Annotated in this window: 101 protein-coding genes (2 of these 101 only partly in view); 71 read left to right on the top strand and 30 right to left on the bottom strand. The window is 70.8% G+C overall.

Features of this window, described 5'->3' with window-relative positions; all coding sequences use genetic code 11:
* Window positions 1-534: the 3' end of an FUSC family protein gene (locus JOD64_RS25085; protein WP_204944489.1), read on the top strand. Its footprint begins 1,617 nt before the window's first position; the window shows 534 of its 2,151 coding nt (coding positions 1,618-2,151); its start codon lies off the left edge, out of view; it ends in the stop codon at window positions 532-534.
* A gap of 319 nt (window positions 535-853) precedes the next feature.
* Entirely contained in the window at window positions 854-1,891 is a 1,038-nt protein-coding gene (locus tag JOD64_RS25090) for an aminotransferase class V-fold PLP-dependent enzyme (protein ID WP_204944490.1), read from the top strand.
* 6 nt (window positions 1,892-1,897) lie between these two features.
* Here JOD64_RS25090 and JOD64_RS25095 read toward each other — a convergent pair whose 3' ends face one another.
* The gene (locus tag JOD64_RS25095; RefSeq protein ID WP_204944491.1) at window positions 1,898-3,070 is read right to left on the bottom strand and encodes an acyl-CoA dehydrogenase family protein; all 1,173 of its coding nucleotides are present in this window, start codon (window positions 3,068-3,070) and stop codon (window positions 1,898-1,900) included.
* Window positions 3,071-3,168: 98 nt separating this feature from the next.
* Between JOD64_RS25095 and JOD64_RS25100 the strand changes: the two genes are divergently transcribed.
* The 7 genes from JOD64_RS25100 (at window position 3,169) to JOD64_RS25130 (ending at window position 10,510) form a co-directional block, all read left to right on the top strand.
* On the top strand, window positions 3,169-3,825 hold the full coding sequence (locus JOD64_RS25100; RefSeq protein WP_204944492.1) for a TetR/AcrR family transcriptional regulator C-terminal domain-containing protein: 657 nt from the start codon (window positions 3,169-3,171) through the stop codon (window positions 3,823-3,825).
* A 104-nt stretch (window positions 3,826-3,929) separates the two neighbouring features.
* A complete protein-coding gene (locus JOD64_RS25105) occupies window positions 3,930-5,384 on the top strand; it encodes an aldehyde dehydrogenase family protein (RefSeq protein WP_204944493.1) in 1,455 nt (484 codons plus the stop codon).
* The gene (locus tag JOD64_RS25110; protein ID WP_239559641.1) at window positions 5,381-6,523 is read left to right on the top strand and encodes an alcohol dehydrogenase catalytic domain-containing protein; all 1,143 of its coding nucleotides are present in this window, start codon (window positions 5,381-5,383) and stop codon (window positions 6,521-6,523) included. The genes JOD64_RS25105 and JOD64_RS25110 overlap by 4 nt, the downstream gene beginning before the upstream one ends.
* Before the next feature lie 129 nt (window positions 6,524-6,652).
* On the top strand, window positions 6,653-7,018 hold the full coding sequence (locus JOD64_RS25115; RefSeq protein WP_204944494.1) for a PadR family transcriptional regulator: 366 nt from the start codon (window positions 6,653-6,655) through the stop codon (window positions 7,016-7,018).
* Complete coding sequence (locus JOD64_RS25120; RefSeq protein WP_204944495.1) at window positions 7,015-8,391, top strand: permease prefix domain 1-containing protein; 1,377 nt, start codon at window positions 7,015-7,017, stop codon at window positions 8,389-8,391. Before JOD64_RS25115 ends, JOD64_RS25120 begins: the two co-directional genes overlap by 4 nt.
* Before the next feature lie 282 nt (window positions 8,392-8,673).
* A complete protein-coding gene (locus JOD64_RS25125; RefSeq protein ID WP_204944496.1) occupies window positions 8,674-9,237 on the top strand; it encodes a TetR/AcrR family transcriptional regulator in 564 nt (187 codons plus the stop codon).
* A complete protein-coding gene (locus tag JOD64_RS25130) occupies window positions 9,230-10,510 on the top strand; it encodes an FAD-dependent oxidoreductase (RefSeq protein WP_204944497.1) in 1,281 nt (426 codons plus the stop codon). The genes JOD64_RS25125 and JOD64_RS25130 overlap by 8 nt, the downstream gene beginning before the upstream one ends.
* A gap of 14 nt (window positions 10,511-10,524) precedes the next feature.
* On the opposite strand, the gene JOD64_RS25135 is transcribed toward JOD64_RS25130, so the two are convergent.
* Window positions 10,525-11,382 (bottom strand): SPFH domain-containing protein, encoded by an 858-nt coding sequence (locus JOD64_RS25135; RefSeq protein WP_204944498.1) that lies wholly within the window; start codon window positions 11,380-11,382, stop codon window positions 10,525-10,527.
* 223 nt (window positions 11,383-11,605) lie between these two features.
* Here JOD64_RS25135 and JOD64_RS25140 point away from each other — a divergent pair, with 223 nt between their 5' ends.
* The 8 genes from JOD64_RS25140 to JOD64_RS25175 all read left to right on the top strand — a co-directional run bounded on the left by JOD64_RS25140 (window position 11,606) and on the right by JOD64_RS25175 (window position 19,252).
* Complete coding sequence (locus JOD64_RS25140) at window positions 11,606-12,367, top strand: ABC transporter ATP-binding protein (RefSeq protein ID WP_204944499.1); 762 nt, start codon at window positions 11,606-11,608, stop codon at window positions 12,365-12,367.
* Window positions 12,354-13,046 (top strand): ABC transporter ATP-binding protein, encoded by a 693-nt coding sequence (locus JOD64_RS25145; protein ID WP_204944500.1) that lies wholly within the window; start codon window positions 12,354-12,356, stop codon window positions 13,044-13,046. Before JOD64_RS25140 ends, JOD64_RS25145 begins: the two co-directional genes overlap by 14 nt.
* 49 nt (window positions 13,047-13,095) lie before the next feature.
* Entirely contained in the window at window positions 13,096-14,346 is a 1,251-nt protein-coding gene (locus JOD64_RS25150; RefSeq protein ID WP_372434189.1) for an ABC transporter substrate-binding protein, read from the top strand.
* On the top strand, window positions 14,343-15,224 hold the full coding sequence (locus JOD64_RS25155; protein WP_204944501.1) for a branched-chain amino acid ABC transporter permease: 882 nt from the start codon (window positions 14,343-14,345) through the stop codon (window positions 15,222-15,224). Before JOD64_RS25150 ends, JOD64_RS25155 begins: the two co-directional genes overlap by 4 nt.
* A complete protein-coding gene (locus tag JOD64_RS25160; RefSeq protein ID WP_204944502.1) occupies window positions 15,221-16,234 on the top strand; it encodes a branched-chain amino acid ABC transporter permease in 1,014 nt (337 codons plus the stop codon). Before JOD64_RS25155 ends, JOD64_RS25160 begins: the two co-directional genes overlap by 4 nt.
* Window positions 16,235-16,311: 77 nt before the next feature.
* Window positions 16,312-16,983 (top strand): transcriptional regulator, encoded by a 672-nt coding sequence (locus tag JOD64_RS25165; protein WP_307813632.1) that lies wholly within the window; start codon window positions 16,312-16,314, stop codon window positions 16,981-16,983.
* Between the two features lie 83 nt (window positions 16,984-17,066).
* On the top strand, window positions 17,067-18,632 hold the full coding sequence (locus tag JOD64_RS25170; RefSeq protein ID WP_204946239.1) for a DHA2 family efflux MFS transporter permease subunit: 1,566 nt from the start codon (window positions 17,067-17,069) through the stop codon (window positions 18,630-18,632).
* A gap of 11 nt (window positions 18,633-18,643) precedes the next feature.
* Window positions 18,644-19,252 carry a TetR/AcrR family transcriptional regulator gene (locus tag JOD64_RS25175; protein WP_204944503.1) on the top strand — a complete coding sequence of 203 codons (609 nt, stop codon included), beginning with the start codon at window positions 18,644-18,646 and terminating at the stop codon, window positions 19,250-19,252.
* 135 nt (window positions 19,253-19,387) lie between these two features.
* On the opposite strand, the gene JOD64_RS25180 is transcribed toward JOD64_RS25175, so the two are convergent.
* Together JOD64_RS25180 and JOD64_RS25185 are read right to left on the bottom strand one after the other, a co-directional pair.
* The gene (locus JOD64_RS25180) at window positions 19,388-21,307 is read right to left on the bottom strand and encodes a helix-turn-helix domain-containing protein (RefSeq protein ID WP_204944504.1); all 1,920 of its coding nucleotides are present in this window, start codon (window positions 21,305-21,307) and stop codon (window positions 19,388-19,390) included.
* Window positions 21,308-21,321: 14 nt separating this feature from the next.
* Window positions 21,322-22,104 (bottom strand): 3-hydroxybutyrate dehydrogenase, encoded by a 783-nt coding sequence (locus JOD64_RS25185; RefSeq protein ID WP_204944505.1) that lies wholly within the window; start codon window positions 22,102-22,104, stop codon window positions 21,322-21,324.
* Between the two features lie 579 nt (window positions 22,105-22,683).
* Between JOD64_RS25185 and ruvC the strand changes: the two genes are divergently transcribed.
* The 8 genes from ruvC (at window position 22,684) to JOD64_RS25225 (ending at window position 32,255) form a co-directional block, all read left to right on the top strand.
* The gene (ruvC, locus tag JOD64_RS25190; RefSeq protein WP_204944506.1) at window positions 22,684-23,211 is read left to right on the top strand and encodes a crossover junction endodeoxyribonuclease RuvC; all 528 of its coding nucleotides are present in this window, start codon (window positions 22,684-22,686) and stop codon (window positions 23,209-23,211) included.
* Window positions 23,208-23,810, top strand: coding sequence for a Holliday junction branch migration protein RuvA (gene ruvA / locus JOD64_RS25195; protein WP_204944507.1), 603 nt, complete (start codon window positions 23,208-23,210; stop codon window positions 23,808-23,810). Before ruvC ends, ruvA begins: the two co-directional genes overlap by 4 nt.
* 102 nt (window positions 23,811-23,912) lie before the next feature.
* Window positions 23,913-24,980, top strand: coding sequence for a Holliday junction branch migration DNA helicase RuvB (ruvB, locus tag JOD64_RS25200; RefSeq protein WP_204944508.1), 1,068 nt, complete (start codon window positions 23,913-23,915; stop codon window positions 24,978-24,980).
* 122 nt (window positions 24,981-25,102) lie between these two features.
* Window positions 25,103-25,459 (top strand): preprotein translocase subunit YajC, encoded by a 357-nt coding sequence (gene yajC, locus JOD64_RS25205; protein WP_239559642.1) that lies wholly within the window; start codon window positions 25,103-25,105, stop codon window positions 25,457-25,459.
* Between the two features lie 278 nt (window positions 25,460-25,737).
* Entirely contained in the window at window positions 25,738-27,642 is a 1,905-nt protein-coding gene (gene secD / locus JOD64_RS25210) for a protein translocase subunit SecD (protein ID WP_204944509.1), read from the top strand.
* 1 nt (window position 27,643) lies between these two features.
* Window positions 27,644-28,837 carry a protein translocase subunit SecF gene (gene secF, locus JOD64_RS25215; protein WP_204944510.1) on the top strand — a complete coding sequence of 398 codons (1,194 nt, stop codon included), beginning with the start codon at window positions 27,644-27,646 and terminating at the stop codon, window positions 28,835-28,837.
* Window positions 28,838-28,917: 80 nt separating this feature from the next.
* The gene (locus JOD64_RS25220) at window positions 28,918-29,484 is read left to right on the top strand and encodes an adenine phosphoribosyltransferase (protein WP_204944511.1); all 567 of its coding nucleotides are present in this window, start codon (window positions 28,918-28,920) and stop codon (window positions 29,482-29,484) included.
* Between the two features lie 254 nt (window positions 29,485-29,738).
* Window positions 29,739-32,255, top strand: a complete 2,517-nt coding sequence (locus tag JOD64_RS25225; RefSeq protein WP_204944512.1) for a RelA/SpoT family protein — start codon at window positions 29,739-29,741, stop codon at window positions 32,253-32,255.
* A gap of 79 nt (window positions 32,256-32,334) precedes the next feature.
* Here the strand turns inward: JOD64_RS25225 and JOD64_RS25230 are convergent, their stop codons facing one another.
* Complete coding sequence (locus tag JOD64_RS25230; RefSeq protein ID WP_204944513.1) at window positions 32,335-33,177, bottom strand: peptidylprolyl isomerase; 843 nt, start codon at window positions 33,175-33,177, stop codon at window positions 32,335-32,337.
* Window positions 33,178-33,238: 61 nt separating this feature from the next.
* Window positions 33,239-34,123 carry a peptidylprolyl isomerase gene (locus tag JOD64_RS25235; protein ID WP_204944514.1) on the bottom strand — a complete coding sequence of 295 codons (885 nt, stop codon included), beginning with the start codon at window positions 34,121-34,123 and terminating at the stop codon, window positions 33,239-33,241.
* A gap of 269 nt (window positions 34,124-34,392) precedes the next feature.
* Here JOD64_RS25235 and JOD64_RS25240 point away from each other — a divergent pair, with 269 nt between their 5' ends.
* The 3 genes from JOD64_RS25240 (at window position 34,393) to JOD64_RS25250 (ending at window position 37,525) form a co-directional block, all read left to right on the top strand.
* Window positions 34,393-35,112 (top strand): MBL fold metallo-hydrolase, encoded by a 720-nt coding sequence (locus JOD64_RS25240; RefSeq protein ID WP_204944515.1) that lies wholly within the window; start codon window positions 34,393-34,395, stop codon window positions 35,110-35,112.
* Between the two features lie 71 nt (window positions 35,113-35,183).
* Entirely contained in the window at window positions 35,184-36,512 is a 1,329-nt protein-coding gene (gene hisS, locus JOD64_RS25245; protein ID WP_204944516.1) for a histidine--tRNA ligase, read from the top strand.
* Between the two features lie 77 nt (window positions 36,513-36,589).
* Complete coding sequence (locus JOD64_RS25250) at window positions 36,590-37,525, top strand: acyl-ACP desaturase (RefSeq protein ID WP_204946241.1); 936 nt, start codon at window positions 36,590-36,592, stop codon at window positions 37,523-37,525.
* Between the two features lie 158 nt (window positions 37,526-37,683).
* On the opposite strand, the gene JOD64_RS25255 is transcribed toward JOD64_RS25250, so the two are convergent.
* Window positions 37,684-38,199 carry a PaaI family thioesterase gene (locus JOD64_RS25255; RefSeq protein ID WP_184184524.1) on the bottom strand — a complete coding sequence of 172 codons (516 nt, stop codon included), beginning with the start codon at window positions 38,197-38,199 and terminating at the stop codon, window positions 37,684-37,686.
* Between the two features lie 55 nt (window positions 38,200-38,254).
* Between JOD64_RS25255 and JOD64_RS25260 the strand changes: the two genes are divergently transcribed.
* Window positions 38,255-38,731 (top strand): winged helix-turn-helix transcriptional regulator, encoded by a 477-nt coding sequence (locus JOD64_RS25260; protein ID WP_204944517.1) that lies wholly within the window; start codon window positions 38,255-38,257, stop codon window positions 38,729-38,731.
* A gap of 269 nt (window positions 38,732-39,000) precedes the next feature.
* A complete protein-coding gene (locus tag JOD64_RS25265) occupies window positions 39,001-40,047 on the top strand; it encodes a S1 family peptidase (protein WP_204944518.1) in 1,047 nt (348 codons plus the stop codon).
* Between the two features lie 63 nt (window positions 40,048-40,110).
* Here JOD64_RS25265 and JOD64_RS25270 read toward each other — a convergent pair whose 3' ends face one another.
* A complete protein-coding gene (locus JOD64_RS25270) occupies window positions 40,111-40,824 on the bottom strand; it encodes a DUF998 domain-containing protein (RefSeq protein ID WP_204944519.1) in 714 nt (237 codons plus the stop codon).
* 155 nt (window positions 40,825-40,979) lie between these two features.
* On the opposite strand from JOD64_RS25270, the gene aspS reads away from it, so the two are divergent.
* From aspS to JOD64_RS25290, 4 genes are all read left to right on the top strand, one after another.
* Window positions 40,980-42,785 carry an aspartate--tRNA ligase gene (gene aspS / locus JOD64_RS25275; RefSeq protein WP_204946242.1) on the top strand — a complete coding sequence of 602 codons (1,806 nt, stop codon included), beginning with the start codon at window positions 40,980-40,982 and terminating at the stop codon, window positions 42,783-42,785.
* A 217-nt stretch (window positions 42,786-43,002) separates the two neighbouring features.
* Complete coding sequence (locus tag JOD64_RS25280; protein WP_204944520.1) at window positions 43,003-43,854, top strand: sugar nucleotide-binding protein; 852 nt, start codon at window positions 43,003-43,005, stop codon at window positions 43,852-43,854.
* A gap of 65 nt (window positions 43,855-43,919) precedes the next feature.
* Window positions 43,920-44,534 carry an ArsR/SmtB family transcription factor gene (locus JOD64_RS25285; RefSeq protein WP_204944521.1) on the top strand — a complete coding sequence of 205 codons (615 nt, stop codon included), beginning with the start codon at window positions 43,920-43,922 and terminating at the stop codon, window positions 44,532-44,534.
* The gene (locus tag JOD64_RS25290; protein WP_204944522.1) at window positions 44,534-45,832 is read left to right on the top strand and encodes an MFS transporter; all 1,299 of its coding nucleotides are present in this window, start codon (window positions 44,534-44,536) and stop codon (window positions 45,830-45,832) included. Before JOD64_RS25285 ends, JOD64_RS25290 begins: the two co-directional genes overlap by 1 nt.
* Window positions 45,833-45,867: 35 nt before the next feature.
* On the opposite strand, the gene JOD64_RS25295 is transcribed toward JOD64_RS25290, so the two are convergent.
* Window positions 45,868-46,608 carry a GNAT family N-acetyltransferase gene (locus JOD64_RS25295; protein WP_204944523.1) on the bottom strand — a complete coding sequence of 247 codons (741 nt, stop codon included), beginning with the start codon at window positions 46,606-46,608 and terminating at the stop codon, window positions 45,868-45,870.
* Between the two features lie 139 nt (window positions 46,609-46,747).
* On the opposite strand from JOD64_RS25295, the gene JOD64_RS25300 reads away from it, so the two are divergent.
* The 9 genes from JOD64_RS25300 to JOD64_RS25340 all read left to right on the top strand — a co-directional run bounded on the left by JOD64_RS25300 (window position 46,748) and on the right by JOD64_RS25340 (window position 58,073).
* Window positions 46,748-46,960 carry a hypothetical protein gene (locus tag JOD64_RS25300; RefSeq protein ID WP_204944524.1) on the top strand — a complete coding sequence of 71 codons (213 nt, stop codon included), beginning with the start codon at window positions 46,748-46,750 and terminating at the stop codon, window positions 46,958-46,960.
* Between the two features lie 74 nt (window positions 46,961-47,034).
* Complete coding sequence (locus tag JOD64_RS25305; RefSeq protein WP_204944525.1) at window positions 47,035-48,603, top strand: replication-associated recombination protein A; 1,569 nt, start codon at window positions 47,035-47,037, stop codon at window positions 48,601-48,603.
* Between the two features lie 2,510 nt (window positions 48,604-51,113).
* Window positions 51,114-51,812 (top strand): hypothetical protein, encoded by a 699-nt coding sequence (locus JOD64_RS25310; protein ID WP_204946243.1) that lies wholly within the window; start codon window positions 51,114-51,116, stop codon window positions 51,810-51,812.
* A gap of 149 nt (window positions 51,813-51,961) precedes the next feature.
* Window positions 51,962-52,426: a DUF948 domain-containing protein gene (locus JOD64_RS25315; RefSeq protein WP_204944526.1), complete on the top strand. Its 465-nt coding sequence runs from the start codon at window positions 51,962-51,964 to the stop codon at window positions 52,424-52,426.
* 31 nt (window positions 52,427-52,457) lie between these two features.
* On the top strand, window positions 52,458-52,763 hold the full coding sequence (locus JOD64_RS25320; protein ID WP_204944527.1) for a hypothetical protein: 306 nt from the start codon (window positions 52,458-52,460) through the stop codon (window positions 52,761-52,763).
* Entirely contained in the window at window positions 52,760-55,438 is a 2,679-nt protein-coding gene (gene alaS / locus JOD64_RS25325; protein ID WP_204944528.1) for an alanine--tRNA ligase, read from the top strand. The genes JOD64_RS25320 and alaS overlap by 4 nt, the downstream gene beginning before the upstream one ends.
* Window positions 55,439-55,510: 72 nt before the next feature.
* Window positions 55,511-55,969 (top strand): Holliday junction resolvase RuvX, encoded by a 459-nt coding sequence (gene ruvX / locus JOD64_RS25330; protein ID WP_204944529.1) that lies wholly within the window; start codon window positions 55,511-55,513, stop codon window positions 55,967-55,969.
* The gene (gene mltG / locus JOD64_RS25335) at window positions 55,969-57,165 is read left to right on the top strand and encodes an endolytic transglycosylase MltG (RefSeq protein WP_204944530.1); all 1,197 of its coding nucleotides are present in this window, start codon (window positions 55,969-55,971) and stop codon (window positions 57,163-57,165) included. The genes ruvX and mltG overlap by 1 nt, the downstream gene beginning before the upstream one ends.
* A 77-nt stretch (window positions 57,166-57,242) precedes the next feature.
* Window positions 57,243-58,073: a shikimate dehydrogenase gene (locus JOD64_RS25340; protein ID WP_204944531.1), complete on the top strand. Its 831-nt coding sequence runs from the start codon at window positions 57,243-57,245 to the stop codon at window positions 58,071-58,073.
* A gap of 11 nt (window positions 58,074-58,084) precedes the next feature.
* Here JOD64_RS25340 and JOD64_RS25345 read toward each other — a convergent pair whose 3' ends face one another.
* Complete coding sequence (locus JOD64_RS25345; protein WP_204944532.1) at window positions 58,085-58,783, bottom strand: response regulator transcription factor; 699 nt, start codon at window positions 58,781-58,783, stop codon at window positions 58,085-58,087.
* Complete coding sequence (locus JOD64_RS25350) at window positions 58,780-60,012, bottom strand: sensor histidine kinase (protein ID WP_204944533.1); 1,233 nt, start codon at window positions 60,010-60,012, stop codon at window positions 58,780-58,782. The genes JOD64_RS25345 and JOD64_RS25350 overlap by 4 nt, the downstream gene beginning before the upstream one ends.
* A gap of 201 nt (window positions 60,013-60,213) precedes the next feature.
* Here JOD64_RS25350 and JOD64_RS25355 point away from each other — a divergent pair, with 201 nt between their 5' ends.
* The 15 genes from JOD64_RS25355 (at window position 60,214) to JOD64_RS25425 (ending at window position 79,912) form a co-directional block, all read left to right on the top strand.
* Window positions 60,214-60,636: a DUF6220 domain-containing protein gene (locus tag JOD64_RS25355; RefSeq protein ID WP_204944534.1), complete on the top strand. Its 423-nt coding sequence runs from the start codon at window positions 60,214-60,216 to the stop codon at window positions 60,634-60,636.
* Window positions 60,633-62,630 carry a multicopper oxidase family protein gene (locus JOD64_RS25360; RefSeq protein ID WP_204944535.1) on the top strand — a complete coding sequence of 666 codons (1,998 nt, stop codon included), beginning with the start codon at window positions 60,633-60,635 and terminating at the stop codon, window positions 62,628-62,630. The genes JOD64_RS25355 and JOD64_RS25360 overlap by 4 nt, the downstream gene beginning before the upstream one ends.
* Before the next feature lie 191 nt (window positions 62,631-62,821).
* Window positions 62,822-64,999 (top strand): MMPL family transporter, encoded by a 2,178-nt coding sequence (locus JOD64_RS25365; RefSeq protein ID WP_204944536.1) that lies wholly within the window; start codon window positions 62,822-62,824, stop codon window positions 64,997-64,999.
* A 158-nt stretch (window positions 65,000-65,157) separates the two neighbouring features.
* Window positions 65,158-66,861, top strand: a complete 1,704-nt coding sequence (locus JOD64_RS25370) for a glycoside hydrolase (protein WP_307813635.1) — start codon at window positions 65,158-65,160, stop codon at window positions 66,859-66,861.
* A 111-nt stretch (window positions 66,862-66,972) separates the two neighbouring features.
* Window positions 66,973-67,803 carry a phosphatase PAP2 family protein gene (locus JOD64_RS25375; protein WP_204944538.1) on the top strand — a complete coding sequence of 277 codons (831 nt, stop codon included), beginning with the start codon at window positions 66,973-66,975 and terminating at the stop codon, window positions 67,801-67,803.
* A 237-nt stretch (window positions 67,804-68,040) separates the two neighbouring features.
* Window positions 68,041-69,960, top strand: coding sequence for a hypothetical protein (locus JOD64_RS25380; RefSeq protein ID WP_239559646.1), 1,920 nt, complete (start codon window positions 68,041-68,043; stop codon window positions 69,958-69,960).
* Window positions 69,961-70,107: 147 nt separating this feature from the next.
* The gene (locus JOD64_RS25385; protein WP_204944539.1) at window positions 70,108-71,778 is read left to right on the top strand and encodes a lipopolysaccharide biosynthesis protein; all 1,671 of its coding nucleotides are present in this window, start codon (window positions 70,108-70,110) and stop codon (window positions 71,776-71,778) included.
* 2 nt (window positions 71,779-71,780) lie between these two features.
* A complete protein-coding gene (locus JOD64_RS25390) occupies window positions 71,781-73,130 on the top strand; it encodes an O-antigen ligase family protein (protein WP_372434191.1) in 1,350 nt (449 codons plus the stop codon).
* On the top strand, window positions 73,127-74,722 hold the full coding sequence (locus JOD64_RS25395; RefSeq protein WP_204944540.1) for a lipopolysaccharide biosynthesis protein: 1,596 nt from the start codon (window positions 73,127-73,129) through the stop codon (window positions 74,720-74,722). The genes JOD64_RS25390 and JOD64_RS25395 overlap by 4 nt, the downstream gene beginning before the upstream one ends.
* Window positions 74,723-74,728: 6 nt before the next feature.
* Window positions 74,729-75,631 (top strand): sulfotransferase domain-containing protein, encoded by a 903-nt coding sequence (locus tag JOD64_RS25400; RefSeq protein ID WP_204944541.1) that lies wholly within the window; start codon window positions 74,729-74,731, stop codon window positions 75,629-75,631.
* On the top strand, window positions 75,628-76,890 hold the full coding sequence (locus tag JOD64_RS25405) for a hypothetical protein (RefSeq protein WP_204944542.1): 1,263 nt from the start codon (window positions 75,628-75,630) through the stop codon (window positions 76,888-76,890). Before JOD64_RS25400 ends, JOD64_RS25405 begins: the two co-directional genes overlap by 4 nt.
* A gap of 222 nt (window positions 76,891-77,112) precedes the next feature.
* Window positions 77,113-77,595 (top strand): UDP-N-acetylglucosamine--LPS N-acetylglucosamine transferase, encoded by a 483-nt coding sequence (locus JOD64_RS25410; protein WP_307813638.1) that lies wholly within the window; start codon window positions 77,113-77,115, stop codon window positions 77,593-77,595.
* A gap of 116 nt (window positions 77,596-77,711) precedes the next feature.
* On the top strand, window positions 77,712-78,284 hold the full coding sequence (locus JOD64_RS25415; RefSeq protein ID WP_307813987.1) for a glycosyltransferase: 573 nt from the start codon (window positions 77,712-77,714) through the stop codon (window positions 78,282-78,284).
* Window positions 78,239-79,201, top strand: coding sequence for a glycosyltransferase family 2 protein (locus tag JOD64_RS25420; RefSeq protein ID WP_372434192.1), 963 nt, complete (start codon window positions 78,239-78,241; stop codon window positions 79,199-79,201). The genes JOD64_RS25415 and JOD64_RS25420 overlap by 46 nt, the downstream gene beginning before the upstream one ends.
* Window positions 79,202-79,255: 54 nt before the next feature.
* Window positions 79,256-79,912, top strand: a complete 657-nt coding sequence (locus tag JOD64_RS25425) for a class I SAM-dependent methyltransferase (protein WP_204944545.1) — start codon at window positions 79,256-79,258, stop codon at window positions 79,910-79,912.
* Between the two features lie 343 nt (window positions 79,913-80,255).
* Here JOD64_RS25425 and JOD64_RS25430 read toward each other — a convergent pair whose 3' ends face one another.
* Together JOD64_RS25430 and JOD64_RS25435 are read right to left on the bottom strand one after the other, a co-directional pair.
* A complete protein-coding gene (locus JOD64_RS25430) occupies window positions 80,256-81,293 on the bottom strand; it encodes a glycosyltransferase family 2 protein (RefSeq protein ID WP_204944546.1) in 1,038 nt (345 codons plus the stop codon).
* Complete coding sequence (locus tag JOD64_RS25435; RefSeq protein WP_204944547.1) at window positions 81,290-82,147, bottom strand: WecB/TagA/CpsF family glycosyltransferase; 858 nt, start codon at window positions 82,145-82,147, stop codon at window positions 81,290-81,292. Before JOD64_RS25435 ends, JOD64_RS25430 begins: the two co-directional genes overlap by 4 nt.
* 149 nt (window positions 82,148-82,296) lie before the next feature.
* On the opposite strand from JOD64_RS25435, the gene JOD64_RS25440 reads away from it, so the two are divergent.
* Window positions 82,297-83,145: a glycosyltransferase family 2 protein gene (locus JOD64_RS25440; RefSeq protein ID WP_239561692.1), complete on the top strand. Its 849-nt coding sequence runs from the start codon at window positions 82,297-82,299 to the stop codon at window positions 83,143-83,145.
* A gap of 346 nt (window positions 83,146-83,491) precedes the next feature.
* Window positions 83,492-85,351, top strand: coding sequence for a DUF4082 domain-containing protein (locus JOD64_RS25445; RefSeq protein WP_204944549.1), 1,860 nt, complete (start codon window positions 83,492-83,494; stop codon window positions 85,349-85,351).
* Window positions 85,352-85,452: 101 nt separating this feature from the next.
* On the opposite strand, the gene JOD64_RS25450 is transcribed toward JOD64_RS25445, so the two are convergent.
* From JOD64_RS25450 to JOD64_RS25520, 15 genes are all read right to left on the bottom strand, one after another.
* Window positions 85,453-86,499, bottom strand: coding sequence for a glycosyltransferase (locus JOD64_RS25450; RefSeq protein ID WP_204944550.1), 1,047 nt, complete (start codon window positions 86,497-86,499; stop codon window positions 85,453-85,455).
* 13 nt (window positions 86,500-86,512) lie between these two features.
* A complete protein-coding gene (locus JOD64_RS25455; protein WP_204944551.1) occupies window positions 86,513-87,340 on the bottom strand; it encodes an ABC transporter permease in 828 nt (275 codons plus the stop codon).
* A complete protein-coding gene (locus JOD64_RS25460) occupies window positions 87,337-88,548 on the bottom strand; it encodes an ABC transporter ATP-binding protein (protein ID WP_204944552.1) in 1,212 nt (403 codons plus the stop codon). The genes JOD64_RS25455 and JOD64_RS25460 overlap by 4 nt, the downstream gene beginning before the upstream one ends.
* A complete protein-coding gene (locus JOD64_RS25465) occupies window positions 88,521-89,585 on the bottom strand; it encodes a glycosyltransferase family 2 protein (protein WP_307813642.1) in 1,065 nt (354 codons plus the stop codon). The genes JOD64_RS25460 and JOD64_RS25465 overlap by 28 nt, the downstream gene beginning before the upstream one ends.
* Before the next feature lie 159 nt (window positions 89,586-89,744).
* Window positions 89,745-93,527 carry a DUF4082 domain-containing protein gene (locus JOD64_RS25470; protein WP_204944554.1) on the bottom strand — a complete coding sequence of 1,261 codons (3,783 nt, stop codon included), beginning with the start codon at window positions 93,525-93,527 and terminating at the stop codon, window positions 89,745-89,747.
* A 189-nt stretch (window positions 93,528-93,716) separates the two neighbouring features.
* A complete protein-coding gene (locus JOD64_RS25475; protein ID WP_204944555.1) occupies window positions 93,717-94,526 on the bottom strand; it encodes a Wzz/FepE/Etk N-terminal domain-containing protein in 810 nt (269 codons plus the stop codon).
* A complete protein-coding gene (locus tag JOD64_RS25480) occupies window positions 94,526-95,878 on the bottom strand; it encodes an O-antigen ligase family protein (protein WP_204944556.1) in 1,353 nt (450 codons plus the stop codon). The genes JOD64_RS25475 and JOD64_RS25480 overlap by 1 nt, the downstream gene beginning before the upstream one ends.
* Before the next feature lie 321 nt (window positions 95,879-96,199).
* Entirely contained in the window at window positions 96,200-97,072 is an 873-nt protein-coding gene (locus tag JOD64_RS25485; protein WP_204944557.1) for a DUF6492 family protein, read from the bottom strand.
* A 47-nt stretch (window positions 97,073-97,119) separates the two neighbouring features.
* Complete coding sequence (locus tag JOD64_RS25490) at window positions 97,120-98,157, bottom strand: TolB family protein (RefSeq protein ID WP_204944558.1); 1,038 nt, start codon at window positions 98,155-98,157, stop codon at window positions 97,120-97,122.
* Entirely contained in the window at window positions 98,154-99,434 is a 1,281-nt protein-coding gene (locus JOD64_RS25495; RefSeq protein WP_204944559.1) for an MFS transporter, read from the bottom strand. The genes JOD64_RS25490 and JOD64_RS25495 overlap by 4 nt, the downstream gene beginning before the upstream one ends.
* Before the next feature lie 108 nt (window positions 99,435-99,542).
* The gene (locus tag JOD64_RS25500; RefSeq protein ID WP_204944560.1) at window positions 99,543-100,664 is read right to left on the bottom strand and encodes a DegT/DnrJ/EryC1/StrS family aminotransferase; all 1,122 of its coding nucleotides are present in this window, start codon (window positions 100,662-100,664) and stop codon (window positions 99,543-99,545) included.
* Complete coding sequence (locus tag JOD64_RS25505) at window positions 100,661-101,344, bottom strand: acetyltransferase (RefSeq protein WP_204944561.1); 684 nt, start codon at window positions 101,342-101,344, stop codon at window positions 100,661-100,663. The genes JOD64_RS25500 and JOD64_RS25505 overlap by 4 nt, the downstream gene beginning before the upstream one ends.
* Window positions 101,341-102,489 carry a DegT/DnrJ/EryC1/StrS family aminotransferase gene (locus tag JOD64_RS25510; protein ID WP_307813645.1) on the bottom strand — a complete coding sequence of 383 codons (1,149 nt, stop codon included), beginning with the start codon at window positions 102,487-102,489 and terminating at the stop codon, window positions 101,341-101,343. Before JOD64_RS25510 ends, JOD64_RS25505 begins: the two co-directional genes overlap by 4 nt.
* Window positions 102,486-103,484 (bottom strand): NAD-dependent epimerase/dehydratase family protein, encoded by a 999-nt coding sequence (locus tag JOD64_RS25515; RefSeq protein ID WP_204944562.1) that lies wholly within the window; start codon window positions 103,482-103,484, stop codon window positions 102,486-102,488. The genes JOD64_RS25510 and JOD64_RS25515 overlap by 4 nt, the downstream gene beginning before the upstream one ends.
* A complete protein-coding gene (locus JOD64_RS25520; RefSeq protein WP_307813647.1) occupies window positions 103,481-104,554 on the bottom strand; it encodes a Gfo/Idh/MocA family protein in 1,074 nt (357 codons plus the stop codon). The genes JOD64_RS25515 and JOD64_RS25520 overlap by 4 nt, the downstream gene beginning before the upstream one ends.
* 318 nt (window positions 104,555-104,872) lie before the next feature.
* On the opposite strand from JOD64_RS25520, the gene JOD64_RS25525 reads away from it, so the two are divergent.
* The 3 genes from JOD64_RS25525 (at window position 104,873) to JOD64_RS25535 (ending at window position 107,334) form a co-directional block, all read left to right on the top strand.
* Window positions 104,873-105,508 carry an acyltransferase gene (locus JOD64_RS25525; protein WP_204944563.1) on the top strand — a complete coding sequence of 212 codons (636 nt, stop codon included), beginning with the start codon at window positions 104,873-104,875 and terminating at the stop codon, window positions 105,506-105,508.
* Window positions 105,509-105,652: 144 nt separating this feature from the next.
* The gene (gene aroC / locus JOD64_RS25530; protein WP_204944564.1) at window positions 105,653-106,831 is read left to right on the top strand and encodes a chorismate synthase; all 1,179 of its coding nucleotides are present in this window, start codon (window positions 105,653-105,655) and stop codon (window positions 106,829-106,831) included.
* On the top strand, window positions 106,831-107,334 hold the full coding sequence (locus JOD64_RS25535; protein ID WP_204944565.1) for a shikimate kinase: 504 nt from the start codon (window positions 106,831-106,833) through the stop codon (window positions 107,332-107,334). Before aroC ends, JOD64_RS25535 begins: the two co-directional genes overlap by 1 nt.
* 95 nt (window positions 107,335-107,429) lie before the next feature.
* Here the strand turns inward: JOD64_RS25535 and JOD64_RS25540 are convergent, their stop codons facing one another.
* A complete protein-coding gene (locus JOD64_RS25540) occupies window positions 107,430-108,158 on the bottom strand; it encodes an alpha/beta fold hydrolase (protein ID WP_204944566.1) in 729 nt (242 codons plus the stop codon).
* A gap of 79 nt (window positions 108,159-108,237) precedes the next feature.
* On the opposite strand from JOD64_RS25540, the gene JOD64_RS25545 reads away from it, so the two are divergent.
* The 5 genes from JOD64_RS25545 to nusB all read left to right on the top strand — a co-directional run bounded on the left by JOD64_RS25545 (window position 108,238) and on the right by nusB (window position 111,826).
* A complete protein-coding gene (locus tag JOD64_RS25545) occupies window positions 108,238-109,236 on the top strand; it encodes a helix-turn-helix transcriptional regulator (protein ID WP_204944567.1) in 999 nt (332 codons plus the stop codon).
* Between the two features lie 10 nt (window positions 109,237-109,246).
* Window positions 109,247-110,326, top strand: coding sequence for a 3-dehydroquinate synthase (aroB, locus tag JOD64_RS25550; RefSeq protein WP_204944568.1), 1,080 nt, complete (start codon window positions 109,247-109,249; stop codon window positions 110,324-110,326).
* On the top strand, window positions 110,323-110,748 hold the full coding sequence (gene aroQ, locus JOD64_RS25555; RefSeq protein ID WP_204944569.1) for a type II 3-dehydroquinate dehydratase: 426 nt from the start codon (window positions 110,323-110,325) through the stop codon (window positions 110,746-110,748). Before aroB ends, aroQ begins: the two co-directional genes overlap by 4 nt.
* Window positions 110,749-110,834: 86 nt before the next feature.
* Window positions 110,835-111,392 carry an elongation factor P gene (efp, locus tag JOD64_RS25560; RefSeq protein ID WP_007458344.1) on the top strand — a complete coding sequence of 186 codons (558 nt, stop codon included), beginning with the start codon at window positions 110,835-110,837 and terminating at the stop codon, window positions 111,390-111,392.
* Window positions 111,393-111,415: 23 nt separating this feature from the next.
* Complete coding sequence (gene nusB / locus JOD64_RS25565; protein WP_184188983.1) at window positions 111,416-111,826, top strand: transcription antitermination factor NusB; 411 nt, start codon at window positions 111,416-111,418, stop codon at window positions 111,824-111,826.
* Between the two features lie 95 nt (window positions 111,827-111,921).
* Here nusB and bldD read toward each other — a convergent pair whose 3' ends face one another.
* Window positions 111,922-112,410, bottom strand: coding sequence for a transcriptional regulator BldD (gene bldD / locus JOD64_RS25570; protein WP_007458348.1), 489 nt, complete (start codon window positions 112,408-112,410; stop codon window positions 111,922-111,924).
* Window positions 112,411-112,698: 288 nt separating this feature from the next.
* On the opposite strand from bldD, the gene pyrR reads away from it, so the two are divergent.
* The 3 genes in view from pyrR to JOD64_RS25585 are tightly spaced (each overlapping or abutting the next) and all read left to right on the top strand, a layout consistent with a single transcriptional unit that may run on beyond the window.
* Window positions 112,699-113,283: a bifunctional pyr operon transcriptional regulator/uracil phosphoribosyltransferase PyrR gene (pyrR, locus tag JOD64_RS25575; protein ID WP_184184662.1), complete on the top strand. Its 585-nt coding sequence runs from the start codon at window positions 112,699-112,701 to the stop codon at window positions 113,281-113,283.
* A complete protein-coding gene (locus JOD64_RS25580) occupies window positions 113,280-114,206 on the top strand; it encodes an aspartate carbamoyltransferase catalytic subunit (RefSeq protein WP_204944570.1) in 927 nt (308 codons plus the stop codon). Before pyrR ends, JOD64_RS25580 begins: the two co-directional genes overlap by 4 nt.
* Window positions 114,203-115,343: the 5' portion of a dihydroorotase gene (locus JOD64_RS25585; RefSeq protein WP_204944571.1), read on the top strand. The gene runs 137 nt beyond the window's last position; the window shows 1,141 of its 1,278 coding nt (coding positions 1-1,141); it begins with the start codon at window positions 114,203-114,205; its stop codon lies off the right edge, out of view. The genes JOD64_RS25580 and JOD64_RS25585 overlap by 4 nt, the downstream gene beginning before the upstream one ends.

Consider the following 115,343-nt stretch of genomic DNA (forward strand, 5'->3'; position numbering starts at 1 on the left):
CACGACCTGCGGCTCAACGCCACCCGCTACCTGGCGGCCAGCGCGGATGCCGTCGAGCAGACCATTCGGGCGGTGCTCGGCGCCGCTCCGCCTCCGGACCGTGCCCTGGACCGGGTCCGGCAGCGGATGATCCTGGTCGACTCGTCGTACTGCCAGTACCACTCGGAGCGGCACGGCCCGCACCACCGGCAGGTGAACTGGGACGCCGTCCTCAGCGCTGGGCACCACGTGGTGCCCGGCGCCGAGTCGCTGCTGCGACGCAACCCGCCCGGCTGCCTCGCCGGTTGGCCCGCCGCCGCCGACCTGCTGCGGGACTCCGCCGGGCAACTGCGCTCGGCGTACGACCTCGCCGGCGAGGTGGCGCACGGCCGCGCCTCGGCCCCGCTGCCCGTCCCGACCGGCTGTGCCGGCGAACTCGACCGGATCCGTCCGCTGCTCAGCGAGGGCAACCCGCGCTCGGTCCGGCACCTCGTGGAGGTCGACCGGTGGCTCGCCAGCCTCGCGGACAGCCTCGCCCGCATCCGCCCGCGGTGAGGTCCTCCCAGATCGCGCGTACGACCGTGGACGAGAACCGGCGTTCGGCCTCGGCGGGGGGTGGCCTCAGCCCGCTCTGTCGGCATGAGGTCGACGAGCGATATACCTCAGTGTCATATTTATGCCTGTGAGTCATACCGCTCGTCATGACTTGCCCGGCCTCTCGTTGATGTCACCGATCCCGCCCTCGGTCGACCTGGCCGGGCACGCCATCGACGCTGGCGGCAGGCTGCGCCGCCAGCCGGGAGCGGATCGTGGCAGGCCGCCGGTCGCCGATTGGCCGTGCCCGTTCGACGTCGTCCCGCCTAGCGTCGACGACATGGAGATCGAGCAGGCACAGAAGCTGTGGCAGCCGGAGCCCGGCTGGTTGAACACCGCCTCCTACGGTTTGCCGCCCGAGCCGGCGTGGACGGCGTTGCAGGAGGCCCTCGCCGCGTGGCGGGTCGGCAGCACGTCGTGGGAGGGCTGGGGCGAGTCGGTGCAGCGGTCCCGAGCCGCGTTCGCCGCGCTGATCGGGGTGCCGGCTGGCGACGTGGCGGTCGGTGCGGCCGTGTCGCAGATCCTCGCTCCGGTCGCGGCGGCGCTGCCGGCCGGGGCGACGGTGGTGGTCCCCGAGGTCGAGTTCACCTCGAACCTGTTCCCCTGGCTGGTTCAGGAGGACCGTGGCGTCAAGGTCCGGACGGTGCCGCTGGACGCCCTCGTTGACGCGATCGACGCCGACACCGATGTGGTCGCGTTCAGCCTGGTGCAGTCCGCCGACGGGGCGGTCAGCGCGTACGACGAGATCGTGGCCGCGGCCCGCGCGCACGGCGCGTTGGTGGTGGTGGACGCGACCCAGGCGTGCGGGTGGCTGCCGTTCGACGGGAGTCGGGCCGACGTGGTGGCGGTCGGTGGCTACAAGTGGCTGATGAATCCACGCGGCACCGCGTACGCCTATCTGGACCCGGCGTTGCGTGAGCGGTTGCGCCCGGACGCCGCTGGCTGGTACGCGGGCGGTGACCCGCACGGCTCCTACTACGGCCCGCCGCTGCGGCTGGCCGACGACGCCCGCCGCTTCGACATCTCGCCGGCCTGGTTCAGTTGGGTCGGCGCGGCGCCCGCCCTGGAGTTGGTGGCCGAGATCGGGGTGCCGGCGATCCAGGCGCACGACGTGGCGCTGGCCAACCGCTTCCTGACCGGGCTGGGGCAGCCGCCGGGGGACAGCGCCATCGTCAGCGTGGACGTGCCCGGCGCGGAGGAACGTTTCGCGGCGGCCGGCATCCGGGCGGCGGTGCGCGCCGGACGGGTGCGCGCCTCGTTCCACATCTACTCGACGGAGGCCGACGTGGACGAGGCGCTCACCGCGTTGACGGGGTGACCCCGCTCAGGCCAGGTGGCCGCCGATCTTCGTGTACCCGCGCAGCAGATCGCGGGAGATGATCAGTCGCTGCATCTCGTCGGTGCCCTCGAAGATCCGGTAGAGCCGGACCTGCCGGTACCAGCGTTCGATGGGCAGCTCGCGGGTGTAGCCCATGCCGCCGTGGATCTGGAGCACCCGGTCGACCACCCGGTTGACCATCCCGGCGCCGTAGAGCTTGCCCATCGACGAGGCGTGCCGGGGGTCCAGGCCCGCATCGACCGTCCACGCCGAGCGCAGCACCAGCCAGCGGGCCGCCTCCAGCTCCGTCTCCGAGTCGGCGATCATCCACTGGATGGCCTGGTTGGTGCCGATCTTCGTGCCGAAGGTCTCCCGGGTGTTGGCGTAGTCGATCGCCATCTGCAGCACCCGCTCGGCGATGCCGATGGCGTGCGACGGGATGGTGTAGCGGCCCTTGCCGATCCACTCCATGCCCAGCGTGAAGCCCTGGCCGATCTCGCCGAGGATGTTGCGGTGCGGTACGCGTACGCCGTCGAAGATGAGCGAAGCCGGCCCCCCTTCGCCCATGGTCTGGATGAACTCCGAGCGCCAGCCCATCGCCCGGTCCACCAGGAACGCGGTGGCCCCACCGTTGCGGGCACCCTTGTCCCGGTCGGTGACCGCGACCACGATGGCGAAGTCGGCGTCGTGACCGCCAGTGATGAAGGTCTTCTCGCCGTCGAGGACCCAGTCGTCGCCGTCGCGGCGGGCGGACAGCCGGATGTTCGCCGCGTCCGAACCGGCGCCCGGTTCGGTGATGGCGAAGCAGGAGCGGCGCTCGCCCTCGATGGTCGGGATGAGAAACTCCCGCTTCTGCTCCTCGGTGGCGTGGAACAGGATGTTGTCGGCCTCCCCGCCGAAGCGGAACGGCACGAACGTGTGGCCCAGCTCGGTCCAGATCAGCGACTGGAGCACCGCCGGCAGGTCCATCCCGCCGTATTCTTCCGGGGTGGCGAGGCCCCAGAAGCCGAACTTGCGCGCCTTGAGCTGCAGCTCGCGCAGCTCGGAGTGGTCGAGGCCCGGTTGGTGCGCCCGCTCCCGGCGGAGCACCTCCGCCTCCAGGGGCATCACCTCGCGGCGGATGAACGATCGGACGGTGTCCCGTACCGCCCGCTCCTCGTCGGTCAGTGAAAAGTCCACGGTGATCCTCCTGGCGTCGGCGCTGCCGGTCACCCTTAAACTAGCGGTGCAAGTTTTGTCGCGTCCAGACCTGACGGCCGAGACCCGCGAGGAGCGCAGTGCCCCGACCCCGCCAGCCCCGGCTCACCCGGCAGCTGATCGTCGAGACCGCCACCGCGCTCATCGACGCCGAGGGCCTGCCCGCCTTCTCCACCCGGCGGCTCGCCGCCGAGTTGGGCGTACGCGGGCCGTCGCTCTACAACCACTTCGCCACGAAGGACGAAATCCTCGACGCGGTCGCCGACACGGTCACCGCAGCGGTCGACACCAGCGGCTTCGCCAGCCGGGACTGGGTCGCCGCGCTGCGTGACTGGGCCTGGTCCTACCGGCAGGCGCTCACCGCGCACCCGAACATCGTGCCGTACCTGGCCCAGGGCCCGGGCCGGCGACCGGCCGCGCTGGCCATGGCCGACGCGGTCTACGGCGGGCTGGTACGCGCCGGCTGGCCCCCGGCCCGGGCCACCCACATCGGCGCCGCGCTGCGCTACTTCGTGGCCGGGTCGGCGCTCGGCTCGTTCGCCCGCGGTTTCGTCGAGGACCCCGAGCTGTACGCCGCGCACTACCCGCACCTGCGTCAGGCGCACCGGCTCGCCGAGCACCAGCAGAGCGTGGACGAGGGTGCCTTCGCCCTCGGCCTGGACGCACTGCTGCACGGCCTGGCCGCCGAATACGCCCGCACCGTCGCCACGGTGGAGTCCGCCCGGCCCAACGGGTAGCGTCCAAACTCCCAGCGCTAGTTTCCTCGCCCGCCGCGACGTCGTCGCCATCGCCCATCGCGACCCCGCCGCCATCGCCCATCGCCCACCCCCGAAGGGACGACATGGACCTCGCCGCTCCGCCGTCGCAGCTGCCCGACGCCCTGCGCCTCCGGCGCCACCTGCACCTCGGCGGTGCGTGGACGTCTCCCGCCGACGCCGACCTGATCGACGTGGAAAATCCGAGCACCGGCGAGCTGATCGGGCAGGTGCCGGCCGGCACCCCGGCCGATGTGGACCGCGCCGTGGCCGCTGCCCGCGCCGCCTTCCCCGGCTGGTCGGCCACTGCTCCCGCCGAGCGGTCCGCCCACCTCGACAGGTTGCACACCGCGCTCGCCGCACGCGCCGACGACCTCGCCCGCACCGTCGCCGTGGAGCTGGGCTCGCCGCTCAAGCTCGCCAACCGAGTGCAGGTCGGCCTGCCGTTGACCGTGCTGCGCGACCACGTCGCGCTCGCCGCCCGGGCACCCGTCGAGGAGAGCATCGGCAACTCCCTCGTTCTGCGCGAGCCGGTCGGCGTGGTCGGCGCGATCACCCCGTGGAACTACCCGCTGCACCAGGTGATGGCCAAGCTGGCACCTGCTCTGGCCGCCGGCTGCACGGTGGTGCTCAAGCCCAGCGAGTTGACCCCGTTGACCGCGTACCTGCTCTTCGACGCGGTCACCGAGGCCGGGCTGCCACCGGGCGTGCTCAACCTGGTCCCCGGCACCGGGTCCGTTGCCGGCGAGGCCCTCGTCGGGCATCCCGACGTCGACCTGGTCTCGTTCACCGGCTCCACCGCCACCGGCGCGCGGATCATGCGGCTCGCCGCCGACCGGATCGCCCGGGTGGCGCTGGAGCTGGGCGGCAAGTCCGCCAACGTGATCCTCGGAGACGCCGACCTGGCCACCGCGGTCAAGGTGGGTGTCGGCAACGCCCTGCTCAACTCCGGTCAGACCTGCACCGCGTGGACCCGGATGCTGGTGCACCGCGACCGGTACGACGAAGCGCTCGACCTGATCGCCACGGCGGTGGCCGGGTACCGGCTCGGCGACCCGTTCGACCCGGCCACCCGCCTCGGCCCGCTGGTCTCCGCCGCCCAGGCCGAACGGGTGCGCGGCCACATCGACCGGGCACTGGCCGACGGTGCCCGACTGGTCGCCGGCGGCCCGGACGCCCCGGTGCCGACCCAGGGGCACTTCGTCGCCCCGACCGTCTTTGCCGACGTGCACCCCGACAGTGCGCTCGCCCAGGAGGAGGTCTTCGGCCCGGTGCTCGCCGTCCTCCCGTTCGACGACACCGACGAGGCCGTCGCCATCGCCAACAACTCGAAGTACGGGCTGGCCGGCGCGGTCTGGTCCGCCGACACCGATGCGGCGCTCGCGGTGGCCCGGCGGCTGCGCACCGGCGCGGTCGACATCAACGGCGCACCGTTCAACCCGCTCGCCCCGTTCGGCGGTTACAAGCAGTCCGGGCTCGGCCGCGAGCTGGGTGTGCACGGGCTCGCCGAGTTCTGCGAGCTGAAGGCGATCCAGCGATGAGCGGCCCCGAGCTCTCCTCGGCGGCGTCGGGCGGCGGCCCCGAGCCAGCGGCCGAGCCGGTCATCGTCCGCGCGCTCATCGCGCGCTCCTCCGGCGCCGAGCTGCGAATCGAGCGGGTACGTCTGCCCGCGCCCGGTCCCGGCGAGGTGCGGGTGCGGATCCGGGCCGCCGGTGTCTGCCACTCGGATCTGTCCATGGTGAACGGCACCCTCGCCGCGCGGTTCCCGCTGGTGCTCGGGCACGAGGCGACCGGGGTGGTGGCCGAGACCGGACCGGGCGTGGACCTGGCCGTCGGCACCCCGGTGGTGCTCAACTGGGCGCCGGCCTGCCGGGCCTGCTGGTGGTGCCGGCGCGGCGAGCCGTGGCTCTGCGCCGACACCACGGCCCCGACCGTGCCGCGCGGCGAGACCGACGACGGCGTACCGCTGCACCTGACCCTCGGCCTCGGCGCGCTCGCCGAGGCGGTGGTGGTGCCCGAACGCGCCGTCATCCCGATCCCCGCCGGGCTGCCCGCCGCACAGGCGGCGCTGCTCGGCTGCGCGGTGCTCACCGGCGTCGGCGCGGTCCGTAACACCGCCCGGGTGGCGCCCGGCGAGTCCGTCGCCGTCGTCGGGCTCGGTGGGGTGGGGCTCGCCGTGCTCACCGCCGCCCGCCGGGCCGGCGCCACGACGATCCTGGCCATCGACGTCGCCGAGGCCAAACGGGACCTGGCCCTCGCCGCCGGGGCCACCGACTTCCTGCTCTCCGACGACCGGCTCTCCAAGGAGGTACGGGCGCGCACCGAGAGCCGCGGTGTCGACCACGCCTTCGAGTGCGTCGGCCGGGCCGCCACCATCCGCGCTGCCTGGCGGCTCACCCGGCGCGGGGGAGCGGTGACCGTGGTCGGCATGGGCGCCAAGGACGACATGGTCAGCCTCGGCGCGCTGGATATCTTCCACTCCGCGCGGACGCTGCGTTCCTCGGTGTACGGCTCGTCCGACCCGGACCGCGAGGTGCCGGTGTTGGCTGCCGAGCTTGCCGCGGGCGCACTGGATCTGCGGGTGCTGGTCAGCGGCACGATCGGGCTGGAGGAAGCGCCCACGGCGTTCGAGCGGTTGGCCCGGGGCGAGGGCGCTCGCTGGGTGGTCACCCTGAACTGACGCGAGCAGCGGCATGGTCAGTGGCCTGCTGCGCGATCAACCCGTCGGCGGTGCTGCGGCCGTTGCGATCCCAAAATACCTAGCGGTACTATGCATTGTGCTTCTAGGGTTGAGGGCGGGTGAGGTCTTATGAAGGTCGCCAAGGATCTGGTGGCCGCCTCGGCGACACCGATGGTGCTCGGCATCCTGACCGAGGGCGAGAGCTACGGCTACGCCATCCTCAGGCGGATCAACGAGCTGTCCGGGGGCGAGCTGAGCTGGACCGAGGGGCTGCTGTATCCGTTGCTGCACCGGCTTGAGCGCCTCGGTCATGTGGAGTCGAGCTGGCAGTCGGTCACCGGCGAGCGAAAGCGCAAGTACTACCGCATCACCGACCTGGGCCGGGCCGAGCTGGCCGAGCAGCGCCGGCAGTGGGACACCGTCGTGGGCGCGCTCAAGGAGATCTGGCATGACCGTGCACCTCTGACGGTGGACCCGTTGGGGGGCCTCGGATGACGGAACGGGGCGGTCAGGAGCAGTTGGAGGCGCAGCTCGGGCAGTGGCGCCAGTACGTGCTGCGCCGCAGGGAGCTGCAACCGTCGGACGCCGACGAGCTCGAAGACCACCTCCGCGGCTCCGTGGACGAGCTGGTCACCGCAGGCCTCAGCCCGGACGAGGCGTTCCTGGTCGCGGTCAAACGGATGGGCAGCCTCGACGACATCTCCCGCGAGTTCGCCCGGGAGCATTCGGAACGGCTATGGAAACAACTGGTGCTGACCGGCGATCCTGGCAGCACGGTCGCCGGTGCGCGCTCGCGGCGGGACCTGTGGGCCATGCTCGGCTGCGCGGCGGGCGCGGCGGCGTCCGTCAAGGTGCCGGCACTGTTCGGGTTGAGCTTCGATGACGACGGTTCGTTCTACGCGCGGAATCTCACCCTCTTCGCGCTGCCCTGGCTGGCGGCGTTCCTGGCCTGGCGCCGAAAGGCCCGACCGGCGGTGATCGCGATACTGGCGGCGCTGTTCGCTCTCGGCGCCGTGGCGGCCAATGCCTACTCCCTGGCGGACGACTCGCAGTCCGTGGTCGTCACCAGCATCCATTTGCCCATCGCCCTGTGGCTCCTGGTCGGTCTGGCCTATGTCGCGGACGACTGGCGGTCCTCCCGTCGACGCATGGACTTCATCCGCTTCACCTGCGAGTGGTTCATCTACTTCGTACTCATGGCCCTCGGTGGCGGCGTGCTCGCCGCATTCCTGTTCAACACGTTCCAGGCCATCGGAATCGTCCCGGAGGAGTTCATCTCCCACTGGCTCCTTCCCTGCGGTGCCGCGGCCGCGGCCGTCGTGGCCGGCTGGCTCGTCGAGGCCAAGCAGAGTGTCGTCGAGAACATCGCGCCAGTCCTCACGCGGCTGTTCACCCCGCTCTTCACGGCGGCCCTCCTCGCCTTCCTCGTCGCCGTCGTCTGGACCAGCCACGGCATCGACGTCGAGCGCGAAGCGCTGATCCTGTTCGACCTCCTGCTCGTCGTGGTGCTGGGGCTGCTGCTCTATTCGCTCTCGGCCCGCGACCCGCTGGCCCCGCCCGGCCCGTTCGACAAGCTGCAGCTCGCGCTCGTGGTCAGCGCGTTGGCCATCGACGTGCTCGTGTTGTTGGAGATCACCGGGCGCATCACCGACGACTACGGCAGTACGCCCAACCGGGCGGCCGCGCTCGGTGAGAACGTCATTCTGCTGGTCAACCTCGCGTGGTCGGCCTGGCTGCTGCTGACCTTCATCCGTCGACGCGTCCCGTTCGCGGCGCTCGAACGGTGGCAGACCGGCTACCTGCCGGTGTACGCCGCGTGGGCCTGGATTGTGGTCCTCGTCTTCCCACCGTTGTTCAGCTACGCCTAGACGAGTAAGTCCTCACTCACGATGGGGCGGGGGTCGCAGCGAGGGCGCTCGCCATCCGCTGTGGCTGCCTGCCATGTCGATGTGCTGTTGAGCGGTATACCTCACCGCTCACTACCGCATCCGCCGCCATGGAGGTGACCGACGGTCACCGCCGGCTGCAGGCTGCGTCCACAGCCCGGGCCAGGGTTAGGACTTACACGTGCCCACCAACCAAGTGGTTGACAGGGCGTCACACAGATGCTGAACTATCAACCAACCGCTTGGTTGAGGAATGGCTTGAGGATGACTGAACAGCTCGACCGCCGGCAGGCCCTGGTCCACGCGGCCTTCTCGGCGATCGCCGAGCACGGCTTCGAGGGGTTCCGGCTACGACCGATCGCTGCCGCGGCGGGCATCGATCACTCCACGCTGCACCACTATTTCCGGACCAAGGCGGACCTGATCGCCGCGGTGCTCGAGCACGTGACCAGCCAATTCGAGGCGACGATGCACAACGACCTGGAACCCGCCGCCCGGTTGCGGCAGCACCTCAACGAGATCGCCACCGCCGTCGCGGTACGGCCCGAGTTGTTCGTTGTGCTCGATGAGCTCGATCTTCGCGCTCGACGTGACAAGTCCACCGAGGTCGACATCGACCACGACGAACAGGGGTGGCGGGACGCGCTCGCGGCGATCTTCAACGAAGGCATCGAGCAGCACGTCTGGTCGATGAACCTCAACGTCGCTGCCAGCGTCGAGCTGGTGATCGCCACCGTCAAAGGCATTCGCCTCCGTCCGGACAAGGCCGAGTCGGTTGTCAACCAACTGTGCGACCTCTTCTCACCGGAAGGACTCACTCATGCTTGACGTACTCATCGTCGGCGGTGGCATCGGCGGCCTCGCGCTCGCTCAGGGTCTGCGTAAACACGGCATCAACGCCGCCGTGTACGAGCGTGACCGGCGCCGCGACGACCGGGTGGACCGGTACCGGCTCGCGATCAACCCGGCGGGCAGTCGATCGCTGCGTGCCTGCCTGCCCGACCCACAGTGGCAGGCGTTCACGGACACCACGGGCCGCCCCGGCGGCGGCTTCGGCTTCCTGGGCAGGGACCTGCGCACACTGGTCCTCGTCGAGGACGCGCTCATGTATCCCGACGATCCCGACCCCGCTGAACGGGCCTACCCGGTCGATCGTCACACGCTGCGCGGCGTTCTCCTCGACGGGCTCGACGACGCCGTCCACTACGACAAGACTTTCGAACGCTACGAGCTCACCGCCGACGGTCGTCCCACCGCGCACTTCGCCGACGGAACGTCCGCCACCGGCGACGTCCTGGTCGGCGCCGACGGGATCAACTCCCGGGTGCGCGCGCAGTACCTGCCGACCGCCACTCAGCGGGATACCGGTGCGGTGGGCGTCGGGCTCAAGTTGCCGCTGAACGACGACACCCGAGCCTGGCTACCCGCCCGGCTGGCTGCAGGCATGAACCTCGTCCTGACCGGTGCGCCGCACTTCCTGTTCACCTCCGTGTTCGAACGCCAGAAGCCGGTAGGGGACGACTATCTGCTGTGCGCGTTCGTCGCCCGTAACGAACTGTTCCCCTCGCGTCCGGAGCGCCTCGACGGCGCACAGTTGAAGGCCTACATCACCGGGCTGATCACGGACTGGCACCCCGCGCTACGCCGACTGATCGACGAGTGCCCACCAGGCGACGTGAGCGTGTTTCCGTTCCAGGCGTCCGACCGTCCTGCGCCCTGGGCGCCCTCCCGGGTCACCGTGCTCGGCGACGCCGTGCACGGCATGCCACCGGCCGGCGGTAACGGCGCCAACACCGCACTGCGCGACGCCGCCCTGCTCACCCGCCAGTTGTCTCTGGCCGGCACCGGTCACCTGCCGCTACCGGACGCGATCGGCGAATACGAGACCGAGATGCGCGAGTACGGATTCCAAGCCGTCGACCTGGCGCTGCGGACCCTCCAGCAGGGCATGATGAGCAACCCGGTGAACGTGGGCTTGACCCGTGGCTGGTTCAGCCTGTGCGACATCGTGTCACCGCTGCGCCGGCTGACCTTCGGCCCAAGCTGGGCCAAGATCAGCGCTCCCCGCCGCTGGGAGCGGGCCGCCACCCTGACGAGCTGATCCGCTCAGCGCCGTCACTTGCCGGTGACGATGCCCGGGTTGATGCAGAGCCCCGGGTTGGCGCCGTTCTTCTCGGCGATCTCCAGGCAGCGGGTCACCTTGTCGACAGTCGCGTTGGTCTCGGTGATCTGCTTGGAGATCTCGGCGTTCTTGCGGTCCTGCTCCAGGTTGCGGGTCTGGGCCAGCTTGTCCTGAAACGCCTTGATGTTGCCCTCGGTCTTGTCGTCGTGGTTCACCCGGGTGATGGTCACCGAGAGGATGTCCACGTCAGTGGCGAGCCGGGTCTCCGCGCTCGTCTTGATGTTCGCCGCGAACGGCTTCAGGTCGACGTTGAGGTCGCCGGTCTGGGCGTCGATCTTTTCGAGGGGGTTGTACGCGGCGAAGGCGTCGTTGACCGCGCTGTCGAGCTGCACGCCCACCCGCTGGCCCCGGAAGCTGTCGAAGTCTCCCTTGTAGTCCATGAACTGCTTCGGGGCGTTCTCCGGCTTGACCTGCCACTCGATGAGCACCTCGACGCAGGCGTCGGCGAGCGTGCCGGTGCGCACCCGTACGCAGTTGTTGCCACCGATGTGGTCGTACTTCTGCCGGCCCGCGTCCCACTCGCCGACCTTCTGCCAGGGCGCCACCCACTTCAGGCCCGAACCGGTCACCTCGCCGGTGGGCTTGCCGAAGCTGGTCACGATGCCGACCGAGCGGATGGGCACCGAGTGGGCGCTGGAGACGAGGCCCACGAGCACGGTGAGCGCGAGGAAGGCGAGCGCCGCGAGTGCGGCCATCCGCTTCAGCGGCCGTGCGGGAGCGAAGAGGGCCAGGACGGCGCTGACCGCCAGGGCGACGGCGAAGACGATCGCCATGGTGAAGCCGACAGGCATGGGGTGGGGACCTTTCGAGGGGCTGTGTCGATCATCAACCTAGAAGGCCCGGTCAAATCGGCGGCGCAGGGGAGTGGTGTCGGCACACGTCACCTGCCGGTCGAATATGGATGTCATCGACATGGCTCGACTTGCACGGCCCGCCGTAGGTTTCGTCCACGCGACGGACCTGTGACCACGGTCACCGGATCGACCGTCGCCGTGACGTGCGGAGGATGAGGCGATGGCCGGGCAAGCGCTCCTGTCGGCCCGTGGGCTGACCCGCGACTTCCGGGGCTTTCGGGCGGTCGACCACGTCGACCTCGACGTCGCGCCGGAGAGTGTGCACGCGCTGGTCGGCCCGAACGGCGCCGGCAAGACCACCCTGTTCAACCTGCTCACCGGCTTTCTGCGACCCAGCGCCGGGCGGATCGAGTTGGACGGGCGGGACGTCACCGGGCTGCCGCCGGAGCAGGTCGCCCGGCTCGGCGTGGCCCGCTCGTTCCAGATCACCAGCCTCTTTCCGCAGCTGTCCGCCCGGGAGCACGTGGCACTGGCCCTGCAGTCGCCCAGCGGGCTGGGCTGGCGGTTCTGGCGTTCGGCGAAGCTGATGGCCCGCTACACCGAGCGAGCGGACGAGTTGCTGACCATGGTCGGGCTGGGCGACCTGGCGCAGGCCCCGTCCGAGTCGCTGGCGTACGGCCGCAAGCGGGCCCTGGAGCTGGCCATCGCCCTGGCACTCGACCCGAAGGTGCTGCTGCTCGACGAGCCGACCGCCGGGATGGGCATGGAGGACGTCGACCGCACCGTCGAGCTGATCAGCCGGGTCCGCCAGGGCCGGACCGTGGTGATGGTCGAGCACAACATGAGCGTGGTCGGCCGACTCGCCGACACCGTCACCGTGCTGCAGGCCGGCAAGGTCCTCGTCGAAGGCCCGTACGAGCAGGTCCGCACGGACGAGCGTGTGATCACCGCCTACCTGGGAGCCGCTGATGCTGCGCATTGAGAACCTCTCCGCCGCCTACGGCGAGGCGCAGGTGCTGCGCGAGGTCAGCCTCCAGGTCCGCGCCGGTGAGGTGGTCACCCTGGTCGGGCGCAACGGCGCCGGCAAGTCCACCCTGCTGCGCTGTGTGATGGGGCTGCACTCGGGCCAACGCGGCACGGTCGAGCTGGACGGGCGCGACATCGCCAGGCTGCCGGCCCACAAACGGGCCCGGCTCGGGTTGGGCTGGGTGCCCGACGACCGGGGCAGTTACGCCACGCTGACCGTCACCGAGAACCTCACGCTGCCGCCCACCGTCGGCCCCGATCCGTGGTCGCTGGAGCGGGTGTACGAGGCGTTCCCCGCCCTCTACACCCGGCGTGACTCCGCGGCCACCATGCTCTCCGGCGGCGAGCAGCAGATGCTCGCGCTGGCCCGGGTGCTGCGGATGGGCGCTCGGCTGCTGCTCTGCGACGAGCCCACCGAGGGCCTGTCGCCGCTGCTGGTGCAGCAGGTCGGTGACCTGCTGCGCGAGGCCAAGCGGCACGGGGTGACCGTGCTGCTGGTCGAACAGAACCTGCACTTCGCCACGGGTGTCGCCGACCGGCACTACCTGCTGGCCGAGGGACGTGTCGCCGAGGCGATGGACAACTCCGAGGTGCGGACGCGGGAACGCGAGCTGCTCGCGTACCTCGGGATCTGATTTTCCAACGACGACCCGCGCGACGAGGCACGGGATGGATGGAGTGGGCATGCGCAGGACGATGGGTGTGGCCGCGGCGTCGGCCGCGGTGGTGCTGGTCGCCGGTTGCGGCGGCGGTGGCCCCCAGTCGAGTGGCGACGGGAAGTTGACCGGCGACAAGATCGTGCTGGGCGTGCTCAACGACCAGTCCGGGGTGTACTCGGAGTTGTCCGGGAAGAATTCCGTGACGGCGGTGGAGATGGCCATCGCCGACTTCACCGCGAAATACGGCGACAAGGCGGTGACCAGGAACATCACCGTGGAGACCGCCGACCACCAGAACAAGCCGGACGTGGCCAACTCCAAGGCCCAGGAGATGTACGACCGTAAGGGCGTCGACCTGATCCTGGACGTGCCCACGTCGTCGGCGGCGTTGAAGGTGGCCGACGTGGCGAAGGAGAAGAAGAAGCTCTACTTCAACATCGGCGCGGCGACCACCGATCTGACCGGCAAGAGCTGCAACAAGTACACGTTCCACTACGCGTACGACACGTACATGTTGGCCAACGGCACCGGGAAGACGACCACCGAGCAGATCGGCAAGAACTGGTACATCCTCTACCCGAACTACGCCTTCGGTCAGGACATGGAAAAAAGCTTCTCCACCGCGATCACGGCGGCCGGCGGCACGGTGGTGGGCAGGGACGGCGCACCGTTCCCGAACACCAGCGGCGACTTCTCCACCTTCCTGCTCAAGGCACCGAACCTGAACCCGAAGCCGGACGTGCTCGGCACCATGCAGGCCGGCGCGGAGCTGGTCAACGTGGTGAAGCAGTACAACGAGTTCAAGCTGCGCGACAAGGGCGTCGACCTGGCGGTGGGGCTGATGTTCCTCACCGACATTCACTCGCTCACCCCGGCCGCGTTGGCGGGCACCACGTACACCGACGCCTGGTACTGGAACTTCGACGCGAAGAACCGGGAGTTCGCCGACCGCTTCCAGCAGAAGGCCGGCACCCGGCCGACCTTCGCGCACGCGGCCAACTACTCCGCGGCGTGGCAGTACCTGGAGGCGGTGCAGGCCGCCGGAACGGACGACGCGGACGCCGTGGTCAAGGGCCTGGAGGGCAAGACGGTCGAGGACGTCTTCCTGCGCAACGGCAAGATCCGCGCCGAGGACCACCGGGTGGTGCACGACGCGTACCTGGCCCAGGTGAAGCCGCAGTCCGAGGTCACCGAGCCGTGGGACTACGTGAAGGTGCTCAAGACGATCCCCGCCGCGGAGGCGTTCCGGACGCCCTCGGCGGACTGCAAGCTATGACCGGATTCGCGCAGAACACCTTCAACGGGTTGGTGAGCGGGGCGTTCTACGCCCTGCTCGCCCTCGGGCTCGCGGTCATCTTCGGCATGCTTCGGGTGGTCAACTTCGCGCACGGGGCGTTCTACATGCTCGGCGCGTTCGGGGCGTACGTGCTGCTCACCGAGGCGGGTGTGCCGTTCTGGGCAGCCCTGGTGATCATGCCGGTGGGGTTGGGCCTGCTCGGCATGGCGCTGGAACGCGCCGTGATCCACCGGCTGACCAAACTCGACCCGCTCTACAACTTCCTGCTCACCTTCGGGCTGACGCTGATCCTGCAGGACCTGGTGAAGCTGCGCTACGGCGTGCAGTCCAGCCCGTACGCCACCCCGTCGCTGCTGAGCGGGTCGGTCGACTTCGGGCTCTTCGACTTTCCGACGTACCGGGTGTTCATCCTCGGCTTCACGGTGCTGCTCTGCGTCGCGGTGTGGTGGGCGCTGACCCGGACCCGGATCGGCATGGTGGTCCGCGCGGCCACCGAGCGGCCCGACCTGACCCGCGCGCTCGGCATCGACGTCGGGCGCTGGGTGACCCCGGTCTTCGGTTTCGGCATCGGGTTGGCCGGTCTCGCCGGGGTGCTGGCCGCGCCGATGCGCGCCGTGAACCCGCTGATGGGAGCAGACCTGATCATCGTGGTGTTCGCGGTGGTCGTGATCGGTGGGCTGGGCTCGATCTTCGGTTCGGTCGCCGCGGGTTTCGGCATCGGTCTGGTGCAGGCGTGGGGCGAGTCGTACCTGTCCAACTTCCCGATCGTCTCCCAGACCATCGTCTTCATCGTGATGGCCGGCGTGCTGCTCTGGCGCCCGGCCGGTCTGTTCGGTCGTGAGGAGGCCCCCGCATGACCAGCACCGTGGACACTCCCGCCGACGCGTCCCGTTCGACGCCGTCGTCCGGGCTGATCGCCGTGGCTCAGGCCCCCGGCTGGGTGCGGTACGCGCTGCTCGCCGTCGGGTTGGCCGTCGCGGCGTGGCTGCCCAACGGCCTCTATCCGGCGGTCGCGGTGGACATCCTCTGCTGGGCGTTGTTCGCCGTGGCGGTGGACCTGCTGCTCGGCTTCACCGGGCTGATGTCCTTCGGTCACGCCGCGTTCTGGGGCACCTCGGCGTACGTCACCGGCCTGGTGGCCATCCACGCGGGCCTGCCGTTCCCGCTCGCGGTGCTGGCCGGCGCGCTCGCCGCGGCCGTCCTCGCGGTGCCGATCGGCTACCTGGCGGTGAAGCGGACCGGCATCTACTTCGCCATGGTGACCCTGGCCTTCGCCCAGATGGTCTACTACGTGGCCAACGAGTGGCGCTCGGTCACCCAGGGTGAGAACGGTCTCCAGGGGGTGCCCCGTTCGTTCTTCGGCCTGGATCTGACCGACGACTACTTCTTCTATTACGCGATCCTCCCGATCGTGCTGCTCGGGCTGGCTGCCGCGTGGCGGATCGTGCACTCGCCGTTCGGTCGGGTGCTGGTCGGCATCCGGGACAACCCGGCCCGGGCGCGGGCGCTGGGTTACCCGGTGCACCGCTACAAGCTCACCGCGTTCGTGCTCTCCGGGTTCATCGCCGGCCTCGGCGGCGGGCTGTTCGCGGTCGGCCACCGGTTCGTCTCGCTGGACGTGCTGCACTGGACCACCTCCGGCAAGGCGGTCATCGTGGTGGTGCTCGGCGGGATCGGCACCCTCTGGGGTGGGGTCCTCGGCGCCGGCATCGTGGTCCGGCTGGAGGACTGGCTGTCCTTCTCCGGGTTCGAGGCGATCGGCCTGGTGACCGGCGGCATCTTCGTTCTCGTCGTGGTGCTGTTCCGGCGCGGCATCTGGGGCAGCGTCGCCGCGCTGGCCCATCGGCTGGCGGCCCGCCGCCGGTAAATCTCACGACGGCGCATCCGCCGCGCGCCGTTTCAGCGAACCCCCGGGTAGGGAATGTCTACCCGGGGGTACGTCTGGTGCTGACCGAGCCGATGCCGGCGGAGGCCGTGGAGATCGCGCACAAGCAGGTGTCGCTGGCCGCCGAGGACCTGGACGCCAACGCCGTCGCCACGCTGGTGCTGGAGTTGGCCGACACCTGGGGCGTGCCGGCGCTCTGGGGGCAGGTCTGCCGTCCGTTGCTGGCCCGTCTGTCGGGGCACGGCGCGACCGAGGTCGCCGTCGAGCATGCCCTCTGCGAGGGTGTCCGGGTCGGGTTGGACGTGTACCGCCGGGAGCCCGGCCGGCCCCTGCCCACCGGCGGGGTGCTGCTGGCCGGCGCCGAGAAGGAGGCGCACTGCCTCGGTCTGCACGCGCTCACCGCCGCGCTGCGCGAGCAGGGCCGCGGTTGTCTGAATCTCGGCCCCGCGCTGCCCTGGTCCGCGCTGACCAGCGCGGTGTACCGGGCACGCCCGCACACCGTCGTGCTCTGGTCGCAGACGCCGCTCACCGGCCGCGCGTACCGCCTGGTGCGCTTCGCCCGGGACTTCCCGCTCCTGCGGGTGTACGGCGCGGGGCCGGGCTGGATCGAGCCGCTCACCGGGCGGGCGGGCCACCTCGGCACGCTGCCGGACGCCGTCGCCGCCTGCCTGGCCGTCGCGCCGGAGCGTGATGCCCACCACATACGATACGGATCGGTCCCGTATCGTTAATCCGCCCCGTACGCTGATTCGCGTTACGAGTCTGACCCGTATCGTATTGCGTGGCGGGTGAAAGCGTGGGGGGAAAACCAGGCATGGAGCTGCACAACAACACGGGCCACCCGAGGAGGTGGGCGATCCTCGGGGTGCTGGTGATCAGCCTCCTCGTGGTCGTCCTCGACAACACGATTCTCAACGTCGCCCTGCGCACCCTGGCCGACCCGGTACACGGCCTCGGCGCCACCCAGGGCCAGCTGGAGTGGGCCATCAACTCCTACACGCTGGTCTTCGCCGGGCTGCTGTTCACCTTCGGGGTGCTCGGCGACCGCGTCGGCCGTAAGCGCTTCCTGATGGTCGGGCTGGCGCTGTTCGGCCTGGCGTCGCTGCTCTCCGCGTACTCCCAGGGCCCCGGCCAGCTCATCGCGGCCCGCGCCCTGATGGGCGTCGGTGGCGCGGCCATCATGCCGGTGACGCTGTCGATCATCTCGAACGTCTTCGACCCGCGGGAGCGCGGCCGGGCGATCGGCGTCTGGGCCGGCGCGGTCGGCCTCGCGGTGGCGATCGGCCCGATCCTCGGTGGCGCGCTGCTGGAGCACTTCTGGTGGGGCTCGGTCTTCCTGATCAACGTGCCGGTGGTCATCGCCGGCGTGGTCCTGGTCGCACTGCTGGTCCCCGAGTCGCGTGACCCGCGGCCGGGCCGCATCGACATGCTCGGCGTCCTGCTCTCCGTGGTCGGCCTGGTCTCCCTCTCCTACGGCATCATCGACGGCGGCGAGCACGGCTTCGGCCGCCCGCTGGCCTGGGGATCGATCCTGGTCGGCATCGCGGTGCTGGCCTGGTTCGTGCAGCACGAGCGGAGCAGCGACCACCCGTCGCTGGACGTCCGGCTCTTCAAGGTGCCCCACTTCGCCGCGCCGGTCGCCATCGTCGGCCTGGTCTTCTTCGCCGCGATGGGCTCGATGTTCTTCGGCTCGTTCTACCTGCAACTGGTGCGTGGCTACAGCCCGCTGCAGACCGGTCTGCTGTTCCTGCCCTTCGCCGGCGCGCAGCTGATCTTCGCGCCGCGCAGCGCCGCGATGGTCCGCCGCTACGGCGGCCGGGCCGTCGCCACCGTCGGGCTGCTCCTGACCGTGGTGTCGCTCGCCGCGTTCGTCTTCATCGGCGCGTCCACCCCGATCTGGATCGTGCTGCTCGTCTTCCTCATCCAGGGCACTGGAATGGCCAACATCATGCCCCCGGCCACCGAGTCGATCATGTCGGCGCTGCCCCGGGAAAAGGCCGGCGTGGGCTCCGCGGTCAGCAACACCGTGCGTCAGGTGGCCGGCGCGCTCGGCGTGGCGATCCTCGGCTCGGTGCTCTCGGCGGTCTACCGCAGCGACATCGGCGACGCGTTGACCGGCCTGCCCGCGCAGGCCCACGACGCGGCCAACGAGTCGATCTCCGGGGCGTACGCGGCGGCGGGCCAGCTCGGGCCGGCGGCACCGGCGCTGATCTCGGCGGCCAACGACGCCTTCGTCACCGCCATGCACTGGGCGGCCGCGCTCTCCGCGGTGATCGCCGCGCTCGGCATCATCGTGGTGCTGCGCTGGATGCCGGGTCGGGAGGCGGTCGTCGTCGCACCGGCGCCGGTCGCCGAGCCCGAGTTGGCCGGCACGGTCTAGGTTCGCGCACAATGTCGGACATGACGTCCACTGCTGATGCTCCGCGGTCGCCCGGTCGACCGCGGAGCATCCGCGCCGATGAGGCGATCATCGAGGCCACCCTCGACCTGCTCGCCGAGGGCAGCACCGTCGAGGCACTCTCGATCGAGGCGATCGCCGCCCGAGCCGGGGTCGGCAAGGCCACCATCTACCGCCGCTGGGCCGGCAAGGACGCGCTGCTGCTGGACGCCCTGCGCCGACTCAAGGGCATCATGGCGCAGCCGGCCGGCCACTCGGTCCGCGACGACCTGGTGCTGCTGGTCGGAGCGATCGGCAAGAACATCGACCCGCGAGCGGCGAAGATCATGCCCTGCCTGGTGCCGGCGGTGAACCGCAGCCCGGACCAGTTCCAGCTCTACCAGAACATCATCGCGCCCCGGCGGCAGCTGATGCGCGAGGTGCTGAGGCGCGGCATCGACGAAGGGCTGCTCCGGCCCGACATCGACCTGGAAGTGACGATGGCGCTGCTCACCGGGCCGATGTTGATCCAGCGGGTGCTCCAGTGGAACCCGGAGCTGGACGAGCAGAACCTGCCCGTCCAGGTCGTCGACGCCGTGCTGGAGGGCATCCGCGTCCGCTGAGGATCAGCCCGGCCTGCCCTGTTGGCATCGGTCGGCCGGGCGTGGCCTGTCGGCGTCGGTTGGGCGTGGCCGGTTGGCGTCGGCTGGGCGTGGCCGGCGGCGGTGGTCAGCCGGCCGGCCACGCCCAGCCGGTGGTCAGCCGGCCGGGGCGCGCAGCCGGTGCAGGCGCAGCGCGAGCTGCACCTCCAGCGCGCGCTCGGGCCGCTGCCAGTCGGCGCCGAGCAGCTGCCCGACCCGCTCCAACCGCTGAGTCACCGTGTTGACGTGCACGTGCAACTGCTCGGCGGCCCGGGCCAGGCTGCCACCCACCCCGAAGTACGCCTCCAGCGTCTTCACCAGAGCCGTGCCCCGCCGCGCGTCGTAGTCGACCACCGGCCCGACGGTGGCACTGAGAAACTGGGTCACGTCCTTCTCACCCCGGTCGCCGACCGTGCCCAGCAGCAGCCCGACGAAGCCCAACTCCGCCGTGCTCGCGCCCTGACCGGCGCGCCCCAGCGCGCCCAGCGCCGTCAGACACCGGTCCGCCTCGTGGAACGTCCCGGCCAGCGCCGCCGGCCCGTTCGACGGGCCACTCGCCCCGGCGGTCACCGGTCGGCCGGTCACCCGGGACAGATCCCGGGCCACCGCACGGGCACTGCCGCCAGCGTCCAGCCCCGGCAGCATCAGCACCACCCGACCGTCGCGCGCCGCCGCCAGCCCACCACGTGCCGAGGCGTACGTGGTGGCCCACGAGAGCACCCGCTGCCGGGCCGAACCGGTCGCGGCGATCGCATCGTCGCCCACCGCCACCAGCACGTGCGGCGCGTCCAGGTCCACCCCGAGCCGGCGAGCCCGGCTGCGCAGCGCGTCGGTGTCCCGCAGGGGGCGGGCGATCAGGTCGTCCAGCAGCTCGCCGCGGACCCGCCCCTCCGCCTCGGCGACCGTCCGGCGGAACAGCAGCAGCAGCGCGGTCACCAGCGCGGCCCGCTCCAGGATCCGCTGGTCGGCGTCGACCAACTCGTCGTCCGGGCGCAGCACCAGGGCACCCAGGTTCTCCGCGCCCGCCACCACCGCCGCGTACCAGAGTGGGCTGCGGCGTACGCTGCGCCCCTCCGTCCGGGACGCGGCCACCGCCTCGACGATGTCCGCGCGGTCGGGCTCGTCGATCTCACCCACCCGGGCCAGCAGGCGACCCTCGGCGTCCAGCGCCAGCAGCGCACCGCCCAGCACCTCCGTCACCGCGGCCGCCACGTCCTCCACCCCGCCGCCGCGCAACACCAGCGCGGTCATCCGGTCGTGTGCCGCCGCGGCCCGCTCCACCGAGCTGCTGTGCGCCCGGATGGTGGTGTTCGCCGCCGACAACTCCGCCAGCGCCGAGCGGGTCTCGGTCAGCAGCCGGGCGGTGTCGATCGCCACCGCGGCATGCGCGGCGAGCGAGACCAGCAGCGCCACCTCCTCCCGGACGAACGGCCGGGCCGAACGGTTGGCCGCGTAGAGCACCCCGATCGAGGTGGAGCCGAGCCGTAGCGGCACCCCGAGGATCGCCACCAGCCCCTCCTCCCCGACCCCGGCGTCGATCTCGCCGGTGTGGTGGAAGCGCGCGTCCTCGCCGTAGTTGGCGGTCACGTACGGTGCGCCGGACTGGGCCACCAGGCCGCCGAGGCCGGCGCCCATCGGCAGGCGCAGCCGCTGGAAACGGGCCGAGACCGACCCGTCGGTCACCCGCATGTACGTGTCGCCGCGCTCGTCGTCGTTGAGCGTCATGTACGCCACGTCCGCGCCGAGCAGGTTGCGGGCACGGTGCACGATCGCCCGCAGCACGTCGTCCAGGTCGCGTAGCCCGGCCAGGTCGCTGACCGTGTCGTACAGGCCGGACAGCTCGGTCTCGCGGCGACGCCGACGCTCCAGCAGCGCCCGGACCCGCAACGCCACCGTCTTGGCCTGCTCCAGCTCGGCCAGCCGGTCCGGCGGCAACCCGGCAGCCCGCGCGGCCACCAGCGGTCCCTCGAACTCAACCGCCGCGGCCTCACGGGCGAGCAGTTCCAGGAACTCCACCGGCGATGACATGGTCGACATTGTGCTCAGGCCCACTAGTTGGCCGTCCAGCCCCCGTCGAGGGCGATCGACGCGCCGCTGATGAACGCCGCCGGCGGCGAGCAGAGGTACGCCAGCAACTCGGCCACCTCCTCCGGTTCGATCAGTCGCTTGATCGCGGCTCGGGCCAGCATGATCTTCTCGATCACCTCGTCCTCGCCGATGCCGTGACTGGCCGCCTGGTCGGCGATCTGGCTCTCCACCAGGGCGGTGCGCACGTACGCCGGATTGATGCAGTTCGCGGTGACCCCGTGCGCGGCACCCTCCAGCGCGACCACCTTCGACAGCCCCTCCAGGGCATGCTTCGCCGTGACGTAGGCCGCCTTGTACGGCGAGGCACGCAGCCCGTGCACCGAGGAGATGTTGACGATCCGCCCCCACCCCCGGGCGTACATGTGTGGCAGCGCTCGGCGGATCAACAGGAACGGCGCCTCCACCATCACCCGCTGGATGTACTCGAAGCGCTCGACGGGGAAATCCTGCACCGGCGCGACGTGCTGGAGCCCCGCGTTGTTCACCACGATGTCCACGTCCACGTCGAGGCGGTCCACCGCCGCGGCGTCGGACAGGTCGACGCCCTCGGCCCGGCCGCCAGCCTCCGCGGCCACCGCCTTGGCCGCCTCCAGGTTGCGGTCCACCACGAGCACCTTGGCGCCGGCCGCGCCCAGCCGCAGGGCGCACGCCCGCCCGATGCCGCTACCGCCCCCGGTGACCAGGGCGGTCCGACCGGCGAGGTCGACCTGTACGACGTGGGGGACCACCACGGGTTCTGCCGTCATGGCGCAAGAAGTTACGAGCTGTGTGCTCCCCGGCACATGGGCCAGCAACACATACTCCGCACCAAAGCTGTGTGGCCCCACCCGCACCCGCCGCCCACCCACACCCCCGCCCACCCACACCCCCGCCCACCCGCACTCGCGCCCACCCGCACTCGCGCCCGCCCACTGCCGCCCCCGCCGGCACCCACCGGCCGTCGGCCCCCGCACCTTGCCCGCCTGCCGCCTCGGGCTGGCCGCCCCGGCCGACCTTCCCCGGTCAAGATCCGCGCACTTTCGGTGAAGTTGCTGCCTCACGGCGCGCTGAGGCAGCAACTTCACCAAAAGTGCGCGGGCCATGGCCATGGAGCGGCGTGTGGCGCGGCGCCCGCAACGTCGCGCTCGCCCCGCCCTGCCCCGCTCCCGCCCACGTTCCCGCTCCCGCCCCGGCCTTTGACGCCACACGGGGCGCTGATGCTCTACAGGGCGTGAGGGTGCGCGGGCGCCCCTCGGAGGGTGAGGGCGTGTCCCGTGGGGCCGGTGGGAAGGGCGGCAGTTAGGGTGTCGAACACACGTACTGCTGACGGTGGGGGAGGGTGCGGCGTGCGGGTGTTGGGGGTGGACCCGGGGTTGACTCGGTGCGGGGTGGGCGTGGTCGAGGGTGTGCCCGGTCGTCCCTGCACTCTGATCGCCTACTACGTGGTCTACACCGACCCGGCCGACGACCTGTCGCTGCGCCTGCTGCACCTGGACCGGTCGCTGACCGACCTCGTCGCCGAGCACCAGCCGGAGAGCGTCGCCGTCGAGCGGGTGTTCAGCCAGCACAATGTGCGCACGGTGATGGGCACCGCGCAGGCCAGCGGCATTGCCGTGTTGGCCGGGGCGCGTGCCGGGTTGCCGGTGCAGACGTACACCCCGAGTGAGGTGAAGGCGGCCGTGACCGGGTCCGGTCAGGCCGACAAGGCGCAGGTGACCGCCATGGTGACGAGGCTGTTGCGGCTGGCCGAGCCACCGAAGCCGGCCGACGCCGCCGACGCGCTCGCCCTGGCCATCTGCCATGTGTGGCGCGGTGGGACCCGCTCCAAGCTGGCCGCGGCAGCCGACCGGGCACGACGAGGAGGAGCACGATGATCGCCAGCGTGCGCGGCACGGTGACCGCGACGGGTCCGGATCAGGCCGTGATCGAGGTCGGCGGTGTCGGCCTCGCCGTGCACTGTGCCCCGGGGACCCTCGCGGAGCTGCGGGTCGGCCAGGTCGCCCGGCTCGCCACCAGCCTGATCGTGCGGGAAGATTCGCTGACTCTCTACGGCTTCGCCGACGACGACGCCAAGTCACTGTTCGAGTTGCTCCAGACGGCCAGCGGGGTGGGTCCGCGGTTGGCGCAGGCGGTGCTGGCGGTGCACACCCCGGACGCGGTGCGCAAGGCGATCGCCAACGCTGACACGGCCGCGCTGACCCGGGTGCCCGGGATCGGCAAGAAGGGCGCCGAACGCCTGGTGCTGGAGCTGCGTGACCGGATCGGCCCGGTGCCGATCGGCGCCGACGGCGTGACCGGGGTGACCCGTGGAAGCTGGCCCGACCAGGTTCGGCAGGCACTTGTCGGGCTGGGCTGGACAGCTGGTCAGGCCGATCAGGCGGTGGCTGCCGTGGCGGAGACGATCGAGGGCGAGACGCCGCCGGTGCCGGTCCTGCTCAAGCAGGCCATCCGCCTGCTTGGCCGTACCCGATGAGCGCCCGGCCGCGAGCCCCGCAGTCGCGAATGAAGAGGGCACGATGAGCGCGAGGAGTGAGTCGGGTTTGCGAGCCCCGCAGTCGCGAATGAAGAGGGCACAGTGAGCGAGACCGACGGGCTTGTCTCGGCGTACGTCAGCGACGCGGATCGGGACGCGGAGGTGACGGTGCGGCCGAAGCGGCTGGCCGAGTTCATCGCCCAGGACCGGGTGCGCGATCAGCTCGACCTGTTGTTGCAGGGCGCGATGCGGCGGGGGTCGCCACCGGATCACATCCTGCTCTCCGGCCCGCCGGGGTTGGGCAAGACGAGTCTGGCCAACATCGTCGCCGCCGAGTTGGGCGCGGGCATCCGGGTGACCAGCGGCCCGGCGATCGAGCGTTCCGGGGATCTGGCGGCGATCCTGACCAGTCTCGCCGAGGGCGACGTGCTCTTCATCGACGAGATCCACCGCATCGCGCGGCCGGCCGAGGAGCTGCTCTACAGCGCCATGGAGGACTTCCGGGTCGACGTGGTGGTCGGCAAGGGGCCGGGGGCGACGGCGATCCCGCTGGACGTCGAGCCGTTCACCCTGGTGGGCGCGACGACTCGATCGGGTCTGTTGACGGGGCCGATGCGGGACCGGTTCGGCTTCGTCGCGCACCTGGACTTCTACGCCCCGGCGGATCTGGAGACGCTGTTGCACCGCTCGGCGCGGATTCTCGGCGTGCCGATCACGCCCGAGGGGGCGACCGAGATCGCCGGTCGGTCCCGGGGCACGCCGCGGATCGCCAACCGGCTGTTGCGCCGGGTCCGCGACTACGCGGAGGTCCGCGCCGACGGGGTGGTCGATCTCGACACCGCCCGTTCCGCATTGATCGTGTACGACGTGGACGCGCTCGGGCTGGATCGGCTGGACCGCGCGGTGCTGACGGCCCTGGTCGATTCGTTCCGGGGTGGCCCGGTGGGTCTGTCCACCCTTGCCGTGGCGGTGGGGGAGCAGCCGGACACGGTCGAGGAGGTCTGTGAGCCGTTCCTGGTCCGCGCGGGTCTGCTGGCCCGTACGCCTCGGGGGCGGGTGGCCACCGAGGCCGCCTGGCGCCATCTGGGGCGCACTCCACCAAATGGTATCTTTGGTACGGATAGTCCTGCTGTGCCCGATCTGTTCTCCTTGGACACCGAACAGCCGTGATGTGAACGTGATCTGTGCCGCATTCGGTGTTCTCAGGTGCAGGGTTTAGACTTCGCCGCGGTCTGTACAGGACGTGAGAATCCGCCTCCGCTCCGGCACCCCATGTGCCGGGCAGGTGGCCAATGGGAAGGTCAGTAACCGTGCAGTACTTAGCAGCGGGCAGCGGAGCCGGCGGTTTCACGCCGATTCTGATGATCGCCCTGCTCTTCGGCGTCATGTATTTCATGATGATCCGGCCCCAGCAGAAGCGCCGTCGCGAGGCGGAGTCGATGCAGTCCAACCTCGGCCCTGGCGACGAGGTCGTGACCATCGGCGGGCTCTACGGCACGGTCACCGGCATCGAGGACGACACCGTCCTGATCGAGGTCGCTCCGGGCGTGCAGACCCGCTACGCCCGCCCGGCCATCGCGCGCGTGGTCACCCGCGCGGAGCTGCCGAGCGAGCCGGTCACCGAGGACGCCGACACCGTCAAGGACTGACCCCTTCTCCCGGGGGTGGCGAAAACCGGCGTACGGCCGGTCGACCGGCTTCCGGGTCACCGCGCCCGACGGGGCAGCGGACGAGACGTGAAAACTGGATAGTTGGGTCGACGCCGGACATCGGCACGATCCCGTGACCGTCGGCGTTCCGCGCCGGTGTGTCCGGTCCTCGTGTCGGCATCTCGTCGGCTCAGGTCAGACCCGTCGGCCGGGACCCCCGGCCCGACACCGCCGCCGCTGCGCACAGCGGCGCGACCGTACAGGGAGACAGGACAGCCGTGGCACCACCTCAGGGACAGATGCGCCCCGGGCGGCAGCTCGCCGTGCTCGGGTTCATCTTCGTGGTCCTCTATCTTCTGGTGTTCTTCTCTGGTGCCAGCGGCAGCTTGAAGGACCGGCTCGAGCCCAAGCTCGGCCTGGACCTCATCGGCGGCACCCGGATGACACTGGAGGCGACCAACAGCGTCGACGGCAAGCCTCCGACGGCGGAGAACCTCGAGGAGGCCCGCCAGATCATCGAAAGCCGGGTCAACGCGTTCGGCGTGGCCGAGGCCGAGGTGGTCACCGAGGGCAACCGGAACATCGTCATCTCCCTGCCCGGTGAAAACCGGGACCTCACCGACGTGGGCAGCGCCGCCGAGTTGCGCTTCCGCAAGGTGCTCAAGGGTGCCGACGGCAGCGGAACGGCCGCCGTGCCGCCGCCGGCCGCGACGCCGGCCCCGTCGGGCAGCCCGGCCCCGTCCGGCAGCGCCACTCCGACTCCGTCCGGCAGCGCCGCGCCGAAGGTGACCTCGTCGCCCAGCGGCGGTCAGGGCGGGATGGCCCCGGCGTCGCCCAGCGCCACGCCGACCCCTTCCGCGTCCGCCTCGGCCACGCCGAGCGCCGCGCCCAGCGCCAGCGAAGAGCCGGTGCCGGCCAGCATCGAGGAGCAGCGCAAGGCCGTCGAGCAGAAGGTCGGCGCCCCGGCCTGGCAGGCCGCGACCGGGCTGCAGGCCCCCGCCGACCTGACCGCCGACCCGTCGCTGGCTGACAAGCTCAAGCCGTTCGGCACGCTGTCGCCGCAAGAGGTCGCGGTGCTGCCGGCGCAGATGCAGTTCAACGTGCCGACCATCGGCTGTGCGCAGCTCGACAAGCGCCCCCCGGCGTCGATCTCCGACCCGAAGCAGCAGGTCGTCTCCTGCGAGGACGGCGCCTCCAAGTACCTGCTCGACCAGGCCAAGGTCGAGGGCACCGACGTGGACGACGCCGACGCGGTGCTCGACCAGACCAACTCCTGGGTGGTCAGCCTGGACTTCTCGGGCGATGGCCAGGGCAAGTGGACCGCGCTGACCCGTGAGGCGTTCAACAACGAGGGTCAGGCCTGCGACGCGACCGCGCTGGGTCAGGACGGCAAGTGCCGGGTGGCCGTGGTGCTCGACAACGAGATCGTCTCCTCGCCGGAGATCCAGGGCGTGCTGACCGGCAATTCCCAGATCACCGGCAACTTCACCCAGAAGGACGCCAGCGCGCTGGCCAGCCAGCTCCGCTACGGCGCGCTGCCGGTGACCTTCGAGCCGCAGGAGTCGCAGAACGTCACCGCCACCCTGGGCGCCAGCCACCTGCGGGCGGGTCTGCTCGCGGCCGGCATCGGCATGCTGCTGGTCATCATCTACGCGTTCTTCTACTACCGGCTGCTCGGCTCGGTGATCTTCCTGAGCCTCATCCTCTCCGCGCTGCTGGTCTTCGGCGCGCTGGTGGTGCTCGGCCGGCAGATCGGCTTCACGCTCACCCTCGCCGGCATCGCCGGCATGATCGTCTCGCTAGGTGTGGCGGCGGACTCGTTCGTCATCTACTTCGAACGGTTGAAGGACGAGATCCGGGAGGGGCGCAGCCCGCGTAGCGCGGTGCCCCGTGCCTGGATCCGGGCCCGCCGGACGATCATCTCGGCCAACGCGATCACCCTGCTCTCCGCGGTGGTGCTCTACGTGGTCTCGGTCGGCACGGTCAAGGGCTTCGCCTTCGCCCTCGGTCTGGCCACCGTGCTGGACCTGGTCGTGGTCTTCCTCTTCCGGCACCCGATCATGACGATGTTCGCCCGGACCCGGGCGTTCCTGTCCCCGCGGGTCAGCGGTCTGGGTCGGGCGCTTCCGGCCCGTAACCAGCAGCAGACTCAGCCCCGTAACCCGCGCGCCAAGGAGGCCTGAGATGGCTCAAAACGGTCTGGCGAGCCGCCTCTACAACGGCGAGGCTGGTCTCAACGTCGTCGGCCGCCGCAAGCTCTGGTTCAGCGTCGCCGGCGTCCTGATCCTGATCGCGCTCCTCAGCTTCGGGCTGCGCGGCTTCAGCCTCGGCATCGAGTTCGCCGGTGGCAACTCGTTCCAGGTGCCGGCCAGCGTCGGCACCCTGGAGGACGCCGAGCGGGAGGTCAACTCCGCCCTCGCCGCCCAGAACACCGGCATCGAGGTGGCCACCGCACAGAAGGTCGGCGGCACCGGCGGCGACACCTACGAGCTGCGCACTCCGCAGCTCAGCGCCGACCAGACCACCGCGGTCAAGGGTCAGATCGCCGAGGACCTCGGCATCAACGCGGACCAGATCAGCGGCAACCAGGTCAGCGAGGCGTGGGGCAGCCAGGTCACCTCGCGGGCCTTGCTCGGTCTGGTCATCTTCATCGCGCTGGTGATGGTCTACCTGATCCTGCGTTTCGAGTGGCGGATGGCGGTCGCCGCGGTCGCGTCACTGTTCACGAACCTGATCCTCACCGCCGGCATCTACTCGTTGGTCGGCTTCGAGGTCACCCCGTCGACGATCATCGGTTTCCTCACGATCCTGGGCTTCGCGCTCTACGACGTGGTGGTGGTCTTCGACAAGGTCCAGGAGAACACCCGGGGCATCACCGCCAACAACAACCAGACGTACGGCGAGGCGGCCAACCTGGCCGTCAACCAGAGCCTGATGCGGTCACTGAACACCTCGGTGGTCGCCCTGCTGCCGGTCGGTGGTCTGCTCTTCATCGGTGCCGGCCTGCTCGGCGCCGGCACGCTGAAGGACCTCGGCCTGGTGCTGTTCGTCGGTATGGCGGTCGCGTTCCTCACCTCCATCCTGGTGGCCACGCCGCTGCTGGCACTGCTGAAGAACTACGACCCGCGGATCCAGGCGCACAACAAGCGCGTCCTGGCCCGCCGGGGCGCGCTCGCCCGCGGCGAGGTCACCGGGAAGGGCGCCGTGGGTCCGGCCCCGGCCGACGCGACCGATGAGCCGCTCGACCCGGATGCCGCCGCGTTGGCCGGTGCCGCTCCCAAGGTGGGCGCTCGGCCGGCGGGCAAGCGGCCGACCGGTACCCGGGGCGGTCGCCCGGGTGGCGGGGGCAACCGGCCGGGTGGCGCCAAGCGGCGCTGACCCGCCAGGAAACACCCGAACGGCGTCCGGCATGCTGTGCGTGCCGGACGCCGTCGTCGTTGAAGGGAAACGAAACAGCCGTGACGGAGACCCACAGCACCGCGGCGCGCGGGGACAGCGGCCCGGAGGCCGCCCGACTGGTGGCCAGCCGGGTGCTGGACGTGCCCGACTTCCCCAAGCCCGGCGTCATGTTCAAGGACCTGATGCCGTTGTTCGCCGACGGGAAGGCCTTCCGTGAGGTGACCGACGGGATCGTCGCGTACCACGGGCGGGACACCTTCGACGTGGTGGTCGGCATCGAGGCGCGCGGGTTCGTCGTTGCCGCGGCCATCGCGTACGCCGCCGGGGTGGGCGTGGTGCCGGTACGCAAGGCCGGCAAGCTGCCCCGCGCGGCGCACTCGGTCTCCTACGCCCTCGAATACGGCGAGGCCACCCTGGAGGTGCACGAGGACGCGTTCACCGCCGGGCACCGGGTGCTGGTGGTCGACGACGTGCTGGCGACCGGCGGCACCGCCGAGGCGACACTGGACCTGGTCGAGCGGGCCGGCGGGACCGTCACCGGTTTCACCGTGCTGTTGGAGCTCGGCTTCCTGGGCGGGCGGAAGCGGCTGGCCCCGCGATCCGTCCATGCTCTGTTGACCGTCTGAACCGGTCGGGGCCCTGTTGACGGGTTGAACCGGTCGGGGTCCTGTTGACCCGTTTGAACCGGTCGGTACCCTGCTGACCGTTTGACCCAGCGTCGTCGGGCGGAGCTCGCGCCGACCGTCCGGCGGAGCGGCAGGGGACCGTGCGTGCGGGTAGCATTGCCCTTTGCTGACGCCGGCGGTACACCGTCCGGCGGCGCGCGACCAGGCCGGCCGATGTTCGGTCGGTGTGTTTCCGGCGAGCGGTGAGGAGGCCGGTGTCCCACGATGTCGTCCCTCCGGCGGAGGGCACGGTGCACCCGACAGGCGACGCTGACGGCTCGGTGACCGACCGGACAGGCGACGCGCCGGCCCGGGTGACGGGCAACGGTTCCGGCAAAGCGGCGGGCGAGAGCGCGGTGCGTCCGACCAGCGGCCCGCCGAGCGCCGAGGCGTCCCCCGGCGCCGATGGGGTGGTGGTGCCGTTCCCGAGCGACGCCGGCGTCGATTCGTCGCCGAGCGGTGGCTTCGGGCTGTCCAACGCGCCCACCGGCCGGCGGGTCCGGGCCCGGCTGGCCCGGTTCAACGCGCCCTGGCAGACCTCGCAGGTCAGCGAGGTGCTGGAGCCGCTCATCGCGAGCCACCGTGACAATCACCCCAAGGCAGACGCCCGACTGCTCCAGCGCGCCTTCGACACGGCCGCGCGGTGGCACTCCGGGCAGTACCGCAAGTCCGGCGACCCGTACATCACCCACCCGCTCGCGGTGGCGACCATCCTCGGCAACCTGGGGATGGACACCACCACGCTGGTCGCCGCGTTGCTGCACGACACCATCGAGGACACCGAATACACCCTCGACGCGATGCGCGCGGACTTCGGTGGCGAGGTCGCCCTGCTGGTCGACGGCGTCACGAAGCTGGACAAGGTCAAGCTCGGCGATGCGGCCAAGGCCGAGACGATTCGCAAGATGGTCGTGGCGATGGCCAAGGACCCGCGGGTGCTGGTGATCAAGCTGGCCGACCGGTTGCACAACATGCGCACCCTGACGTTCCTGCCTCGCCCCAAGCAGGAGCAGAAGGCCAAGGAGACACTGGAGATCCTGGCTCCCCTCGCGCACCGACTCGGTATGAACACGATCAAGTGGGAGCTGGAGGATCTCTCCTTCGGCACGTTGTTCCCGAAGCGCTACGAGGAGATCAACCGGCTGATCGGGGAGCACCAGCCGCAGCGTGAGGCGTTGCTGCGGCAGGTGACGCAGAAGGTGCAGACCGACCTGAAGGCCGCCAAGATCAAGGCGGAGACCACGGGGCGGCCGAAGCACCTCTACTCGATCTACCAGAAGATGATCGTGCGGGGTCGTGACTTCAACGACATCTACGACCTGGTGGGCGTACGGATCCTGGTCGACACGGTGCGCGACTGCTACGCGGCGCTGGGTGTGATCCACGCCAACTGGCAGCCGGTGCCGGGCCGCTTCAAGGACTACATCGCGATGCCCAAGTTCAACATGTACCAGTCGTTGCACACGACGGTCATCGGGCCCACCGGCAAGCCGGTGGAGATGCAGATCCGCACGTACGCGATGCACCGCACCGCGGAGTTCGGCATCGCCGCGCACTGGAAGTACAAGGAGCACAAGGGCACCCAGATCGTCGGCCCGCCGGCGCACATCGACGAGATGACCTGGCTGCGGCAGTTGCTCGACTGGCAGCGGGAGGCGGCCGACCCGAGCGAGTTCCTGGACGCGCTGCGCTTCGACCTGTCCAGCCAGGAGGTGTACGTCTTCACCCCGAAGGGTGACGTCATCCCGCTGCCGACCGGGTCGACGCCTGTGGACTTCGCGTACGCGGTGCACACCGAGGTGGGGCACAAGTGCATCGGGGCGCGGGTCAACGGCAAGTTGGTGCCGTTGGAGTCGACGCTGTCCAACGGCGACGTGATCGAGATCTTCACCTCGAAGTCCGAGACCGCCGGCCCGACTCAGGACTGGCTGGGCTTCGTCAAGAGCCCCCGCGCCCGGACGAAGATCCGCCAGTACTTCAACAAGGAGCGGCGCGAGGAGGCGATCGAGGCCGGCAAGGACGCGATCGTCAAGGCGATGCGTAAGCAGGGCATGCCGTTGCAGCGGATGCTCACCTCCGACGCTCTCATGTCGATCGCCCGGGACCTGCACCTGGCCGACGTGGCCTCGCTCTACGCGGCGGTCGGCGACAGTCAGGTCTCCGCGCAGTCGGTGGTGCAGAAGCTGATGGCCGCGTACGGCGGCGAGGAGGGCGCGGCGGAGGACATCGCCGAGACCGCCGTCGCCACCCGGCCTCCGCGTAGTCGGCAGAGCAGCAACGACCCCGGTGTCGTGGTCCGGGGCGTCAGCGACGTCTGGATCAAGCTGGCCCGCTGCTGCACCCCGGTCCCACCGGATTCGGTGTTCGGTTTCGTCACCCGCTCCGGCGGTGTGAGCGTGCACCGCGACGACTGCGCCAACGCCGAGGACCTGCGCGCGCAGAGCGAGCGGGTGGTCGAGGTGAGTTGGAAGCTCACCTCCGCCTCGACGTTCCTGGTCGCCATCCAGGTCGAGGCACTGGACCGGCACAAGCTGCTGGCCGACGTCACCCGGGTGCTCTCCGACGAGCGGGTCAACATCCTCTCCGCCACCGTCACCACCACCCGCGACCGGGTGGCGGTGAGCCGGTTCAGCTTCGAGATGGCCGACCCGAAGCACCTGGGCCACCTGCTTGCCACGGTCCGCAAGGTCGACGGCGTCTTCGACGCGTACCGCGTCACCTCTGGCGCCTGACCCCTCCCCACCCCGCGCACCTCGGACACGGAAGCGCCCGCCGGCTCAGCCGGCGGGCGCTTCGTCGTCTGCTCGGGCGTCAGCCCTGCGGCGCGCTCATCGCGAGGTCCTTGATGACGACCTCCTTCTTCGGGTGGCCACCACCGGCCTGCTGGGCGAACGCCCCGTCGTCGCCGGCCTTGGCCACGTCCTTGACGATGTCCAGGCCACCGGTGATGGTGCCGAGGACCGTGTACGCGGGGTCCAGCGGCGAATCGCCGTAGACGATGAAGAACTGGCTGCCGGTGCTGCCCGGCTGGCCGGAGTTGGCCATCGCGATGACACCCTCCGGGTACGGCGGGCGCTTGTCGGTGGGCAGGTTCTCCTCGGGCAGGCGGTAGCTCGGGCCGCCCTGGCCGTCGGTGTCCCGCCAGCCGTTGCCGGTGGCGCTCGGGTCACCGCACTGCAACACCTTGATGCCCTCGGTCACGAGGCGGTGGCACTTGGTGTTGTCGAAGAAGTTCTTCTCCGCGAGGTAGCTGAAGCTGCCCGCCGTGCAGGGCACCAACGACCGGTCGACCTTGGCGGTGATCGGGCCCAGGTTGGTGTCGATCGTCATGGTCTGCACGCCGGTGCCGGACTGCTCGTTGCTGGGCAGCCCGACGTCCTTGATCTGCGGGGGCCGCTGGTCCGTGGGCAGCGCGTTGTACACGCACTCGGAGGCGCCGGCCGCCGCGGTGTTGGTGGCGGGCTTGTCGTCGTCGTCGCCGCCGAGGGTCACCGCCAGCCAGACGGTGCCGGCGACCACGAGCACCAGAACGGCGCCCGCGCTGATGATCGCCTGCGTCTGCCGACGCTTGCGGGCCTTGCCCGCGCGCTCGGCCATCTCCTTCTCGAGCCGGGCGCGTGCCGCCGCGCGCTGCCGCTCTCTGGTGGACGTCACGCCTGGATCCTCCTGGCTGTCTGCTGCTGGGTGCCGCTTCTGGGTGGGTGGTGGCGGCCGGTCAGCCGGCGCTCGGGCTGCTGGCCGGGGCGCCGGAGGCCGACGGTGCCGGTGCCGCACCGGTGACCGGCTCACCGACGGTCAGGGTCTGGATCGTCACGTCGGTGCTGGGCTTGACCTTGGCCCCGGTCCCATTGTCCACGGTCGGCAGGGCGCCGATTTTTTCCACCACGTCGAGCCCGCCGGTCACCCGGCCGATGACCGGGTACTTCGGGTCGGTGGTGGTGAAGTCCTTGAAGAAGATCAGGAACTGGCTGCCGTTGTTGCCCGGCGGGTTGGCGATCATCGCCACGGTGCCCTTCGGGTACGTCGGCGGCTGGCCGGGGGCCGGGCTGGCCGACGGTGACGCCGACGGCACGGTCGGCAGCTCCTCGTCGTAGAACGAGTAGGTCGGCCCACCGAGGCCGGTGCCGCTCGGGTCGCCGCAGCGCAGCGCGCCGTCGGCGGTGATCTCGTGGCACTTGGTGTTGTCGTAGAACGACCGGCTCGCCAGGTGGGCGATGCTCGCCGCCGCACAGGGCGAGTTGGTCAGGCTCAGCTCCGCGGTGATCGGCGCGCCCTGGTTGGTGGTCACGGTCATCGCCCGCGTGCCCTCGGTGGGCAGATCCTTGGTCGCCGGCGTGCCGACGTCCTTGAGGTTGGTGTTGGCCGTCGCGTCCTGCGGCGTCCAGAGGCAGGTTTCCTCCGCGGCCGTGTTCTGCTTCTGGTCGGAGTCGAACGCCCCGAGCGCCCAGGCCGAGCCCGCCACGACCAACACGAGGATCAGGGCGGCACCGACACCGGCCTGGATCTGCCGACGGCGCCGCGTGGCGGCGGCCCGGCGAGCCAACTGCCGGTCGAGCTTGGCACGCGCCAGTTTGCGCTGCCGGTCCCTGCTGGAAGCCACCCGTGCTCCCCTTTCCTCTACCTGGTCGTCGCCGGCGGCCGGGCGTCCCGGCCCGTCCTGGCGTCACGTGTGCCGCGCCACACGCCCGCCAGAGTGTACGGCTAGCGACTGAGAATGTGGTGTACGAGGTCCACCCCGTCCCGAGCAGCGCTTATCGGGCGTTGTCACTGTGCTCCGCGGGGCGCGAGGGACGGACGCGGCAAACTCGCTCGGCACGCCCGTTAGGCTGCTCGGGAGACGACAGCTGCTCGACGGAAAGGACAGCGCCCGTGCTCGTGGCCGGCTTTCCCGCGGACGCCTTCGGCACCAACTGCTACGTGGTCGCCACCGCGCCGGGGGAGCAGTGCGTGGTGGTCGACCCCGGCATCGGGGTGCTCGACCAGCTCGACGCGCTACTCGCCGAGCACCGCCTGCATCCGGCCGCCGTGCTGCTCACCCACGGCCACCTCGACCACACCTTCTCGGTCGCGCCGGTCTGCGGTGCGCGTGGCATCACCGCCTACGTGCACCCGGGTGACCGGGAGATGCTGGCCGACCCGTCCAAGGGTCTCTCGGCGGACCTGACGGCGCTCTTCGGCGGTCGGCTGAGCTACACCGAGCCGGATGACGTGGCGGAGCTGACCGACGGCGCCACCCTCACCCTCGCCGGCCTGGAGATCGCCGTCGACCATGCCCCGGGCCATACCGGCGGGTCGGTGCTGTTCCGGCTGCCGGGTGCCGGTTCGAGCTGGGAGGCTGACGAGCTGTGCCTCTCCGGTGACGTCCTCTTCGCCGGGTCGATCGGCCGCACCGACCTGCCGGGCGGGAGCATGCCGGCCATGCTCACCAGCCTGCGCGACAAGATCCTCCCGCTGGCCGACGACACCGTCGTGCTGCCCGGCCACGGCCCCAGCACCACCATCGGCCGCGAGCGCGCCAGCAACCCGTACCTCATCGAGGTGGCGCAGGTCGGCGGCGGCCGACCGGCGGCACCCACCCGGGGCCTCTAGACCTTCTCCGCGCCGCGCGCGGACCCACGACACCACCGCGCCGCGGGCGCGGAACCGCAAGGAGTACGCCGATGAGCAAGCCCACGCCCATCTCCGGTTTCCCGGAGTGGACCCCCGGCCAGCGGATGGTCGAGCAGTTCGTGCTCGGGAAGATCCGGGACACCTTCGAGCTGTACGGCTTCGCGCCGCTGGAGACCCGCGCGGTGGAGCCGCTGGACCAGTTGCTGCGCAAGGGCGAGACCTCGAAGGAGGTCTACGTGATTCGGCGGCTGCACGCCGACGCCGAGGGTGCCGGGGGTGACGACCAGCTCGGCCTGCACTTCGACCTGACCGTGCCGTTCGCCCGGTACGTGCTGGAGAACGCCGGCAAGCTCACCTTCCCGTTCCGCCGCTACCAGATCCAGAAGGTGTGGCGGGGGGAGCGGCCGCAGGAGGGGCGCTACCGGGAGTTCGTCCAGGCCGACATCGACATCGTCGACCGGGACACCCTGGCGCCGCACCACGAGGCGGAGATGCCGCTGGTCATCGGGGACGCCCTGCGGTCGCTGCCGATCCCACCGGTGACGATCCAGGTGAACAACCGCAAGATCTCCGAGGGCTTCTATCGGGGCATCGGGTTGACCGACCCGGAGGCGGCGCTGCGGGCGATCGACAAGCTCGACAAGCTCGGTCCGGCGAAGGTGGCCGACCTGCTGGCCCAGACCGCCGGGGCGAGCGAGGCCCAGGCCAAGGCGTGCCTCGCGCTGGCCGAGATCTCCGCCCCGGACGCCTCGTTCGCCGACGCCGTCCGGGCGCTCGGGGTGAGCAACCCACTGCTCGACGAGGGCCTCGAGGAACTGGTCCGGGTGGTGGAGACCGCCGCCGAACACTCGCCCGGCCTCTGCGTGGCCGACCTGCGCATCGCCCGCGGCCTGGATTACTACACGGGCACCGTCTACGAGACCCAGCTGCGCGGCTACGAGCGGTTCGGCTCGATCTGCTCCGGCGGCCGGTACGACAACCTGGCCAGCGCCGGCGCCACCTCGTTCCCCGGGGTGGGGATCTCGATCGGGGTGACCCGACTGCTCGGGTTGCTCTTCGGTGCGGGTGAGCTGTCCATCTCCCGTTCGGTGCCCACCTGTGTCCTGGTGGCGTTGGCCGACGAGGAACACCGCCCGGCCAGTGGCCGGATCGCGGCGGCGCTGCGGGGGCGTGGCATCGCCACCGAGGTCTCGCCGACCGCGGCGAAGTTCGGCAAGCAGATCCGCTACGCCGAGCGCCGTGGCATTCCGTACGTCTGGTTCCCGGGTGCCGACGGGGCACCGGACGAGGTGAAGGACATCCGGTCCGGTGCGCAGGTCACGGCCGGTGCCGAGGAGTGGATGCCACCTCTGGAGGACCTCAAGCCGGCGGTCAGCTGAGTCTCCCCACTGGCGCGTACGGCCGCGGGGACCTACGGTAGCGTAAGTTACGCCACCGTAGGGAGTTTCTCGTGACCATGAGCACCACACTGAGCCAGACCGCGCTCCTCGTCGAGTTGGAGCCGGTGGTTGCCCGCAACCTCGACCGTCACCTCTCGCTGGCCAAGGAGTGGTTCCCGCACGAGTACGTGCCGTGGAGCGAAGGGCGGACCTTCGACGGGCCGCTCGGCGGCGAGGCGTGGTCGCCGACGGACTCCACCATCCCCGACGTGGCCCGCACCGCGCTGATCGTCAACCTGCTGACCGAGGACAACCTGCCCTCGTACCACCACGAGATCGCCACCCTGTTCGGCCGGGACGGCGCATGGGGTACCTGGGTGCACCGGTGGACCGCCGAGGAGGGTCGGCACGGTGTCGCGATCCGCGACTACCTGACCGTCACCCGGGCGGTCGACCCGGTGGCGTTGGAGCGGGCCCGGATGACGCACATGTCCGAGGGCTACACCAACGCCCACGGCGACGAGGTGCTGCACTCGCTGGCGTACGTCTCGTTCCAGGAGTTGGCCACCCGGATCTCGCACCGCAACACCGGCAAGGCCACCGGCGACCCGGCCTGCGAGGCGCTGCTGGCCCGCGTGGCCGCCGACGAGAACCTGCACATGGTCTTCTACCGCAACCTGCTCGCCGCCGCGTTCGAGCTGGCCCCGAGCCAGGCCATGCGGGCCGTTGCCGACGTGGTGGCCGACTTCCAGATGCCGGGTAGCGGCATCGACGGTTTCGCCCGCAAGTCGGTGGCGATCGCCCTGGCCGGCATCTACGACCTGCGCCAGCACCGCGACGAGGTGCTGCAGCCGGTGCTCCGCCAGTGGGACGTCTTCAACGTGACCGGCCTCGACGCCGACGGCGAAGCCGCCCGCGAGCAGCTGGCCAGCCAGCTGGAAACCCTGGACCGCGCCGCGAGCCGCTTCGAAGAGAAGCGCGACGCCCGAGCAGCCCGCCTCTCCCTCCGCTAACCCCAACCGGCCCCCTACCCCCCACCCCCACCCCGCCCCACCCCCGCCCCCTCCCGCGTTGATCATGACGTTATTGCCACTCGCATCGGCGTGTCAGGGCAATAACTCCATGATCAACGCGGGAAGGGGCGGGGGGAGGGGGAGGGGGGTCAGAGGGGTCAGGGTTGGGGTTCTTGGGGGAGTAGTAGGCAGGTGCTGGTCGCGTGGGCGATCAGGCGGGAGCGGGCGTCGGTGATGCGGGCTTCGGCCAGAGCCGTGCGGCGGCCGCGTTGCAGCACCGTTCCCTCGCAGCGCAGGGTGCCGCTGTCGACCGTGACCGGGCGGAGGAACTTCACGTTGAGGTCCAGCGAGGTGTAGCCGACGCCGGCCGGCAGGGTGGTGTGCACGGCACATGCCGCAGCGGTGTCCAGCAGCGTCGAGAGGACGCCACCGTGGACGCTGCCGAGCGGGTTGTAGTGGAACTCCTGCGGGGTCAGCTCGACGACGACCCGACCTTCGTCGGCTTCCATCCGGGCCATGTCGATGAGGTGCATCACCGGTGGCGCGGCCAGTTCGCCGGCGATCATCGCCCGGAGCATGTCGATGCCGCTGCGTCGACCGACCTGGGCGGCGTTGGCCGCCGGGTCCGCCCAGGTGAAGGTACGGCTGCGCGCCGGTTCCTGCGTCTGCGTCATGGACGCAGCCTGGCAGCCGCTTGCTGAGTCTGTCAATGAGACTTAGCCTGGTCGGATGCGACCCGCGGCACTGGACTGGTCGGTGGAGAACTGCACCATCGCCCGCGCGATGGAGGTTCTCGGTGAGCGGTGGACCCTGGTGGTGCTCCGCGAGGTGTTCACCGGCGTACGCCGCTTCGACGACATGCGGGTGCGCACCGGCATTCCGCGTCAGGTGCTGACCAACCGACTGACCACCCTGGTGCAGCAGGGCGTGCTGAGTCGCGAGCCGTACCGGGAGCCGGGCAGCCGGCTGCGCCACGAGTACCGGCTGACGGAGAAGGGCCTGGACCTGTGGCCGGTGCTGGTCGCCGTGCTCGGGTGGGGCGACCGGTACCTCGCGGACGCGGAGGGCTCGCCCGTGAGCGTGGGTCATCGCGACTGCGGAGCCCAGGTGCGCGTCGAGCTGCGATGTGCCGACGGGCACGAGGTGGGTCAGGTGCGCGACGTGGTGCCCCGCCCGGGTCCAGGCGCCCGCCGCCGTACCCCCTGACGCGCGGCACCCGCACCCGTCCAAGACATCGACGAGAGTCCGTTCCGTTGGCCGATTCGGTGTGACGGTGCTTGTTCGTCAACGTGTCAGGGGTGTTGCGGCGATGTGGCCGGCCAAGATCGGCTAATCCGGGCGGAACCAAGTCTTGTTAAGGATCTTAAGTATGTGAATACTTCACTTCATTCGGCCGGTTTCCCCAGATCGGCCGGGTTGCCATCGGGTCAGCCGACCTCGGCGAGACCCGCTCCCCCGCCCAGGAGGTTTGTTACATGCGACCCACGAGGTCCTCATTCCGCGTTGCGGCCACAGTCGCCGTTTCCGGAAGCCTGGTCGTCGGCGCGCTCATCGGCGCACCCGCCCAGGCCGCTCCCGCCGCCTCGCCCGACGCCGCCGCCGCGCTCTCCGCGGAACTCGGCGACCGCTCCGCCGGCTCGTACATCGACGCCAGCGGAAGGTCCGTCGTCACGGTGACCGACGCGGCTGCCGCCAGCAAGGCGAGCAAGGCCGGCGCTGTCGTCCGTTACGTCACCCGCGGTGCCGCCGAGCTCAACCGGGCCACCGCCGACCTGGAGCGCTCCGCCAAGATCCCGGGCACCGCCTGGTGGAGCGACCCGGTCACCAACCAGGTTGTCGTCTCCGTCGACAGCACCGTCACCGGCGCCAAGCTGGAGCGGGTCAAGGCTGCCGCCGCGCGGGCCAACGGCGCGGTCCGGGTCGAGGCCGAGGCCGGCGTGCTGAGCACCCGGATCTCCGGTGGCCAGGCCATCTACGCCGGTGGGGGCGGGCGCTGCTCGCTCGGCTTCAACGTGCGCAGCGGCAGCACCTACTACTTCCTGACGGCCGGGCACTGCACCAACATCTCGGCCAGCTGGTACTCGAACTCGGCCCAGACCGCGCTGATCGGCACCCGTACCGGCACCAGCTTCCCGGGCAACGACTACGGCATCGTGCGCCACAGCAACTCGGCCAACGCCGCCGGCAACGTCTCCCTCTACAACGGCAGCTACCGGGACATCACCGGCTCCGGCAACGCCTCCGTCGGCCAGTCGGTGCAGCGCTCCGGCAGCACCACCGGCCTGCGTAGCGGTTCGGTGAACGCGACCAACGCCACGGTGAACTACGCCGAGGGTTCGGTCTCCGGCCTGATCCGCACCAACGTCTGCGCCGAGCCGGGCGACAGCGGCGGCTCGCTGTTCAGCGGCGGCACCGCCCTGGGCATGACCTCCGGTGGTAGCGGCAACTGCCGCACCGGTGGCACGACGTACTTCCAGCCCGTCACCGAGGCCCTGAGCCGCTACGGCGTCAGCGTCTTCTGATCGATCCACCGCACGCGGGCCGTCGGATCATTCCGGCGGCCCGCGTCGCGCGCGGGGCCCGCCTCACGCGAGCCGATCGGGCCCGTCCGCTGGTCGCAGGGGATCCGGGGGTACGACGCCAGGCAGCGCCGGACCGACGGAGGTGGTGCCTCTGGTGGCCCAGGCGACGTGCGCTCGGCGGGCCGAGAGGACCGCCAGCAACGGCCAGAGCGACACGGCTACCGCCGTCACCCGCTCGGCCAACCCGGTGCGGGACCCACTGGTCACCTCGAACGCGCTCCACCCGAAGAGGGCGAGCAGCACGAGCGTGGCACCGAGCCCCACGGTGCGGCGGAACGCCCACGGCAGCTGCGCGGCGTCCGGGTGCGTGGCGTCCGGGCCGCGGGGCAGCCGCAACGCCGAGCCGGCCGGCCACAGCGCCAGGGCGAGGACGGCCACCGTCGCCGCGATGCCGTGGCTGAGCGAACCACCGACCGGCGGCCGGGGAAACGCGACAAGCGCGATGGTCGCCACCCCACCGACTGCCAGCAGGAAACGGCTGGGCAATCCGGCCGCGTGCAACACGGCAGCGACCGCCAGATAGCAGCAGCCGAGCAGCACCAGGGCACCAACCATGATCCAGGCGTCGGTGGCGTCCTGCCCCGCCAGCTCGCTGATGGTGTCCCGGATCGGGTCGTACCCGGCGGGTTGCCGGGCCTGCGCGACCGTCCAACCGGTCACCAACAGCAGGGGTGCGGCCGCCGCGGTGGCGACGGCCCAGTTCGGTACGGCGCGCATTTCGCCACGTTAACCGGCACGACTGCCGGCTGACCCGGGTTCGCCGGTCCACCCCACCAGCGAATCGCGCCGGCCTGCCGGGTGCCCCGGAGGCGGGACGGCCACCCCTGACAGAATGCGGGTGAGGACTGTTCCACGATGAGGAGTTGCCAGCCGTGATCCGTACCCACAATGCCGGAAGCCTGCGCGCCGCGGACGCCGGCTCGACGGTGACGCTCGCCGGCTGGGTGGCCCGCCGACGCGACCACGGCGGGGTCATCTTCGTCGACCTGCGCGACGGTTCCGGCGTCGTCCAGGTGGTGTTCCGCGAGGAGGACGCGCACGCGCTGCGCAACGAGTTCTGCGTGAAGGTCGTCGGCGAGGTGACCCGCCGGCCGGCCGGCAACGAGAACCCGGAGCTGCCCACCGGTGAGGTCGAGGTGACCGTCACCGAGCTGGAGGTGCTCTCCGAGGCGGCGCCGCTGCCGCTGCCGGTGGACGACCAGGTCGAGGCCGGCGACGACATCCGGCTCAAGTACCGCTACCTGGACCTGCGCCGCAGTGGCCCGGCGAACGCGCTGCGGCTGCGTTCGCGCGCCAGCCACCTCGCCCGGGGTGTGCTGCACGAGCGGGACTTCCTGGAGATCGAGACGCCGACGCTGACCCGGTCGACGCCCGAGGGTGCCCGCGACTTCCTGGTGCCGGTGCGGCTGCAGCCCGGCAGCTGGTACGCGCTGCCGCAGTCGCCGCAGCTGTTCAAGCAGCTGCTGATGGTGGGCGGCATGGAGCGGTATTACCAGATTGCCCGCTGCTACCGCGACGAGGACTTCCGCGCCGACCGGCAGCCCGAGTTCACCCAGCTCGACATCGAGATGTCCTTCGTCACCGAGGACGACGTGATCGACCTTGGTGAGGCGATCGTCTCGACGCTGTGGAAGGACCTGGCCGGGCACGAGATCTCCGGGCCGATCCCGCGCATCACCTGGCACGACGCCATGGCCCGGTACGGCTCCGACAAGCCGGACCTGCGTTACGGAGTCGAGCTGACCGAGCTGACCGACTATCTGCGCGGCACCGCGTTCCGGGTGTTCGCCGGTGCGATCGACGCGGGCGGTTACGTCGGCGCGGTCGTGATGCCGGGCGGCGCGGCGCAGAGCCGCAAGGAGCTGGACGGCTGGCAGGACTGGGCCAAGGCGCGCGGCGCACGCGGCCTGGCGTACGTGGTCCTGGACGCCGAGACCGGTGAGGCGCGCGGCCCGGTGGCCAAGAACCTCTCCGCCGAGCACCTGGGCGGGCTCGCCGACGCGGTCGGCGCCAAGCCGGGCGACGCGGTCTTCTTCGCCGCCAGCACCACCACCCGGGAGGCGCAGGAGCTGCTCGGCGCGGCCCGGGTCGAGATCGCCAAGCGGTCCGGCCTGATCGACGAGAGCGCCTGGGCGTTCTGCTGGGTGGTCGACGCGCCGATGTTCGAACGCACGGACGAGGGCGGCTGGACGGCCGTGCACCACCCGTTCACCTCGCCGAACGCCGAGTGGGTGGACCGGTTCGAGGAGGCCCCGGACCGGGCCCTGGCGTACGCGTACGACATCGTCTGCAACGGCAACGAGATCGGTGGCGGCTCGATCCGTATCCACCGGGGCGACGTGCAGAAGCGGGTCTTCGACCTGCTCGGCATCACGCCCGAGGAGGCGCAGGACAAGTTCGGCTTCCTGCTGGAGGCGTTCAAGTACGGCGCCCCGCCGCACGGCGGCGTCGCCTTCGGCTGGGACCGGGTGTGCATGCTGCTCGCCGGGGCCGACTCGATCCGTGAGGTCATCGCCTTCCCGAAGACCCGGGGTGGGTTCGACCCGCTGACCAGCGCGCCGACGCCGATCACCGCCCAGCAGCGCACCGAGGCCGGCATCGACGCCAAGCCCAAGCCCCCCGCCACCGCCCACACCGGAACGGCCGGCCCAGCGGCCCCGGTAGCCGACCCGGTCTAACCCTTCTCACCTCCCGGTCCGGTCCGGTCCGGCGCATGATCGACTTCATATCGCCGATGTTGCGGTGTCCGGCTGCTCGGATGCCGCGATGTCGCCGATATGGAGTCGATCACGACCGCCTGGTCAGCTCCGGCCGCACGACGCACGACGCACGGACGCGGGCCGCACGACGCGCACACGTCGGGGCCCGCGCTCCGGCGTGTCGCTCGTTAACCTCATGATCGACGTAGGCGGCGTGGTGGGGGAGTGGGTCGGCGTGCGGGTGCTTGTTGTTGGGGGTAGTGGGCTACTCGGGCGCGAGGTTTGTCGGCGGGGCGTCGACGCCGGGTTGTCGGTGGTTGGGACGTTCCACTCCGGTGAGATCGTTGTGCCGGGCGTCGCGGCGCGGCGGTTGGACGTGACCGACCGGGCCGCCGTGCGCACGCTTGTCGCCGAGGTGCGGCCGGACGCGGTGGTCGGGACCCCATACCGGTACGGCGACTGGGCGGTCACCGCCGACGGGGCGGCACACGTGGCGGTCGCCGCCGCCGAGGTGGGTGCCCGGTTGGTGCACGTGTCCAGCGACGCCCTGCACGCCGGCCGTCCCACGCCCTACGCCGACGACGATCCACCCACTCCCGTGCACGCGTACGGCGCCGCGAAGGCGGCGGCGGAGACCGCCGTGCGGGCGATCGATCCGGGCGCGGCGCTGGTGCGTACCTCGCTGATCCTGGGGGAGGGCAGCAAGCAGATCCAGCTCTGCCGGGACGCGTTCGCCGGTCGGGCCGCCCTGTTCACCGACGAGTTCCGCTGCCCGGTCGACGTCACCGACCTGGCCGACGCCGTACTGGAACTGGTCGCCTCGTCGTACGCGGGTCTGCTCAACGTGGCCGGCCCCGATGCCGTGAGCCGGGCCGACCTGGGCCTGCTGGTCGCCGAGCGGTTCGGCCTGGACGCGGCCGGGCTCAAGACCACCACCGGGGTCGCCGTCGGCCTGTCCCGCCCCCTCGACGTACGCCTCGACTCCGCTCGCGCCGTCGGCCTGCTGCGCACGCGACTGCGGGGAGTGCGCGAACTCCTGGCACCCTGAGCGCATTGCACACTTCCTGTGCATAACTCTTGTGCACAGGAAGTGTGCAGAGATAGTGTGCTGTCATGGCGAACGACGAAGTGACCCCGCGGCCAGCACCGCGGGAGGTACGGATCGACAGGCGGCAGGTCCGGGTGCTGGCGCACCCGCTGCGGATGCGGCTGGTCGGAGCCCTGCGCGTGAAGGGACCCGCCACCGCCACCACCCTGGCGGAGCTGCTCGGCACCAACACCGGCGCGACCAGCTACCACCTGCGCCAACTCGCCGAGGTTGGGCTGGTCGTCGAGGATCCCGACCGGGGCGGTGGGCGGCAGCGCTGGTGGCAGGCCGCACACGACGTCACCAGCTGGGATCCGAGCGACTTCGACGACGACCCCGATGCCCGGGCCGCGATCGAGTGGATCCAGGGCGACCAGGTGCGTCTCCTGGTCGACACCGCCGACCACTGGTTCGCCAACCAGCACGAGTGGTCGCCCGCCTGGCGGGACGGCTTCGGCATGAGCGACATCGTCCTGACCATCCCGCCGGCCCGGCTGGAGGAACTCAAGACGGAGATGTGGCAGCTGCTGGAGCGATACCACCGCGAGGCCACCGCCGCTGACTCCGCTGATTCCGTCGACCCGGAGGCCCGCCCGGTGCAGGTCTTCATGGCCGCCTACCCGTTGCGCGAGGGCCTCTAATGAGCGCTCTATCCGTACGTCAGGTCCGGCGTCGCTACCTGACGCTCTACGGCCTGCGCTGGCTGCCCACGGGTCTGATGATCCCGGTGATGATCCTGCTGATGCAGGAGCGCGGCCTGTCGCTGCCGCAGATCGGCCTGGTCGGCACCGCGCAGGGGCTGCTCGTACTCGCACTGGAGCTGCCGACCGGCGGCCTCGCCGACGCCCTCGGTCGCCGACCGGTGCTGCTCGCCGCCGGAGCGCTCAACCTCGCCTCGCTGGCGCTGTTCGCGGTGGCCGACTCGTTCGCGCTGTTCTTTCTGGTCTGGGCGTTGCAGGGGGTCTACCGGGCGTTGGACAGCGGCCCGTTGGAGTCCTGGTACGTGGATGCGACCCTGGCTGCCGACCCGGAGGCCGAGTACGAGCGGGGCCTCGGCTATGCCGGCACCGTCGCCGGCGGTGCCATCGGTGCGGGTGCCCTGCTCAGCGGTGGCCTGATCGCGCTCGGTCCGATCGGGCCGGTCACCGCGCTCACGGTGCCGGTGCTGGCCGCGATCGTCGCGCAGGCGGTCGCGCTGGTCACACTGCTCGTTCTGCTGGTCGAGCAGCGACCGGCCACCAGACTCGGGGCGGTGCGGGCCTCGGTGGTCCAGGCGCCCAGGATGATCGGCCAGGCGGTCGGGCTCCTGCGCCGCTCCCGGGTGCTGCTGGCCCTGGTGACGGTGGAGCTGTTCTGGGGCTTTGGCATGGTCACCTTCGAGTCGCTGCTGCCGGTTCGGCTCGCCGAGGTGATCGGCAACCCGGAACGCGCCGCCGCGCTGCTCGGACCGGCCAATTCGGCTGCCTGGCTCGCCTCGGCTGCCGGCGCGGCACTTACCCCGCTGCTGCTGCGCTGGCTGGGCGCCGCGCCCGGCGCGGCCCTGCTGCGCATCCTGCAGGGCGTGACGGTGGTCGGGATGGGGCTGTTCGCCGGGCCGGTCGGCGTGCTGGTGGCCTACCTGGCCTGCTACGCCGTGCACGGCGCGTCCAACCCGCTGCACAGTGGCCTGTTGCACCGGCAGGTCGACGGCCCGTACCGGACCAGCGTGCTGTCACTGAACTCGATGATGGCGCAGCCGGCCGGCGCGCTCGGCGGGGTGGTCCTGACGGCACTTGCCGCCGCCACCAGCGTCGGCACCGCGATGGTGGTCGGCGCGGTGGTGCTGGCCCTCGCCGCTCCGCTCTACCTGCCCGCCTGGCGGGCCGGCCGCCGGGTCGCCGTGGATCCGATCGACCCACCCGTGACCCCCGCACCCGCCGAGCAGCACGCGAGTCAATAGCCGTCGAGCGGCACGGGAGCCGTCGGGAAGGCCGATCAGGCGAGGCGGATCGAGGTCAGATGGTGGGTGTTGGTGAAGCCGAGCCGCCGGTAGAGGCGTACCGCACCGACGTTGTCCGGGTAGACGCCGAGCCCGACGGTGTCGTGGCGGGCCAGCAGCGCCCGGGTCATTCCGGCGGTGAGCGCCGCGCCCAACCCTCGTCCTCGCTGGTCGGGAGCGACGGTCAGGCCGGCGAGGAAGCCGATGTCGCCCCGACTGCGGTCCGCCCCGCACGCCACGAGTCGGCCGCCGGCGCGGATGCCGTACCAGTCCACCACCCGCGGGTCGCCGGGACGGGAGGTGGAGGTCGGGAACGCCTCGTCGATCAGCGCCTCCAGCGCCGGGTTGTCGGCCCCGGTGAGTCGTACGACCCGCTGCTCGTCCGGCTGCTCCGGTGGGGGCGTGCCGGTCCAGAGGAAGTCCCAGTCGTCGTGCCGGCTCACCGTCAGTCGACCCGACAACAGCTCACGGCCGTGCCGGGGCAGGTGCAGCGGCTGCCCCGGGCGCAGCACCCCGTCGGCGACCAGCGCGGCACAGATCTCGATCGCCGGCTCGGCCGGGCCGATCGCGTCGCCGCCGTTGCTGTGCTCGGGCGGAAACACCCAGAGCACCGCACCGTCGCGCTGGTAGCCGCGCGCCTCCAGGCCACGCCAGAGCACCGCCCTGGCGTACGGGTGGTGGCCGGCGGCGGCCAGGACGGCGTCCCGGCCCTGCAGCACCCGGTCGATGATGATCATGGTGTCGAGCTTAGGAGCTGGGCACGGGGGCGACCGTGAGGGGGCACCCGACATACCCGATCCATGGTGGAGATTGGCGAGCCGACCGATTGGGTACATCACGCGCCGACCTACTGGGAACCCCCACCGGAGGACCGACATGCTCGCCATTCTCGCTGCCATCGTCTTTGGCTTCGCCCTGCTGCTCGACCTGCTCAACACAGACTTCGGAGCACCCGACCTGTTCAACTGGAACACTCTCGTGCTCATCGGGCTGCTCCTGCTCTCGCTCTACCTGGGTGGCGTGGGCAACGGCCCGCGCGGCGGTGGCGGCGGCCGTTGGTACCGGGGTCGGCGCCCCGGGCGTGGCTGACCGGAACCGATCACCGGTGGCGGGCCCGCGGCGCGATTCCGGCGTCGTGGGTCCGGCCCGGTACTGTCTTCGTGATGGAGTCCGACGCCCTCTTCTCCCTCGGTGAACCCGCCGGGCCGCGCAGCGCGCCCGACGGTCCCGCCGGTGTCGACGGCTTCACTGCGGTGGCCGACGACTCGCCCCTGCCCGTCCGGATGCGTCCGGTCACCCTCGACGAGTTGGTCGGGCAGAACCACCTGCTCGCCCCCGGTGCCCCACTGCGGCAGCTGGTCTCCGGCGGCGCCCCGATGTCGGTGATCCTCTGGGGCCCGCCGGGCAGCGGCAAGACCACCATCGCGCACCTGGTGGCCGGGGCGACCGATCGCCGCTTCGTCGCCATGTCGGCGCTCTCCGCCGGCGTCAAGGACGTGCGGGCGGTGATCGAGACGGCCCGCCGCCAGCGCCGCTCGGGCGGCCCGCAGACGGTGCTCTTCATCGACGAGGTGCACCGGTTCAGCAAGACCCAGCAGGATTCGCTGCTCGCCGCGGTCGAGGACCGTACGGTCACGTTGCTGGCGGCGACCACCGAGAATCCGTACTTCTCGGTCATCTCTCCGCTGCTGTCGCGATGCGTGCTACTCACCCTGCAACCGCTGGACGACGAGGCGGTGCGGGGCCTGCTGCGCCGCGCGGTCGTCGACAAGCGTGGCCTGGACGGCCTGCTCGCCCTGACCGCCGAGGCCGAGGACCATCTGGTCCGGCTCGCCGCCGGTGACGTCCGCAAGGCCCTCACCGCGCTGGAGGCGGCGGCGGCCTCCGCCACGGCGCTCGGCGGCGGGCAGATCGACCTGGCCACCGCCGAGCAGGCGGTCGACGTGGCGGCGGTGCGCTACGACCGCGACGGCGACGCCCACTACGACGTGGTCAGCGCGTTCATCAAGAGCATGCGCGGCTCGGACGTGGACGCCGCGGTGCACTGGTTGGCCCGCATGCTGGTCGCCGGTGAGGACGCCCGGTTCATCGCCCGCCGTCTGGTCATCTTCGCCAGCGAGGACGTGGGCATGGCCGACCCCGGTGCCCTGAGCGTCGCCACCGCCGCCGCGCACGCCGTCGAGTACGTCGGGCTGCCCGAAGCACAGCTCAACCTGGCCCAAGCGGTGATCCACCTGGCCACCGCGCCCAAATCGAACTCGGCCACCACCGCCATCGGCGCCGCGATCGCCGACGTCCGGGCGGGTCGCGGTGGCCCGGTGCCGCGTGGGCTGCGCGACGCGCACTACGCCGGTGCCCGAGGGCTGGGCCACGGCACGGGCTACCGCTACCCGCACGACGACCAGCGCGGCGTGGTCACCCAGCAGTACGTCCCGGACGACCTGGTGGGCACCGACTACTACCAGCCCAGCCCGCACGGCGCGGAACGTGCGGTGGCCACCCGGCTGCCGCTGCTGCGCCGGATCGTGCGTGGCCTGCCGGCCGCGGCGGCCCGTCCGGAGACTCCGCCATCCGCGCCGTCGGTAACGGCGCAGACCGCATCCGAGCCGTCGGTAACGGCGCAGACCGCATCCGCGCCTTCTGACGAGATCGGTCACCCGACGACGGGCGCGGGCGCCCCCGGCACGACGCAGGACAGCGGCGCTGACGCCGCAGGAGAGGGTCAACAGTGAGATCGCGTGGTGGGGACCGCCCGGACGAGGGCCCGGACGAGCGGCGCGATCCCCGCGCCAAGGCGCGCCGCTGGGGTCGAGGGCGGGCAGCCGAGGCTGAGCCGGAGGAGCCGGTCGCCGGCGAGGAGTTCGGCTGGATCGACGATCTTCGGTCGGCCAAGCAGGAACGCACCGAGCTGGGTCCGGACGGCGCCCCGGCACAGCCCGACCGCCCCCGCGGCGGTACGCCCGCGGAACCCGCCGGGCGCCGTCCGGGTGCGCCGGCGGAGTCGGCCGGTGCGCGCGGAGGTGGGCCGGTGCCGCCGGAGGCCTCGGCGCCGCCTGCCCCGCGCCCGAGCGACCCGGGCGGTGCCGCCCCACGCCGCGGAGTCGACGGCCCGTGGCCGGGGGAGACGCCGCCAGCGGGCCGCCGCCCGGACGACCGGTCACCCGCCGCTGGCCCCGTTGCCCCCAGCCAGGGCAAGCCGACGCGTCGCGGTGTGCAGCCGGCGGCTGGCGCCCGCGCCGCCGTACCGCCGTCGCCACCCGCCGCCCGCCCGGTCGGCGGCGACCCGGCCAGCCCGCAGGGGCCTCGCCCGACTCCCGACGCGGCGCCCGGCCCGGCCCGGCCCCGGGCGGCAACGGCTCCCCCCGGCCCACCGGTGGGCCCACCGACCTCGGACGCCCCGCCCGGCCGTCGGCCGGAGGCTGTCGTTCCGCCCGATCGTCGCCCAGATGCCGGTGTTCCGCCGGGTCGTCGTCCAGACGCTGCGGTTCCACCTGGCCGCCGGCCGGATGCGTCGGTGCCGCCGGGTCGTCGTCCGGAGGCCGCGGTTCCACCGGGTCGTCGGCCGGACGCCGCGGTTCCCGGGGGGAATCCCGACGCGATGCCGCCGCTGCGTCGTCCGGAGGCCGGTGCTCCGGGTCGCCGACCCGGCCCGGAGCCGACCGAGCCCGGTCGGCCACTGCCGCCCACCGACGGCACGCCAGGCGGTCGACGCGCCGCCGGACCGGCACCCGATCCGGCGCGGGCCGCCGGGTCAGCTGCCGCCGGCCCGGCCCGCTTCGACGGCGGGTCGGCGGGCGTCGTGCCGCCAGCCGCGGACGGCCTGCGGCCCGACCCCGCCATCGACCGTGACCCGCGTACCGCGCGGCGTCGCCCAGGCCCGGCCGACCCGGGGGCACCGGAGCCCACCGGCCGCCGTGGCGCCGAGCGCTCCCGTCCGGCCGCCGCCGGCCGCCGCCGGGCTGCGGAGCCCGACGAGCCCGCGGTTCCCCGCTCGGGTAACGCGCCGCCGGTGCCCGAGGCCTCCGGCGGTCACAGCGGCGCCACGCCCACCATCGGCCCGGCCGACGGCACCGGTCGCCGCCGGGCCGTCTCCGATGAGCCGGAGCGACGTACGCCGGCCGGCGGGGAGCCCCGGGTGGACCGTCCGGAGCGGCCCGCCGACTGGCTGCGCCAGGCCGGTCGCCTGCCGCACACCGACCCCGGCCTGCCGGTGGTCAACCGCCGAGGCGGCACCCCCCCGGCCGCGGGCACCGGGGACCTCGTTGACCACACGTCCGGTCGCCTCGGCGTGCCCGACCCGGCCGTGGAGCGCCCCGCCGGCAGCCGGCCCTCCGGCCCGCCGGCTGACCCGGGCGCGGACGCACCGACGGGTCGTCGTGTCGGCCGACCGGACGCGCCGGCAGCCACCGGCGAACAGGCTCTGCCCTATTCGCCGGCGTCCGGCGAACGCGCCACCCGTGGCCGGGGCGCTGCGGCGCCCGGCTCGGACCCGACCGGACGGCGCGGTCGTCCGGTGGCCGCGCCCGGCCCGGACGCAACCCCCGTGCCCGACCCGAACGGCCGACGACGTCGCCCGCCGGCCGAGGCGGGCCCGGACGGCCCGGTCGGCCCAGGTCGGCCCGGCCCCGCGGGCGACCACGGCGACGACGCCTACGCCGGTGGACGACCCGCGCCCGGCGCCGGTCCCGCCGCACCGGTGCGGGGCGCCGCCCGCTCCGCCCCGCCCGGCCGGGCCCGGCCCGTCCCGGGTGACGCACCGGTGCCCGGCGCCGAGCGCCGTGGCGCCGAAGGCCCGCCGCCCCGACCCGGCTCGGGTGCCGAGGCGGCCCCCCGGGACGCCGCCCGCCCGGACGGCCCGGCTCGTGCCGCGGTGCCCGGTGTGGATGGTCCGCCGCGTTCGCGTCCGGACGGTCCGGCTCGTGCCGCCGTCCGCCCACCGGGCGGTGCGCAGCCGCCCCTCGCCGACGATCGGCCACCTGGTGAGCCGGGCACCGGTCCCGGGTCCCCGGCACCGGCCCGTGGCGGTGCCGCGGTCGGTCGGCCCGCGCCGTCCGACCGTGCCGCGGGGCGTGCCCTGCCTCCGCACCGCGAGCCCGGCCGTCCCGAGCCGAGTGGCGTTGCCCCGGTGCCACCGCCCGCCCGCCCCGGCGAGCCGGTCGCTGTGGCCCGTGCTGCCGCAGTGGTGCCGTCACCCGCCGGGCCGCCGGACCGTCCGGCCCCGGAGCCGTCCGGCGGGACCGCGTTGCGCTCGGCCGGTCCGGACACGCCCGACGACGCCGCACCCGCACCGGAGGCCCGATCGGAGTTGCGCCGGCAGTCGCGTGAACGGCGTCGCCTGCGTGCGGCGGTGCTGGTGCTGGTCAGCGTCGTGCTGCTCGGTGCGGTGCCGCTGTTCTTCGGCATCCGGACGCTGAGCCGTGACCCGGTCTTCGACAACCTGGACCAGCTCAACGTGCCCGGCTGGGCCGCCGCGAAGACGGTCGACGATGTCAGCGGAAGCCGCTGGTGCCTGCTCGACTGCCGGCTGCGTGAACGCACCGTGACCTCGGAGAAGCCGCCGACGGACACGGCGCAGGTCTACGAGGACGCACTGCGCCAGGACGGCTGGCAGCCGTGGAAGGTGAGCCGCTGCCCGGAGCAGAAGACGAAGGGCAGTTACACCTGCTGGCGCCGCGACGAGTTGACCCTCGACCTGTGGGTACGCGAGCCGACCTGCGTACCGCCGCCGGTCGACGGTGAGCCGGCCGTCGTGCCGTCTCCGGACCCGTCGGCCGCTGCGACGGAGTGCACCGGCTCGTTGGTGTCGGTGAAGGTACGCAACGCGATCGACGACGAGAGGACCAGACCGCAGCCGTCCACCGACCCGTCACTGACCGGAGAGGATCCGTTCCCGACGGTCAGCGGGGATCCGCTGGGGGAGCTGACACCCTCACCGTCGTGAGCCGGGTTCCATCACGGACGGTAGGGTCTGGGGCTGGCGGGCACGCCCGCCACCGGTGACCGCCGACGGCATGGCGACCGGTACGGGTACCACGGTTGTGTGTTCCGGGGACGTCGGGTCCTGCGGAACTCTGCTTGAGGAGGACAGGCGTGGGCGACATTGGAGCGATCGCGGCGCTGGTCGCGGCGTGCGCGTTCGCGGTGCTGGTGCTCATCCTGACGTTGCCCATCCTGCGGCTGCGGCACACGGTTGACGCCACCACCCGGATGATCAACGACCTCAACGATCGGACGGGGCCCCTGCTCGGTGACGTGAACACCACGGTGAAGAACGTCAACACCGCGCTGGAGCAGGTGCAGACCTCGCTCGACGGCGTGAACCTCCAGCTGGCGAAGGTCGACACCATGACCAGCCACGCGCAGAACGTCACCGCCAACGTCGCCAACCTCGCCACCGTCGTCTCCGCAGCGGCCGCCAACCCGCTGGTCAAGGTGGCCGCTTTCGGTTACGGCGTGCGCAAGGCCGCCGCCGGCCGTCGGCACGCCGAGACCGAGCGCGAGGTGCGCGACACCATCAAGCAGCAGCGACGGGCCGCACGGCGCGGCAACAGCTGACACCGGCCGGGGCACCAGGAGGTAGCGAGACATGAGGCGTCTGTTCTGGCTCGGTATCGGGGTGGCCGTCGGTGTGGTCGTGGTCCGCAAGGCGACCCGGACCGCCCAGGCGTACACGCCGGCCGGCATCGCCAGCACGGTGACACAATCCGCTGGCGGGCTCGTCGAGTCGTTGCGTAGCTTCGTGGAGGACATCCGGGTAGGGATGGCCGAGCGCGAGCAGGAGATCCACCAGGCGTTCGCCCAGGGCGTGGCGTTCGACGATCAGTTCGCCGACCTGCGGGAAGACCCGCGGATCGGCGATCGAGACATATTTCCGGAGGAACACCAGCGATGAAGACGGCGGAGATCAAGCGGCGGTATCTCGCCCATTTCGAGGCGAATGGCCACGCTGTGGTGCCGTCCGCTCCGCTGCCCGCCATCAGCGACCCGAACCTGCTGTTCGTCAACGCCGGCATGGTGCAGTTCGTTCCGTACTTCCTGGGTCAGCAGACTGCCCCGTACCAGCGGGCGGTCAGCGTGCAGAAGTGCATCCGCACCCCGGACATCGACGAGGTCGGCAAGACCAGCCGGCACGGCACGTTCTTCCAGATGAACGGCAACTTCTCCTTCGGCGACTACTTCAAGGCCGGCGCGATCCCGCTCGCGTGGGAGTTGTCCACGAAGCCGATCGCCGAGGGTGGTTACGGTCTGGATCCGGAGCGGATCTGGCCGACGGTCTACCTCGACGACGACGAGGCGTACGAGATCTGGCGGTCGGTGGGCGTGCCGGCCGAGCGGATCGTCCGCCGGGGTAAGGCGGACAACTTCTGGTCGATGGGCATTCCCGGGCCGTGCGGCCCGTCGTCGGAGCTGTTCTACGACCGCGGCCCGGAGTACGGCCGCGAGGGCGGCCCGGCGGTCGACGAGGACCGGTACATGGAGTACTGGAACCTCGTCTTCATGCAGTTCGAGCGCGGTCCGGGCACGACCAAGGAGGACTACCCGATCCTGGGTGACCTGCCGGCGAAGAACATCGACACCGGCATGGGCCTGGAACGGATGGCCTCGATCCTGCAGGGTGTCGACAACCTCTACGAGATCGATGAGGTGCGGCCGATCCTGGCGCGGGCGGCCGAGCTGACCGGCAAGCGCTACGGCGCGCACTCCGGCCACGTGGCGAGTGAGTCGCACCCGGACGACGTGCGGCTGCGGGTGATCGCGGATCACGTGCGGACGGCGCTGATGCTGATCGGCGACGGTGTGACCCCGTCCAACGAGGGTCGCGGTTACGTGCTGCGGCGGATCATGCGTAGGGCGATCCGGTCGATCCGGCTGCTCGGCTGGCAGGACCGGGCGCTGCCCGAGCTGCTGCCGGTGGCCCGGGACTGCATGGCCCCGTCGTATCCGGAGCTGGCGACCGACTTCGACCGGATCGCGGATTACGCGTACGCGGAGGAGGAGGCGTTCCTGTCCACCCTGCGTGCGGGGACCACGATCCTGGACACCGCGATCGCCGAGACCCGTACCGCGGGTGGTTCCGCGTTGTCCGGGGCGAAGGCGTTTCAGCTGCACGACACGTACGGCTTCCCGATCGACCTGACCCTGGAGATCGCCGCGGAGCAGGGTCTCGCGGTCGACGACGAGGGTTTCCGGCGGCTGATGGCCGACCAGCGGACCCGGGCGAAGGCGGACGCGCAGGCCCGTAAGACGGGGCATGTCGACCTGTCGTCGTACCGGTCGGTGCTCGACTCGGGTGGTCCGGTGACGTTCACCGGTTACAGCGAGGTGGCCCGCGAGTCGACGGTGCGGGCGCTGCTCGGCGCCGACGGCCCGCGCCAGGCGGCGACCGAGGGCGACACCATCGAGTTGGTCCTCGACACGACCCCGTTCTACGCCGAGGGCGGTGGCCAGCAGCCCGACCAGGGCATGATCACCGTTGGTGGCGGGCAGGTCGAGGTGCTCGACGTGCAGCAGCCGGTGCCCGGTCTGATCGTGCACCGGGCCCGGGTGATCCGGGGCGAGGTGCGCGCCGGTGAGACGGGGTACGCCGAGATCGACACGACTCGGCGGCGGGCGATCTCCCGGTCGCACACGGCCACCCACCTGGTGCACCAGACCATGCGGAACTTCCTCGGTGAGTCGGCCACGCAGGCGGGTTCGCTGAACGCGCCTGGCCGGCTCCGGTTCGACTTCAACACCCCGACCGGTGTGTCGCCAACCGTCCTGCGGGATGTGGAGCAGCAGGTCAACGAGGTGCTCCTGGCCGACCTGGAGGTGCACGCCTTCATCACCTCGCTGGACGAGGCGCGGCGGATCGGGGCGATGGCGCTCTTCGGTGAGAAGTACGGCGAGGAGGTGCGGGTCGTCGAGGTGGGTGACTACGCCCGGGAGTTGTGCGGCGGCACGCACGTGGCCCGGTCGGCCCAGCTCGGCCTCGTGAAGATCCTCTCGGAGTCGTCGATCGGGTCCGGCGTCCGCCGGGTCGAGGCGCTGGTCGGCATGGATGCCTTCGGCTTCCTGGCCCGTGAGCACCTGCTGGTCTCCCGGCTGGCCGAGTTGTACCGGGTGCCCAACGATCAGGTCGCCGACCGGGTGGAGCAGACCGTCACCCAGCTCCGGGACGCGGAGAAGGAGTTGGAGAAGCTGCGCGCCCAGCTGGTGCTGGGTGGCGCGGCGGCGCTCGCGGCGCAGGCCAAGGACGTACGCGGGGTCGCGTACGTGGGCACCGAGGCGCCGGAGGGCGCGGCCGGCAACGACGTGCGGACGCTGGCCCAGGAGATTCGCGGCAAGATCGACCCGGCTCGGCCGGCGGTGGTCGCGGTGGCGGCCCGGTCGAACGGCAAGGCGTCCCTGGTGGTGGCGGTCAATGCGGCGGCGCGCGGTCAGGGCCTGGCCGCCTCGGATCTGGTGAAGGCGGCGTTCTCCGGGCGTGGTGGTGGCAGCCCCGACCTGGCCCAGGGTGGCGGCCTGCCCGCGGCCGAGGCACCGAACCTGCTGCTCACCGTCGAGAAGGCGATCACCGAGGCGTGATGGACGGTCACTGTCAGCCAGGGCGGACCGATTGGTCCGCCCTGGCGCGTTCAGCTTCGGTGGTGACCGTCGGTGGCTGAGTTGACGCGTGGTGTGCGGATCGGGGTGGATGTCGGTCAGGTTCGGGTGGGGATCTCCCGCTCGGACCCGGACGGGATCCTGGCTACGCCGCTGGTCACGCTGGCCCGGGATCTCACGGCGGAGCCGGACGTGGTGCCGAGCGACCTCGCCGAGCTGGCCGCGCTCGTCGCCGAGCATGAGGCCGTCGGGGTTGTCGTCGGCCTTCCGGTCAATCTCGCCGGCAAGCACGGTCCCGCAGCCATCCATGTGAAGGCGTACGCTGACCGACTGGTCGATGTGATAGCGCCCGTCCCGGTAACCCTCACTGACGAGAGGATGTCGACCGTGGTCGCTTCTCGTAGGCTTGCCGAGCGTGGCGTCCGAGGTAAACGTCAACGTGCGGTTGTCGATCAGGCAGCCGCAGTGGAGATCCTGCAGAGCTGGCTGGACGCGCAGCGGAGGCGGACGTAATGATCGACGATCTGGACCTTGGGTTTGACGAGCCGGAGCGGGGGGAGAAGGGCCGGCACCGGCGCAGCTTCCGCAAGCGCAACGGCGGGTCCGGTGGTGGCCGGGGCAAGACATTCCTGGCCCTGCTGATGGCCCTGGTCCTGTTGGGCGGCATCGGCGGCGGCGCGTTCTACGGCTTCGACCGCATCCAGAACTACTTCGTCACCCCCGACTACGACGGCGACGGGTCCGGCGAGATCACCGTCGAGATCAAGAGCGGTGCGCTGCTGGCCGACATGGCCGACGCCCTGGTGACGGCCGATGTGGTCAAGAGTCAGAAGGCGTTCATCGAGGCGGCTGAGGCCAACTCGCGCAGCAAGAACATCCAGCCGGGCACGTACAAGCTGCGTAAGCAGATGAGTGGCGCGAGCGCCGTCTCCGCGATGCTCGACCTGAAGAACAAGATCGTCAACGGGCTGACGATCCCCGAGGGTCGCACCAGCATGAACGTCTACAAGCTGCTCTCCGAGAAGACCAAGATCCCGGTCAAGAACTTCCAGGCCGCGGCGAAGGACCCGGAGGCGCTCGGCGTCCCGGACTGGTGGTTCACCCGCGGCGACGGCAAGAAGGTCGTCAAGTCCATCGAGGGTTTCCTCTATCCGGACACGTACGAGATCCCGCCGAAGGCCACCGCGGAGAGCATTCTCAAGCTGATGGTGAACCGCTTCCTCTCGGTGACCGGGGAGATGAAGTTCGCCGACCGGGTGCAGAAGGAACGGGGCGGTGTCAGCCCGTACGAGGCGTTGATCGTCGCCTCGCTGGCGCAGGCCGAGGCGGGCAACGCCGACGACCTGGGCAAGGTCGCCCGGGTGGCCTACAACCGGGCGTACGGCGAATTCCCCTGCAACTGCCTGGAGATGGACGTCACGGTCAACTACTACCTGGAGTCGGTCGGCAGGCCGACCAAGTCCTCCAAGCAGATGACCGAGTCCGAGCTGAACGACCCGAAGAACCCGTACAACCGCAAGCTGCGGGGAATGATCCCCACGCCGATCAACAGCCCCGGCAAGCAGGCGCTGGAAGGGGCGATGGCCCCGCCGCCCGGCAAGTGGCTCTTCTTCGTGGCGATCGACAAGCAGGGCCACTCGGAGTTCGCCGAGACGCCTGAGCAGCACGAGCGGAACAAGGACAAGGCCCGGGAGGCCGGCATCATCTGAGGGCGTGCTGAGCAGGTCGGTCCGACAGATGTGAGAGAGCGGGGAAGTGATGCCGAGCGTGGCGAGGGCAGCCGGCGGTGACCGTGTCGACCCGTAGGGCCGCGGTGCTGGGTAAGCCGATCGCGCACTCCCTCTCCCCGGTGATCCACAACGCCGGGTATGCCGCCGCCGGGCTGACCGGCTGGTCGTACACCCGGATCGAGTGCGCGGCCGCGGAGCTGCCGGATCTGGTCGCCGGCCTGGGCCCGGAGTGGGCCGGTCTGTCGGTGACCATGCCGGGCAAGGAGGCGGCGCTCGCCGTGGCCGACGCCGCGTCGCCGGTCGCCGTCGCCGTTGGCGCGGCCAACACGTTGGTACGCCGTCCCGACGGCTCCTGGTACGCGGACAACACCGACGTCGCCGGCATGGTGCGGGTGCTGACCGATGCCGGGGTGGTGGCCGGCGCTGCCGTGACGGTGCTCGGCGCGGGCGGCACGGCCCGCGCCGCGCTCGCCGCCGCCGCGCAGTTGGCCTGCTCGTCGGTGACGGTGGTGGCCCGCCGTGCGGCGGCGGTCGACGAGCTGCGGCCGGTGGCGGGCGCCCTCGGTGTCGCGCTGACCTCCGCCGGCTGGGCCGACGCGCACCGGCACCTGTCCGCCGCCGAGGTGGCTGTCTCCACCGTGCCCAAGGGGGTCGCCGACCCGTTGGCCACCGAGGTGGCCTGGCGACCGGGCGCGGTGTTCTTCGACGCGCTCTACGACCCGTGGCCCACCCCGTTGGCCGCGTGCGCCGTCGCGGCCGGCCTGCGTGTGGTGTCCGGCCTGGACCTGCTGCTGGCCCAGGCGGTAGGGCAGTTCGAGCAGTTCACCGGCGTGACCGCGCCGAGGTCGGCGATGGCCGCCGCGCTGGCGGCGGCGCGGGCCGGCTGACGCACCGCCTCTCACGCGTCGGGGCTGACCAGTCCTGTTTGGTAGGCGATGACAACCAGTTGCGCTCGGTCACGGGCGCCCAGTTTCGCCATCGCGTGGCTGACGTGGGTGCGCGCGGTCGCCGGGCTGAGGAACAGCTCAGCACCGATCTCGTCGTTGTTCAGGCCCCGCCCCACCAGGGCGAGCACCTCTCGCTCGCGCTCGGTGAGCACGGCGAGCCGGTCCTCCGCAGCACTGGCTGCCGTTCGTCGCGCTGTGAACTGGCTGATGAGTCGTCTGGTGATCCGCGGCGCGAGCAGGGCTTCTCCTGCGGCGACCACCCGGATGGCATGCAGGAGCTCGGCCGGTCCGGCGTCCTTGAGCAGAAAGCCGCTGGCACCGGCTTGCAGAGCTTCGAAAACGTAAGCGTCGGTGTCGTAGGTGGTGAGGATGAGGACTCGGACGCGCTCCAGCCCGCGCAGCTGGGTGATCTGGGCTGTGGCCTGGATTCCGTCCAGCTTCGGCATGCGGATGTCCATGAGGACGACGTCCGGGCGGGCGGTGCGGGCACCCTCGACGGCTTCGGCGCCGTTGGTCGCTTCTCCGACCACGGTGATGTTGTCTTCGACGTCGAGCAGCAACTTGAACCCGGATCGCACAAGCCTCTCGTCGTCGGCGAGCAGCACCCTGATCGTCGCCGCGGTCGACGGTGGAACATAGGCCGTGTTCATAGCCGCGACCCGGTCGGTGCGAGGGGAAGCCGGGCCCTGACCTCGAAACCTCCGTACGGCGTCGGCTTGGCGTCGAGTTCGCCGCCGAGCAGTTGACAGCGCTCGCGCATGCCAACGATCCCGCGGCGAGGCTTGGCCGACGTGTCCGTATCGATGTCGGTCGGTCGATCCGCGAAGTCGTCACCGGAGACGGTGCGGCGGCCCTCGTCGGTCACGCAGATCTCCAGGACGTCGATCCCCGAGGTCAGTGCGACCGTCACCCGGGTTGGGCCGACGTGACGGATCACATTGGTGATCGCCTCCTGCAGGATGCGGTAGGCGGCGCTTCCGACCGCGCCTGGCAACGGCGTCGCGGGCGAAGTCGCCTCAAGCGTGACGTCCAGTCCGGCGTCGCGTGCCTTGGCGGTGAGTTCGTCGATCTGTTCCAGGCCAGGTTGCGGCACGCGACCGCCGCTGTCGTCGCGGAGCACGCCGAGGATGGCTCGCATCTCCCGCAGCGCCTGGGCGCTGGTCTGCTCGATGGCCTGCAACGCTTCGCGTGCCTGTTCCGGTCTCTTGTCCAGCACGTGCGCGGTGACCCCGGACTGCACGTTGATGATTGCGATGGCGTGCGCGACAGTGTCGTGGACCTCGCGCGCGATCCGGAGCCGTTCGGCGTCGACCCGCGCTCGCGCTTCCTCCTCGCGGGTCCGTTCTGCCAGTTCTGCACGCGCCTGAGCTTCGGCTGCGATGACGTGCCGGGACCGGACGGACTCGCCGAGGGCTGCGCTCATGACCGACGCGCCGATGCGGAAGAACACCCAGCCGATGGCGGCGCGTGGCTCGATGTCGGCCGCTGCGATCAGCCAGCCGGTGGCGAGTACCGCGGTGCCCACACCAGCGATCATCAATGACCGGCGCCCGTCACCGTAGGCGGCGAGGGTGTAGAGGGCGACGAATAGCCCGAGCCAGCCGGGGCCGTCCGGGAAGTCGAGACCGTAGTACACCAGGCTGGCGAGTGCGGCGGTGACGAACGCCGCAACCGGCCACCGGCGGCGGACGGCCACGACCAGGCCACTCACCGCCAGCAGCGCGTACCCGAGGTTTCCGAGATCGGCGAGCGGGCGCTGTGCCCCCTCTGCGGCAACGCGGACGACCGTGCCCTGCACCTGCATCGCGGTGATGAAGAACGCGAGCACCACGTCCTGCGCTACCACAGGCAGGCGGAGCGACCTGACGCGGTGTTTCATGCCGTGACCCTACCGTTCTCACCCACGGCCAACGCTCTGCCCAGATGCGCGACCGCCTACGACGGCAGGCGTAGCGAGGCACGAACCATCCGCGCCCAATCGCGTAGACGCTGCCGTCCGCTGCCGGGCGCGGTGGTCGCCGCACCGGCGCGACGATCTTGTCTATGAACGGTCACCTTCACTTACCTTTAGGAGTGCGCCGTGCGTAAAGCTTTTGCGGGCCTGGCGGCCCTGCTGATGCTGGCCGTCGTCGCACAGTTCTTCCTGGCTGCTAGCGGCGCGTTCGACACCGCACCCAACGACGAGTCGTTCCAGCCGCACCGCATGCTGGGCGGCGGAATCGTTCTGCTCTCGGTCCTCGTGACCATCGCCGCCGCGACAGCTCGGATGCCCGGGCGGCTCATCGGGCTGAGCGGCCTGGTCGCCGGACTCGCGGTTGTCCAGTTCCTGATCAAGGCGGTCGCCACAGCGTTCGACGGCACCGGCGGCAGCACGACCGCCGGCCAGCTCGTCTTCGGTCTGCACGCGGTCAACGGTCTCGCTATCGTGGCAGTGGCCGGGAGGATCGTTCGCCAGGCCGGACAGCTGTCCAGGTCGGCCGCACCCGCGCGACAGGTGCCATGACCACCGCGCTGTGGATCATCGTGGACCACGCTGTGGCGCTGTTGAGCGTTGCCACGTGGTTCGCGGCCGGCGTCACCCTGGCGCTCCGGCGCACCCGGCTGGCGCTCGCCCTCCTCGTCGCGGCGGTGCTCGTGACGCTTGTCCGGGTGGTCACCGTGGCGATGCTGGCAGGCCGGGGCTGGTGGTTCGTACAGGAGAAGGTGCTCCTGGGGCTGCCGATGCTCGGGGCTGCCGGGGCCGTCGCCGCGTTGCTCGCCGGCCGGCAACTGCTCTCGGCGAGGCGGGGGCAGGGCGACGGTTGGTCGGCAGGTGGCGTGGTCTCGGTGCTCACTGCGGGTTACGCGGCACTGGCCGGTCTTGTGGTGACCTTCCTGGTCGGATACCCGCTCACCTTGAGCACTGTCTTGATCACGATCTCGGTCGTGGGCACCGCCGCGTTGCTGACCGCGCGAGTGGTCGCGCCTCCCGGAGAGAACACCGCTGACGCGGGCGTCGCGCAGGCGTCTGAGGGTCGACGCCCGATGTCGCGCCGCCGGTTCATCGGCTGGACCGGTGGCGCGGTCGTGGTGACCGCAGCCGGTGCCGGCAGTGGTATGTCTTTCCTCCCTGCCGACTCAGCGACCATGGGAGGCGGTCCTGGACGCTCATCGCGCGTGCCCGTGTCGGTGGCCGACCTTCGGGGCTCCGGCCCACCGGCACCGGGTGGCACCGTGCGGCGGTACGTGCTCACCGCGAAGAAGGCCACCGTACGGCTTCCGTCCGGACGGGAGATCGATGCGTGGACCTACAACGGCCAGGTCCCGGGTCCGGCGATCACCGCGACGCAGGGTGACCTGATCGAAGTGCGGCTGTGCAACGCCGACATCGACGGCGGCGTGACCCTGCACTGGCACGGCTATGACGTACCGTGCGGGGAGGACGGCGCGCCGGGTGTGACCCAGTTGACGGTGAGACCCGGTGCGGACTTTCTCTACCGATTCCGCGCCGACCAAGTGGGCACCTACTGGTACCACACCCATCACGCGTCCCACGTCGGCGTACGCAAAGGTCTGTACGGAACTCTCGTCGTGAAACCGCGCGACGGACAGCGAGCAGACGAGTACACGGCGGCGGACCAGGTGGACCTGACCCTGCCCGTGCACACGTTCGGCGGCACCGTCGTGATCGCCGACAGGGACGGCCAAACCGAACACCCCGCACCACCCGCTACACCCGTGCGGCTGCGATTGATCAACACCGACTCGGAGCCGCACCGGATCGTCCTCGCCGGAACCCGGTTCCAGTTGGCGGCCGTCGACGGCCGGGACCTCAACCAGCCCGGCGAGGTCAGCGACGTCGGACTGCACCTGCCCGCAGGCGGGCGGTACGACCTGGTGTTCCTCATGCCGGACACGTCCGTGGCCCTCGCTGTCGACGACGATCGTGACGGCGGACTGCGCCTGCGCCCGCATGGCGATGCCCCCGGTGAAACGCGCATCGAGGACACGTCCGGTTTGCCGGAGCTCGACTTGCTGCGGTACGGCGCTCCGGTCGCCGTGCCCTTCGACACCCGCAACGCAGACCGGCACTTCACCATGGTCCTCGATCGCGGAGTGGCCATGGTCGACGGCCGACCGGCGTATGCGCACACCATCAACGGCCGAGGCCACCCGTCCATCCCGGACCAGATCGTTGCCAACGGCGACCTCGTCCGGTTCACCGTCGTCAACCGCAGTCCGGAAACGCACCCCTGGCACCTGCACGGCCATTCCTTGCTGATCCTGTCCAGGGACGGGAAGCCGTCCATCGGTAGTCCGGTGTGGATGGACACGTTCGATGTTCGGCCAGGCGAGAAATGGGAGGTCGCGTTCCGCGCTACGAATCCCGGAATCTGGATGAACCATTGCCACAATCTGCCCCACGCGCATCAGGGCATGATGCTGCGACTCCACTACGACGGTGTCACGACGCCATTCGGTGGTCCGCGCGGCGGAAGCCCGGACCATGACCACTGATCTGGCCCGCGACGCGCACCGGTGGGCTGGGCGCGAAACGCACCGAGGGACAGGGCGCCTCTGCTGACGCGCATTTTCGGTGCCGAAATGAACCCCGATGACATGAGAACGGAAATAGATGGTGCGCGGCGAACGGTAGTGATGCCGGCTGCACGATCGAGTGCGACGCTCAACCACTTGAGGAGAAGATGATGACAACAGACGACTCCCGTACGAACGGAGCTCTGGCGGGACTGGCCAGGTTCTGTTTCCGGCGCCGTCGCCTGGTCCTCTTGACTTGGATCGTCGGCGTGATCGCCGTGGCGTTCATTGGCTTCGGTAACGGCGCCGCTTCCGACAACGACTTCACTGGCGGAAACTCGGAATCCGCCGAGGCGCAGAAGCTGATCGAGCAGCATTTCCCCGAGCAGCAAGGAGACACGCTGACTCTCGCGATCAAGGCAGAAAAGGGAATCGATGATCCCGCCGCCCGGCAAAAGATCGATAAGGTCGTCGCCGAACTCGCCGGCTCACCTGTTACCGGACCGGTGATTTCGCCCTATCAGGACAAGAACCTGGTGACGGAGGATCGTCGTGTCGCCCGTATGACCATCCCGCTGAGCGACAAGGGCGTGACCAATACCGAGGTCAAGCCCCTGGTGGACATCGTCAAGGTCGCCTCCGATGACAGCGTCACGCTCGGGCTGGGCGGGTACATGGCGGAGAAGGCCGAGACGCCCTCGCAGGGTTCGGCCGAAAGCGTGGGCATCCTGGCAGCAGCAGTGATCTTGTTCATCGCCTTCGGGTCACTGGTGGCCATGGGCTTGCCGATCGTGACCGCCCTCCTGGCCATTGTGGGCGGCCTCGCGTTGATGAAGCTGGTCGGGCACGTGGTTCCCGCGCCGAATTTCGCTTCGATCTTCGGCGCGATGATCGGGCTCGGCGTCGGTATTGACTACGCACTGTTCATCGTGACCCGCTACAAGGACGGCCTGCGGGGCGGTGATGACCCCGAAAGCGCCACGGTCAAGGCCATCACCACTGCCGGTCGCGCGGTGCTGTTCGCCGGTACGACCGTCGTGATCGCGTTGCTGGGCCTGCTCGTGATGGGACAGCGGCTGATGACCGGGGTGGCCGTCGCCACGTCGGTGATCGTGCTGGTGACGATGATCGCCGCGGTGACACTGCTGCCCGCGTTCCTGGGCTTCACCGGATACAAGATCAACTCACTGCGTCTACCCCGTCGCACGTCCCGCCGGAATCAGCCCGCCAGCGCCCCTTTTCAGGAGCGCCACAGCCTCGCCGAGCGTTGGGCCGGAGTGGTGCAGCGCAAGCCGGTGATTGCCGCGATCCTGGCCAGCGTGATCTTGCTGGTCCTGGCGGCACCCACGCTGTCGATGCGGCTGAGTCAGCCCGACGCCAGCGTCCAACCCCGCGACAGGAGCAGCTACATCTCGCACGAGATTCTTTCCGAGGGCTTCGGTCCCGGCTACGGAGCACCCCTGATCTTCGTCACCCAGGTCGACTCCAAGGACGCCGATCTGCGTCCAATCGTCGAGGCGATCAGCAAGACCGAGGGCATCGCCCACGCCACGCCACCTCGGTTCAGCAAGGACGGGCAGGCCGTCACGTTCACTGCCTTCCCCACGACCGGGTATCAGGAGGAGGCAACCGCGAATCTGGTGCACAAACTCCGCGACGACGTGCTGCCCAACGCACCCGGCGGCCAACGGGTCCACGTCGGCGGACCGAACGCCAGCACCATCGACCTCGCCGAGGAGTCTGGCTCGCGCCTGCCCCTGATGATCGCGGTCGTCATCGCGATTTCCATGGTGCTGCTGATCGCGATGGTCCGGTCGGTCACGATCGCCCTGCAGGCCGCCGTCATGAACCTGTTGTCGATCGGTGCCGCCTACGGCGTGATCGTCGCGGTCGTACAGTGGGGATGGCTCGGCCCGGCCCTCGGGTTTCCGACCGCCATGCCGGTCACGACCTGGGTTCCGATGATGATGTTCCCGGTCCTGTTCGGCCTGTCCATGGACTACCAGGTCTTCCTGACCTCACGGGTCCGTGAGGAATACGAGCGAACCGGCGACACCCGCACGGCCGTTGCCCGAGGGTTGGCGCGAACCGCCATGGTCATCACGGCTGCGGCCGCCATCATGATCGCCGTCTTCACCACCTCCCTCCTCGGCCCCGACATCGCGGTCAAGCAGGGGGGCCTCGGCATGGCCGTCGCCGTGCTCATCGACGCCACGATCGTCCGAATGATCCTTGTCCCCGCGGTGATGGAACTATGCGGCAAGGCGAACTGGTGGATGCCCGGACGCTGGGCACCGAAGGCGGCCTCCGCCCCGCAGGCCGCGGTCGGAGTAGAGGTCAGAGTCTGACCCGACTCGAGTCGACAGTGCGGGGAACCCCGGGCGGTTCCCCGCACTGTCGCAGAGCTTTAGCTGACGGTTAAGACGCGCTTACGGGAAACTGTCCTACGTACGACATTGCCTGGTCATCGATACGCTTCTGACCGTTACGGAAGCAGATACAGGGAGTGTCCTTGGCCAGGCATGGACTGCACCGCAGAACTCGGATCCGCAGCGCACGTCGGCGCCGGGCGATCGCCGTCAGCGTTGTCGGCGGTGCGGTGGTCGCCGGCCTCGTGGCGACCATGATGCCGCTGCTGGCCAGCGACGATCTGTCGATCCGGGCGGCGGCCGACACCACCGCGACCGCGGTGTCGCAGGACGGTGACAACGCGGCCAAGTCGACGTTGGCCACCTGCCCGACGCGGTGCGACGGCAATTCGCACGGTGGACGGGAGGCGGTCATCGAGTTCGCCGTGACCACCGTGCCGGCCGCCGCGGTCAACCTTCGGGCGACGCTGCGGGTGCACGCCTGGGAGCAGGTCGCCGCCGTCGTGACGGCGCACGCCTCACCGCTGAGCGCGCGCGAGGCGCGGCCGGCTCTGGCGTCGCCTGGTGACGCGCTGGACAGCGTGTCCGCGGTGTCCGAAGGCTTCAACGAGTGGGACATCTCCAAGCTGGTCACCGGTAACGGCACCTGGACGGTCTCGCTGGCTCAGAGTGGCCTGGAGCGCCGGATCTACTGGGCGTCGGTCGACAACCGCAATCCGGACCTGCGCCCCAGTCTGGTGGTCAGCTACGACATCGGGGCCGCGCCGTCGTCGCCGCCGGTCACCCGGCCGACGGCGAGCGCGTCGCCGACCATCAGCGTCCCGAAGCCCTCGCCGACGGTCGTGCCGACGACCCGGGCGCCCTCCGCCACGGCTGCCCCCACCAACCCGCCCGGCGGGTGCGACTCGGTGTCGGACAAGCTCGTGCCCTCCTGTGGCGCCTGGTGGGGGATGTACTCACCCGCCGGGGCGGCCGGCGGCTGGGACCACGGCAAGGCTGTCACCGATGTGGAGACGCAGGTCGGGCGGCGGTTCGACATCGTGCACCGCTATCACGACTTCTCCAACGCCGGCAGCAATGGTGCGTTCCCCGACGCGTACGAACTGCGGCAGTTGCGTGAGGGCCGGTTGTTGTTCTTCGCCTGGGAGTCCCGCGACTTCTCCGCCGGCACCACCCTCACCTGGGCCGATGTCTACAGCGGCAGGCACGATGCGACCATCGACGCGGTCGCGGGTCGTGTTCGCGCCGTCGGGGTGCCGGTCTTCATGGGTTTCGACCACGAGCCGGAGGACGAGCCGGCCAAGGGCAGCGACGCCGACTTCGTCCGTGCCTGGCGCTACGTCCACGAGCGGTTCGCCACGGCGGGTACGACCAACGCGGTCTGGGTCTGGACGATGATGGGCTGGTCAGGCCACTATTCACGGTACGCCGGCCTGTACCCGGGTGACCGTTACGTCGACTGGGTGGCCTACGACCCGTACAACTTCCACGTCTGCAACGGCAGCACGGTGTGGAGGAGCCCGAGCACGACGGTCGGCGGCTTCTACGACTGGCTGGACGACAGCGGCATCGGGGCCGACAAGCCCCGGATGCTCGCCGAGTTCGGCACCAACTTCGACGCCGCCGACCCGGGCGCCAAACAGCGCTGGTTCCAGGAGTTCCCGGCGGCGCTGAAAGCGCACCCGAAGATCAAGGCCGCCATCTACTTCAACTCGGCCGGCATGACCAGCCGTACGGCAAGTTGCGACATGACGATGAACCACGACGCCTCGGCGGTGGCGGGCTTTGCGCAGGCCGGACAGGACCCGTACCTGCGGCAGCCCACCGGAGGCAGTCGCTGACGATCGCACGGACGGTGGAGGAGGACCGATGGCGCTGACGGATGGCAGGTGGCCGCGTGCCGTGGACGTGGCGGGGCCGGTGGCCGGTCCACCGGACGGCGGTGTCCGGCCGTGGTGCTGATCTACGCTCTGGGGGCAGCGTCGGTGCTGGTGCCGGCCGTCCTGATCCCCGTGGCGGCGACCCGTTGGGTTCCGGCCGCCCAGCAGAGCCGAGCGGCGGACCGACTACGCGTCGCGGTGGCCGGGCTCACCGAGGCACTCGGCCGAAACGGGGCCGCTCTCGTCGTCCTGCTCGCCGGGTCGGCGGCGGTGGTGACGATCTGCTGGCCCCTCGGTGAGGCGCTGTCCAGACTGGAGCCGTCCGTCGATCACCCGGTCTTCGACTACGTGCACGCCCGCCGTGTCGACGGGTGGGCCGACCTCAACTCGTTCGTCACCCAGGTCGGGGACCGGTACCCGCTCAAGTGGGTGACGGTGGTCGCGGCGGTCGCCTTCGTCATCGCCTGGCGGCACCGTCGCTGGTGGATCCCGCTGGTCGCGCTGCCGTTGCAGTTCGTGGTGGAGCAGTACACCCAGCAGATCCTGGCGGTGACCGTGGACCGGGGCCACCCACCCACCGACGTCGGCACCTATCCCTCTGGCGGCTGCGCCCGGGTCATGCTCACGTTCGGCGTCATCGCGGTGCTGGCGGGGCTGACCTGGAACGTCCCGCGACGGGGACGAATCGCCATCGCGACCGCGCTGGCCGTGCTGGTCTCCGTGGAGGGTTACACCCGCATCTATGCCGAGAAGCACTGGCTCACGGACGTGCTCGGTGGCTGGATCTTCGGCACTCTGCTGTTCGGCGTGCTGGTGCTGACGGTGCTCGTCGCCGACGGGCGGGTGCGTCCACCCACCCGGTCCGCGAACGTGGCGCCCGTCGAGGCCACGACCATCGCCTGACCCGTTCCGCGCATCGCCGCCGACCACGGCTCACCCGGGGTGTCTGACACCCGACAGCGAAACGGCCCGCGGCCGTGGCGTTTGTGCCAGCGACCGCCCAATCGGCGGATATCGCCAACGGTGACGGAGGGGGCACGCTACGTGGGTTCTCGTCCAACCTGGAGGCGTAGCGTGCCCAAAGTTTGGCCCTCTCGGCGATCTGCACGATGTCGTATCCGCGCGGCGGCAGTCGGTCTGATGACCGTGGCCGCGGTGTTGACGGTCCCCTCCGCCGCCTCGGCCGCGGTGGTGCCGGCCCCCGAGACGGCGACCCTGGTGTCGACCAACCCCGCCGACGTCACACCGCACGGCCGCGATGGTGAGAGCCGCGCCTTCGCGCAGGTCGGCTCGCGGGTGTACGTGGGGGGCAGCTTCACCCAGATTCGGCAGACCGCCGCCGCGGGGTGGGTCAACCAGAGCTACCTGTTCGCGTACGACAATTTCAGCGGAACCATTTCGACGACGTTCCTGCCGGTCCTCGACGGCCCGGTCAACACCCTGGTCGCCGGCCCGAACGGCACGCTCATCGTCGGCGGTGGGTTCAAGACCGTCAACGGCGTCTCCCGGAAGAACCTGGTGGCGCTGGACCCGACGACCGGGGCGACCATCGACAGCTGGGTCGGTCGTTCCGACGGCGGCATGATCCGGGACATGGTGCTGCGCGGCAACTGGCTCTACGTCGCGGGCGCCTTCAACTGGTTGAACGGTGCCGCGCACTCCGGGCTGGGGCGACTCAACGCCACCACCGGTGCGATCGACCCGACGTTCAACATCAACGCCACGGTCGGACGGCACGGCACCGGCTCGTACGGCTGGACGATCGATGTCACGCCGAACGGGCAGACCATGATCGCCGCCGGCAACTTCACCCTCGTGAACGGACTGTCCCGGAACCAGATGGCGATGATCGATCTTGCGGGCACGCCCACGCTGCTGGATTGGAGCACCGAGAAGTTCGTCGCGCCGTGTGCGGCGCCCGCGACCTTCGTGCACTACGTCCAGGATGTGAAGTTCGGTGCGGACGGCAGTTGGTTCGTCGTCGGCACCAACGGCGGTGCCGGTTGGCCGGCGGCGTACTGCGACGCGCTGATCCGGTTCGAGACCGCCAACCGGGGTGGGGGCCAGCTCGGCACCTGGGTCGACTACACCGGCAACGACACGATCACCTCAGTCGAGGTGGCCGACAACGTCATCTACCTGGGCGGGCACTTCCGCTGGCTGAACAACCCGAACGCCACCGACGCGGCCGGCGACGGCGCGATCGACCGACTCGGTATCGCCGCCGTGACGCCGGCGACCGGCCTGCCGGTGGCCTGGAATCCCGGCCGGCGCGGCAGCGCGTCCATGCCGGACGGCACGAGCACCTGGGGTTCGCAGGTTCCCGTGTTGTGGCGAGGTAGCGACGGGCTCTACTTCGGGCACAACTCCGATGGGATGGGCAGCGAGTACCACGGCCGGCTCGGCATGTTCCCGCTCGATGGTGGCCGCACCGTGGTCCCGAAGAACCCGCCGACCGCGACGACCGGCAACCTCTACCTCGGCACCGGCGAAGGTCAGCTGGCCAAGGCGTCGTTCAACGGCGTGAGTGTCGGCGCCCCCACCACGGTCAGCCAACCCAACTACACAAGTGCCGGTGCGACCTGGCGGGTGAGCGACCGCATCTACTGGGCGCACACCGTGGCCGGTGCCCCCACCGGCAGCCGGATCGACGTCTCGATGTTCAACGGTGGTGCCATCGGCGTTCCCTGGGAGTCGTCGGGGTTCAACGACTGGTTCAACGCCGCGGGCATGACCGGCGCGTTCTATCTCGGCGGCCGGTTGTACTACACCCGCAGCGGTGCCAACGCGCTCTACTATCGCTACTTCGAGATCGACGGCAACTACCTGGGCGCCACCGAGTTCAGCCTGCCGACCACGGGTGTCACCTGGTCGTCGGTGCGCGGCATGGCCTGGGTCGGCGGCCGGATCGTGTACGGCGGTAGCGACGGCACGTTGCGCAGCGTGTCGTTCGATCCCACGGCCGGCCTGGCGGTCAACGGCGCGACCAGCACGGGGATCGCACCGGCGGGCGGGGGGCTGACCTGGTCGACGCCCCGGATCTTCTTCTCCGTGCAGTGACGGTGGCCTCACCGTCAGAGAGAATCGACAGATCACGGTCGGGCCGGCGGCGGACCAGATCGCCGGCCCGAAGCGTCACGAGGGATGTGCCACGCCTGTCGCAGGTGTCGACACGTCCAGGCAACTCACGACAGACGGTGAAGTTTCATGGCTGATGCACCCTCCGGTACCTGGTCCGCCGACGCACTCGGCGGTGGGGGCACGTCGGTCCGGACGGTCACCCTGACGGACCTGCTCCGTGTCCCGCTGCACCGGATCCGGCTGGTGGGGGCGGTCGCCGCCGTCGGCCTCCTCGCCGTCCTCGGGTACGTCGTCCTCATGCCCAGCGCGGTCACCGCGAGCGCCGTGGTGGCGGTACGCCCGGTCGTCACCGACGCGTTCACCCCCAGCGGCGCCGCCGCCGACCGGGCGGTGAACATGAACGTGGAGAGCGGCATCGCCACCGGGACCGAGGTCGTGCAACGGCTCGCCGCCGAGGGTGGGGACCCGCGCGAGGTGCGCGACGCCCTTGAGGTGGAGGTGCCCACCGGCGGGCAGATCCTCCGCTTCTCGTACACCGGTCGCTCGGCCGACGAGGCCGTACGCAACGTCAACCTCGCCGCGCAGACCTACCTCGACGTGCGCCGGACGATGTACGAGAAGCAGCGGGCCGAGATGTTGAAGCGCTACGACGAGAGCATCGTGGAGGTGGACAAGCAGCGGGAGATTCTGCAGCGGCGGATCGTGAGCGCGCGGGATGGTTCGCTGGACGCCGCCATTGCCGAATTGGGCGGCACCAACAGTCAGCTCACCCAGTTGAGGTCGGCGCGGACGGAAATTGCGGCGGTCGACGTCAACCCGGGTTGGATCACGCAGAGCGCGGAAAATGTTCTGGTCTCCTCCGGCCGGCACATCCTGCTCTACGTGCTGGCCGGGCTTCTCGGCGGCACGCTGCTGGGCGTGGTGCTGGCGTTCGCCTGGGAGTCGGCCGACCGCCGGGTCCGATCGGTCCACGACGGACGCGACGTCACCGGCCTGCCGCTGCTCGGCACGGTGCGCGGCGGCCTGACCGCCGGCGGCCTGTTCGGGCGCGGGCTGCTCGGCGGCGGGGGACTCGGTGGCGGCCTGTTCGGTGGCCGGCGGAAGGTGATGGACGCCGACATCCGGTACGTGGCGATGGCGATCGCCGAGCGGGTTCGTGAGCCGGCCCGGGTGGCGTTGCTGACCACGCGTGAGGACCCGACCGCCATCACCGCCTCCCTGGCGGTCGCGCTCGCCGCGCCCGGCCGGGACGTCTACGTCGCCGACGACAGCGGCCGCCTGGAGAGGCTGCGTACCGCGGTGCTGGCGGACCGGGAACACCTGCCCGCAGCGGTCAACTCGGCCCGTCCACTGGTCCCGAAGCCCCGAGGCACCGACGCGGTCAGCGGCAATGGGGCCACCGGCCAGGTCCCCACCCGCCGACCGTCCCCCTACCCGGTCGGCAGTCGTCCATTGAGGGACCCGGACGCCACCCTGACCCTGCCGCGAACGAGTCCGGACGCGACCACGAGCGGCCTGGGTACGGCCGGGACCAACGCGGGTGAGGTGCCCGTGGGCGCCGGCGGAGTGCGTTTCGGCACGTGGCGGCAGCGCGTCACCACCGGGGTGGTGCTCTTCAACGCGCCACCCTCCGAGGCCGACGAGCGTGGCGTCGCGGTGGCCCGCCAGGGCGCCGCAGTCGTCGTGGTCGAACAGGACAGGACCCGCCACAGCGACCTGCGCCGCCTCGTGGAGCGGCTTCGTGCGGCTGGCGTCACCCCCCTGGGTTTCGTGCTCACCGGCCGCGGACGGGGCTGACGGTGCCTGTCACCCTCGCCCTGGCGGCCAGCGAGCCGGAGGGGGAGGGCCCGTCGGCCATCGCGACGCCGCTGCCACCGCGGCTGCCCCGTTGGCCGCTGCTGATCATGTTCGGTCTGGTCCCGCTGTGGTGGTTGGCCGGCGCGTTCTACCTGGTCTGGCCTCTGTGCGGCGCGTTGCTGCTGGCGTTGCTGATCGTCCGGGGGCGGGTGCCGCTGCCTCCGGCCACCGGCGTCTGGCTGCTGTTTCTGGCGCTGGTGCTCCTCAGTGCCACCCAACTACCCTCATCAGTCTCGCTGCTCCCCTTCGGCCTGCGGCTGGGCTACTACGTCACCGCCCTCGTGGTCGGCGGGTACGTGTACGTATATGCCAGGGAGCGAGCCGACCCGGCGGCGGCGCTCGTGCCGATCTGCGCGTTCTGGTTCGGTCTGGTGCTGCTGGGCTGGCTCGGCGTGCTGGCGCCGCGATTCGCGCTGAGCACCCCGATGGAGATGTTGCTGCCCGCCGGCCTGGCCGACCACCCGTACACGCAGGATCTGGTCCACATCAGGGCCGCCGAGTACAGCGAACTGTCGCTCGACCCGATCTTCCGTCCGGCGGCGCCGTTCCCGTACACCAACAACTACGGCAGCGCGTACGCGATGACGTTGCCCTGCGTCGTGGCGTACACCATGTTGCGCCGCCGCGGATTCCTCCGTTGGGCGCTGCTCGTGTCGCTGCCGCTGTCGCTGGCACCGACCTTCCTCACCCTGAACCGGGTCATGTTCGTGAGCCTCGGGGTGGGCCTGGGCGTGCTCGGCGTGCGGGCCGCGCTGCGGGGAAACGTCCGGGTGGGCGCCTCCGTCGTCGGGGTCCTGGTCATCGGCGGGCTCACCGCTCTGTTGATCCCGGTCGGTGAGTTGATCAACAAGCGGGTCCAGTCGAGCGACACGAACACCGACCGACTCTCCCTCTACGTCGAGGTCATCCGCCGTATCGGGGATTCGCCGTGGCTCGGTTACGGCGCGCCCGTCACCGTGGACACGGTCACGGCGCAGGTGCCCGTCGGCACCCAGGGGCAGCTCTGGATGGTGATGTTCAGCCACGGCATACCGGCGTTGCTCTGCTTCCTCGCCTGGTTCGTGATCGTCGTGCTGAAAAGCGCGCGGGCCCGCTCGGCACCCGGGCAGTGGCTGGCGGTGGTCCCGGTGATCTGTCTGGTGCAGATCCCGTTCTACGGCATGGCCGACCCCACCATCACGATCGCCTTCTTCGGGGTCGCCGTCGCGATGGCGCTCGCCGAGCGGGAAGCCGGCCCTCGGCACCCCGACCGGGCGCACCCCGCTCGCCTGCGAAGGGCCGTTGCGGGATGACGGTCGGCACCCACTCGGCCGTCTGCCCCGGTCCCGACGAGCCTCCCGTCGACGCCACGACCGCGGCGCGGCGCGGCGTCCGTACGGGGCTCGCCGGTCTCGCCGGAGCCGCCGCCAACGGTCTCTTCGGCTTTCTGCTGGTGGTCGTCATCACCCGCGGCTACGGCACGGTCGGCTCGGGGGCGTTCTTCACCGCTGTCGGCATCGTCACGGTCACCGCCGCTGTGTGCGCCCTGGGTGCTGAGACCGCCCTGATCTGGATGCTGCCTCGCCGACGCCTCGGCATGCGGGGCGATGCCGCCCGGGTGCTTCCGGTGGCCCTGCTGCCGCCGCTCGTGGCCGCGGTCGTCGTCGGCCTCCTCGGGGTTTTCGCTGCGGGTGCGCTCGGGCCCCGACTGTTGGACGCGGGCGATGGCGGTACGTCCCTGATCGCGGCCAGCTTCGCGGCGGTGCCGCTGGTGGTGGCGATGACACTCCTGCTCGCCGTGGTGCGCTGCGTCCGACCGATTCTGGCGTACGTCGGCGTGCAGTCCGTCCTCGTGCCGGTCGCCCGACCGGTGCTGGTCGGGGTGGCGGCCGTTGCCGGCGGGGGAGTGCTGGTCGGTCTGACCGGTTGGCTGCTCCCGGCGGCGTTCGCCGTTCTGGTCTGCCTGGCATTGGTGGTGGGTCCGCTCGGCGTCGGCCGGGGTGCGGCCCTGCGACCCGAGCGGGCCGACTGGTCGGCGTTCTGGAGGTTCGCGCTGCCCCGCGCCGCGTCCGCCGCGATCGACGCCAGCGCCGTGTGGGTGGGCGTCCTGCTCACCTCGGTGCTTGCCGGGCAGGCCGACGCTGGCGTCTTCGGCGCGGTCGGTCGCTACATCCTGGCCGGACAGTTGGCCATGCAGGGGCTGCGGGTCGCGGTGTCGCCGCAGTTGTCGCGGCTGCTGGGGCGCGGCGAGCGGGCCGCCGCCGCGGCGGTGCACCGGCAACTGACCAGCTGGGCGGTGGTGCTGTCGTGGCCGGTCTACCTGCTGCTTGCGGTGTTCGGGCTGGGGTTCCTTGAGCTCTTCGGGCCCGAGTTCACCTCCGGCGCCACCGCCGTGACCGTGCTCGCCCTGGCCATGCTTGTCAACACCGGTGTGGGAAACGTGCAGAGCCTGCTGCTGATGGGCGGTCGCAGCGGCCTGCACCTGACCGCGACGGTGATCGGGCTGCTGGTCACCGTCTCCCTCGGCCTGTGGCTGATCCCGGGGCACGGTGTGACCGGCGCGGCCGTCGCCTGGGCGGCCGGCATCGTCACCGAGAACCTGAGCGCGTTCGGCTGCGCCCGGGCGGTGCTGGGGCAGCCGCTGGTCGACGTGGCGCTGCTGCGCGCGGCGGCTGGGGTGGTCGTCGGGGTGGGAGCGGCGGCCCTGGCCGGCGTGCTCGCGGGCGGCCGGGGGATCCCGGGCCTGGTGGTGGCGTTGAGCGTGCTGGCTGCCGGCTGCGTCGGCTTGTCGACGATGTCCGACGTGCGGCGGTTCATCCGGGTGACGATGAGGCAACTCCGTGGCGAGATCGAGGCGGAATCGGCAGCAGCCGGTGCCACCTCCGCGTCGCCGAAGGGCAGGTGAGGAGCGGTGTCGTCCATCCGCGACCGGGTGAAGCAGATCGTGCCGAGCCAGGTGACCAACCGGGTGAAGGACTCCCTGGTCGGTTACGGCGTACGCACCAGCGGTCGGCGGCCGTTGCCGGACTTTCTCATCATCGGCACCAAGCGGGGCGGCACCACCTCACTGTGGAACTACCTGATCCAGCACCCGCTGGTGCCGCGCCTCTTTCCCGCCTGGAACACCAAGGCCTCGCACTACTTCGAGCAGAACTGGCACCGGGGCGAGGCCTGGTACCGCTCGCACTTCCCGACGTCGCGGCAGCGGGCGACGTTGCAGCGCCGGCACGGTGGCCCGGTACGGGTGGGTGAGGCCGCTCCGCTCTACATGTTCCACCCCCTCGCCGCGCAGCGGGTCGCCGCGCTGATGCCCACGGTGCGGCTGATCGTGCTGCTGCGGGACCCGGTGGAGCGGGCGTACTCGCACTGGAAGGAGCGGTGGACGCACGGCGTCGAGCCGCTGGACTTCGCCGACGCGCTGGCCGCCGAGGAGGAGCGGACGGCGGGGGAGCGGGAGCGACTGATCGTCGAGCCGGAGGCCTTCAGCGAGCCCTACGACTGGTACACCTACCGTGCTCGGGGGCGCTACCTGGAGCACCTGGAGCCGTGGCTGGACCGGTTCGACCGCGAGCAGATCCTGTTCCTCCCCAGCGAGGACCTCTACCGCGACACCCGTGGCACCTACCGCAGGACGGTGGACTTCCTGGGGTTGCCCGCGCACGACCTGCCCGCCTTCAAGGTCTACAACGATCGCCGCTCGGCGCCACTGGATCCGCGGGTTCGAGCGGAGCTGACCGAGTACTACCGACCGCACAACGAGGCCCTACGGCAGCGGCTGGGGTTGGACCTCGACCGGCCGGAGCGGACGCCATGACGGCCGGGGTCGCCGTCTCCAGTGATCCTCGTTCTCGTGCCGACGGACTGGGCTGGGTCACCCGGGCGGTGTTCGGCGACGAGCGCATCGCACTCACCGTGAACGGTCCACCGCCGCCCGGGCACCGCGCCGCCGCCCGGTACGCGATCGTCCCGTCGCTAACTCGGGCACGGTTCCTGCTGCCGCTCGGCGCGCCAAGCGCCACGGCTGCCTCGCTGCTGGCGTACAACGCGTTGCGCCCGTGGAAAGTGCGGGCGGTGCGGGCCGCGCTGGGTGTGCTGGCCCGGGTCGGCGCGATGGACCTGGTGCCGTTCCCCCGGCTCACCGTGTCGCTACCCGACGAGGTCGCGGCCGACGAGGTGCTGCTGGCCGGGCAGTTGGGCACCGCGCTCGGCGGGCCCGTGGTCTACGCGGCCTGCGGGGTTCGCCCGCCGGATTCGAACCACAAGCCGACGCTGCAACTGTTCGCGCCCGACGGTCGCGCCCTCGGGTACGCGAAGATCGGCTGGAACGGTGCCACCCGGGCACTGGTGACGGCCGAGGCGGCGGCCCTGCGCGAGCTGGCTGCGGCGACCCGAACGCCGGACCACCCGGCGACACCCCGGCTTCTCGCCGAGACGGCCGCCAGCGGGCAGACGGTCGCGCTTGTCGAACCGCTGCCGCCGGCCGTGCGGGGGGTGGCGGCCGGCGCACCCCCGCGAATCGCCGCGTTGTTGGCGGTCGCCCGCCGGGGCAGCCCTCCGGAGCCACCGCGACCGCTGGCCGGGTCGCCGTTCCTGCTCCGGCTCACCGTCGAGGCGGAGCGCGCCGCGGCCGGCGCACCGGTTGGCGCTCGGGCGGTCGCCGCCGTCGCCGCGTTGGCGCGCCGGCACGGTGGCACCGCCGTTGAGTTCGGGCACTGGCACGGCGACTGGGTGCCCTGGAACCTGGGCGTGCACGCCGGCCGCCTGGTGGCCTGGGACTGGGAGCACAGTGGGCCGGGCGTTCCGCTCGGCTTCGATCTGGCCCACGACGCGTTCCAGCGGGCCCTGGTTTTCCGGGGCGCGCCAGCCGCCGCCGCGGCCCTGGCCGTCGACGCCCACCTTGACCGGTACGGCGCGGAGCTGGGGCTTGGGCCGGCGGCCCGAGGTTTGGTGGCGGACGCCTACCTGCTGGAGATGTGGCTGCGCGTCTGGCGGCTCGCCGATGCCGGCGCGGGCTGGAACGTCGCGCTGCACCCCGCCCTGCTGGACGTCATCGAGAAACGAACCAGCGACTGATCCTTCGAGGTCGGTAAATGTCCTGATCCATCATCGACTTCGACGATGAGAAAGAAATTCCACGCCATGGTGATCATTGATGTGGGTGATCGTGTCCGTCTGCCCGGTGCTCCCACCTGCGGATCCATATGTCCGTCGATCGCTCTGTTCACCGACTGGGGACGTGTGATCTGCTGGTGCATGGCTGCCACCGAAAATCCAAGCGCACGTGTGGGGAGTCGCGTGGACACGACAATCGAGAATGCCAACGATCCCGGGGTTTTGCTCCTGGTGGGCTCCAGTGGCGGGCACCTGGCCCAACTGCTCGCGCTGCGTCCGTGGTACGAAAGCTGGCGGCGTTGCTGGATCACCTTCGACACACCCGAGGCGGTCTCGCAGCTCGTCGGCGAGGACGTCGTCCCGGCGCACCATCCGACCACCCGCAACGTGCCGAACCTGCTGCGCAACACCGTCCTCGCCTGGCGGGTGCTGCGGTCGCGTCGGGTCGCCGCGGTGGTTACCACCGGGGCCGGAGTGGCCGTCCCGTTCGTGCTGCTGGCCCGGCTCTGGCGCGTCCCCACCGTCTACATCGAGGTGTACGACCGCATCGACACCGCGACCGTGACGGCCCGGCTGTGTCGGCCGTTCCTCTCCGCGATGCTGGTGCAGTGGGATGAGCAGCGGCGGCAGTACCCGGAGGCCACCGTCGTGGGGACCCTGTTGTGAGCGCCGAGAACATCGGCAACGTCCCCGCGCACCGGGTCGCCGCGGGTCGACCCCGCCCGGCACCCAGCACCGGGTCGTTCCGACCGCGCCACTCCGGTGATCTCGCCCGGGCCCGGGTGCTGGTCGCCGTCGGCACCGACACGCACCCCTTCGACCGCCTGATCCGCTGGCTGGAGGAGTGGCACCACGGTGTGGACGAGGACGTCGGGCTGACCGTCCAGCACGGGCACACCCGCGCACCCGCGGTCCCCGGGGCGGTGACCTTCCTCGGCCACGGCGAACTCCAGGCCGCGATGGCCGAGGCCGACCTGGTGGTCTGCCACGCCGGGCCCGCCACCATTCTGGAGGCCCGTAGGCAGGGTCATCTGCCGATCGTCACCCCCCGGGACCCGGCCCGAGGCGAGCACGTCGACGACCACCAGTTGCTCTTCGCCCGTCGCCTGGGCGCAGCCGGCATGGTGGCGCTGGCCGAGACCCGCGAGGCGGTGATCGGGGCGCTCACCGAGGGGCTCGCCGATCCGTTCCGGTTCACCGTCGCGGCCGACCCGGTTGCGGCCACGACACGCCGGGCGGCGGTCGAGCAGGTCGGGCGAATCGTGGAGGAGTTGGTGGTCGCGTCGGCCAGACGGCGGCAGGGCGCGAGATGGTGGTCGTGGCTTCTACCGGACCGGCACGGGGAGCGGCGATGACCGGACACCCGAGCGTGAGCACGGTCGTGCCCACCCGCGACCGTCCGGAGCTGCTCCGAGCCGCGGTGCGCGCCATCCTCGACCAGGACTATCCCGGCCCCGTCGAGGTGGTGGTGGTCCACGACCAGTCGGAACCGGATCAGTCGCTGACGCAGCTGTCTCGCCTGGACCGCCAGGTCCGAGTGATCCCCAACCAGCGGACCCCGGGCCTGGCGGGTGCGCGCAACTCCGGGACCCTCGCCGCCGTCGGGGAGTTCGTCGCGTTCTGCGACGACGACGACGAGTGGCTGCCCGGCAAGCTGCGGGCCCAGATCGACGCGCTCGCCGCTGCCCCCGACGCACAGTTGATCAGCTGTGGCATCCGGGTCAGCTACGACGGAAAGACCGTCGACCGGGTGCTGGCCAGCGATTCGGTCACCCTCGCCGACCTGCTGCGGGACCGGATGACCGAGCTGCACCCGTCGACGTTCCTGATCCGCGCCGCCGCGCTGCGCGCCGGGTTCGGACTGGTCGACGAGGAGATCCCCGGCAGCTACGCGGAGGACTACGAGTTTCTGCTCCGCGCGGCGCGCAGCGCGCCGCTGGTCAACCTGTGCACGCCGTACGTGCTGGTGCGCTGGCACCGACGGTCCTACTTCGCGCAGCGCTGGGACACCATCTCCGAGGCGTTGCAGTGGCTCCTGGAGCGCTACCCCGAGTTCGGGACCCAACCAGCCGGCGCGGCGCGGGTCTCGGGGCAGATCGCCTTCGCCCGCGCCGCTTGCGGCGACCGGCGGGCGGCCATGCGCTGGGCTCGGCACGCCCTCCGACGCAACCCGCGCGAGCCGCGGGCGTACCTCGCTCTCGCGGTGGCCGGGAGGGTGCTCCGCGCCGACACGGTGCTGCGCACGCTGCACCGCCGTGGCCGGGGCATCTGACCGAGGCAACTCCTGCGTCATCGACGTCATCAGCAGACCGGAGGACACGCACCCATGGGGCTCCACGCGCTCAGGTTCCGTCTCGTCGACTCACCGACCTCACTGGGTGCGAAACGGCGGGCGCTGCGCGCGGCCTGGCTGTCGGACACTTTCCCGAGCCTGGCCGACATGACCGTCCTCGACCTGGGTGGCCGGGTGGAGAGTTGGGCGCACGTCCCTGTCCGGCCGGCACACGTCCACGTGGTCAACCTGGAGGCGCTGCCCGCGGATCTGCCCGACTGGGCCGAGGCGGACCAGGCCGATGCCTGCGAGCTGCCCAGGAGCATCCTCCGCCGCGACTATGACCTCGTCTTCAGCAACAGCGTGCTGGAGCACGTGGGTGGCCACGAGCGTCGTCGCCGGATGGCGGAGGCGGTCCGCGGGTTGGGGCGCGCGTACTGGGTGCAGACGCCGTACCGCTACTTCCCGGTCGAGCCACACTGGGTGGCACCGGGAATGCAGTTCCTGCCGCTGTCGGCGCGGGTGGTGATGGCGCGCAGGTGGCCCCTCGCCTATTCCCCCGGCAAGTCCTACGAGGCGGCCATGAGGCAGGTCCTGACGACCGAGTTGATCGGTCGCGCCGAACTCCGGTACCTGTTTCCGGACGCCATCATCCGCAACGAGCGTCTGCTGGGCCTGACAAAGTCGATCATCGCGATCCGACCCCACTGAGCGACCATCGCCGGGTCGCCAGCATAGCGGCGAAGAGGCGTGCAACCGGCATTATGCGGGTTGCCTTTTTCGCTGTCGAACGCGTCGCCGGCCGCTTTAGCGTCACCTGTGTCGAGCCGCTCCCGGTGGTCGGCGCCCCGTCCATTGTCGGCAATGCGACTCTAGATCGAATCGCCGGATATCAGGCTGGCGGAGTGGGCCCCGGTCGAGCATTCTCAAGCGCAGGAAATCTCGCAGGAGGGCTGTCATCGTCGTTTCGGAGCGGGCTGGCGGAGTCGCCGCTGTCATCCGAAAGGGACGCCACGGGCGTTAGCGACAGGTTTGCTCTGGAAGTGCGAGACGGTCAGCCGAATGGCGTGCGACTTGCTGCGTCGGCGCGGTCTGCCGGCGGAGGTGACCCCGTCGGCCGTGGCGCCACCTTGGAAGGATCCTGCGGCGGCCGGGGCTCGTTGATCTGCGGCCAGCCGGCCGACCAGACCTGGCGTTGCCGCCAGACCGAGACCCAGTCGACGCCACGGGACCGTTTCGAGGTGAGCAGGGCCGTGCCGACGGCCCGCAGCCCGACACCGGCGGCCAGCAGGCCGATGCCGAGCCGGGCCCGTGACGCTGACCAGTGACGGCGGACGTAGGTGGCCTTGCCCCGGAGGATCTTCACCCGCTGCCCCTCCGAACTCGACGAGGCGCCACCGACATGGATCACGGCGACGTCCGGGTTGAGGATCGGCCGAGCGCCGAGGGCGGCGGCCCGAGCCGCCAGGTCGATGTCGTCGCTGTACAGGAAGAACTGCGGGTCGAAGCCGCCAAGCTGGCAGAACAGGTCACGCTCGATGAGCATGAGGCAGCCGGAGACCGCCGGTACTTCACGCACCGACTGCCGGTCGTACCGGGGCAGGCCCTCGGGATTGGCCCACTGGTAGCGGGAAAAGACTGTCGACAGGCCGGTGGCGAAGGTGAAGTGGCTCCACAGGCTCGGCAGTCCCCAGCAGGAATACCCGTCGTCCGTGGCGTTGGCGTGCAACGTCCGCCCGGTATAGACGCGGTGCCCGGGCTGGCGTCGAGCGAACGTGAGGAGGTCGGTGACCGGGTGGCCGACCGGAACGGTGTCCGGATTGAGCAGCAGGAGATAGTCCCCGTCGCTGGCGACCGCGCCCCGGTTGACGCCACGGCCCCAGCCCACGTTCTCAGCCAGTCGGATCAGCCGGACCTCGGGGAAGCGCTCCGCGATCGCGTTGGCGGAGTCGTCGAGCGAGGCGTTGTCGACGACGGTGATGTCGAACCGGACGTCCGGAGTGCGGCTGTCGGTGAGTTCCCGCAGGCAGCGGAGGGTCAGGTCGCGCGTGTTGTACGAGACGATGACGACCGAGACGTCGGGCCGGCTCAATGCGGCCCCCCGGCCTGGACCGGCGCGTCTGGCGCAGCCGAGACCCGGTCCACGGGGGGTTCCGGGCGCAGCCGCAGCCGTTGGCGGGCGCTCATCGCCAGCAGTTCCAGCGCGAACGGAAGATCGTGTATGAGGTACCGGCGCATCAACCGTGCGGGCTCGCTGGCCAGGCGATGCGCCCACTCCAGCCCAGACAGTTGCATCCACTGCGGAGCCCGCCGGTGCGCGCCTGCGACGAAGCCGATGGCCGCCCCGCAGCCCATGAACCAGGCACGGGGCAACAGGGGACGGAGCCGGGCGATCACGCGTTCCTGTTTGGGGAAGCCGAGCCCGACGAACACCAGGTCCGGCTGGGCCGCGGCCACGGTGGCGCAGACCGCCTCGAGCTGGTCCGGGTGGGTGTCGAAGCCGAACGGCGGGCTGAGGTGGCCGGCGATCCGCAGTCGCGGGATGCGGGACCGCATGATCTGGCCCGCGCGGCTCGGGGTGTTCGGTGCGCCGCCCATCAGATAGACCGAGCGGTCCTGCTCGGCCAGCGCGGCCGACAGGCTCCAGATCAGGTCCGAGCCCGGGACCCGGGCCGGCAGTGGACGTCCGGCAATGTGGCTGGCCCAGACCAGGGGTTTGCCGTCGGCCACGACAAGGCTCGCTGATTCGACGTGCGCCCGTGATTCCCGATCTCGACGAGTAAGTCGAAGGATGTCCACATTGGGGGTGACGATCTGTCCGCCCCGTCCTGCGGCAAGTTCGGTGACGACATGCCGAATCACGTCTTTCTCCTGCAGCGGGTCGAACTCGACCCCGTAGACGTTGACCCGGCTTCCGACACGAGAACCGTGCACATAGGAGGGCATGGGAAAGTAATCTACCGACGCTGTGCGCACAGGCAAGGCATCAAACGGGCAGCATCTGTGGGCTTCCGCGGGAGACGGCACTGACCATTCGACCGGTTGTTGATCCGCCCCCCGACTGGCAGCATCGATGCGTGCAAATCAGTGTCATCATGCCCGCGTTCAATGAAGCGGCCGGGATCGGTGGTGTCCTTCGACGCCTGCTCGAATCTCCGCAATTCGGCGCGGATATGGAGGTCGTCGTCGCCGCAAACGGATGTACCGACGGCACTGCCGAAGTCGCTCGTTCTTTTGGCGTACACGTTCTGGAAATTTCGACGCCGTCCAAATCCGCCGCGATGAACGCCGCTGACCAGGCATCGAACGGCGACGTTCGAATTTACGTGGACGCTGATGTGCCCGTCACGGCCGACGTGTTACGCCAGCTCGCCGCCGCCGTCAGCCGGCCCGGGATCGTCGCGGCGGTGCCACGGCCAGTGATCGACACCTCGGGAAGCGCCTGGCCCGTCCGCGCCTACTACGCGATGAACGCCCGACTGCCGGTGTTTCGCAACCGCCTCTTCGGGCGCGGGATCATCGCGCTCTCCGCCGAGGCGAGGGCCCGCTTCGATCGGATTCCCGAGATCACGGCCGACGACATGTTCCTCGACGCGGTGGTCGGCGCGGACGAGAAGGTGGAGATCGAGGCGGTGGTACGCGTACGCGCGCCGCAGCGCACGGGCGATCTCATCCGCCGGGTGGCCCGTGCGCGGGAGGGCAACGCCGAGTTCTGGCGCTTCGTCCGGTCCGCCCCGCCGGAGTACGGCCTCCCGGTCGACCCGGTGCCCGGCCCGAGCTCCTGGTCCTGGCTGCGGCACGTGCTGCTCCGGTCGCCCCGGTTGCTGCCGGCGGCGGCCTGCTACGTCGCGATCATCCTGCTGGCGGAGGCGAAGCGGCGCTCTCCAGGGTGGAGCGTGCGCGCCGGTTGGGGACGGGGGGAGCGTCCCGAGCTCGGGCGGTAGTCCTCGGCGGCTGAATATCGCTTTTGCCGGATCAACGACCGGAAGGGCATTCCGGGCGATTGGGGTGCCTATTCTCAAGTCACCATTAAGTCTCTCGGAGGGCCGTACCCGACCGGCTGCTGCTCCTCGTTAGCCCGGGCAGCGGCGGCTGGCCGGAACAGCAGTAGCTGTCCGCGTCAGAAATCGCACTGGGGGGGCGTGTCCATCTCGACCAAACGGGGTGGCGGCGATAAGAGATCCAACCCGAAAGGTGCCAAATCTCGTGGAAAGCCAACATCCTCCCGTTCCTCCGGCCCCCCGCCCGCCTGTCTCGCCGCCATCGGGGCGCCGCCCACGTCGTGGGCGCTTGACCTTCACCATCGCCGCTGCCCTGACCGTCCTGGTCTCGGCAACGGTCATCGCCGCCGACGCCGCGACCAGCCGATCCGGAACCTTCTCCTTCTTCGCCGGAGCGGACGTCTCCGGCGTGCCGACCGATCCCGACACCCAGCCCGTCGAGCTCGGCCTGCGCTTCACCTCGAGCAGCAACGGGACGCTGGCGGCCGTCCGGATCCTCAAGGCGAACGGTTCCGGAAACTCGCACCCGGTCAACGTCTGGTCCGCGAGGGGCCAGAAGCTCGCCACCGCGACCTCGACCGCGGAGTCGCCCTCAGGCTGGCAGGAGGTGAAGCTCCCGACGCCGGTCCGGATCGACGCCGGCCAGGTGTACGTCGTCTCGTACCACACGACTCGGTACCGGGCGACGCAGAACTTCTTCACTCGGACGGTGACATCCGGCCCACTGAGCACGTCGGGCGTCGCGGGTGTCTACGCGTACGGCGCCGGTGGCTTCCCCACGTCGACCTACAAGGCCAGCAACTACTGGGTCGATGTCGTCTTCGCTCCCGCCGTGGGTGGATCGCCCACCCCGACCGCCTCGGTCCGTCCGAGCACCTCGCCGACCCCGACCCCGTCGGTGCCCCCGTCGCCGACGCGCACCCCGACGCCCAGCCCGGCGCCGACCACCACGGCCAGTCCGCTGGCCCTGCCCCGTGTTGCCTGGGAGGGCGGCCCCGCCTACTACGGGGCGTTCCCGGTCGCCCGGGGAGCGGGCTGGACCAACCCGGCCTTCTTCCCGATCGGAGTGTGGCAGGAGAGCGTGATCGAGGCGCGGGACACCGCCCTGGACAAGAGCGCGGGCATCAACACGTACGTGGCGCCGACCGACAACAGCAACCTACGGCTCATCGAGAGCGCCGGGATGAGCGTGATCGGGGGCAACAGCGGGCAGGTCGGGCCGTCGACCGTCGCCTGGTCACTGTCCGACGAGGTTGACATGTGGGGCGGTCCGGGCAGCTCCGCCTGGACCGGCAACCATCCCGGGCAGGGACCGGTCTGCCAACCCGCCAACAGCCGCTGTGGATACACGATCCAGGAAGCGATGCTCAAGCGGTTCCCTGCCGACGGGCGGCTGCGGTACGCCAACTATGGCAAGGGCGTCATGTTCTGGGAGACCGACGCCGAGGCGGGTCGCTTCGTCAACAGCTACACCAACGTGGTCTCCAACGACATCTACTGGTACACCGACCCCGGCGTCTGCGAGTCCCCGTCGGAGGGGCCCGGCATTGGCGTCCGGCCGGAAAACTGCCGACGCGCCGCGAACTACGGCCGGACCATGGAGCGGATGCGTCACCTCGACGGGGCCGACGGCAAGCGTCAGCCGATCTTCGCCTTCGTCGAGGTGGGGCACCCGTTCACCGAGAACGAGGCACCGACCATCACTGGTGACCAGATCGCCGGCGCGGTGATGAACTCGCTGATCCACGAGGCGCGGGGCGTCCAGTACTTCAATCACAACTTCGGTGGGTCCTGCCTCTCCCAGCATGTGCTGCGCGATCGGTGTGGCGCCGCGGTCCGACCGGCGGTGACCGAGTTGAACCGGCGGGTGAGTTCCCTGGCGCCCGTGCTGAACACCCAGTCGTACGAGTGGCGGTTCAACCCGAACCTCGACACGATGCTCAAGGCGTACGGCAACTCGTACTACGTCTTCGCCATGCCGGGCCGGACCGGCGGGACCGGCGCCCAGACGCTGACGCTCCCGCCCGGCATGAAGGGGGCGCGGGCCGAGGTGTTGTTCGAGAACCGAACGGTGCCGATCAGCGGCGGCGCGTTGCAGGATTCGTTCGCCCGGGAGTCCGCGTACCACATCTACAAGATCACACCGTGATGCCCTGAGGTACCCACCCGGATTCCGGCCCCACGCTGGTGGGGCCGGAATCCGGCCGTCGGGGGAGCGGTGCGGGCCGTGTGGTGCGGCCACCGGCGAGGTCAGGGGCGGTGGCCGATCTCCTTGAAGAACGCCAGGATGCTGGCGCTCTCCCGTTCGGCCGAATATTCAGCCTGCACGTGCCGGGCTGCCTCCACGCCCCGCGACCAGCACCAGCCGGGCTGCTCGGCCTCCCGGGTCAGGCATTCCTCCAGCGCGCGACTCATGCCGAGCAGGTCGCCGGTGGGAACCGGCTGGCTGAACGTGGGATCGAAGAACTCCCGGCCGCCGAAACCGTGGAAACCGATGACGTAGTTCCCGGACGCCATCGCCTCGACCGCCGGCAGCCCGAAACCCTCCTGGTAGCAGGAGCTCAGGAAGATCGTCGAGGCGCGTAGCCTGCGGGCGACCTCCTCCTGCGAGACGCCGTCCACCGCGTCGACGGTCCACCCGGCCAGCGCGTTTCGCGCCCGCAGCAGGTGCAGGACATTCTCGGTGTCCGCCCGCCCGCGCCGCGGCAGGTAACTGATCACACGTCCGTTGGGCCGGTCGGGGGGGTTGAACAGCGCCGTGTCGACGCTCAACCGGACCCGGTGGATCGGTCTGCGAAACGCGTACTCAAGAAGGTCCTGGCTGTGCTCCGAGACCACCATGACGCCGAGCAGACCGGGGCTGTCCAGATAATGGCGCGTGACCAACTCCGCGTCCACGTTCCAGGTGAGGTGCCCACTCTGGTTGAAGACGACGTGCCGCACGGTCGTCGGCAACCGGGGCAGCAGCCGGGCGTCGGTCTCGGGCACCACGAGGAGATCGTCGGGTCCGAGTGGGCTCGACCGCAGGTCGGTGACCTGGGTCCGATTCGGGAACCAACTGCATCGGAAGCCGCGCCGCTCGTGCAGCACCGCAGCGGGGACCCCGGCCTCGTTGAGCACGTCGACATGTCGATAGAGGGTGCGGATGCCCCCGGAGGGCTTGTCGTAGTCGCGGGCCAGGTAGTAGATGGTCGGTGCCGCGGACGACGTCTCCCGTAACCGGATTTTGGGCGGACCGTGCTGCCGGTGCTGCTGATAGACCCGGTACGCCCGCCGTGCCTGCTCCTCAAGGCCCATCGTCGCCTCGCCGTCAGATGCTCAGGATGCCGAGCTTGCGGGCGAGCCGCAGAGAGCGGTCGAAGACGGTCAGGCCGATCGCGAACATGATCACACTGAACCCGGTCAGGATCGCCAGCGAGACCAGCGGGGACAACCCCTCGGCCGGCGGGTCGGCCATGAGCAACTGCCGCTCAGCGGAGATGACGTAGGAGTGCGGCACGAGGTAGCTGACCCAGCGGATCCACTCCGGCAGCACGCTGATGGGGAAGAGGGTGCCGCCGAGCACCCCCGCGGCGAGGCTGTAGAGCATGATGACCGGCTCGCCGCGCTTGAACAGGATGATGAAGCTGGCGGCGAGGGTGCCGATGGCGTTGCAGGCGGCTATCCCGACCAGGAACACCAGCAGCGCGAGGGGGATGGAACGCCATTCGATCTGGGCACCCAACAGGCTGCCGAACGCGATCATGAAAGCCGCCATCACGGTGCCGGTGACGCTGCGCCAGATGTTCATCGCGATCGGGATCAGAGCCCACGGCACGGGCTCCACCAGGTAGGTCTCGAGTGTGCCGCGTTCCTGCGCGAACTGGAGCCGGTTGGTCAGTGCGGTCAGCGCGTCCTGGAAGCCCGCGGTGACGCTCGCGCCGATGAGCATGAAGGCGAACGCGTCGGTGGCGTTGAGGAACGTGCCCTGGAAGAAGTAGAGCAGCACGGGGAAGACCACCGCGGCGTACCGCAGGATGGTGGTGGCCGGGAACATCCGCTCTTCCACCAGGTCGATGCGAACGTAGGCCGCACAGGTGTCGACCGACTTGCGCCAGAGGCTACGACGGCCGATCGGTGCGGTGTAGGCCAGGCTCATGTCGCTCCGCCTTCTGCGGTCTGGTCGTGACGGTAGGCGCGAGCGATGAGGTCCCGCAGTGGCATCGGGATCTCGCGGACGTGCCGGACCTGTCGGGCTCCGGCACCGAGCGCGGCCAGCACGTCGCCCGCTCCGTCGCGCGCTTTGAGCCAGCACCGGACGGTGGGCCCGTCGACGGTGAGCTCCAGGCCCAGCGACGTCAGATCCGCAGCTGCCTGGTCGGCCGCGTCGGTGCAGGCGAAGACCAGTTCGAGTTGTGGTCGTTCCCACTGCTCCCGCAGGCTGTCGAGGTCGCCGAAGTACTTGACCCGGCCCTTGTCGAGCAGCAGGGCCTGGGAACGCAACGCCTCGATCTCTTCGAGGCGGTGCGACGAGATCAGCACCGCGAGTCGCTCCCGTTGGACGAGATCGGTGATCAGATCGAGGAGCCCGTGCGCGGCAATCGGATCCACCGCGCCGGTCGGCTCGTCGAGGATGAGCACCCGGGGCCCGGACAGCAGCGCCCGCGCCAGCCTCAGCCGGGCCTTCATGCCGGCCGACAGGCCGGCGACGACCGTGTCGACCCGCGACTCCAGATCCACCGTCGCCAGGACCTCGGGGATCCGGGTCGCCATCAGTCGCGGCGACATGCCCTGCAACCGGCCGTGCATGTGCAGGTTCTCCCGGGCGGTGGCCCGCATGAGCAGGCTCCGGTCGTCCGCCGGCATCCAGCCGACGACCTGGCGGATCTGCTCCGAGTCCCGTTCGACATCGAGCCCGAGGAGGGTGCCCTTGCCGCTGGTCGCCGTGGTCAGGCCGACGATTATCCGGAACAGGGTGGTCTTACCGGCGCCGTTCGGGCCGACGATCGCGCAGATCTCGCCGGCGCGAACGGTCAGGTCGATGCCGTCGAGCGCGATCACGTCCGACTTGATGTGCGTCCGCGCCAGGACCCGCATCCACCGCGGCGTCGGCTCGTACACCTTGCTCAGGCCGGACAGGACGAGGACCTCCTCGGCCTCGGCGGGTGGGTGCCCGCCGACCCGCTGCGCCCGACCGAGGCCGTCCGCCGGGGTGGGTGTTTCCGATCGCCCGGCCGACGGGAGATCGGCCACGCCGACGTCAACCGTTCGCTCCGAAATCGCCGACATGCCGTCAACCGCCCCTTCGCCCTCGTGGTTCTGCTTGTCCGCCGCGCCGGTCAGACCCGGATGCCCCGCCAACGCCACCAGCCCCACCGCACCCGGCGATCCACCCGGTCCGCCAGCCGCCGCAGCCGGGGTGGGCGCTCGGGCCGTGGTCCGCGGCGTACGTTGCGTTCGTAACGCCGCCAGAGCCGTGACCCCCGCGCCTCGGCGTCGATGCTCTCCGCCAGGGCCGCCAACCGCTCGGGCACCTCGTCGCCGCCGTCATCGAGCTCGTAGGCCCGGCACGCGAGGGACAACGCCGTCCGGGCGAGCGCGGCCCGGGCCGCGTTGTGCAGGTGGCGCACCGGCTCGACCCGGTCGCCCTCCTCGGCGAAGAGGATCTCGAAGACGCTGTTTCGCTCGGTGATGTCCCGGATCATGCCGCCGAACTCCTGGACATGCATGTTGGCCCCGTGCACGCGGTAGAAGGCCTGGTCGACACCGTTGACCCGGCCGACGTGGGCGCGGGCGGCGGCCCGTAGCCAGAGCAGGAAATCGGCGGCGTGCGGCACCCGCGAGTCATATCCCTTGAGGTCGTGCATGACACTCGCCCGCATCACCACCTCGGGCGTCGACACCGGGTTGGTGGCCCGGCCGCAGTTCTCCGCCAGCCACTGCGCGCCGGTCCAGATCGTCCACGAGGTCGCCCGGGTCCGCGGTGTGGGTGTGTGGTCGTTGAACGCCGCGGAGAAGCCGTAGACGAAACCGACCTCCGGATGCGCCTCCAACAACGCGGTGGCCCGCGCCAGCGAACCGGGCGTCAGGAGGTCGTCCGCGGAGAGCAGGACGAGATAGTCGCCGGTCGCCTTCGCCAGGCCCTCGTTGTACGTGGCGAGATGACCCTGGTTGACCACGTGCTCGATCACCTGGACCCGCGGATCCACGGCGATCGTGCGGGCCACCTCGACGCTGCCGTCGGGTGAGGCGTCGTCGACGATCAGGACATCGACGTCCACGCCCTCCTGCGTGAGAATGCTCTGCACGCAGGCCGGGAGATAACGGCCGTAGTTGTAACAGGGAACCACGACGGAAACGGTCGGCCGCCGCCGCAACGGGCGCGGCCGTTCCCGCGTCACCACGCGGTGACGTGCACGTCGGCCAGGCTCACCAGGACTCCCTCAATCGCCTGTGGACAGAAATCCGCGCAAGCATGGCCGCGCCGTTCCTCAAGGTGCCGTACGTCCGCGCTGACGCACAACCTCCGACTGCTTCGAGCTAGTGTCCGGTAATTGACTGCGTCACGTGTTCGGCCGGAATACGACGTCCACCCAGAAGTTGTGCGAGACGGCAGAATCGGGGAAGCCGCCACCGTAGCGGAAGCTCGCTCCACCGGCCGGTAGGTGCAGTGGTCCCCGATCAATTCCCTGGCCCGCGAAGGCGTTCAGATTGACCGCGTACTGCCCGACCGAGGTCCAGTAGGAGACGACATACGTGGTGCCCGCCGAAATGTTGACGGGTTGTGAAAATGTGGCAACCTGCCAGCCGGATCCGGTCTCGTTCGTGAACGACGCCGTCGCCAGCAGGTCCCCGCCGGAGGTCCACAGCGTGCCGGTGTGCAGTCCGTTGTTGTCCGGCCCCTTGAAGAATCGCACCCCGGTCACCGAACCATTGACGTCCGCGGTGAACCGGGCGCCGACCTCGATCGAGTTCGGATCACTCCAGTTCGGATGCTGCGGTGTGTCCGTGTCGCTGAACAGGCTGACCGGCGGGCCCGTCGGGGGAGTCGGGCTGGGGCTGGACGTCGGTGTTGGTGTCGGGCCCGGACCTGGCGCCGAGTCCGGCACGAAGAGCGGGTCGACCCAGTAGTTGCTGGACTGGTACGAGCTCTGCGGGAACGCGTGCCTGCCGTAGTTGTAGACGCCGTTGGCCGTGGTCGGCGGCGCGCCGAGCGGTCCGTTGGTCCAGAGCGTCGAGAAGAAGTTCGACGTCGACGCGTAGTGGCCGTTGGGTGCGAAGTACGACGCGACGTACGTGGTACCGGCGGCCACCGCGATCGGGCTGTCGAACCGCACGCTCTGCCAGCCTGAGCCCGACTCACCGGAGAACGTCGCACGGGCCAGCAGCGTGCCGGAGGCCGTCCACAGGCTGCCGGTGTGCGTACCGTTGTTGCCCGGCCCCTGGTAGAAGCGCACCCCGACGACCCGTCCGTCGGTCGACGGGACGAACTTCACGCCCAGTTCCACGGCGCTGGGGTCGCTGTCCGCCGCCGACTGCGGCGTAGCGTTCGGCGCGAACAGCGTGTAGATGGCGGCGTACGCGTCGGTGGTGAAGGACCAGACGGTGGGCTCGTCACCCGGGTTGCCCTGGTTGTCGGCAACGGTCACGGTGGCGGTGTGGATGGTCGCGGTGGCCAGGGAGGCCGACGGGGTGAAGGTCACCGTCTTGGTCGCGTCGTCGTATCCGACCGTGCCGGCGACGGGCACGCCCGCCTGGTTCCGAAGGGTGAACTGGATGGACGCCGGGTTCAACGGCTTCGAGAAGATCACGGACGGACGTACCGTGATCGGCACTGTGCTGGCGTTCGCCGACGGTGCGGTTGCCACCGGGCTCGGCGCCCCGGCCGCGCTGTCGATGAACGTGACGTCCACCCAGTAGTTGACGTCGTTGTACGTCAACGTCGGGAAGCCACTGCCGTAGGCGAAGACGCCGTTGCCCCGGGACGGGATGGATCGGGGGGCGATCAGCGGCGCCGAGTTCACGTCCCGGCCGCTGAACACCAGTGGGTCGGCGGCGTAGCCGCCGTTGGGCGCGGTGTAGGACGCGACGTACTCCGTGCCGTGGGTGATGGGCACGGGGCTGGCGAAGGCCAGCGTCTGCCAGCCGGCGCTGGTCTCCCCGACGAACGTTCCCGTGGCCAGTCGGGTGCCTGTGCTCGTCCAGAGGCTTCCGGTGTGCGTACCCGTGTTGGCCGCGCCCTTGTAGAAGCGGACGCCGGTGACGTAGCCGTCGTCCTGCGTGGTGAACCGCACGCCCAGCTCGACCGGAGAGCTGTCGTTGACCGCCGGGTTGTCCGGCACCCGGGACCCGAAGAGGGTGCTGGGCCCGGCCAGTTTCAGGGTGAGGGTGGACGGCGTCGCCGGCATGTTGACGCTGTCGTCGATCGCCCGGACCCGGACCACCTGAGTGCCGGCGCCGCCGGAGTGGAAACTGTACGACCAGGACGTGGTGCCGTCGGCGGCGTGCCAGGTGGCGCCGCCGTCGGTCGACACCTCGACTCCGGCCACCCGGCCACCTCCGGCATCGGCGGCGGTGCCCCGTACGGTCACCAGGGAGCCGTTGGTGACCGTCGAGCCGTTCGACAGCGCGGTGATGGTGACTGTCGGAGCCAGGGTGTCGGTGGACGCCGACGTCGCGTGGAGGCCCTCCATCAGCGTTGCCGGCTGAACCCCCATGTCGGCGAAGAGGTTGACGGTGGCCTGCTGCATCCGGGTGTCGGCCGGCGAGGTGGTGCCGTCGTGGACCGGGTCCAGACCCCACGCCCACTGGACCGTCCCGGCGCCGAACACCAGAGCTCCGCTGGCCGCGCGGTACATCGTGAGGTGGTGAGTGGTGGCGCCCGGGGTGACCGTGTTGCCGAAGTCGCGCAGGTATTCAGGTGTCGATCCGGTCGTGGTGGAGAGCCGGATGAGGCCGGCTGGCCGGAATCCGTTGTCCACGTCCTCGTCGGACTCGTAGCCGACCGTGTGCGGGGCGAGCGTCGCCGTCTGGCCCGGCGCGATGGTGGTGAGCCCGGTGTGCCGCCACAGCCGGAGCTTGCCCTGGTATTCGGGCACCTGCAGCGCGAGGTCGGTGTTGTTGCTCATGTAGGCGGTGCCGGTCAGCGCGTTCTCCGGCTGTCCCGCGCCGTTGCCGGGCTTGATGAACCGCGGATCTCGCCAGGTGCCGGTCCACTCGTTGGTCGGGTCAATGTCGGCATTGGCCCAGGTCTCCTTGTAACAGACCAGTGTGCGGTGCGGGGTGTTGGTGCCATCCACGCTGGGCGCGAGCCGGGTCCGCCAGTAGACCTCGTTGCCGCTGAAGAAGGCCAGGTTCACGCCGGCATCGCGGGCCGCCTCGACGTTGGTGCGCTCCGGGCCGGACCAGTACTCGTCGTGTCCGACGGACAGGAACACGTCGTGGTTGCGGATGAGGCTGCCACGTCGGTCGGTGTCGATGTCGGTGGTGTAGCTCACGTCGTACCCGTTGCGCTCCAGGAAGCGGATCATGGGGTACTCGTTGCTGAACAGGAAGTCACGACCGTTGCTGCTGCCCCGGGTGGAGAACGGCCGGTTGTAGCTGACCTCGAATGCCCGGCCGTTCTGCAGCGCCTCGTAGAAGTTCCCGCCGCCGTAGGTGTTGTAGGCGTGCCAGGTGGCATCGGAGGTCTTGAAGAAGAGGCTTGAGGTGCTGCTGTCGTTGCGCACCACGAACGTGATGTGGCTCGCGCTGCCGGTGTCGACGTCGGTGCGCTTCAACCGTGCGACGTACACACCGGAGACGGCGTCCGCCGGGACCTGCCACGACGCGGACACCCGCCAGTTCCCACAGTCGAACATCTGGGTGTCGTGGTTGGTGATGCACTCGTCGGGTTGGTGCTGGGGCAGTGTCGCGGACGGTGTCACCGGTGTGATCCGCCGGGCGCCGGCACCGCCGTACCAACCGAGGCGATAGATCTCGATGGTGTACGCGCTCGACACGGTGTCGATCTTGAAGTCGATCCGTTGGCCACGGTTCACGCTGATGTCGGTGGCGAAACCCTGGATCGTCCAGTCGCCGAAACCGTCGATGTCCCAATCGGTGGCCGGTTGACCCTGCTGGGCGTTCTCGCAGACCACCGGATTCGGACTGCAGCTGGCGGCGGCCGGCGTCGGGTCGGCGATCGTCGCGGTGACCGTCGCGGCGAGGACGACGCTGACGGCGGCGAGGGCCGCCAGGCCGGGCCGGAAACGGCGGTGCACACCCCCCGTGGTGGCCCAACCGCCAGCTCGCGGAAGTGTGCCCGGCAACGCCGTCCGGATCAGTGGCGGGCTCTTCATCGCCATCGGGCACCAACCTCTCGTTACGAGACGGCACGGCGCCTGCCGGGCGGCTCAATACTGAAAAGTAGAGAACCCCTCATCTCTTGCCAACGGCCGTCCACACTGGCTGTAACGCCGGCCGGCCGCCAACTGCCACCCGATCAGGCACGCTCGGTCGGATGGCTGACAACCTGGGCCGATGAGCAGGCCGAGCTAGTCCCGCTTAGGCCGCTGGCTCGCCGGACCCTGCTGCTCCGCGCCCCGCACGCGAGGTAGGACGATGGTGAGATCCGAGGCGTTGGCCCGCGGCGGTACGACGGGCGCCTTCGTCGGCTCGGTCGCCTCTCGATGAGCATCCGGACCGTCGAACGGCACCACCTGCTTCGTACGGCGCGGGCCGACCGCCTCGGCGATGGAGATCATGCCGAAGAGCAGCACCAGGCAGGCGGCCGACACCGCGATCATCGACCGGATGGTCCCGGTGACCTTGCGCGTCGGATCCGTTGGCGGGTTGATCGGCAGTGCCTGGAACAGGTACTTGTCGTCCGCGCCGTCGACCTTCTGCATGTCGTACAGCTCTTTTTCCATGCTCTCGGACACCAGGTCGAGCGTCTTCACGGCCGAATCGGGCGAGTTGCCCGTGCCGACGATGCTGATGACCAGGCCCGAGCCGATCGCGTTGGTCGAGCTGATCATGTAATCCTTGTCGGCCCCCTGGCTGATCAACCCCTGGCGGACCAGGCCGCCCGACACCCGCTGGGCCAGCACGTCGACCACCACGGACGGGTTGGGCAGTCGCAGGTACGGGTTGTTGGCGTTGACCTTGAGAAGCGCCGGATCCCGGGCGATCGCGGCATCGCTCGGCTGCGGAGGCGGGGCGATCAGCACATACTGCGCCTGCGACTCGTACCGCGGCGCTATCCCGAAGGCGACGAAGGCGTTCCCGGCGATCAGCACTGCGAACACTGCCAGCACGATCAGCTTGTGGCGTCGCACGGTCGTGAACAGGGCCAGGAGATCCATCAGGGCTCAATTCTTGCGGCAGGAGACGGGCGGGCGGCCTGCGACGATGCCGGCTCTGCTGGCCGCAGGGCCGCCGCCGTCACCGACACGGGGAAGATCGGGGTCTGCGCGGGCCACCGCTGGCCGGCCAGCCAGCAGGTGGCGCAGAGCCCGAGGACCACGGCGTGGACCGAGGCGAACTGCGCGAACGAGAACGCGTCGAACGTGTACGCCCCGACCGCCGCGGCGAGGCAGGCACCGGCGAGCGCCCCGCACAGCGAGCGCAGCTCGGGATCGGTCGCCCGGGCCCGCGCCTGCAGTGCCGTGAGGGCGGGGACCAGGAAATACAGCAGGAGCGCGGCCAGGCCGAGGACACCCATCTCGATGGAGGTCTTCAGGTACTGGTTGTCCAGAATCCGGGTGGCGTCCTCAGGCAGGAACGTGCCACCGCCCCGGCCCAGCCAGGGGGCCTGCTGGACGAGCGCGACCACTCGGGGATAGTTGTCCAGCCGGTTGGTGATCGAGGCATCCTCGGTCCCCATGGTGATGGAGCCGATGATCGTCCGCAGATAGCCCGGTGTGGTGGCGAAGATGCCGACGACGGCGGCCGGCGCGAAGGCGAACAGCCAGACCCGTTGCTTGGCGGGCAGGCAGACGATGAACGTCGCCATCGCGACACCGACAGCCAGGATCGCCGACCGGGAGACGGACATCGGTATGCACATGCCGATCAGCCCCACCGGCAGCCACCGCCGCACGGTCGAGCGTTCCCGGTCGTGAATGCCCAGCCACATCGCCAACGGCAGGAGCATGCCGGCGACCACACCCAGTTCGATCGGATGAATCGTCGTCCCGGTGACCCGGACGAGCGCGTCGCGGCCCTGGAACGAGCCGTACTCGGCACCGGCCTCGAAGCCCGGCAGCGCCAGGCGCAGCAGCGGTTTGAGGTCCCACAGGAACCAGAACTGCAGGGTGGCCACGACACCGGAGAACGCGCCTCCCCACACCACGGTCCGGATGACGCGCAGCAGGTCGGCCGGGCTGCGCAGGTGCTCGGCGGTCACCAGGATCACCCCGGACATGCCGACGAGCAGCAGCATCCAGCGGTCGGCGCTGAGCCGCTGGGTCTCGTCCGGCGTGAACAGCGGCATGGCGGCGTAGGAGAGCAACGCACAGATCCACAGCACCGCCAACGCCCCGCGGACGGGATAACGAGTGTGGACCGGATCGTGCAGGCCGAGCAGCGCCGTCACCGCCCAGGCCAGGAAGAGGACGAGGGATACGAGGCTTGCCAGATAACCCTGCGCGCCGACGATCCGGATCACCGTGTCCGACGGAAAGATGAAGGCGCTGAGGATGAAGAGCTGCAGCATGAAAGCGGCCTGGCGGGATCCCTGCGGTCGCACCACCCGGCGGGTCTCGGCGGGTCTTTCTCCGGAAGCCCGGCCACCGTTCAGACGCCTGGCGTCACCGGTCATGGTCGTCGTCGATCCGTTGAATCGCCGCACCATGCTCTCGTTCCTGCCCTTGGATCGGGAACCTTCAGTGGAGGGCCGGCCCGAGCGTACCGCTCTGGCGTGACCCGCGGAATCGTCCTGTTTCACCGGTCAGCGCGCCGGACGGCCGGGTTCGACCACCGCGTTGGGCCGTCGGTGTATCCGGGCCGCTCTCGCACATCGCATTGTCGTCCGTGCTCAGCCCAGGGAGAGGTTGGTCAGCGCCCTTCGACGCAGTGGCGTGGGCGTACGGGACTTGGCGGAGATCATTACCGCGATGTCGTGATCCTGGATCGCGCCGAGAAACTCCCGCATCGCGTGTTCGTTCAATGGGGTCTCCTCCCAGTAGGCATGGCAGAGGGTGTCCGCGACGCGGAAGGAGTCGACATTCGTTCCCGCCCCGGCAACCTCGTCGACATAGACGCCGTACAGCGTCCACTCGGAGAAATGCAGCTTCCCCCCGATCGCGTCCGCCCACCGGCGCCCGGTCACCGACTCCACCCGGGCCAGCAGCCGCCGTACGACGGCCGGATCCCACGCCAGCAGCGACGAGACGTAGTCGGGGTAGGGCGGCGCGGCCGGCGGCACACCGAGCAGGGACCGGGCGACCTGATGCCAGATCACGTGCCGGGGGAGCCGCTCGTCGACCTCGTCGGGTTTGCGATAGAAGCGGACCACCTCGTCGCGACGGAAGGTGTCGGCGGAGAACGGCCGAACGAACTGGATGTCCGAGTCGACCAGCACGACGACGTCGGCGTCGGATCGCGCCGCGGCCGCGAGCTTGATGATCTGCTGCAGGATCCAGCCGCGTAACGGCGGGAACGGGCGACGGAGGTTGACCGAGAGGTTCCCGCCCGGCAGGGACCGGAAGGATCGGGGCAGGAAGTCCGCCTCGTCGTGGATCACCGCACGCGGCCCGCTCAACTGACCGAAGAGCGCCAGGTCGGCTCGCGGCACGATGATGTGGTGGCGTATCGAATCCGGCGAGTGCGCCAGCACCGAGCGGTGCAGGTCGGCGCAGCGGTCGAAGTCGGGCGCGAAGCTGGGGGTGATGATGGCCAGTCGTGACATGCCAGGAGTCCTCTTGTCGGCCGGCTGCGGGCCCGGCTGTTCGGCGTTCACCGGACCACCGCCGGCGACCAGGCGTCGGATACCAGTAGCTCGGGAGCGCCCCGGCCGTCCGCCGGGCTTGACCAGATGTCGCTGGTCGCCGTCCCGGCGCCGCCGCGGGGCAGCGCGTAGACGATTCTCGTGTCGTCCAACCACTCGACCTGGTCGTCGACGCTGCGGGTCTCGGCGAGCAGCGTCTCGGTGCCGGTCGCCAGGTCGTACACGGCGAGGCGCCAGCGGCCGGGCGGCAGGTCGCCGTGCTTCTTGAAGGCGATTCGGGTCCGGTCCGGCGAGAGCGACGGGCACTCGGCGTCCTCCCGCAGCGCGGTCATCCGGCGGGCTGCGAGACTCCCCTCGACCAGCCAGGTCTTCCCCCCGGATGCGGCGGTGGCGTAGAACCGGTCGTCGTCGGCGAAGGTCACCCCCCACAGGTTCTTGTCCACGGCGGTGACCACCGCGCCGTCGACGACGAGTGCGAACCGCTCGACGTCCCCGACCACCTCACCGGCGGTCCGGCTGATCACCGTACGGGTCGAGAACTGCCCCGGATTCGCGTACGAGTCCCCGAAGACGAACGTGGTCGTCGCCACCAGCGACCCGTCCGGCGACAACCGGGCCCGGCTCGGTGTGCCGACCAGCGGCAGGTCGCGCCGCGCCGACCAGTCCGCGCCGAGCAGCCGCGCCCGGTACGTGGTCAGCAGGCCCCGGTCAGCGGAGAGGCAGATCGCCTCGTCCCGGGTCGCGTAGACCCGCTCGCAGGCGGCGTCGGTGACCGCGCGCGGCCCGCTCGGCGCCGAGAGCGGGACCATCGCCACCCGGCCGTAGTCGGCGCCGAGAGCCGTGTTCCGGAAGACCAGGTGTGGCACGTCGCGCACCACGGCGAGGTCGTCCCGTGTCGGCGCACCGGTCGCCGTCGTCCGCGCGGCGGTCACGTCCTGCCGGGCCCGCCAGACATAGCCGCCCGCGCTGACGAACGCCACCAGCAGCACCACCGCCAGCGCCGTCAGCCGCGCCCGTGGCCCGAGCCCACCCATCCGCCCGCTCATGCCGGCACTCCGCTGGGTCGGGCTCCGGAAAGCGTCGCCGGGGTCGGACGATCGATGCCCCGCAGCAGCCAGGCGGCGATCGGCACGGCGACCGCCAGCAGGGCGGCGAAGAGCAGCAGCGCCGGGCGGGGACCCTGGATGCTCCAGAGCAGACCGAAGAGCACCGACGCGGCGAACCGGGCCAGCGCCACGGTGGTCTGGGCGGCGGCGATTCCGCTTCCCCGTGCCCTGGCGGTCACGAGGCGGCTCACCAACGCCGCCAGCACGCCGTCGGTGGCGGCATAGAAGGTGCCGAGCAGCAGCAGGACCGCGAGTGTCCCGCCGACGCCGCTGCTGGGCAGTGCCGCGAGCAGGTAGCCGCCCAGCAGCGCCAGGTGGCCGGCGACCAGCACCCGGGCGCGGCCGACGCGGTCGGCCAGCAGCCCCATGGGTACGGCCAGCGCCAGGTAGGCGACGTTGGTTCCCACGTAGAGCAGAGGGAAGTAGCGGGCGGTGAAGTCGTCCCGCTCCTGCAGGAGCAGGTAGAGGAAGCCGTCGCCGATGGTCAGCAGGCCCAGCAGCGCGGCGGCCAGCAGCGGTCGCCGTAGATCTCGTCCGGCGACCTCCGAGAACACCTCTCGCAGAGTGGCTCGGGCCGCGCCGGCCGCGGTCGGCAGGTCCGGCACGAGCAGCACCAGCACCGCCACCCCGGCGACCGCGAAGGCGAACGAGACGACGAAGATCGAGTCGTAGCTGCCGGGGACGGCCGCGAGGAGCGCGAAGGCGACCAGCGGGCCGATGGCGGCGCCAAGGGTGTCCAGCGCCCGGTGCACGCCGAAGGCCCGCCCCAGCACGTCCGGTTGCGACGCCGCGGCGATCAGGGCGTCCCTGGGCGCGGTGCGCAGGCCCTTGCCCAACCGGTCGGCGGTGACCACCGCGGTTATCGCCGCGAAGCCGGCCGCCGGCAGCATCGCCAGGCGGCTCAGCGCCGATGTGGCGTACCCGGTCACCGCCACCCACTTCGGTCGCTGCCCGCGGTCGCCGACATAGCCCCCGGCGATCCGTACCAGCGCGCTGACGCCCTGGTACATGCCGTCCAGGAAGCCGTACGCGACAGGGCTCAGGCCGACCACGGCGGTCAGGTAGAGCGGCAGGATCGATGCCACCATCTCCGAGGACACGTCGGTGAGAAGACTGACCGTGCCGAGCAGCACGACCGTTCCGGATACGCGGCGCACGGCGATGCGGGCCCGGCTCGTACCGGCATCGTCCGGCCGGTCCCGCAGCGTCACGTACACGACATCTCCATCCCCTGCCCGGCCCCGTCCGCACCGCCTGCCGTCACCGGTGGCGACGCCTGCCCGTCCGCCGCCCGGGTCGCCTGCGACCTGGGCGAGCAGAGCCGGTCAGCCGGCCAGCGCGGCGGTCAGCGCGGCGACGACGGTCCGCTGCTGGTCGACGGTGATCTGCGGGTAGATCGGCAGCGAGAGCAGCTCGGTCGCGATCCGCTCCGCGTGCGGAAAGGCCCCCTGCGGGTAGCCGAGGCCGGCGAAGGCCTTCGTCCGGTGCACCGGCACGGGGTAGTGGATCCCCGCCCCGACGCCGCTCGCGTTGAGCCGCGCCAGCACGCGGTCCCGCCGGGCCGGGGTGCCGTCGCCGGGGACCCGGAGACAGTAGATGTGCCAGACGTGCTCGTTGCCCGGCAGGGTCACCGGGCGGATCACGTCGACCGACTCCAGTAGCGCGTCGTACCGGGCGGCGGCGGCCCGGCGCAGCGCGTTCCAGTTGGGGAGCCGGGCCAGCTTGGCGCGGAGCACGACCGCCTGGAGGCCGTCCAGTCGGCTGTTCACACCGATGACGTCGTGCACGTACTTCTGCAGGCCGCCGTGGCTGCCGAGGGTGCGGACCATGGTGGCGAGGCCGGCGTCGGCGGTCACCACGGCGCCCGCGTCGCCGTACGCCCCCAGGTTCTTGCCGGGGTAGAAGCTCGTCGCGGCGATGCCGTCGACGCCGGCGCCGCGTCCGTGCCGGGTGGCGCCCTGGCACTGCGCGGCGTCCTCGACGATGGCGATGTCGCGCCCGGCCAGGCCGCCCCGTAGGCGCTCCACCGGGGCCAGTTGGCCATAGAGGTGTACCGGAATGATCGCCCGGGTGGCCGGTGTGATCGCGGCCAGCGCCGCGTCGACGTCGATCAGGTATGAGTCGGGATCGCAGTCGACAAGCACCGGTCGCGCGCCGGCTCGGGCGACGGCCTCGGCGGTGGCGATGAAGGTGTTCGTCGGCAGGATCACCTCGGCGCCTCCTCCGACGCCGACGGCGCGTAGCGCCAGTTCGAGCGCGTCGGTGCCGTTGGCGACCCCCACGCAGTGGTCCACCCCGGCGAACGCCGCGTACTCGCGTTCGAAGGCGGCCACCTCGGGGCCGCCGATGAAGGCGGTGTCCGCCAGGACCCGCTTGAAGCCGACCGCGACCTCCTCCGCCACCTCGGCGTGCGCGGCCTGCAGGTCCACCAACGGAATCGCGGTCATCGTGGGAGCACTCCCTGCAGAGTTGGCTGACGGACGGGACGGAGGAATCGGGCCGGATTGCCGGCCCACACCTCGTCGGGGGGTACGTCGTTGAGCACGACCGCACCCATGCCGATGATCGACTTCGCGCCGACGGTGAGCGATTCGCGGATCAGCGCGCCTGCTCCGAGGTAGGCGCCGCGCCCGACCCGCACGGAACCGGAGATCCGCACGCCCGAGGCGATCGTGACGTGGTCGGAGACGATGTCGTCGTGGGTGAGCACGGTCTGCGGCATGATGGCCACGTGCGCGCCCAGCGTGACGTCGGCGGTCAGGACGACCTGGGCCAGCAGCACCGAGCCCGGCCCGACCGTGCAGCCGGCGGGCACCTCGGCCGACGGGTGGACGACTGTCGCGTAGCGTCCCGCCGGCAGGCCCAGCCGCCGCACCACCTGCTCGCGGACGCCCGGGTCGCGTGCGGTGGCGACGCAGACCACCACGGCGGCATCGGGCAGGTCGGCGATCGCGTCCAGCGGGCCCAGCACCGGCAACCCGGCATGGGTCACGCCGTGCAGGGCGGGGTCGTCGTCGAGAAAGCCCCGTAGCCGCCAGGTCGGCGCTGCCGCGTTGATCGCCGCAACGGTGGCCGCCGTCTCCCGAGCCATTCCTCCGGCGCCGACGATCACGAGATCGTTGGTCATCGGCGGGCCAGGCCACGAAGTGTGCCGACGATGTGGTCCTGGTCGTCCTCGGTGAGCGCATGGTGCAGGGGCAGGACCAGCGAGTCACGCGTGATCCGCTCGGTCACCGGCAGCGGGGCCGGGTTGACGTCCGCGTACGCCGGCTCCAGGTGCGACGCCATGATGCCGCGCCGGGCGGACACCCCGGCGGCGGCGAGCGCGGCGAGGGTCTCGTCGCGCCCGACGCCGAACTCGTCGGTGAGCAGCACCCAGAACGTCTGGAAGTTGGTGCGGCCGTGCGCCGGGTCGCGGACCGCGAGCGCGCCGGGCACGTCGGCCAGCAACTCGTGGTACCGCGCGGCGAGGCGGCGACGCTGCGCCACGATGTCCCGGAGCTTGCCGAGTTGGACCAGGCCGATGGCGGCCTGGATGTCGGTCATCCGGTAGTTGTAGCCCGTCTCCAGGTACGCCTCGAGGATCGGTTGGGCGCTCGCGTGCCGGTCCGCGGCCGACACGTTCATCCCGTGCTCGCGCAGCCGGCGCAGCCGCACCGCCCAGTCCGCGTCGTCGGTGGTGATCATCCCGCCTTCGCCGGTGGTGAGGAGCTTTCGCGGGTGAAACGACCACGCCGCGAGCAGCGCCCCGGCACCGACCGGACCACCGTTCACCATCGAGCCGGCCGCGCACGCCGCGTCTTCGATCAGCGAAACGCCCCAGCGGTCGGCGGCGGTCCGCAGCGCGGACACCTCGGCCGGCACACCGCCCTGGTGCACGACGATGACCGCCCTGGTGCGCGGGGTGCGCACCGCGTCGAGCGTCGCCACCGTGACGTTGCCGGTGGCGACGTCCACATCGGCGAAGACGGGCCGCGCCCCGACGTAGCGGACCGCGTTGGCGGTGGCGATGAACGACAGCGACGGGACGATCACCTCGTCACCGGGCGCCACCCCGACCGCGACGAGCGCGAGGTGCAGCGCCGTGGTGCAGGAGCTGACGGCGACGCCGTGGGCCGCACCGACACTGGCGGCGAACGCGGCCTCGAACGCCGCGACCCGAGGGCCCTGGGCGACCCACCCCGAGCGGACGGCGTCCGCCGCGGCCAGTGCCTCCTCCTCGCCGAGCGCGGGGAGCATCACCGGGATGCGGCGTGCCGCCTCGATGGTCACCGCGCCTCCTGGGACCCGCCGTGGGCGGGCTGCTCTGCGCGCCACCACTCGACCAGCCCCTGGAGGCCCTCCCGAAGACCGATCTCCGCCCGGAAGCCGAGTGCCCGCGCGGCGGCGGAGGTGTCGGCGAGTCGCCGGGTGACCCCGTTGACCTTCCGCGCCGGGCCGTACTCCGGGGACAGGTCGCTCTTCATCACCGACAGCAGCGTGCGGGCGAGCTCTTCCAGGCTGGTCTCGACCCCACTGGCGATGTTGAACACCTCGTCGGTGTGCGCCGACTCGGCGGCCAGGATGTTGGCCCGGGCGATGTCGACCACGTCCACGAAGTCCATCGTCTGGGTGCCGTCGCCGAGGATCAGCGGGGGGAGGCCCGCGTCGATGCGTTCCATCCAGCGGATCAGCACCTCGGTGTACAGCCCGTGGACGTCCATCCGCTGGCCGTACACGTTGAAGTACCGCAGGGCCACGTAGTCCAGCCCGTACATCCCGTGGAAGCTGCGCAGCATGCCCTCGTTGAACGCCTTGGCGGCCCCGTAGAACGTGTCGTTGTGGTACGGGTGGTGCCGTTCGCTGGTGGGGAACTCCTCGGCCAGGCCGTAGACCGACGCCGACGACGAGGCGATCACCTTGCGGACGCCCTCGGCGGCGGCTGCCTCCAGCACGTTGAACGTGCCGTCGACGAGCACCTCGTTGGCCAGCCGGGGCTCCTCGGCGCACTGCGTGATCCGGATGGCGGCGAGGTGGAAGACGAGGTCCTTGCCCCGGGTGACGTCGCGGACGAGGTCGACATCGCGGATGTCGCCCTCCACCACGCGTACCCGATCGTCCCGCAGCGCCCACTTCAGGTTCTCGCGCCGACCGCGCACGAGGTTGTCGAGGACGACGACCTCGCTGGCACCGCCCTCCACGAGCAGGTCGACCACGTGCGAGCCGATCGTGCCGGCTCCGCCTGTCACCAGGGCACGCGCATTCTTGACCGAAACCGCAGCACTCATCGTTCGGACTCTCCTTCCAGATCGACCATCACGCCGCCTTTGGTGAGACTGTGCGAGGCTGCCTGCAGGATCTGCAGAACCCGGAGGCCGGATCGGCCGTCGGTGAGCGCGGGCGACCCGGTGCGGATGGCGCGCGCGTACTCCTCGACCATGGTTCGCAACGCTTCGCGCTCGGTCAGTGCCGGCGCCACCATGTCGCCCGAGCGGTAGGACACGAGCATGTCGTGGCGTTCTTCGGCGCCGAGTTCGTCGGGCGTCGCCACGTCGACGCCCCGATCGAAGATCGCCAGCCGTTGGCTGGGGTTGAGGTCGTCCCAGACCAGGGTGCGCTTGGACCCGCCGATGATGGCGGTGCGGATCTTGACCGGGGAGAGCCAGTTGACGTGGATGTGCGCGATCGCGCCGGTGTTGAGCTGGAGCGTGAGGTAGGCGACGCAACTGCGGCCGGCGCCGATGCCGTCGACACCGTGGGCGGCGACGGCCACCGGCACCACGTCCGGTGGCAGCACGAAGTCCAGGATGGACAGATCGTGCGGCGCCAGGTCCCAGATCACGTCGATGTCCCGCTGGACCAGGCCGAGATTGATGCGAACCGAGTCGAGGTAGTGCAGCTCGCCCAGCTCGCCGGCATGCAGCAGCTCGCGGATGCGAAGAACCGCCGGGGTGTAGCAGTAGGTGTGGTCGCACATGAGCGTGAGCCCGCGCCGGTCGGCTTCCTCGACGAGTTGGCGGCCCTCGTCGTAGGTGGCGGCGAGCGGCTTCTCCACCAGCACGTGCTTGCCGGCGCGCAGCGCGGCCAACGCCACCGGCAGGTGGGTGCCGGCCGGGGTGGCGATCGCGACGGCCTGCACCGCGTCGTCGGCCAGTACGGTGTCGAGGTCGTCGGTGACCTGCACGGTCGAGTAGTCCCCGAGCACACGACGGGCCCGTTCGACGTCGAGGTCGCACAGCCAGCGAAGGCGGAACGCGGTGGATCCCTGGAAGTTGCGAACCAGGTTGGGGCCCCAGTAGCCGGCGCCGATGACGGCGATCCCGATGGGTTTGTCGGACACGGCAGGTGAAGAAGTCACGGTGATCCGTTTCGTCTACGGCGGTTCGTGGTGGGCGACCAAGAGCCGACGTCCGACACAGCGCGGTGTCGGACCAGGATTGGCGCCCGTTGACCTGGCCCGCCCCGGGAAGCTACCGGCCGGCGATCGGCGTGGACAGCGCTGTGTCGGATTTCGGCGGGCCGCCGCTGGGGAACCCGTACCTTCGGCCCAGGCGTACCGGCTGTCGGTCGCGTCAATTCCAGCCGACGGGTGCGTGACACCGGCCGCCTCAACGGCAGCCGGCAGTCCGCGCTGGTTCCTACAGTGATGGGCACCGAACCCGCGACGAGGAACGAGATGACCGATTCTGTGGAGCCACACCGCAACGACGTGTTCGTCGCACCCGGCGCCGATGTCGACGGACGCGCGACGATCCAGCCCGGCACGAAGATCTGGCATCTCGCCCAGGTGCGGGAGGACGCCCGCCTCGGGCGTGACTGCGTGATCGGCCGGGGCGCCTATGTCGGACCGGGCGTACGCCTCGGCGACAACGTGAAGGTCCAGAACTACGGTCTCGTCTACGAGCCCGCCGTGCTGGGCGACGGTGTCTTCGTGGGGCCCGCGGCAGTGCTCACCAACGACGAGTACCCGCGGGCGGTGACGCCGGAGGGCCGGCTCAAGAGCGGTGACGACTGGACAGCGGTCGGGGTCACCGTGGGGGAGGGCGCGGCGATCGGAGCTCGGGCCGTCTGTGTGGCGCCCGTGACGGTTGGGCGTTGGGCGTTGGTCGCCGCGGGCGCCGTCGTCACCAAGGACGTGCCCGACTTCGCACTCGTGGTTGGCGTCCCGGCCCGCAGGGTGGGCTGGGTGGGTCGTGCGGGCGAGCCGCTGGCCGCCAAGGGCGAGGGCCGGTTCGTCTGTCCGCGTACGGGCAGTGAGTACCGGGAGTTGGCCGGCGTGCTGACGGAGGTGTGCTTGCGGGGAGACCTCTGAGCTGGGTCGACGGGGTCACTGCCGACCGGGCTGCCCGGCGCACCGACCCGAACCGTGGCTTCCCGTCGAGCCGGCGGCGTCCACCGGGCGGGACGCGGCGGGCAGCGTGTCCGGGCGGTGGCCGGCCGTGACAGACTGATCGCTGTGTTGCGCTGGTTGACTGCAGGTGAATCGCACGGTCCCGCCCTCGTCGCGATGTTGGAGGGGGTGCCGGCCGGTATCGAGGTGACCACCACCGAGATCGCCGACGAGCTGGCCCGCCGGCGGCTGGGCTACGGCCGTGGTGCCCGGATGTCGTTCGAGCGGGACGAGGTCGAGGTGCTCGGCGGCCTGCGGCACGGTGTCACCCTGGGCAGCCCGGTGGCGATCCGGGTCGGCAACTCCGAGTGGCCGAAGTGGCAGACGGTGATGGCCGCCGACCCGGTCGACCCCGACGAGCTGGCCCGACAGGCCCGCAACGCCCCGCTGACGCGTCCCCGACCGGGCCACGCCGACCTGGCCGGCATGCAGAAGTACGGTCACACCGACGCCCGGCCGATCCTCGAACGCGCCAGCGCACGGGAGACCGCCGCCCGGGTTGCCGTCGGCACGGTCGCCAAGGCGCTGATCCGGCAGGCGCTCGGCATCGAGATCGTCTCGCACGTCATCGAGTTGGGTCCGGTGGCCGCGAAGCCCGGGCTGCGGCCCACCCCGGCCGACGCCGCCCGGATCGACGCCGACCCGCTGCGCTGCCTCGACCCGGAGGCCAGCGCCCTGATGGTCGCCGAGGTCGATGCCGCGAAGAAGGCCGCCGACACCCTCGGCGGCGTCGTCGAGGTGCTGGCCTACGGGGTGCCGCCGGGGCTGGGCAGCCACGTGCAGTGGGACCGCAAACTCGACGCCCGACTGGCCACCGCGCTGATGTCCATCCAGGCGATCAAGGGCGTGGAGATCGGCGACGGCTGGCAGCAGGCCCGGTCCCGCGGCTCGGAGGCGCACGACGAGATCATCGCCTCGGCCACCGGCGTCCGTCGGGTCACCGACCGGGCCGGCGGGCTGGAGGGTGGCATCACCACCGGCGAGCCGCTGCGGGTTCGCGCCGCGATGAAGCCGATCTCCTCGCTGAACCGGGCGCTGGCCACCGTGGATGTCGCCACCGGTGAGCCGGCCACCGCGATCAACCAGCGGTCCGACGTCTGTGCGGTGCCCGCCGCGGCGGTGGTCGCCGAGGCGATGGTGGCGCTGGTGCTCGCCGAGGCGGCCACCGAGAAGTTCGGCGGTGACTCGATCCCCGAGATCCGCCGCAACCTCGCCGGTTACCTCGATGCCCTGGTCATCCGCTGATGGCACCTGTCGTCGTGCTGGTCGGCGTGCCCGGCTGCGGCAAGACCACCGTCGGGCGGGCACTCGCCGCCACCCTCGGGGTGGAGTTCCGCGACACCGACCTCGACATCGAGCAGATGGCCGGCAAGCCGATCCCGGAGATCTTCATTGACGAGGGTGAGGAGCACTTCCGTACCTTGGAGCGGGCCGCGGTGGCCGCGGCGCTGGCTGCCGGCACGGGCGTGCTCGCCCTCGGTGGCGGCGCGGTGCTGGCCGAGGAGACCCGGGCGGCCCTGATCGGTCACCGGGTGGTGCACCTCTCGGTCGAGCTGCCCGACGCGGTGAAACGCGTCGGGCTCGGCGCCGGTCGACCGCTGCTGGCGATCAATCCGCGGGCCACCCTGAAGCACCTGATGGACCAGCGTCGGCCGCTCTACGCCGAGGTGGCCACCGAGACGGTGGTCACCGACGGCCGGGCCCCGGCCGAGGTCGTCGTCGAGATCGCCGCTCTGCTGCCCCGTTGACCCCGGCCGGGCCGGTGAGCTACCGGCCCGGCCGGGGGTCGTGCCGGTAACCGACGTCGTCGTGGACGGTCGTCGGCGGCCGGCCCAGGGGCCCCTCAGCCTCGGGCGGCGGCGTCGAGCACGTCGGCCAGGGCTTTCGGCTCGCTGAGCATCGGCCAGTGCCCGGTGGGCAGCTCGAACAGTTGGCCACCGGCCAACCCGGTGAAGAACGGGTGCTCCTCGCCGATCATCTGCCGCACCACCGTCAGCGGGAAGGTGCTGGCGACCAGCGCGGTCGGCACCGGGCGTCCGCCCGTGCGCCGCACCGGGTCGGTGGCCGCCCCCAGCGGGTGCGGGGTGGCCCGGGCACGCAGCAGGGCCAGCGTCGGCTCGTCCAGACCGGCCAGGTTGGTCGGGTCGGCGGCCGGGTCCCAGGCCGGCGGCGGCAGCAGGTGCCCGGTGCCGATCGCGGCGCGAAGCCGCTGCTGCTCCTCCGGTGGCACCGTGTCGAACTGCGCGACGCCGTCCGGCAACGGCCCACTCTCCACATAGATCACCCGGGCGATCCGGTCCGGAATGCGGTCCGCCGCCTGGGCGGCCGGCATTCCGCCGCCGGAGTGACCCACCAGCAGCACGTCGTGCAGGGCCTCGACCTCGATCAGCCGGACGATGTCGGCGGTGTGCGTGTCCAGGCCGACCTCCGGCCCGGCGAGGTGGTCGCGCTCGGCCACCCCGGTCAGCGTCATCGGGTACACCTCGTGCCCCTGCGCGCGCAGCGCCGTGGTCACCTCCCGCCACGCCCAGGCGCCCAACCAGAACCCTGGAACCAGCACGAACGTCGCCATCTGTCGCTCCTTCTCTCGGTTACCGGATGACCGTACGATCGAAACCGGACAGAATCCGCCCGGTTTCGAGGAGTGGTCCGTGTCTCATCCCGCCGGCCGGGTGCTGGCCCTGCTCGAACTGCTGCAGACCCGGCACCGGTCGACGGCCGTCGAGCTCGCGGCGCGGCTCGGCGTGGACGAGCGGACCGTGCGCCGGTACGCGGCCACCCTGGTCGAGCTGGGCATCCCCGTCATCGCCGACCGGGGCCGCTACGGTGGCTATCGGCTGCACCACGGGTACAAGCTGCCGCCGCTGATGCTCACCGACGACGAGGCGGTGGCCGTGCTGCTGGGCCTGGTCGTCGCCGAACGGGTCGGGCTGGCCACCGAGCTGCCGGCCACCGCCACCGCGCTGGCCAAGATCCGCCGGGTGTTGCCGGTGGCGCTCGCCGACCGGCTGACCGCCGTGCAGGAGCACCTCGGCTTCACCCTGCGCCGCCGGGAGCCGGAGCGGGGACCGGCCTCCGGCACGCTGCTCACCCTGGCCGCGGCCGCCCGACACCGGCAGCGGGTGGCGCTGGACTACCGCTCCTGGCGAGGAAAGCAGTCGAACCGTGAGCTCGACCCGTACGGGCTGGTGTTCCACTCCGGCCGCTGGTACGTCATCGGCCACGACCACCGGCGCGGGGAGGTCCGCACCTTCCGGCTCGACCGGATCGGCACCGTGACGCCCGGATCGGCGACGTTCACCGTGCCGGACGGCTTCGACCCGGTGGCCCGGGTGGCCCGGTCGCTGGCCGGCGTGCCCTACACGCACGAGGTCGAGGTGCTGTTGGAGACCGATCTGGTCGCCGCCCAGCGCCGCGTTCCGCCCAGCGTGGCCGAGTTGACCGCCACCACCGCCGGAGTGGTGCTGCGGGCCCGGGCGGAGAGCCTGCCCGGGATGGCCGCGCTGCTCGCGGGGCTGGGCTGCGCGTTCACCGTGCGGCACCCGGACGCGCTGCGTGTCGCCGTGGCCGAGCACGCGCGCCTGCTGGCGGAGTGGGCCGCCCGGCCAGCAGGTGGGCAGACCCCGTCACCGCGCCGCCCGCTGGACTAGGCTGCCGGCGATGGACGACGTGACCCGGATTCCGGTCGGCGGCGAGCGGCCGTACGACGTGTTGGTTGGCCGTGACCTGCTGGGCGCGCTGCCCGGCCTGCTGCCCGGTGCGAGCCGGGCGGCGGTGCTGCACGCGCCCCCGCTCAAGGCCCTCGCGGACGCGGTGGGCGAGCGACTGCGCGCCGCCGGCGTCGAACCGCTGCCGATCGAGGTGCCCGACGCCGAGTCGGGCAAGCAGATCGACGTGGCCGCCGCCTGTTGGGATCGCCTCGGAGCGGTCGGGTTCACCCGCTCCGACGCGGTGGTCGGGGTGGGCGGCGGCGCGGTGACCGACCTGGCCGGCTTCGTCGCGGCCTCTTGGCTGCGGGGGGTGCGCTGGGTGCCGGTGGCAACCTCGCTGCTGGGCATGGTGGATGCCGCCGTGGGCGGCAAGACGGGCATCAACACGGCTGCCGGCAAGAACCTGGTGGGCGCGTTCCACCCACCGGTCGGTGTGCTGGCCGATCTGGCGACCCTGGACAGCCTGCCCGCGGTCGACCTGGCGGCCGGGCTCGCCGAGGTGGTCAAGTGCGGGTTCATCGCCGACCCGGCGATCCTGGACCTCGTCGAGCGTGACCCGGTGGCGGCCACCGACGTGCGCGGGCCGGCGACGCGGGAGCTGATCGAACGGGCGATCCGGGTCAAGGCCGACGTGGTCACCGGTGACCTGCGCGAGTCGGGCGTACGGGAGGTGCTCAACTACGGTCACACCCTCGCCCACGCGATCGAGCAGAACGAGGGCTACCGCTGGCGACACGGCCATGCCGTCGCCGTCGGCCTGGTCTACGCGGCCGCGCTGGCCCGGCTCGCCGGCCGGCTGGACGACTCGACCGCCGACCGGCACCGGGCCACCCTGACCGCGCTCGGCCTGCCGGTGAGCTACCCGGCTGAGGCCTGGCCGCGACTGCTGGCCGCGATGCGCGTGGACAAGAAGGCCCGCGGCAGTCAGCTTCGCTTCGTGGTGCTCGACGGGCTGGCCCGGCCAGCGATGCTGGAGGGCCCGGACGACGCGCTGCTGGAGGCCGCCTACCAGGAGGTCTGTGCCCCATGAGGGTGTACGTGTTGAACGGGCCGAACCTGGGCCGGTTGGGCACCCGCGAGCCCGACGTGTACGGCGCGACCACCTATGCCGACCTGGTCGCGCTCTGCGAGTCCACGGGTGCGCAGTTGGGGTTGGACGTGACGGTCCGGCAGACCGATGCCGAGCACGAACTGCTGGGCTGGCTGCACACTGCCGCTGACGAGGGTGCCGCGGTGGTGCTCAACCCGGCGGCCTGGTCGCACTACTCGTACGCCGTGCGGGACGCCTGCGCCATGCTGCGGGGTCCGCTGGTGGAGGTGCACCTCTCCAACATCCACGCCCGCGAGGAGTTCCGGCACCATTCGGTGGTGTCGGCGGTGGCGACCGGGGTGATCTGTGGTCTCGGCATCGACGGCTATCGCCTCGCGCTGCACCACCTGGCCGCCCGCTGAGGGGTCGCCCCGAGCGGGGGCCGTCCGATTCGACGCAGCTTGTAGACTTGCCAGGTCTGTCCGCCAATTGATGATCAAGGCAGGAAATGGCCTCCACCAACGACCTCAAAAACGGCCTGGTTCTCAACCTTGACGGCGAGCTCTGGGCCGTCGTCGAGTTCCAGCACGTCAAGCCCGGTAAGGGTGGTGCCTTCGTGCGCACCACGCTGAAGAACGTGCTGTCCGGGAAGGTGGTCGACAAGACCTTCAACGCGGGCACCAAGGTCGAAACCGCGACCGTGGACAAGCGCACGATGCAGTACCTGTACGCCGACGGCGAGGACTTCGTCTTCATGGATCTGGAGACCTTCGACCAGATCACCGTGCCCGGTGGCACTGTCGGCGAGGCAGCCAACTACCTGCTGCCCGAGGCGGAGGCGACCGTCGCCCAGCACGAGGGTGTGCCGCTCTACATCGAGCTGCCCACCAGCGTCGTGCTGGAGGTCACCTACACCGAGCCGGGCCTGCAGGGCGACCGCTCGACCGGCGGCACCAAGCCGGCGACCGTGGAGACCGGTGCCACCGTGCCGGTGCCGCTGTTCATCACCACCGGCGAGAAGATCAAGGTCGACACCCGCGACGGCCGTTACCTCGGCCGCGCCTGATGGCTGAGGGTGCCAAGCAGCAGATGCCGGCGCGCCGCAAGGCGCGCAAGCGGGCGCTGGATGTCCTCTACGAGGCCGACCTACGGGACAAGCCTCCGGTGGAGGTGCTGGCCGGCTACGTGCAGCGGATCGAGCAGCCCCGACCGGAGCACCTGGGCTACGCGGTGGGGCTGGTCGAGGGTGTTGCCGAGCACCTCAACCGGATCGACGAGCTGATCGCCAGCTACGCCGAGGGTTGGACGTTGGAGCGGATGCCGGTCGTCGACCGGAATCTGGCCCGGATCGCCGTCTACGAGCTGCTCTACGTCGACGAGATCGACGACGCGGTGGCGATCAGCGAGGCCGTGGAGTTGGCCCGGCAGATGTCGACCGACGATTCGCCGCGCTTCCTCAACGGGGTGCTCGGCCGGATCGCGGAGTACGCCACCCGCTGAGTCAGCGCGCGCCAGCACAGCACCACGCAGTGCCAGCGCCACGAACGAAAAGGGCCCGTGCCGGATGGCACGGGCCCTTTCGGTCGAGCGACAACTCAGGAGGCGAAGAACGCCCGGGGGTCGGCCACCAGCACACCGTGCTCGGTGAGCCGCTCGATCAGGCCCGACGGCGAGGCGTCGTAGACGATGGCGAGCGCCCGCAGGTCGTCGGCGCGGATCGAGAGCACCCGGCCGTTGTAGTCGCCGCGCTGCTGCTGGATGGCGCGGGCGTAGCGGGCGACGTAGGCCAGGTCCTCGGAGGCCTCGTCGTAGAGCCGCTCCAGGTCCAGGACGATCTTGCTGGTGGGCTCGTGACGGACTCCACTGCCGTCGGGCAGCAGTTCCGAGACGGGGACACGGTAGAACTCGGCCAACTCGGCCAGACGGGACACCGTCACGGCCCGGTCGCCGCGCTCGTACGAGCCGACCACCACGGCCTTCCACCGCCCGTTCGACTTCTCCTCCACACCCTGCAGGGAAAGACCCTGCTGCTGGCGGATGGAGCGCAGGCGGGCGCCCAGAGACTTGGCGTATTCAGAGGGCATTCGGACACTCCCAGTGCTGCTCGGGGTTCTCCCGTCGATCGCTACGGAGCGTGACGGTACGGGGAATGCGACAACTGGTCAAGTGGTCGTGACCCGACCGTTGGGGAGCGTCCGGCAAGTTTTCCCCTTTTCCTGGGGCTGATCCGGTGGTCAGTGGCCGCCGTCCATCGGCACGGTGACCACTGGTAACGTGGCGTGAAGCCCCGGTCAGGTCCGCTGTGCGGTCCGGCCGGAGGTGCCCGACATCCTTTAACGACCCGTCCCGTGAGGCGGGGAAGGAGGTCCGCCGTGGCATACCCACCGGCTGCCCGCTCGTCACCACCGCGACAACCCTCGGTGAAGGTGATCCTCGCCAGCGCCGACGTGCAACGCGTGGTCGACCGCATCGCTCACCAGATCCTGGAGAAGACCCAGGGCGCCGCTGACACGGTGCTTCTTGGGATTCCCACCCGGGGAACCCCTCTCGCCCGGCGGCTCGCTGCCCGGATCAGCACCTTCGAGGACGTCGCCGTCGGAGTCGGTGTGCTCGACATCACGCTGTACCGCGACGACCTGCGTCGGCAGGGCACTCGCGCCGTGGGTCCGACCGAGCTGCCGCCCGGCGGGATCGACGGCAAGCGGGTCATCCTCGTCGACGACGTGCTCTTCTCCGGCCGCACCGTCCGGGCCGCGCTCGACGCGCTCAACGATGTGGGCCGCCCGGCGTCCGTGCAGCTCGCCGTCCTGGTCGACCGCGGCCACCGGGAGCTGCCGATCCGCGCCGACTACGTCGGCAAGAACATTCCGACCTCGCTCGCCGAGAGCGTGAAGGTGACGCTCGCCGAGACCGACGGCGTCGACGAGGTCAAGCTGTACGGGGGTAGCCCTTCATGATCAAGCATCTGCTCTCCGGCGCGGACCTCGACGCCGACACCGCCACCGAGATCCTGGACACCGCCGCCGAGATGGCCACCGTCGCCGGCCGGGAGATCAAGAAGCTGCCCGCGCTGCGCGGCCGGACCGTGGTGAACCTCTTCTACGAGGACTCCACCCGCACCCGGATCTCCTTCGAGGCGGCGGCGAAACGGCTCAGCGCCGACGTGATCAACTTTTCCGCGAAGGGTTCCAGCGTCACCAAGGGCGAGAGCCTCAAGGACACCGCGCTGACCCTGCAGGCCATGGGCGCCGACGCGGTCGTCGTACGGCACCCCGCCTCGGGCGCGCCGCACCGGCTGGCCAACTGGGTCGACGGCTCGGTCGTCAACGCCGGCGACGGCACCCACGAGCACCCCACCCAGGCGCTGTTGGACGCGTACACCATGCGGGCCCGGCTGGGTCGCCTCGCCGGCCTGTCGGTCGCGGTGGTCGGGGACGTGCTGCACTCCCGCGTCGCCCGCTCCAACGTGCTGCTGCTCTCCACCCTCGGCGCCAAGGTCACCCTGGTCGGCCCCCCGACCCTCATCCCGGTGGACATCGCGGGCGCGTTGGCGCCGGCCACCGACGTCTCCTACGACCTCGACTCCGTGCTGCCCAACGTCGACGTGGTGATGATGCTGCGGGTGCAGCGGGAACGGATGAACGACTCCTACTTCCCCTCCGCCCGCGAGTACGCCCGCCGCTACGGGCTGGACGGCCCGCGGATGCGCCGGCTGCCCGAGCACGCGATCGTCATGCACCCCGGCCCGATGAACCGGGGGATGGAGATCACGCCCGAGGTCGCCGACTCACCCCGCTCCACCATCGTCGAACAGGTCACCAACGGGGTCTCCGTGCGGATGGCCGTCCTGTACCTGCTGCTCGGAGGGAACAACCGGTGACCGCGTACCTGATCACCAGCGTGAGTGTCGTCGGCGGCCCGCCGACCGACCTGCTGATCCGCGACGGACTGGTCGCCGAGGTCGGCCCCGGCCTGTCCGCGCCGGACGCGGCAGTCGTCGACGGCACCGGGCTGGTCGCCCTGCCCGGCCTCGTCGACCTGCACACCCACCTGCGTGAGCCCGGTCGGGAGGACGCCGAGACCGTCGAGTCCGGTTCCCGGGCGGCGGCGCTGGGCGGCTACACGGCGGTCTGCGCGATGGCCAACACCTCCCCGGTCGCGGACACCGCCGGTGTGGTCGAGCAGGTCTGGCGGCTCGGCCGTGAGGCCGGCCTGGTCGACGTGCAACCGATCGGCGCGGTCACCGTCGGGCTGGCCGGCGAGCGTCTGGCCGAGCTGGGCGCGATGGCCGACTCCGCGGCCCGGGTGCGGATCTTCTCCGACGACGGGCACTGCGTCGCCGACCCGAAGCTGATGCGTCGGGCCCTGGAGTACGTGAAGGCGTTCGACGGGATCATCGCTCAGCACGCCGAGGAGCCCCGGCTCACCGAGGGCGCCCAGATGCACGAGGGCGAGGTCTCCACCCGGCTCGGGCTGATCGGCTGGCCGGCGGTCGCCGAGGAGGCGATCATCGCCCGGGACGTGCTGCTCGCCGAGCACGTGGGCAGCCGACTGCACGTCTGCCACGTCTCCACCGCCGGCAGCGTCGAGGTGCTGCGGCAGGCGAAGGCGCGCGGCGTACGGGTCACCGCCGAGGTCACCCCGCACCACCTGCTGCTCACCGACGAGCGTGCGGAGACCTACGACCCGGTCTTCAAGGTCAACCCGCCGCTGCGTACGGCCGCCGACATCGCCGCGCTGCGTGCCGCGCTCGCCGATGGTGTCCTCGACGTGATCGCCACCGACCACGCCCCGCACGCCGTGGAGGACAAGGAGTGCGAGTGGGCGTACGCCCGGCCGGGGATGCTCGGCCTGGAGACGGCCCTCTCCATCGCGCTGGACGTGCTCGGCCCGCAGTGGGATCTGATCGCCGAGCGGATGTCGCGCACCCCGGCCCGGATCGCCGGCCTGACCGGACACGGCGTCGACCCGGCGCCCGGTGTGCCGGCCAACCTGACCCTGATCGACCCGGCCGCCC

Origin of the sequence: Micromonospora luteifusca (assembly GCF_016907275.1) — a bacterium.
Lineage (GTDB): Bacteria > Actinomycetota > Actinomycetes > Mycobacteriales > Micromonosporaceae > Micromonospora > Micromonospora luteifusca.

What these genes read in the sequence shown, in the direction of transcription:
- JOD64_RS25090 (WP_204944490.1), top strand. Translation starts at nt 854, where the DNA reads ATGGAGATCGAGCAGGCACAGAAGCTGTGGCAGCCGGAGCCCGGCTGG.
- JOD64_RS25105 (WP_204944493.1), top strand. Translation starts at nt 3,930, where the DNA reads ATGGACCTCGCCGCTCCGCCGTCGCAGCTGCCCGACGCCCTGCGCCTC.
- JOD64_RS25110 (WP_239559641.1), top strand. Translation starts at nt 5,381, where the DNA reads ATGAGCGGCCCCGAGCTCTCCTCGGCGGCGTCGGGCGGCGGCCCCGAG.
- JOD64_RS25115 (WP_204944494.1), top strand. Translation starts at nt 6,653, where the DNA reads ATGAAGGTCGCCAAGGATCTGGTGGCCGCCTCGGCGACACCGATGGTG.
- JOD64_RS25120 (WP_204944495.1), top strand. Translation starts at nt 7,015, where the DNA reads ATGACGGAACGGGGCGGTCAGGAGCAGTTGGAGGCGCAGCTCGGGCAG.
- JOD64_RS25125 (WP_204944496.1), top strand. Translation starts at nt 8,674, where the DNA reads ATGACTGAACAGCTCGACCGCCGGCAGGCCCTGGTCCACGCGGCCTTC.
- JOD64_RS25130 (WP_204944497.1), top strand. Translation starts at nt 9,230, where the DNA reads ATGCTTGACGTACTCATCGTCGGCGGTGGCATCGGCGGCCTCGCGCTC.
- JOD64_RS25135 (WP_204944498.1), bottom strand. Translation starts at nt 11,382, where the DNA reads ATGCCTGTCGGCTTCACCATGGCGATCGTCTTCGCCGTCGCCCTGGCG.
- JOD64_RS25140 (WP_204944499.1), top strand. Translation starts at nt 11,606, where the DNA reads ATGGCCGGGCAAGCGCTCCTGTCGGCCCGTGGGCTGACCCGCGACTTC.
- JOD64_RS25145 (WP_204944500.1), top strand. Translation starts at nt 12,354, where the DNA reads ATGCTGCGCATTGAGAACCTCTCCGCCGCCTACGGCGAGGCGCAGGTG.
- JOD64_RS25150 (WP_372434189.1), top strand. Translation starts at nt 13,096, where the DNA reads ATGCGCAGGACGATGGGTGTGGCCGCGGCGTCGGCCGCGGTGGTGCTG.
- JOD64_RS25155 (WP_204944501.1), top strand. Translation starts at nt 14,343, where the DNA reads ATGACCGGATTCGCGCAGAACACCTTCAACGGGTTGGTGAGCGGGGCG.
- JOD64_RS25160 (WP_204944502.1), top strand. Translation starts at nt 15,221, where the DNA reads ATGACCAGCACCGTGGACACTCCCGCCGACGCGTCCCGTTCGACGCCG.
- JOD64_RS25170 (WP_204946239.1), top strand. Translation starts at nt 17,067, where the DNA reads ATGGAGCTGCACAACAACACGGGCCACCCGAGGAGGTGGGCGATCCTC.
- JOD64_RS25175 (WP_204944503.1), top strand. Translation starts at nt 18,644, where the DNA reads ATGTCGGACATGACGTCCACTGCTGATGCTCCGCGGTCGCCCGGTCGA.
- JOD64_RS25180 (WP_204944504.1), bottom strand. Translation starts at nt 21,307, where the DNA reads ATGTCGACCATGTCATCGCCGGTGGAGTTCCTGGAACTGCTCGCCCGT.
- JOD64_RS25185 (WP_204944505.1), bottom strand. Translation starts at nt 22,104, where the DNA reads ATGACGGCAGAACCCGTGGTGGTCCCCCACGTCGTACAGGTCGACCTC.
- ruvA (WP_204944507.1), top strand. Translation starts at nt 23,208, where the DNA reads ATGATCGCCAGCGTGCGCGGCACGGTGACCGCGACGGGTCCGGATCAG.
- yajC (WP_239559642.1), top strand. Translation starts at nt 25,103, where the DNA reads ATGGGAAGGTCAGTAACCGTGCAGTACTTAGCAGCGGGCAGCGGAGCC.
- secF (WP_204944510.1), top strand. Translation starts at nt 27,644, where the DNA reads ATGGCTCAAAACGGTCTGGCGAGCCGCCTCTACAACGGCGAGGCTGGT.
- hisS (WP_204944516.1), top strand. Translation starts at nt 35,184, where the DNA reads ATGAGCAAGCCCACGCCCATCTCCGGTTTCCCGGAGTGGACCCCCGGC.
- JOD64_RS25250 (WP_204946241.1), top strand. Translation starts at nt 36,590, where the DNA reads ATGAGCACCACACTGAGCCAGACCGCGCTCCTCGTCGAGTTGGAGCCG.
- JOD64_RS25255 (WP_184184524.1), bottom strand. Translation starts at nt 38,199, where the DNA reads ATGACGCAGACGCAGGAACCGGCGCGCAGCCGTACCTTCACCTGGGCG.
- JOD64_RS25260 (WP_204944517.1), top strand. Translation starts at nt 38,255, where the DNA reads ATGCGACCCGCGGCACTGGACTGGTCGGTGGAGAACTGCACCATCGCC.
- JOD64_RS25265 (WP_204944518.1), top strand. Translation starts at nt 39,001, where the DNA reads ATGCGACCCACGAGGTCCTCATTCCGCGTTGCGGCCACAGTCGCCGTT.
- JOD64_RS25270 (WP_204944519.1), bottom strand. Translation starts at nt 40,824, where the DNA reads ATGCGCGCCGTACCGAACTGGGCCGTCGCCACCGCGGCGGCCGCACCC.
- JOD64_RS25280 (WP_204944520.1), top strand. Translation starts at nt 43,003, where the DNA reads ATGATCGACGTAGGCGGCGTGGTGGGGGAGTGGGTCGGCGTGCGGGTG.
- JOD64_RS25285 (WP_204944521.1), top strand. Translation starts at nt 43,920, where the DNA reads ATGGCGAACGACGAAGTGACCCCGCGGCCAGCACCGCGGGAGGTACGG.
- JOD64_RS25290 (WP_204944522.1), top strand. Translation starts at nt 44,534, where the DNA reads ATGAGCGCTCTATCCGTACGTCAGGTCCGGCGTCGCTACCTGACGCTC.
- JOD64_RS25295 (WP_204944523.1), bottom strand. Translation starts at nt 46,608, where the DNA reads ATGATCATCATCGACCGGGTGCTGCAGGGCCGGGACGCCGTCCTGGCC.
- JOD64_RS25300 (WP_204944524.1), top strand. Translation starts at nt 46,748, where the DNA reads ATGCTCGCCATTCTCGCTGCCATCGTCTTTGGCTTCGCCCTGCTGCTC.
- JOD64_RS25305 (WP_204944525.1), top strand. Translation starts at nt 47,035, where the DNA reads ATGGAGTCCGACGCCCTCTTCTCCCTCGGTGAACCCGCCGGGCCGCGC.
- JOD64_RS25320 (WP_204944527.1), top strand. Translation starts at nt 52,458, where the DNA reads ATGAGGCGTCTGTTCTGGCTCGGTATCGGGGTGGCCGTCGGTGTGGTC.
- alaS (WP_204944528.1), top strand. Translation starts at nt 52,760, where the DNA reads ATGAAGACGGCGGAGATCAAGCGGCGGTATCTCGCCCATTTCGAGGCG.
- mltG (WP_204944530.1), top strand. Translation starts at nt 55,969, where the DNA reads ATGATCGACGATCTGGACCTTGGGTTTGACGAGCCGGAGCGGGGGGAG.
- JOD64_RS25345 (WP_204944532.1), bottom strand. Translation starts at nt 58,783, where the DNA reads ATGAACACGGCCTATGTTCCACCGTCGACCGCGGCGACGATCAGGGTG.
- JOD64_RS25350 (WP_204944533.1), bottom strand. Translation starts at nt 60,012, where the DNA reads ATGAAACACCGCGTCAGGTCGCTCCGCCTGCCTGTGGTAGCGCAGGAC.
- JOD64_RS25360 (WP_204944535.1), top strand. Translation starts at nt 60,633, where the DNA reads ATGACCACCGCGCTGTGGATCATCGTGGACCACGCTGTGGCGCTGTTG.
- JOD64_RS25365 (WP_204944536.1), top strand. Translation starts at nt 62,822, where the DNA reads ATGACAACAGACGACTCCCGTACGAACGGAGCTCTGGCGGGACTGGCC.
- JOD64_RS25380 (WP_239559646.1), top strand. Translation starts at nt 68,041, where the DNA reads ATGACCGTGGCCGCGGTGTTGACGGTCCCCTCCGCCGCCTCGGCCGCG.
- JOD64_RS25385 (WP_204944539.1), top strand. Translation starts at nt 70,108, where the DNA reads ATGGCTGATGCACCCTCCGGTACCTGGTCCGCCGACGCACTCGGCGGT.
- JOD64_RS25395 (WP_204944540.1), top strand. Translation starts at nt 73,127, where the DNA reads ATGACGGTCGGCACCCACTCGGCCGTCTGCCCCGGTCCCGACGAGCCT.
- JOD64_RS25405 (WP_204944542.1), top strand. Translation starts at nt 75,628, where the DNA reads ATGACGGCCGGGGTCGCCGTCTCCAGTGATCCTCGTTCTCGTGCCGAC.
- JOD64_RS25420 (WP_372434192.1), top strand. Translation starts at nt 78,239, where the DNA reads ATGGTGGTCGTGGCTTCTACCGGACCGGCACGGGGAGCGGCGATGACC.
- JOD64_RS25425 (WP_204944545.1), top strand. Translation starts at nt 79,256, where the DNA reads ATGGGGCTCCACGCGCTCAGGTTCCGTCTCGTCGACTCACCGACCTCA.
- JOD64_RS25435 (WP_204944547.1), bottom strand. Translation starts at nt 82,147, where the DNA reads ATGCCCTCCTATGTGCACGGTTCTCGTGTCGGAAGCCGGGTCAACGTC.
- JOD64_RS25440 (WP_239561692.1), top strand. Translation starts at nt 82,297, where the DNA reads ATGCCCGCGTTCAATGAAGCGGCCGGGATCGGTGGTGTCCTTCGACGC.
- JOD64_RS25450 (WP_204944550.1), bottom strand. Translation starts at nt 86,499, where the DNA reads ATGGGCCTTGAGGAGCAGGCACGGCGGGCGTACCGGGTCTATCAGCAG.
- JOD64_RS25455 (WP_204944551.1), bottom strand. Translation starts at nt 87,340, where the DNA reads ATGAGCCTGGCCTACACCGCACCGATCGGCCGTCGTAGCCTCTGGCGC.
- JOD64_RS25470 (WP_204944554.1), bottom strand. Translation starts at nt 93,527, where the DNA reads ATGGCGATGAAGAGCCCGCCACTGATCCGGACGGCGTTGCCGGGCACA.
- JOD64_RS25475 (WP_204944555.1), bottom strand. Translation starts at nt 94,526, where the DNA reads ATGGATCTCCTGGCCCTGTTCACGACCGTGCGACGCCACAAGCTGATC.
- JOD64_RS25480 (WP_204944556.1), bottom strand. Translation starts at nt 95,878, where the DNA reads ATGCTGCAGCTCTTCATCCTCAGCGCCTTCATCTTTCCGTCGGACACG.
- JOD64_RS25485 (WP_204944557.1), bottom strand. Translation starts at nt 97,072, where the DNA reads ATGTCACGACTGGCCATCATCACCCCCAGCTTCGCGCCCGACTTCGAC.
- JOD64_RS25490 (WP_204944558.1), bottom strand. Translation starts at nt 98,157, where the DNA reads ATGAGCGGGCGGATGGGTGGGCTCGGGCCACGGGCGCGGCTGACGGCG.
- JOD64_RS25500 (WP_204944560.1), bottom strand. Translation starts at nt 100,664, where the DNA reads ATGACCGCGATTCCGTTGGTGGACCTGCAGGCCGCGCACGCCGAGGTG.
- JOD64_RS25505 (WP_204944561.1), bottom strand. Translation starts at nt 101,344, where the DNA reads ATGACCAACGATCTCGTGATCGTCGGCGCCGGAGGAATGGCTCGGGAG.
- JOD64_RS25515 (WP_204944562.1), bottom strand. Translation starts at nt 103,484, where the DNA reads ATGAGTGCTGCGGTTTCGGTCAAGAATGCGCGTGCCCTGGTGACAGGC.
- JOD64_RS25525 (WP_204944563.1), top strand. Translation starts at nt 104,873, where the DNA reads ATGACCGATTCTGTGGAGCCACACCGCAACGACGTGTTCGTCGCACCC.
- JOD64_RS25535 (WP_204944565.1), top strand. Translation starts at nt 106,831, where the DNA reads ATGGCACCTGTCGTCGTGCTGGTCGGCGTGCCCGGCTGCGGCAAGACC.
- JOD64_RS25540 (WP_204944566.1), bottom strand. Translation starts at nt 108,158, where the DNA reads ATGGCGACGTTCGTGCTGGTTCCAGGGTTCTGGTTGGGCGCCTGGGCG.
- aroB (WP_204944568.1), top strand. Translation starts at nt 109,247, where the DNA reads ATGGACGACGTGACCCGGATTCCGGTCGGCGGCGAGCGGCCGTACGAC.
- aroQ (WP_204944569.1), top strand. Translation starts at nt 110,323, where the DNA reads ATGAGGGTGTACGTGTTGAACGGGCCGAACCTGGGCCGGTTGGGCACC.
- efp (WP_007458344.1), top strand. Translation starts at nt 110,835, where the DNA reads ATGGCCTCCACCAACGACCTCAAAAACGGCCTGGTTCTCAACCTTGAC.
- nusB (WP_184188983.1), top strand. Translation starts at nt 111,416, where the DNA reads ATGCCGGCGCGCCGCAAGGCGCGCAAGCGGGCGCTGGATGTCCTCTAC.
- bldD (WP_007458348.1), bottom strand. Translation starts at nt 112,410, where the DNA reads ATGCCCTCTGAATACGCCAAGTCTCTGGGCGCCCGCCTGCGCTCCATC.
- JOD64_RS25580 (WP_204944570.1), top strand. Translation starts at nt 113,280, where the DNA reads ATGATCAAGCATCTGCTCTCCGGCGCGGACCTCGACGCCGACACCGCC.